The following is a 115,343-nucleotide window of genomic DNA, read 5'->3' as shown; positions in this document are numbered from 1 at the left end:
GTCGGCGGCGGCCAAGGCCAATGCAGCGTACATCAACCAGTCGCCGCAGACGCCGCCCATCCCCAGTACTAATGTATTGACGCATTATAAAGACGGAGCCAAGATGGCGCCATTGCAAGTACGGATAAAGAGGCGATTCCATGCCAACGAAGATCCCTGGCGCTGGTGTACGGGCGTACCCGTGCGACGTCCCTGATGTCGGGTTGTTGTGGCTCGACACTCGCCACTTTGCCCTGAACGATCCCCTGGACGGGATGACGACGTTGGCAGCCCACTTCATTGCCTGCGACTCGCACTGATCCGCGCTCGGTCGCCGTGCATCCGCTCATGGCGAATCGCTGCGGGAGCGCGCGCCCCGCGCCTGGACTTCCATCTTGAACGCCGCACCAATGACCTCTCCAGCCGGCCGGCTGGATGCGGCGGCGCCACGCTGGATGCTGCCGACACTCTGCGCCGCTGCCTTCATGGTGTTTGTGCAAACCTTCATGGTCGCGCCACTGATCCCGCGGCTGACCGCCGTGTTTGCCAGCAGCGTCAGCTGGGTGGGGATTGCCGTACCCGCCTATGTCCTGCCCGAAGCGATCGCGACACTGTGGGTTGGACCCTGGTCCGATCGAATCGGCAGGCGCCAGGTCATCTTGGGTTCGCTGGTCATCTTCATCGCCCTGACCGCGCTCACCGCAACCGCGCACCACGTGGGTACGTTCATCGCCTGGCGCGTGGCAACCGGACTTGCCGCCGCCGGGATCGTGCCCATCTGCCTGACGCTGATTGGCGACGTCGTGCCGTTCAACCGCCGCGGCCGGGCAGTCGGCTGGTTCTTCGGCTCGATCGCAGGCGGGACGGCCGCCGGCGCTGCCGTGGGGGCCCTCCTCGAACCATTGGTCGGCTGGCGTTTGCTGTTCCTGATTGTCGCTGGCTGCTGCGCGCTCCTGCTGCTGGTGATGCTTACCTCGACCGCACTGCCGCGCAGCATCACCGGCACGGAGCCCTGGTCGGCGGTGGTCACCGGCTACCGGCGGCTCCTGGCGTCGGCGCGCGGACGCCGTACCTATGGTTATGTGTTGTTGAACGCGGTGCTGCAATCGGGGGTGTTCACCTGGCTTGGGGTGTATCTGCATCGGCGATTCGGGCTGGGTGAGACTGGCATTGGCCTGGTATTGCTTGGTTACGGCGTACCGGGCCTGTTGTTTGGCCCGGTGATCGGCAAGCTGGCCGATCGCTTTGGGCGCGCGCTGATCATCCCCGGCGGGGTGGCGCTCACCGGCGTCTGTGCCGTGCTGCTCGCGTTGCCCATGCCGCTTCCAGGCGTGCGCGTGGCCATCATTCTCCTGTCGCTCGGTTTCGACCTTACCCACCCGCAACTGGCGGCAATCACTACAGACCTTGGGGGTGGACGGGGTCAGGCCGTCGCAGTCATGGCGTTTTCTCTGTTTGGCGGTTTCGGGCTGGGCAGCCTGGTATTCCAAGCTGCCTTGACGCTTGGGTTCACCGCGGCGCTGTTGCTGTTTGGCGTGGCCGCGCTTGTGGCTGCCGTGTTCGCGTACACACTGTTCCGCGGCGAGGGGACGCGCACCCGCCCGGCAACCTCGGCTACTGGCAACCAGTAACGCAGGTACCCGGCTGCAAGCCGGGGGCGGCCCGGTTGGCGCTGAATCGAGCGGGCCGGCACGCGCCGTTCGCCTCACCTATCGTGCCCATTGACAATACCGAATGGCCCTGCGGGGCATTTGAGGGCAGACTCCAGGAAGGCGACTCACCAGCCGGTGCCCCGGCTTCCATCACCCCAGGAGGCAAGTCCATGTCCTCGCATCCGCACAAGCCCCAAGGCGGTTCCACCACCGGTGCCGGCGCTCCGGCAGGCAGCGACCGCAACTCACTGACGATTGGCCCGAATGGCCCGATTCTGCTGCACGACGTGCATTTCCTGGAGCAGATGGCGCACTTCAACCGCGAGAAGGTACCGGAGCGCCAGCCGCACGCCAAGGGCGCTGGTGCGTTCGGCGTCTTCGAGACCACCGAGGATGTGTCGAAGTACACGAAGGCCGCGCTGTTCCAAAAGGGCGCCAAGACCGAGATGCTGGCACGTTTCTCCACCGTAGCCGGCGAGTCGGGCAGCCCCGACACCTGGCGCGACGTGCGTGGCTTCTCGCTGAAGTTCTATACCGACGAAGGCAACTACGACCTGGTCGGCAACAACACCCCGGTGTTTTTCGTGCGCGACCCGATGAAGTTTCCGCACTTTATCCGCAGCCAGAAGCGCCTGCCCGATTCAGGCCTCCGCGACAACCATATGCAGTGGGACTTCTGGACGGCCAATCCGGAAACCGCGCACCAGGTCACCTACCTCATGGGCGAACGGGGCCTGCCGCGCACCTGGCGGCACATGAACGGCTACGGCTCACACACCTACATGTGGATCAACGCCAGGGGCGGGAAGTTCTGGGTGAAGTACCACTTCCACACCCGCCAAGGCATGGCCTTCTTCAACAATGCCGAGGCCGCGGCGATGGCCGGTAAGGATGCCGACTACCACCGTGCCGATCTCTTCAACGCGATCAAGCGCGGCGAATTCCCTGCATGGGAGCTCTCGGTGCAGGTCATGCCCTACGCCGAGGCGAAAGACTATCGCTTCAATCCATTCGACCTCACCAAGGTCTGGCCACACAAGGACTACCCGTTGATCAAGGTCGGCACGATGACCCTGAACCGCAATCCGGAGAACTTTTTCGCCCAGATCGAGCAGGCAGCGTTCTCCCCTGGCAACACCGTGCCCGGCATCGGCCTGTCACCGGACAAGATGTTGCTTGGCCGTGCGTTTGCCTACGCCGATGCCCAACGCAACCGCATCGGCACGAACTTCCACCAGCTGCCGGTAAACCAACCCAAAGTGCCGGTGAACACCTATATGTTCGACGGCCAGATGGCCTACCACCACAGCGGCAATGCCCCGGTGCACGCGCCAAACAGTGGCGGCCGTGCCTGGGCCGACGAGACCGGCCCGGAGGAAAACGGCTGGGAGGCCGATGGTGCGATGGTGCGCAGCGCCTATACGCTACACGCCGAAGACGACGACTTCGGCCAGGCCGGCACCTTGGTGCGCGAGGTGTGGGACGACGCCCAGCGTGCGCAGTTCGTCGACCAGGTTGCCGGCAGCCTGCTGGGTGGCGTGCGCAGTCCGGTGTTGGAACGCGCCTTCGCCTACTGGAAAAACGTTGACGCCGAACTTGGCCAGCGCATCGAGGACACTGTGCACGCGGGTAGCCCGCGCGCGCCGGCCGAGGGCATGGGCGAGGACTGATTGCGGCCGGAGGGCGGAGGTAGTTGATCGGGCTGCCTTCTGTCCTCCCTTTTTGCCCGCGGCGCCGCCGGCACTCCGACCAATACGCCGGGCAGTGGGCACCGGCGCACGGATGCGCTGTAATAATCCTTGCGCCTGCTGCCCGATCCGGAATCTGCCAATGAGCCTGTCACCGTTCCACCTCGCCATCCCCGTCGACGACCTCGCCGCGGCCCGGCGCTTTTACGGCGTGGTGTTCGGCCTCGCCGAAGGCCGTTCGAGCGCGCAGTGGGTGGATTTCGATTTCTATGGGCACCAATTGGTGATCCACCAGCACCCAAAGACGGCAGAGCAGGCCCACGCCCACACCAACGTGGTCGATGGCGATGCCGTGCCGGTGCCGCATTTCGGCATCGTGCTTGGCTGGGAGCAATGGGAAGCGCTGGCCGAGCGCCTGAAATCCTCCGGCATCCACTTTGCGATCGAACCGCATGTGCGCTTCCGCGGCCAGGTCGGCGAACAGGCCACCATGTTCTTGTTTGATCCCTGCGGCAACGCCCTGGAATTCAAGGCGTTCAAGGACCTCAGCCGGCTCTTCGCGCATTGAGCGGCCCGCATGAAGCACATTGACATGTCCATTCCTTTTGCTGCCTTGATCGCGGCGGCCACGGCATAGCGCCACGACCCTGGCCAGGGGTCGCCGGGCCACGCAGCAGCCCGCGCCGGTGCTAGCCTGTACCCTTCGCACGGCCGCAATCCGATGTCACCTCGGCGCGGAATGGCCTGGCACGGCGCGGCAGTCGCGCCCTGATGGAGGATGCCCGGGATGTTTGCAGCCTATTGGTTGGAGCGTTGGCGCGAGGGCCGCATCGGCTGGCACCACGGGAAACCGCTGCCCTTGCTGATGAAGCATTGGCCCACGCTGGAAATACCGCCGCGCACCAAGGTGCTGGTGCCGCTGTGCGGCAAGTCCGCGGACCTGCTTTGGCTGGCGGCGCAAGAATGCCTGGTGCTGGGCGTGGAATTGTCGCCACTCGCCGTCGAGCAATTGTTTGCCGAGAACGAACTGACGCCGCGCTCGCGCCACGAGCCCGACGGCGTGCATTGGACCGCTGCCTCGCTCGAGATCATCAACGGCGACATCTTCGACGTGGACGCGGCCACGCTGGAAAGCTGCGGCGCCTTCTACGACCGCGCCGCCCTGATTGCGCTGCCCGCGCCCATGCGCGAGCGCTACGTGCACGAGGTCTACGGCAAGCTGCCTGGTGGCTGTCGCGGATTGCTGGTCACCATGAGCTATCCTCCCGGCGAAATGGACGGCCCGCCATTTGCGGTTGACGATGCTGAAGTGCACCGCCTGTTCGATGCCGATTGGCACGTCGAGCTGCTTGAGCGCGAAGACATCCTGGCCGCCCAGCCAAGCTTCGCCGCGCAAGGCGTGACGGCGCTGCATAACGCCGCCTACCGCCTGGTCAAGCGCGTCGCCTGACGCCAGCCGTGCCGTCGGCTGGCGTCCGCGTGCTAACCTCACGCACCATGACCTACGCCTTCACGCCGCTGCCGACCCCCAGCCTGCCAATCCAGGGCAGCGACCAGCGCTACCCGGTGCACCGCGTCTTCTGCATCGGCCGCAACTACGCCGAGCACGCGCGGGAAATGGGCGTCACACCCGAAGTCGGCACGCCAATGTTCTTCTGCAAGCCGGCTGATGCGATCGTCAGCGACGGCGCCGATGTCCCCTATCCGCCGCTGACCTCCGAGCTGCACCACGAGGTCGAAATGGTGGTGGCCCTGGGCGGCGGCGGCCGCGACATTGCCGTGGCCCGCGTGCCGGAGCTGATCTTCGGCTATGCCGTCGGCCTGGACCTGACCCGGCGCGACCTGCAGCGCCAGGTCAAGGCCAAAGGCCATCCCTGGGAAATCGCCAAGGCCTTCGACCACTCCGCACCGCTGTCCACGCTGCAGCCGGCCAGCGCCGCCCACGTGGACGGCTCGACCGTGCTGCGCCTGAGCGTCAACGGTGCCGTGCGCCAGCAAGCCACGCTGGCGGAGATGATCCATGACGTACCGGCAATCATCGTGGCGCTCTCGACCTTGTTCGAACTGCACGCCGGCGACCTGGTCTTCACTGGCACCCCGTCTGGGGTCGCGGCACTGCAGCGTGGCGACCAGTTGCACGCCGAACTCGTCGACGTGGCCGAGCTCCACACCCGCATCATCTGAAGCCGACCCGGCGCGTTGTCGCCACTGGTTGCCATAAAGCAGTACATTCCTGGCGCCACCAGTCACAACCAGGGAGCATCCAAGATGAGCATGCTGCAGGAATTCAAGGCCTTCGCCATGCGCGGCAACGTGATGGACATGGCTATCGGTATCGTCATCGGCGCCGCGTTCGGCAAGATCGTCACCTCGCTGGTCGAGGACGTGATCATGCCGCCAATCGGCTGGATCACGGGCGGCATTGATTTTGCCAAGTTGCGGTGGGTCATCCGGCCTGCTGACGACAGCGATCCCGCGCACAAGATCACCGAGGTGGCGATCAACTACGGCGCCTTCATCAACACGGTGATCACCTTCATCATCATCGCCTTTGCGATCTTCATGGTGATGAAGGCCATGAACCGTATGCAAAGAAAGGCCGAGGCCGCACCGGCCCCGCCACCAGCCGACGTCGCCCTGCTGACCGAGATTCGCGACCTGCTGAAGAGCAATAAGCCCTAGCGCCTGCGGCACATACGGCGGCCGGGGTCGCGCCAGACTGGGCCAAGCGAGAACGCCCCGTCCTGCTCCGGACACCCGGAGCAGGACGGGGCGCCCAACTCGGGCATAATCGGCGTTCCTAGAACGGGAACACCCGATGCGCCATCTCCCACTTGCCCTACTGCTCGGCAGCACGTTACTGGCGTCCGCCATCGCCAGCGCCACCAGTACCACGACGATACCTGCCGCGGCCGTCAAGACGGCCGAACAGCTGCGCGACCAGGCGTTGCACGACGACACCGGTTACCGCATCGTCGAGTCGCTGACCACCGAGGTCGGTCCCCGCATGGCTGGCAGCGCCGGCGACCAGCGCGCGCGCGACTGGACGCTCGCGAAGTTCAAGGCGCTCGGCTACGACAAGGTCTACACCGAGCCCGTCACCTATCCGTTGTGGGAGCGCCGCGGCGAGAGCGGCGCCATCGTCGCGCCATTCCCGCAGCCGCTGGTGCTGACTGCGCTGGGCTACTCGCCCGGCACGCCAAGAGGCGGGCTTACCGCCCAGGTGGTGAAGTTCGACAGCCTGGATGCGTTGAAGGCGGCGGACCCAGGCCAGGTGAAGGGGAAGATCGTCTACATCGGCTACCGCATGCAGCGCGCAAAGGACGGGCACGACTACGGCATGGGTTCGGCCGCGCGCACCGCTGGTCCGGTCATCGCCGCGGCCAAGGGCGCGGCCGGCTACCTGCTGCGCTCGGCTGGCACCGACGCGCACCAGCGCATTGCGCATACCGGGGTCACAGGCTTCACCAAGGCCGAGGGCGCAATCCCGGCCGCGGCGCTGTCCAACCCCGACGCCGATCAGCTCGAGCGCATCCTTGCCTATGGCAAACCCGTCACCGTCAAGCTCGACCTGGATTGCGGCATCGTCGGCGAATACACCGGCGCCAACGTGATCGGTGAGATCACCGGCCGCAAGTATCCCAACCAGGTGGTCGCCATCGGGGGCCGCCTGGATTCCTGGGATCCGGGTACGGGCGTGATTGACGACGCGGCTGGTGTTGCCATTGCCATGGCCGCCGGCAAGCTGATCCGCGACCTGCCGGAGCGCCCGGAGCGCACGATCCGCGTGATCGCGTTCGCGAACGAGGAAATGGGCCTGTGGGGCGGCAAGGCCTACGCCGAAAAGCATGCCAGGGACGTCAAGCAGTTCCAGCTCGGCACCGAGTCCGATTTCGGTGCCGGCAAGATCTGGATGATGACGGCGAGCGTCAAGCCCGAGGCACGCGGCGCGATCGAGCAGATCGCACAGGTGCTGGCGCCACTCGGTGTCGCGTACAACGCCAAATACCCGGGTGGCGGTGGTTCAGACCTTTCGCAGATGCACGCCAAGGGCATGGCCGCGCTGAGCCTGGTGCAGGACGGCACGCATTATTTCGACTGGCACCATACCGCCAACGACACGCTGGACAAGATCGATCCCGCCGAACTGGCACAGAACGTCGCGGTCTATGCCGCGTTCTCCTACATGGCGGCGCAGGCCGACGGTGACTTCGGCTCCGGCCCCGGCGCTTTCGCCAGCGACCCCGTCGAGGAATAGACCCCTTACGCCCCACGGGGCTGATTCGCCAGATCCTGGTCTCGCGGCCCGTCAGCCCGTCGCCGAAGCCCGCTGCCGCTCGCGCTTTTTCGATAGTCGATCAAGAGCTTTTTCGCGCGCCGAAGGAGGGCGAAACGCTCTTGATCTACTACCGGTACGGCAAGGTCCCGCAGCGGGAGCTGCGGTCGCGAGTGGTGACCACGAAAGGCCGCGTCCTCGGCTTGGGGCTTACATCGCCGGGACGGGCTTGCCGGCGCGGCGTCGGAAGCGCTGCTGCAGTCGATCCATGTAGAGATAGATCACCGGCGTCAGGTACAGCGTGAGGATCTGCGAGAACACCAGGCCGCCGACCACTGCCAGGCCAAGCGAACGGCGGGTCTCGGCGCCCGCGCCAAAACCGATGGCAATTGGCAGGGTGCCGGCCATCGCAGCCATGGTGGTCATCATGATCGGGCGGAAGCGCACGCGGCAGGCATCGAAGATTGCCTGCGCCGGAGCCATGCCTTCGTCGCGTTGCCGCTCCAGCGCGAAGTCGATCAGCATGATCGCGTTCTTCTCGGCAATGCCGATCAGCATGATGATGCCGACGAACGCGAACAGGTCGAGGTTGGCGCCAAACAGCAGCAGGGTGAACAAGGCGCCAACCGCCGCGGCCGGCAACCCGGACAGGATCGTCAAAGGATGGATGAAACTCTCGTACAGGATGCCCAGCACCAGGTAGATCACGAACACTGCGAGCAGCAGCAGCACGCTCATGCCCTGCATCGACTGCTGGAATGCCTGGACCGAACCCTGCACGCTGCCGCTGACCGTTGCCGGCAGGCCGATATTGCGAACGGCCTCCTGGATTTGCGTTACCGCGGTACTCAGGCTGACTCCGGGGGCAAGGTTGAACGAGACCGTCACGGCCGGCAACTGCCCCTGATGATTGACGGTCAAGGATTGCGGCACGCGCTTGAACGTGGCCACGGCATTGAGCGGCACCAGCGCACCGGTAGCGGACGTGACGTAGAGCTGCGACAGGATGCCGGGGTCATTTTGCAACGGGCGCGCCACCTGCATGATCACCCAATACTGGGTTGCCGCGCCGTAGATGGTGGATACCTGGTTTTGCCCAAAGCTGGCGCCCAGCGCACTCTGCACCTGGGCCATGGTCAGACCCAGCGGCGCCAGCTTGTCGCGTTCGACCTCGACCATGATCGAGGGGCTGTTCAAGTTGAGGTCGTTGGTGACGTCCTCAAACCCAGGTAACGTGCGGAATGCGTCGGTGACCTTGCCACCCCACTGGTACAACTCCGCCAGGTTGGCCGACTGCAAGGTGTACTGATACTGGGCCTTGGAGATGCGGCCGCCAATCCGGATCGCCGGCTCGTTCTGGATGTAGGAGCGGATGCCGGGCACCGTGGCCAGCTTCGGGCGCAACTCGGCAATGATGCCATCCGGATCGAGCTTGCGTTCGCTGGCCGGCTTCAGCACCAGGGTGATCGAACCGTTGTTGATCGTGGAACGCGGCCCGCCGCCACCCACCGTGGACAGATAACTCGCGATATTGGGATCCTTGGCCACGATGTCCGCCAGTTTGCCCTGGCGCTCGACCATGCTGGCGTAGGCGATGTCTGGCGGCCCTTCGGTGTTCACGTGGAGCTGGCCACTGTCGCCGGCCGGGATGAAATCCTTGGGCACGAGGTAAAACAACCCCACCGTGGCCACCAGGCACGCGGCAAACATCGCCAGCACCAGGTGGGGCCGCTGCATGGCCCAGGACAGGCTGCTTACATAGCCATCGCGCACCGCACTGAAACCCCGGTCGAAGCCGGTGACCAGCCAGTTGCGCCGTTGCCCGTCGCCGTGCCCGGCGCGCTCGGCGGTGACGAAGCGGCTGCACAACATGGGCGTCAGCGTGATGGCCACGAGACCGGAAAACAGGATCGCCACGCTGATCACGATCGCAAACTCGTGGAACAACCGCCCGACGATGCCGCCCATGAACATCACGGGGATGAACACCGCGATCAGTGACAGCACCATCGAGATGATGGTGGAGCTGATTTCGCCCGAGCCGCGCACGGCTGCCTCATACGGCGGCACGCCAGCTTCCATGTGGCGCACGATGTTCTCCAGCATGACGATCGCATCGTCCACGATGAAGCCCACGGCCAGCGTCAAGGCCAGCAGTGACAGGTTGTCCAGGCTGTAGCCGAGCGCATACATCACGCCGAACGTACCCAGGATCGAGATTGGCAATGCGACCGCCGGAATCAGGGTGGCCGACAGGTTGCCCAGAAACAGGTAGATCACGAACACCACGAGTACACCGGCCAGCAGCAGCGTGAACTGCACGTCATTCACGGACGCGCGGATCGATTGCGAACGGTCGTAGTGCACTTTCAGCGACACCGAAGGCGGCAGGCCTGCGCGGAATGCCGGCAGTACCGCCTTGACCCGCTCCACCGTCGCCACGGTATTGGCGCCGGGCTGGCGCTGGATCGCCAGGATGATCGCGCGCTGCCCGTTGTACAGGCTCACGCGCTGGTCGTCCTGCACGCTGTCCTGCGCGGTGCCGATATCGCTGACGTGCACCGGCGCGCCATCGCGATAGGCGACGACGACGTCGTTGTAGGCGTCCGCACGCTGCAACTGGCCATCGCTGCGTATCGGCAATTGCTGGCGGTTGCCATACAGGGAGCCGGTCGACTGGTTGACGTTCGCCTTGGCAATCGCGCTCTGCACCTGGTCGATGCCAATGCCGCGCGAAGCGAGGCGGTCGGGATCGACACTGACGCGCACGGCATATTTCTGCGAGCCGTACACATTCACCTGCGCCACGCCCTCGATCATCGACAGCTGCTGGGCCAGCTCGGTTTCCGCGTATTCGTTGACCATGGTCAGCGGCAGCGTCGTCGAACTCATCACCAGGTACAGCACGGCCGAGTTCGCGGGATTGATCTTGAAGTACGTCGGCGGCGACGGCATGTCGCGCGGCAACTGGCGCGTGGCGGAGGAAATGGCCGCCTGCACGTCCTGCGCCGCGCCGTCGATGTTGCGATCCAGGTTGAACGTGAGCGTGATCGAGGTCGAGCCGAGCGCGCTGGTGGACGTCATCGAGTCGATGCCGGCAATCCGCGACAGCGCGCCCTCCAGCGGTGTGGCAACGGCCGACGCCATGGTTTCCGGCGATGCCCCGGGCAAGCTCGCGCTGATGTTGATCGTGGGAAAGTCCACGTTCGGCAATTCGTTCACCGGCAACTGCGGATAGGCCGCGATGCCAAAGACGATCAACGCGATCATGACCATCGAGGTCATGACCGGCCGCTGGATGCACAGGTGCGGAATGTTCACGGCGTCACCCTTGCGTGATCTGGACCGGACTGCCGTCGACCAGCATCATCTGGCCTTCGGTCACCACCTGCTCTCCGTCCCGCAAGCCCTTGTCGATCACGGCCCGGCCTTGCGCGGTGGGGCCCAGCGTCACCGGACGCTGCTGCACCTTGCCATCCGCGCCCACCACGAAAACGAAGCTGCCATCGGTCGAGCTTTGCAAGGCGTGCACTGGCACGCTCACCACATCGGTCAAGCGCGTGGTCGGCAACTGCACCTGGACGAACTGGCCCGGTGTGAGCCGATGCGCGGCGTTGTCGAATTGCGCCTTCAACACGATCGTGCCGGTGGCGACGTCAACGGCGTTGTCGATGAAGTCGAGCTTGCCCGAGAGCGGCTCTTCCCGGTCGCCGGCGACGGTCACCTGGACGTTGAGCGGCCCCGATTTCCCGGCCGTGCGTACCGCCGGCAAGCTGTCTTCGGGGATGTTGAACGCCACCCGCACCGGCTCGATCTGGTTCAGCACCACGATGTCGGTGGCGCTGTCGGTAATCTGCGCGCCCGGGTACACGAGGGGAGCGCCAGTGATGCCATCGAACGGCGCCACGATGCGCGTGTAGTCGACCTGGGTCTGCGCCAGTTCCTGCGCGGCCTGGTCGCTTTGCAGCGTCGCCTCGGCCACCGCCAGGTTCGCCGAATAGAGATCGTAATCGGACTTGGAGACGAAGCCCTTGCCGAGCATGTCGGCATAGCGCTGCTGGTCCGCCTTGGCCTTCTGCAGCAGCGCGCGGTCGCGCGCCACGCTGGCCCGCGCCTGGTCCAACTTGGCCTGCAGCAAGTGCGGGTCGATCTGCGCCAACAAGTCGCCCTTGCGCACCTGGGCGCCGGGCTGGAACGCCAATGACTGCAACTGGCCGGACGTCCGTGCACGCACGGTCACGGTCGACCAGGCCTCGACCCGGCCCACCACCTTCAGCGACAACTCGAGGTCGCCCTTGCTTGCGGCAACCACCTCCACCGGTACCGGCGCCCCGATCCGCTGCGGCGCCGCTTGCCGGCCCGCCTTGCCGCCGCCCACGAAATGCAGCGACACAGCGACTACCACGACGCCAGCCGCCAACATGGCGATTTTCTTCCACACCATACAGATTGATCCCAAGTGTCCCTGAACCTGCGGCCAGTCGCGCTTCCGGCCGCAGGCCACTGCTGGCAAACTGCCTGAATCAGACACAACGCGTTGGTGAAGGTTGCGTTGACCGCAACTCCACCAAAAGTGTCCAACCAGGATGGTCGCCACCTGGCACAGGCATCACCCTGCGCGCTGGGGTCTGGCGGCCTAAAATGGCCATCCTAACAGGATATCAAGTGCCGGCGGCGCCGGTCACGCTTTGGTCCGCAACGCCCCTAAGCCCTCTGGCAAGTGCAGTCCGCCATGTCCATCACCCTGATCCAGGCCGACATCACCACACTCGCGGTCGACGCCATCGTCAACGCGGCGAACCCGAGTCTTTTGGGCGGTGGCGGCGTCGATGGCGCCATCCATCGTGCTGCCGGCGCGCGCCTGCTGCAGGCCTGCCGGGCCTTGCCGGAAATCACGCCGGGCGTGCGCTGCGCGAGCGGCGATGCCAAGCTCACTCCAGGCTTCGACTTGCCTGCGCCCTACGTGATCCATGCCGTGGGACCCATATGGCATGGCGGCATGCGGCATGAGGCGCAGCTCCTCGCCAGTTGCTACACCCGGGCCATGCAGCTGCTCGAGGAGCAGCAGTTGCACTCGATTGCCTTCCCCGCCATCAGTTGCGGGGTCTATGGCTATCCCGCACCGCTGGCCGCGGCCGTCGCCGTGGCGGCATTGCGCGCGGCCTTGGCGGACAGGCCGGCGGAGGTCGTGCTATGCAGCTTCAACGCCACCATCCACCGGGCCTTCCAGGCCGCCTTGGAGAACGCCTGAACAATCTGCTCTTGATCCTCATTCCCGCAAAAGCGGGAGGTGTTTTTCAACAGACGAAGTCTGGTCATCCAATGCTTTTCGCTCCCTGGACCTCGCCGGATTCCGGGGCAAGAGCCTGGATTCCCGCTTGCGCGCACTGCTGTCCGGAACGTTTTCGGAACCGCCTTTGCTTCATCTACGGTATTGTGCCAGGACGCCGAAACCCTACCTGGCGTCATTCCCGCGAAAGCGGGAATCCAGTGCTTTGGCCTTTGCAGACACCTAAAAGCACTGGATCCCCGCTTTCGCGGGGATGACGATGGAGGTTCGAGGGTCTGGGTAAGACAACGGGGTGACTACCTTTTTTGAGTCCAGGTTGCGCGTGACAGCCGTCCAGCCTTGCGTCGCCACATCTTCGGTGTCGCGGCACGAATTTATTCCGGACAGCAGTGCGCTTGCGCGGGAATGACGAGGTAGGTAGTGCGGCGGATCCCCGCTTGCCCAGCTTCGCTGTTGTGAAGCGCTTTCGCGGGAATGACGTCGCCAGATCACACTTTCCTTGGATGGTGCGACGACGCCCGGGCGCCGCCCCCGGGCGCGGTGCCCGGGACAGGCCCGCGGGATACTTGCCTGGGCTCCCTGGGCACCGCGCCCGGTGCAGCGGTGGCGCGCTCAGTGCAGCTTGAACGGGTACAGCGGCGCCAGACCGTCGCGCCGTTCGTCACCCGCCGCAGCCTTCCAGGCAAAGCCACGCTTGAACAACCGCGCGAGGTCCACGCCGCCAGGCGCAGCCGGTTGCCCGGCATAGACCTGCCGCTGCAGGCCGGCCACGGCCTCGCGTTGCGCAGCGTCATCCAACAGGTCCAACACATCGCCCAGGCTGCGGACGGCCGGCCGTTCCGCCCGCGCCCAGGCCAGCAGGCTGTGCGCCTGCAAGACCGCATCGCTGCCGCGCGCCGCCGCCAGGAAGCGCAAGCGGCCTTGCCGCGCCGAGGCGCGTTCTGCGGTCGCCGGCCCAACTGGTGTTGGCCCGGGCGCGGAGCCACCCCGGCGAAGTCGCCGCCACCACCATGCCGCCGCGCCCACCAGCAGCAACCCCAACGCTCCCGCGGCGATCCAAGGCCACGCCCAGAACCTGCTTGCCGTCCCCGATTCCCGACCGGCTACCCCGTGCGCAGCCGCAGTCGATGCCGGGGTGGAGGCCGCCGCGGCTGGCGGCGCTACGCCGCTGCTGCCAAGTGCGGGCAGCACCGTCAGGCGGTGCGCGGCAACCTGCGCGACTTCCACGCGACCGGTGAGCACATTCCACCACTGCACGGTGATCGCCGGTACGGTCAACGTACCGCCCTGGCTGGGCACCAGCGCAAACGTCCGCTCGCGCTGACCACGCAGCCATTGCCCTTCCGGTTGCGTCTTTTGCTCCGCCTTGCCTGGGTAGACCGTTGCCCCGGTGATGGCCGGCATACTCAAGGTGGGCAGCACCTCGGCCGGCAAGCCGGTGGCGCGCATGGTCAGGGTGAGGTTCACCACCTGCCCCACGCGCACCGGATGCTGCGCGTCCGGCCAACCATCCATGGCCAGGCTCAGGTCGCGCGCCGGCAACCAGTCAGCGCTGCCCCAGGACGCTGGGGGTGCCTGCACCTCGATGGACAGCGCTGGTGCGCTGGCCGAGAGTGGCGTGGCGGAGCCAAAAAAACTGTTCGGGTCCATCGGGTCGGCCGAATCGCCGCGGAAACCAGTGGCCGGTATCTCGACCCGACCCGCCCGCTGCGGCGTTAGCGCATAGCGGCGTTCCAGCACGTGGTAATCACGGCCGCCGCGTTGCGCCTGGTAATTGAGGTCGTTGCCCAGCTGGCGCACGTCCATGCCGTCCACGCCGGGTGGGTCCAGCGTGCCGCTGCTGATGTTGACCGCGTAGTACAGGCGCTGCACGTAACTGAACTGCTCGCCGACGTAGCCTTGCGCAGGGGTGACCTGCGCCTGCATGAACACGTCGCCGCGCGCGCGCGCCGCCGCATCCGGCTTGGCTGGATCAACCGTCAGCTGCAGCGGCGCGGTATGCCCGCCACCGACGTTCAAGGTGGGAATCGTCAGCGTACCGACATGGTTTGGCCTCAAGGCCACGCCTATGGTCATGGTCGACGACGCCTGGCCATTGACCACGCTCACGCTATGGTTTTGCGAAGTGCCGAGTATGGTGAAATCCTGTTGCAGCGCTTGCAGGTCGGGCATGGCGATGCTGCTGCCGGCGCCCTGCACTTGCAGGTTCAGGGTGACGGTTTCGCCGAGCTGCACGGTGTTCCGGTCCAGCGTGGCCTGCACTCCGGCCGCCCATGCCGAGAGCGGCGCAAACAGGGCAAACAACGCAGCGGCAAGCCAAGGCCGGGGCATCACGGCTGCGACCCTCCACCATCGCCCGCCATGCGCTGCTGATATTCCAGCGCGAACTTGCGCCGCAGCAGCGCGCCAGGATCGTCCGGTACACGTTGCAGGGCCTGGCGCAGGGCTGCCGGCAGCTTGGCCTGTGGGTCGTCCGCCTCCAGCGCACCCAATTGGTGCCCGGCTGGCTGCGCCGGCTCGGACTGCCCGGCCAAGGCCTGATCCATCTGCTGCTTCAAACCGCGCTGGGCCTCGGCCGTTTGTGCCTGCTGCGCGGCGCGCTGCTCCGCCGTCTGCGGCTGCGGCGGGTGGTCGCCCTGGGTTGCGTGGCGGTCACCCTGCTTGCCTGACTGGTCCTGGCTGGACGATTGGTCCTGTGGCGACTGCTGGCCTTGCTCACCGCTGCCGGCTTGTTGGTGTTCGCCATCCTGCGCCGACTTCTGCTCGCCCTGCTTGCCCGACGATTGCTGTTTGCCCTGTTGCGACGGCTGCCGCTGCTTGCGCAGCCACTCCTCCAGCGCCTGACGGTTGGCGCGCGCATCCGCATTGCCGGGATCGAGCTTGAGCGCCTGATCGTAGGCGGCGATGGCCTGGTCGTACTGGTGTTGCCGGGCCAGCGTATTGCCCAGGTTGTAGGCGCCATTGGTACCCGAAGCTCCGCGGAACGCCTGCGCCGCAGCCGCATAATCGCCGGCGCGGTACGCCGCGGCCCCACGCAGCGCCGGGTCGCGGGCCAGTTCCTGCGCCAGCTTGGGCTGCCCATCGCGCAAGGCCTGCGCGGCCTGCTGGTCCGGGCGCTGCCACCAGTCCGTCCACCCCGCCGCCATGGCGGGACCCGGTACCATGGGCAAGGTCGCGAGTACCACGAACAGCAGCCAGCCGCGGCGAAAGCCCAGGGCCACCAGCAACAGCAGCGGCAGCAGCAGCCAGGGTCCCTGATCCTGCCAGGCATCGCTGGCCTGGTCGGTCCTTGCCTTCGCGCGCACCGTACGCAAGCCAGATTGCAAAGCACGGACGTCGTCGCCGTTGGCGGTCATCACCTCGTAACGCCCACCACCCGCAGCGGCGAGGCGAGACAGCGCCGCATCGTCCCGCGGTGCCAGCGTCAGGCGGCCTTCGCCGTCGCGCAGAAAGTCTCCACCAGGCAGCGGCACGGGACCGCCCTGCGCGCTGCCGGCGCCCAAGACCGAGACCTGGACGCCGGCGGCGCGTGCCGCCTGCGCTGCCGCCTCGGCCGCCGCGTCGGCCTGGTCGGTAATCAGCACCAGCATGCCGCCCCCAAGCTTGGCCTCTTCGATCAGCTGCACGCCCTGCGCAATCGCCTGGGCGGCATCGTTGCCCGACACCGGCATGGTATCCGGCGCCATGGCGTCGAGCAGGTCGCTCAGGCTGTGCGCATCGGCCGTGAGCGGAGCGACCACGAAGGCCGCACCCGCGTAGCCGATCAGCGCATTCAGGCCATCGCGGTTGCCCTCAAACAAGGCGTGGGCTTTTTGCCGCGCACGGTCGAGCCGGCTCGGCGGGGTGTCGCGGGACAGCATGTCCTGCGCCAGGGAGATCGCCACCACCTGTGCAGCGGGGTTGGCGTACAGCGGTTCGCTGACCCGGCTCCAGGTCGGGCCGGCCAGGGCCAGCGCGCACAAGGCCCAGCCCAGCACAAACAGCCATCCGGCCAACTGCCGGCGACGTTCCCCATCGCTCAGTACCTGCGGCAGGAGCTCGGCGTCGACCAGGCGCGCCAGCTGCCGCCGAGCGCTGCCCGCGCGCAGCGCCAGCCAGGCGGCCGGCGGCAGCAGGGCCAGGGTCGCGAGCCACCAGGGGCGCAAGAAATGGAACTGCTGCCAGGCCTCGATCATGTTGCCGGCTCCACCGCCAGGCGCGAACGACGCGCGGCCATGGCGGCCAGCAGCAGCACCATGGCGGCGAGCAGCGGCCAACGGAACAACTCGTGTCGCGGGCGCAGGCTCGGACCCTGCTGGGCGATCGGCTCCAGGGCATTGATCGTGCGGTAGGCATCGGCCAACTCGCCACTGTCGGTGGCGCGGAAGAAGCGGCCACCGGTCTCGGTCGCCAGCGTGGTCAACATGGCCGCGTCCAGGTCGGCGGACGGGTTGACCAGCTGGCTGCCGAAAAAGTCCGGGACGCGCATGCGCGTGGCGCCGATGCCAATGGTGTAGACGCGCACGCCAGCGGCCTTGGCTGCCCGCCCTGCCTCACGTGGAGTGATGTGCCCGGCGTTGTTCACCCCATCGGTGAGCAGCACCAGGACGCGCGCCTGCTGCGGCAAGGCGGAGAGCCGCTTGACTGCCACGGCAATCGCGTCGCCAATGGCGGTTTCGGTACCGGCCAGGCCGACGACTGCCCCCTGCAACTGGGCGCGTACCGCGGAGAGGTCGTAGGTCAGCGGCGTCACCAGGAAGGCCTGGCTGCCGAAGAGGATGAGGCCCACCTCGTCGCCGCCGCGCCGGCTGATGAAATCGCCAGCAATCGCCTCGACAGCCTCGAAGCGGTTGACCTGCTGGCCGCCCAGCACCATGTCCGGCGTCTGCATGCTCCCGGACAGGTCGACGGCCAGCATGACCGCACGGCCGCTGTGCTGCAGCGCCTGCGGCGGCCCCACCCATTGCGGGCGCATGGCCGCGGCGACCAGGCACAGCCAGGCCAGGACCAGGAGCGAGGCAACCAACCGATCGCTGCCGGTAGCCACCAATTGACCGATGTGCAAGCCAGGCTGCGGCAGGCGCAGCGCAGCACCCGGCGTGGCCACCGGCAGCCACCGCCGCAGCAGCCACGGCAAGGGCAGGAGCAGTGCCAACCACGGCCAGGCGAACTCAGGCATCGGTGGCCACCGCAGGCTTCCAGTGGCGTGGCCGCACGGCAAGAGCGAGCCAGGCATGTACCGCCGCAAGCGCCTGTGCCGAGTCAAATGCCACGTCATCCCGGTACATGGCCTGCTCCAGCGCCAACAACTGCTGCAACACGCCCGGGGCCACGGGCACCCGTTGCAGGGTTGCCCGCCAGGCCGCTCCCTGCTGGCGCACGGCGGCCGGGTCATGCAGGCGCGCCACCCGCCGCAGCAGTTCATGCAAGCCAGTGGCTAGGCGCACGTCGTCGGCATCCCGGGCGTGCCGCAGGCGACAGGCTTCCAGCTCCCGCCATACCAGCCGCCGCGCCCGCAGGCGGCGTCGCGCGTAACGCCATACCAAAGCGACCGCGAACAACATGGCCAGCAGCAACACGGCCAGCAGCCACCAGCCGGGAGCCGGTGGCCACCACGACGGATCGGCTGGTACATGGATGTCACGCAGCTCGGGCGCGCCCGCGGGATTTGCCTGGAGTTGCCCCGTCGCTTGCCACATCATGAACGCGGCCTCCGCACCGGGTGGAGCGTACGCGTAGCGGCTGCGCAGGCGTCGGCTGCGCCATCGACTTCCACGCAAGGGCAACCCAAGGCCGTGGCGGCATTGCGTAGCCGTACCGCGCCGGCGCCGAGCATCCGCAGCAAGGAGTGTTGTTGAGCTGACGAACGCAGGCTCACCAGACCGCGGTGGCCATGGTTTTCCAATGGGTAATTGCCGGCACGCACCGGATTCAGTTCCATCGCATCGGCGACCAGCACGAAGCCGAGCCCACCGCGCCGCGCCAGCTCACGTAGCGGCCCTTGCGCCGCCGCATCGAAACTGAAGCCGTCGCTGATCAGGATCACGCGACTGGCCAGTTGCAGTGAGCGCCGCAAACGCCGCAGCGCCGCAGACAAGGCCTCACCCTGGCCCGCGGGAGTCACGCCATCCCATCGGGCCAAGGCACCGCAGACAGCCAGCGCGCCACGCAGGCCGGCCGTCGGCCGCAATACCTGGCCCGGACCGGCGCCAAAGCCGACGACGCCAATCCGGTCACCCGCTTGGGTCAATTGCCAGGCCAGTGCCGCAACGACGCGTGCCGCCTGCACCGACTTGAACCGCCCACGGGAGCCGAAACGCATGCTTGCGTGCGTATCCAGCACAAGCAGCGTGCTGCTCTCGCGGTCCTCCTGGAACAACTTGGTATGCAGCTTGCCGCTGCGCGCGGTAAGCCGCCAATCGAGTCGCCGAACGTCGTCACCGGCCTGGTAGACGCGCGATTCCGCGTAGTCCATGCCGCGCCCAAACAGGCGCGTGACATGCTGTCCACCCTGTGTGGTGCGGGTGACCTGCGTTGCGACGCGCCCGCGTCCCGCGCATTCGCGCAGGGCAATCAGGGCCGGCAGCGAGACCGCAGTGCGGTCGACATCGACCATGGGGTCATGGGCCAACGCAGTCACGGCAAGGGCACGAGATCCAGCAGGCGGGTAATCACCTGGTCGGCATGCACGCCTTCGGCCTCGGCTTCATAGCTCAGCAGCACGCGGTGGCGCAGCGCCTCGTGGGCGATGCCGTGCACGTCCTCAGGCAAGACGTAATTGCGACCGGCCAGCCAGGCGTGCGCGCGGGCGCAGCGATCCAGTGCAATCGTGGCGCGCGGGCTGCCGCCCCAGGCGATCCAACGCTTGAGCTCGAGTCCGTAGCGCCCGGCATCGCGCGTGGCCAGGACCAGTTGGGTCAGGTACTCCTCCAGCGCCGGAGCCATATGGACGGCCATGACCGCGGCGCGCGCGGCAAACACCTGATCCTGGCTGAGCAGTGCGGACGGCGCGGAACGCTGCTCGGCCTGGGCGCCGGCCTGTTGCCGCGCGAGGCGCAGGATTGCCAGTTCCGCCGCCGCGTCAGGGTAGGCGATCGTCACATGCAGCAGGAATCGGTCCAACTGGGCCTCGGGCAGCGGGAACGTGCCCTCGTGCTCGATCGGGTTTTGCGTGGCCATGACCATGAACAGTTTCGGCAAGGGCCAGGTACTGCGCCCCACGGTGATCTGCTGCTCGCCCATCGCCTCGAGCAAGGCCGACTGCACCTTGGCCGGCGCCCGGTTGATCTCGTCGGCCAGCACGATGTTGTGGAACAGCGGCCCACGCTCGAACTCGAAGCTGCCGGCCTGCGGGCGGAACACGTCGGTGCCGGTGAGGTCGGCAGGCAACAGGTCCGGGGTGAACTGCACGCGATGGAAGTCGGCATCGATCCGCGCGGCGAGCGCCTTGACCGCCGTGGTCTTGGCCAGGCCGGGTGCGCCCTCGACCAGCAGGTGACCGTCCGCCAGCAAGGCGACCAGCAGGCAGTTGATGAGCCGTGGCTGGCCGATGACGCAGGTCTCAAGGTCCTCCCGAAGCGTCGTAAAGCGCCGCTGCAACTCGGTCGACACAGGCTCTTCGGGCATATCCATGGGCAGGCGCTTCCTCGCGATAATGACGCTCGCCAAGCCGCGGATGATCCGCGGCCGCACGGCGATGAGGGACAGACCATAACAGTCCCCGGAAGTTTAACAACACCATGGCCGCCGTCGGCTGCGCGCGTGAGGACCTGCCCATGAACAGGAAGGCGGCCGCAGCCGCCTTCCCGTTCAGCGCAATGCAGCGACGACCGGACTCAATGCACCGAGTCGCTCAGGATCCGTGGCGTCACGAAGATAAGCAACTCCGCCTTGCTGTTGGTGCGCGAGGTGGAACGGAACAACGCCCCAATGCCCGGGATGTCACCCAGGCCCGGCACCTTCGTGGTGGAGTTGTTCTTGTTGATTTCATAGATGCCGCCAAGCACCACCGTCTGTCCGTTGTCGACCAACACCGAGGTGTTGATCTCACGCGTGTTGATGGTCGGGATCTTGCCACTGCCCGGGGCATCCACGTAGCCGTCCAGCGCGTCCTTCTTGACGTTGATCGCGAGGTACACGCGATTGTCGGCGGTGATCGTCGGCGTCACCTTCAGCTCCAATACCGCATCCTTGAACTGCACGGTCGCCGTGCCGCTGCCGGCACCCTGCCCGCCCGAGTTCTGGAACGTGACGTAGCCGATCTCCTGGCCCTGGCGGATCACCGCCTCCTGCTGGTTGGCGGTGATCACGCGCGGACTGGAAATGACCTCGCCGCGACCTTCGGTCTGGGCGGCCGACAACTCGAGGTCGACCAGGTAGTTCTTGCCCAGGATCGCCAGGCCCAACTGGCCCGCCGTGGTGCCGGTCACCGGCAGGTTGACGTTGAAGCCGCCGGTCCCGGCAGTCTGATACGTGATCGCACCCGGACGCGGCAGTGGGCCTGTGCCGCCGTTGCGGTTGAAGTTGGCGACGTCATAGGCATATTGCGAATTGACGTTGTTCCGGTTGATCGCCAGGCCCGCGGCGTTCGTGCCGGTCGGGCTGGTGCTGACGACGTTGCCGCTGGCCGTGGTGTGGTTCGCCTGTACGCCCCACCGCACGCCAAGGTTGCGGGTGAAGTCGTCGGTGGCCACCACGATCCGCGACTCGATCAGGACCTGCTGCACAGGCCGGTCAAGCACCTCGATCAGCTTGCGCACGTCGGCAATCTTCTGCGGCGTGTCGTTCAGCAGCAGGGTGTTGGTGCGGTTGTCGAACGAGGCACTGCCGCGCGGCGAGAGGAAGCCACGCTGCATGCCACCGCCGGCGACACCGACGCCGCCACCACCTTGCATGCTGCCGGTAGTGAGCAGCTTGGCAATATCCGCCGCCTTGCCGTAACTGATCGGAATGTACGCGCTGACCAGCTCGGCGGTGTCCTGCGCCTTCAGTTTGGCTTCGGCCACGTTCTGCTCGTACTTCGCCAGTTCGGCCTGCGGCGCGATCCAGATCACGTTGCCGTCACGCCGCTTGTCCAGCCCCTTGGCCCGCAGGATCACATCCAAGGCCTGGTCCCAGGGCACGTTGACCAAACGCAGGGTGACGCTGCCACCGACGGTGTCCGCCGCCACCAGGTTGAGCCCGGAGATGTCGGCCACGAGCTGCAGCGCCGAGCGCACCGGGATGTCCTGGAAGTTGAAGGTGACCCGCTTGCCGTCGTAGACGGGGGGCTTGCCGGCCGCGGCCAAGGCCGCCGGGCTGACGTCGGCCTTCTTCGGCGCCACTTCGACGACGTACCGGTTTGCAGTCTGGTAGGCCGAGGTATCCACCGGCCCCTTCACCGCAATCTCCATGCGCGCGCCGCCGCCAATCCCCGGCTTGGTCACGATCGACTGCACGGGCGTGGCGAAGTCCAGCGTATCCAGGCGCTGCTCAAGTCGCTTGGGCAGGTTCGCGTGGGTGATGTTGACGATCACCTTCTCGCCGTCGCGGCTCATGTCCGCGTTTGCCCCGGAGCCGCTGAAGTCGATCAGCACCTGGCCCTGGCCGTCGGCGCCGCGGCGAAAATCGATATTGGCGATTGCCGGCCCGGTTGCCGCCGAGGGCAAGGCCTTGCTTGGATCGATCGTGGATGCCGTGGTCACCGATTCCCCAGTGGTGCCGTTGTTGACCACCAGCACCAGCTGCTTGCCCTCGACATGTGAACGGTAGGTCGACTCACGCATCAGCTCGACCACGACGCGCGTGCGGCCACCGGCCGCCACCGCGGAGACGCCGGAAGTGGAGCCCTTGCCGATTTCCAGGTGCCGCGATGCCTCATTGCTGGTGTCGGGAAAATCGACCGCGATGCGCGGCGGATTGTTGGTGGTGAAGATGCGCGGTTGCGGCACCGGGCCATTGCCGAAGTCCATGTGCACCGCAATACGGCCGCCAGGCAACGTGTCATAGGTGATCTTGGTCAGCGTCGAAGTCGCCGCCGCAGCCAGGCTGGCCCAGCCCGTGCCGACGAGCAGCAACGCCAGCCACGCGCAGCGGAGCAAACGATGCATGCCACGGCCTGGCACATAGCGGATTTGGTTGGTCATCGCAGCAGCCCCTGTCTTTTCCTATTTCTCGCCGAGCCCAATGCTGGCAGGACGTTCCATCCAACCACCATTCCCGTTGGACACCATTTCGACCAGATCCACCTGATCATCGGTCACGGTCGTAATGCGTCCGTAGTTCTGGCCCATGTAATCGCCCGCACGCACCCGATGGATCACGCCCGTCGGGTCCTTGATCAGGACCTGCAAGCCGGGGCCGGTACCCACGGTGCCCACCATCTTCAAGGTGTCCAGCGCGAACATCTCCAGCGGCTCCTTGACACGATTGGCATCCGGGCGCGGGCCGCTGGTGGCGCGTGCCACATCGTCCAGCTCAGCTGTGCCGGGGCTGAATGGATCGCGCATGTCCTGGTCGGCGTAGACGAACGTCTCGAACGTCTTGATCACCGGCAACGGTTGGATCGGCGCACCCTTGCGCGCCTTTTGCTGGGCAACCCATTGCCGCAGATCGGACATGCCCCGGGTGCACCCGGTCATCAGCAACGTGGTTGCCAGCAGTGCCGCCCAAAACCCGGCCCGGCCGAGCATGTTGGCAGAACGCCTGGTCATTTGCGCCTCCCCGCCGAGCCGCCGGCACCTTGTTTCTTGGCCTGGGCGGCACTTTCCTCGTCATCCAGGTAGCGGTACGTCCGTACCGTGCCCTGCAGCACCAATCGCCCGCTCGTGCCGGCGTTGCGCTCGGGTGTCAACGACACGTCATGCAGCGTGAGGATGACCACGCGCGGCAGCGAGGCGACGCCACTGATGAAGGTGCCAAACTGATGATAGGTGCCAGCCATGCGCAGCTGGATCGGCTTCTCGGCGTAAAAGTCGCGTACCGTCTCCGGTCCCGGCTGGAACAGATCAGTCACCAGACCCGCCGACAACGCCGTCTGCGAAATGTCGACCAGCAGTTCGGGCATTTCGGTCTTGCTCGGCAGCTGGCGCAAGAGCTGGCGCAGCATGTCCTGCATCTCGGTCAGCTGTTGCTGCAGTGCTTCCAGGTTCGCCGACTTGGCCTGCTTGGTGGCGAAGTCGGCCTTGAGCTGCACTTCCTGCTGGGCCAGGGACGCCAGTTCGTCCTGCTGGCCGCGGATGAAGACGTACCAGCCAATCAGCAGGACGGCGAGAAACACCAAGGCGGTGAAGAACATCTTGACGGCTGGACTCCAGCCGCCAACGTTGTTGCGATCCAGGTTGCGTAGTTCGGTGAACAGGCTCATGGCGCGCTCCCTGCCTTGGCTGGCGCAGGTGCCATCGTGGGTGCCGCCGACGCCGGCGCCGCTGGCGCACCCAAGGCCGTCGAGGCGGCTGCCGGTGAGCCATCGGCCGCCTGGACGTTCTCGGTCTTTGGACGGCTCAGGCTGACGTTGAGCCCAAACCGGTAGGGCATCCGCGTCCCGTCGTGGCTGTTCTCGGTCTTGCGCAGGTCCGCATGGCCCATCCACGGCGAACGCTCGATGTTGCGCATGTAGGCGGCCACGCTGGCATTGGACTGGGCCACGCCATCAAGCTTCATGGCCTGGCCGTTCTGCTGCATTGCAGTCAGCCGCACGCTCGTGGGCATGGTTTTTACCAGCTCGTCGAACAAATGCACCATCTGCGAACGATCGGCCTGCAGTTGTTCGATGATCTGCTTGCGTGCCAGCAGATGATCACGGACGCGGTCCAGGTCCTTGATCTTGGCGATGCGCACGTCGAGCTGCTTGATCTCGGTCTGCAGGTATGCGTTGCGCTCGTTCTGGTTGTCGATGCGCTGGCTCATCCAGAACGTCCACAGCAGCAACGCACCTACGCCAGCCACCAGCGCGCTGACCAACTGCAGGTAGAACTCGCGCTCGCGCTGTTTGCGTCGCTCGGCACGCCAGGGAAGTAGGTTGACGTGGGCCATCAGTCGAAGCTCCTCAGCGCGAGGCCGACCGCAATCATCAACGCCGGGGCGTCCTGGGCCAGTACCTGGGGCTGCACCCGCGGCGACAACGACATGCGGGCAAGCGGGTTGGCCACGATGCACGGCACCCCGAGCTGTTCCTGCAGCAGCGGCCCGAGGCCCTCGATGGCCGCGCAGCCGCCGGCCAGCACGACCTGGTCGACCTTGCTGTACTCGCTGCCGGCAAAGAAGAACTGCAACAGGCGTCCGATCTGCTGGACGAGGGACTCCTTGAACGGCTCCAGCGCTTCGCTCTCGTAGCTCTCCGGCAAGCCGCCCTTGCGCTTGGCGCGCCCCGCCTCCTCATAGGAGAGGCCAAAGCGGCGCATGATCTCGTCGGTCAGTTGCTTGCCGCCGAACAGCTGCTCGCGCGAATAGATGGTGCGCTGGTTGCGCAACACCGAGAGCGTGGTCATCGTGGCACCGACGTCGACCACCGCCACCAGGCCATCGCGGCCTACCTTCAGTTGGTCGGCCATGATCGCAAAGGCGTTCTCCAGCGCGAACGCTTCGACGTCGATCACGCTGGCGGTGAGGCCGCCCAGTTCCAGCGCGGCCACGCGCATGTCGACGTTCTCGGTACGCGACGCGGCCAACAACACATTGTTCATGTCGGCGCTGTCGCGCACCGGGCCGACCACCTCGTAATCCATGCTGACTTCGTCGATCGGATACGGGATGTACTGGTTGGCCTCGACCTGGATCTGTCCCTCGAGATCGTCCTCGGACAACTCGTTGGACATCGGGATCACACGGGTGATGACCGCCGAGCCGGCCACGGCCGCCGCGGCGTGCTTGAGCTTCGACCCCGAGCGCGCCAGGGCGCGGCGAATCGCATCGCCAACCGCCTCGACCTCCACAATGTTCTTTTCGACCACGGCATTCGGCGGCAATGGTTCCACCGCGTAATGTTCAACCCGGTAACGTCCGCCCGACCCGCTAAGCTCAAGCAACTTGACCGCCGTCGAACTGATGTCGACACCGATCAAGTCCGGCTTCTTCGGCGTAAAAAGTCCCACGGCACCTTCCCCCTGCCCCGCATGTGCCCGAATCCAGCATCTCTGGTCGGATGCGCGCTGCCATTAAATCGAACATTTAACGCGATAGCAACGGCCTACGAAAACTTTCTCAGGTAAACACGTGACGCCTGACACATTCCATGACACCGCCACCCAATCGGCTCCGGCCAGCCGTCGACCTGCCCGGAACAACCCGGTCCCTTATACTCTGTCGGGCCAGGATTGAGTGTCCGCGTTTCCCTACCTATGCCAATTTTCAAGCGTTTCCTGCGTTGGGCCTCCATCCTTGCGCTATCTGGTTTCCTTCTCGCCTGCATCGGCGTGGGTGTGGCGTATTGGCTGATCGCACCACGGCTGCCAGACGTCGCCACGCTCAAGGACATCCACCTGCAGGTACCACTGCGGGTGCTCAGCGCCGACGGCAAGCTCATCGCCACCTTCGGCGAGGCACGCCGCATTCCTGTCTCTATCGACCAGGTACCGCGCCGACTTAAGGAGGCCGTGCTGTCCGCCGAGGACGCCGATTTCTACCACCATCCAGGCGTGGACTGGCGCGGCATTGTGCGCGCCGGCTGGCACGTGCTCGTCACTGGCGGCGGCAAGGGCCAGGGCGGCTCGACCATTACCCAGCAGGTCGCGCGAAATTTCTTTCTCAGCCCGGAAAAACTGTATTCGCGCAAGATCACCGAGATATTCATCGCCTTGCGCATGGAACATGAATTGGACAAGGACCAGATCCTGGAGTTGTATCTAAACAAGATGTTCCTGGGTCATCGTTCCTACGGCGTCGGCGCGGCCGCGGAGTATTACTACGGCAAGACGGTCAACCAGCTCACTGTCGCCGAATGCGCCTTGATCGCCGCCAGCTTCCAGCTGCCGTCTGCAGTCAACCCGATCAACAACCCGAAGCGCGCCATCGAACGGCGCAACTGGGTGCTGGGCGAGATGCTGCGTAACGGCTATATCGACCAGGCGGTGTACCAGGCATCCATTGCCGAGCCGAACGACGCCTACCCGCACGAGCCGCCAATCGAGGTCGACGCGCCCTATTTGGCGGAAATGGTGCGCCAGCAGGTGCTTGACCGTTTCGGCAATGCCGCGCTGACCGAGGGCTATGTGGTGCACACCACCGTGCAGAGTGCGCGGCAAAACGCTGCGGTGGCGGCACTGCGCAACGGCCTGGCCGCCTACGACCGCCGGCACGGCTGGCGCGGGCCCGAAGCGCACGTCGAACTCCCGGCACAGGCAACGACCGGCGACTATATGGCCGCGCTGCGGAAGTATCCGCCAACATCCGGCTTGCAGGCTGGCCTGGTGACCGCCAGCGACGCCGGACAGGCCACGGTCTACCAGGCTGACGGGAAGAGCATCGAGCTCAACCTCGCCTCAGTCGCCTGGGCGCGGCCATACAAGAGCGAGAGCTCAGTGGGCGCGACGCCGACCGCGGTCAACAAGGTCCTGCATCGCGGCGACATCATCCGCGTCGAACCTGGCAAGGACGGGGCGTGGCGACTCGCGCAAATCCCGGCGGTCCAGGGCGCGCTGGTAGCGCTCGACCCCGAGGACGGTGCCATCGAGTCCCTGGTGGGCGGCTACAACTTTGAACGCAGCAAGTTCAACCGGGCGACCATGGCCGCCCGCCAGCCCGGCTCGAGCTTCAAGCCCTACCTGTACTCGGCGGCGTTCGAGCGCGGCTTCACCCCGGCCTCCATCGTCAATGATGCGCCGCTGGCACTCCCCGACCCGTCGAGTCCGGACGGCATCTGGACTCCCGCCAACGACGACAGCAAGTTCGGCGGGCCGACGCGGCTGCGCGAAGCGCTGATCCGCTCATTGAACCTGGTTTCCGTGCGCCTGCTCGACGCGATCGGGGTGGGCTACGCGCGCGAATACATGACACGCTTCGGCTTCCCGCTGGATTCCATCCCGGCCAACCTGACCATGGCCCTGGGCACCGCCTCGGTGACCCCGATGGACATGGCACGCGGCTATGCGGTGTTTGCCAACGGCGGCTACCTGGTCACGCCATATTTCATCCGGCGGGTCGACGACCGCAATGGCCAGCCACTGTATGTGGCGAACCCGGCCCGCGCCTGCCGCGAGTGCAAGGAGCGCCTGCTCGACACCGCGCCGCCGGGGCCGCCTTCAACTGCGGCCAGCCCCGCCGCTGGCAATCCGGCAGCCGCCGGCAGCACGCCAGCCACCGCGCGCAGTGCCGATGTCACCGGCGGCGCGGTGCTTCCGGCCGACGTGCATGCTGGCGGTGAACACCCACCGGTGCTGGCACCGCACGTCATCGATGTCCGCAACGATTACCTGATCACGTCGCTGATGAAGGATGTGGTGCTGCGCGGCACCGGTGCCGCCGCGCGCGCGCTGGGCCGCGACGATCTGGCGGGCAAGACCGGGTCCACCAATGACCACCGCGACGCCTGGTTCGTGGGCTTCAATGCCGACCTGTCGACCGCGGTATGGGTTGGCTTCGACAACTACAGCTCGCTCGGCCGCGGCGAATTTGGCGCAAAGGCCGCCTTGCCGATCTGGATGGAATACATGGGCCCCGCGCTCAAGGGCCAGCCCTCGTCGACCCTGCCGATGCCGCCAGGAATCTCCACCCTGCTGATCAACAAGGAAAGCGGGCTGCCGACCACGCCCGACGATCCCAACAGCATGCAGGAGATCTTCAAGGTCGAGGACGTCGAGGCCCTGCGCAAGCGCGCCGCCGAACAAAAAGGCCAGCAGCACGCCTACGACATCTTCTGACGATCCACCCCGAAAACCGTGCGCCACCACGGAAGTTGCATGATACGCATCACTTCCACTCCTCAATGCGCGGCTCCGTAAGACTCGGCCCTTCGCCGTGCCAGTAGACGCCCGTATCTGTCTCCGCGCCCGAGCGCACTGAACCACGGCGCGGATACGCACGATCACCATCACTTGTCGTCACGCCATCCATGGCGCGTTGCCCGGCTTAAAGAAATCGGGGCAGGTGCCGTTCCACTACTACGCGCCGCGAGCGATGGCTCGCCCGAATCGCCGTGACCCGGCTCTTGCTGCACCTGTGTTGAAGCACAGAGTGTTGAGAGCGCGTCCAAAGGGGGGAACTTGCATAAGCACATGGGTACTTTTCGCCCATGGTTCACGCGCGCGCATTCCATCGCGATTGCGCACTGACACCTCCGTGCAGCAAGACACGATCTCAGCTTCTGAGATCAGGGGGGAGCAAAGTCCATCTTCACCAGGAGACGGGAAACCCAGGCAATACATCTCGCACACCTCGGGCCAGTCACTGCGCGGTGGCGCAAGTGGACCCCTTCAGTTGTTCCCAAGGAAAACGGGAAAATGAGTACCGTAGAGTCGTTGTTCGCAACCGCATTGGATGGCAGCCAGCCCTACCCTTACCAGGTGCGGCTCGCTTCCAGAGCTTGGCCCGACGCACTGAACGTACCAACCGGCCTCGGCAAGACCGCTGCCATCAACGTAGCTTGGCTTTACAAGCGCGGTTGGCGACAACGGGGCCAGTTCGGCGAAGTGGACGCGGATACTCCCCGCCGTCTCGTCTGGTGCCTACCCATGCGCGTCCTGGTGGAGCGCACTGAGGAAAGTATCCGCCACATGCTGTCAGTGCTCGGCATTTTGGGCAACGCCGGCGACGGCAAGGTCTCGGTACACGTGCTGATGGGCGGCGCGGACGACCTGAAAACCTGGGCTGAATTTCCCGAAGAAGACATGATCCTGATCGGCACCCAGGACATGCTGCTGTCGCGCGCACTGATGCGCGGCTACGGCATGAGCCGTTTTACCAGTGGCCGATCCACTTCGCCCTGCTGCACAACGATTGCCGGTGGGTATTCGACGAAGTGCAGTTGATGGGCGCAGGGTTGGGTACTCGGGCCCAGCTCGAAGCTTTCCGTCGCAGCGCTTCATTGACCCGCAGCAGCCGCCTACCGACTACTGTTCGAATATCAGGCCAGACTCCGCAACTCAATCGCGCCCCGGCCCAAGAGCACCTCTCAACTTTTGAGACGACACTGTGCAAACCTAGCTACCACTACCGGACACATACAACAGGGGAAGGAAATGGACGACAAGCTCACACTCGAACTCATTCGCAACGCCGTCGCCGGCTCAGCCGCCGCCTTCCGTTGCCGCCAGAAGTTGCAGCCAGCTGGCGGCGAAGGCAGTCCGGTGTTTCCCGCCACCTACGAAGGTGGCAAGTACGCCACCGAGGAACGTCGCCTACCCGATCACGAAGCACCGGTGCCGTGCGTGGTGCTGAATTCGGTGCAGTCGGAAGCGAACCATGTCGAGCTTGCGCTGCTCGACGCATGGGACGACAAGGAGATTCCGCTGCCGGTGATCGCAGTCGATTTCGCGGGGCAGGGTTTGCGCCGCGACCTGCGTGTAACCAGCCTGGAGGCGCCGCATCGCATCGCCGATGCGTTGCTGCGCGACAGCCTTTCGGACGGCGTGGAGTTCCGCAAATCGGTGCACGGCAGCAAGATCGACCACGTCGATCTGCGCAACGCGACGGCCTTGTTCGAGCTGTGCCCGACCGCGCTCGTGTATGGACTGTGGGATTCCACCGGCCCGCGCGGCGGCCTCGGCGCGAAATTCGCGCGCGCCTACGTCTCCGAAGTGGTCGGTATCGACGCCGTGCCCGGCAAGAAGACCGCGAGCCGCATCGACCCCGCCGAGGTGCGCCTCGGTGCCGGCCCGGTATACCTGCGGGCCGGCGGCGGTTGGACGCTTGACGAGAACGAGGCCGCCAAGGAGAAGGGCAAGCCCGTCAAGGCGGGGAAGGACGGCAAACCGTCCGAGGTCAACCACGGGAACGTGACACCGTCCGTCAGCGACGGCGGCTTCACGATCGCCTATGCGCTGCGCACGAGCACGCTGTCGCTACCCGCGCTGCGCCGCCTGCGTTTCCCGGTCGACGGCCAGCGCGATCCCGCGCGCGACCGTGCCGCGCAGACGGCGTTGGCGGCGCTTGCCCTGTGCGGCGCCACGCTGGCGCAAGCCGCCGGCAGCGACCTGCGTTCACGCTGCCACCTGGTACCGGTGGAAGCCACCCGCTGGGAGCTGCTCGACGCGCCGGGCGAGGAGCCGGCGTCCTATGTACTCGATCGCGCCGACGCGATCACGCTGTACCGCGAGGCCGTCGAGGCGGCCAAGGCCGCCGGCCTGCCGTGGCTGGACGAGCCACTCGAACTGGTGCCCTCACCGCAGCTCGCCGCGCTGGTGCGCAAGAGCCAGGATCTGGCGGTCGCCACGGCTGAAGCGGGAGAAGACTGATGATCGCCATCGGCATCCGTTACCTGAACGGTTGGTCGATGGCGGCAGCGGCGGATGGATCGGACAAGTCGACGGCCGAATGGCCGCCGCATCCGGATCGCTTGTTCATGGCCCTTGCCGCCGCCCACTTCGAGACCGATCGCGATCCCGCCGAGCACGCGGCGTTGCTGTGGCTAGAGCAACAAGCCGCCCCTGAACTGCACGCAAGCATGGACACGGGCGTTTCACGCCGCGCCATCGTCACGCATTACGTGCCGGTCAACGACGTTGCCCCGCCACGCTCCGCGGAGAACGCCACCGCCAAGCAGGTCGCCGAAGGGTTGCTGCTGTTGCCGGAACGACGGCTGCGCCAGGCGCGGCAATTCCCGGTCGTCGTGCCGCAAGACGACACTGTGCATTTCATCTGGCCGGACGCCGAACCCGACTCGGGCATCCACGCCGCCCTGGCCGCGTTGTGCGCCAAGTTGACCTCCCTCGGGCATTCGGCCTCGCTGGTACAGGGCTGGGTCGAACCGGAGCCGCCGGAACCAACGATACGCCCCGCAAGCGGCCCGGGATTGCCCCTGCGCGTCGCGGAAGCGGGCCGGCTGGTTCAGCTCGAACAGGCCTACAACGAAAGCGAGCGCCTGGCATGGATCGCGCTCGAAAGTGCCATGGCCAGCGCCAAGGGAGCGGTCCGGAAGAAACTGCGTGAGGAGCGGGAGGCGCGTTTTGGCAAAAACGCGCCCGCGTCGCGCCGGCCGCCGCTGGCGACCTCCATCACGTATGCCATCGTCGCTCCGGAACAACCGGCCGCCCCGCATACGATCTTCAGCGATCGCCTACTGATATTCCGGCAGGTGCCACGCCGGCCCTCCATTGAGAACGCCGGCAAGCCACTGAAGGGCCGCACCGATGCCGCCGACAGGCGCCTGTGGCTCGACACCATGCCGCTACTGATGGATGCATGGCGCCAGACCGTCATGTCGCGCAGCCCGGTTCAGCCGCCGCCGGAATGGCTGTGCGGCCATCGTCCCGACGGTACGCCGACGACGCAACCGCACCTCGCCGTACTGCCCATCGCGAATGTCGCCAACCCGCATGCGCAAGGCCACGTAATGGGCGTCGCGCTTGCCATCCCGCGCGACGTACCGGACCACGAGGTGGGCCGCTGCCTGTCGCCGCTGTTCGAGCTGGATGGCGACGGCAACCCGAAACCGCTGCGGATCTATCGCGGACGCGACTTCGACATCGATGTCGTCTTCGACCTCGGCGAATCGGAGCGCCAGGCATTTCGCGCAGAACGCTGGTGCGGCGAGGCCGCCGGCGCCACCGTGTGGGCCAGCGTCACGCCGGTCGCGCTCGATCGGCATGGCAAGCATGGCCGTTTCGGCGACGAGACGCGGGAACGGATTGCCCAGGCCTGCATGCACATCGGGCTACCACGTCCGACGAAGATCTTGATCGCCTCCACCGGTTTCCTGGCCGGCGTGCCCCATGCCCGCACGGTGCCCGCCCTGCGTCGCAAGGACGGCAGCACGCGCCAGCAGGTACACGTCTACCTGGAGTTCCCGGAGGCCGTACGCGGGCCGGTGCTGATCGGTGCCGGACGCTTCCGTGGCTACGGCCTGTGCATGCCATATCGGGAGGGCAAGGCATGAGCCTGACACCGGAACGATTCGAGGCTTTCTTCGCGGCGCTGCATCCCGGCCGGCAAGCGTTCCCCTGGCAAAAGCGGCTGTGCCGCGCGGTCATGCTGGGCGAATGGCCGCGCACGCTGTCGCTACCGACCGCGACCGGCAAAACCTCATGCATCGACATCGCGCTGTATGCGCTGGCGGCCGGCGCACCGCGGGCGCCGCGACGCATCCTGTTCGTGGTCGACCGGCGCATCATCGTGGACGAGGCCTTCGACCACGCCAGCCATATCGCCCAGCGCCTTCGCGAGGCGAATGACGGCATCCTCCGCGAGGTCGCCGACGGCCTGCGCGAGCGTCGCGGCGCCGACCCGAGCGGTGACACCGACCCGCTCGCCTGCTTCCAGCTGCGCGGCGGCACCTATCGCGACAATGCCTGGGCACGTACGCCGAGCCAGCCGACGGTGGTCTGCTCGACCGTGGACCAGGTCGGCTCGCGCCTGCTGTTCCGCGGCTACGGCGTGAGCGACTACCTGCAACCACTGCACGCCGGGCTCGTCGCCAACGACACGCTGATCCTGCTCGACGAGGCGCACTGCTCCAATCCGTTCCGGCAGACGCTGGAAGCGATCGCCCGGTATCGGACGGCGTTCGGATCGGCGACTCCGCCAGCCCCCTTCGCGTACGCGTTGCTGTCGGCAACCCCCCGGGCCGCAGGCGCGAACGATGCCGAACCGCAGTCGTTCGGATTGGATGCCGCTGACGAAGCGGACGACACGCTGGGACGCCGGCTGCGCGCGCGCAAGCCGGCATCATTGATCGAACTGGGCGAGCGCACCGGCACCGATGCGTTTGCCGCCCGCTTGGCCGACCAGGCGGAAGCCCTGGCCAAGGCCGGTGCGAAGCGCATCGGCATCATCGTCAATCGCGTGCGCAGCGCACAACTCGTCTTCCACCGCTTGTCCGCGCCGCCGTCGCAAAAGGCGCTGTTCATCGGCCGCATGCGCCCGTTCGACCGCGACGCAAGCATGCTGCAATGGGGCGACGTACTGCGCAGCGGCTCCACCGTGTCGCCAGACAAACCGGTGTACGTCGTGGCGACCCAATGCATCGAGGTGGGCGCCAATCTCGATTTCGACGCCCTGGTTACCGAATGCGCCAGCCTGGACGCGCTGCGCCAGCGCTTTGGGCGGCTGTATCGCCTCGGCGAGCCCACCGGCGCCGACCCGCTGGCGCACCCGCCCGGTGTCGTCGCCATCGCGAAAGACGGCTTGAAGGACGACGACCCGATCTATGGTTCCGCCTTGCGCGGCACCTGGGCCTGGCTCGGCGAGCAGGCCGACGAACAAGGCCGGGTCGATTTCGGCATCGCGGCGATGAAGCCACGGCTCGAGGCCGGCGCCCCCGCGCAAACCCTGGTCGATGCGACCGACGCACCGATCATGCAGCCCGCCTATCTCGACCAGTGGGTGCAGACCAGCCCGAAACCCGAGCATGAGGCGGAGCCTTCGCTGTTCCTGCACGGAACACGCGACGAATCACCGGACGTGCAGCTGTGCTGGCGCGCCGATCTCGACCCGGACAAGCCCGACGCCTGGGCCGATGTGGTGGCGCTATGCCCTCCCAGTGCCGGCGAGTGCATGAGCGTGCCACTGGTGCAGTTCCGACGCTGGATGCGTGGCGAAAAAAGTCCGGCCGCGGGCGACGTCGAAGGCGTCAACCTACCCGACGACAACGCCACGGACGACGGAACGCCCGCCGACAAAAACGTGCTCGTCTGGCGTGGCGACCTGAGTTTCACCACCACCGAGCCCCGAAAAATCCGTCCCGGGCACACACTGGTTATCCCGACGACACACGGTGGCTGGAACGCACTGGGCTACGCACCCCAGGCAGAGGCGACGAACGTCGACCTGGCCGAGTCAGCCATGTTGCAGGCGCGGCGGCGACTCGTCATGCGCGTGCACCCAGCGTTGCTCGACCAGCTTGCCGTAGAGGGCCCACCACGCCAACGGCTTGCCGACCTGCTCAAGCGACAAGCCGATATCGAAGAAACCGACCCGGACGCCGGGGAAGTGCTCGACGCATTGGCCGATACCCTGGCACCTTTCGCCGCGGATGCAAACGGTGACTGGCGCACCATCGCCGCGCGCTGCCTCCGTGTACCGCGGGCACGTCCATCGTTCCGCGTCACGAGGTATCCCGGCGCCGGAGGTGCCCTTGGCAAGGGCTGGATCGTCGAAAGCCGGCGCAAGCTCGTGCTGGATCCCGGCAAGACCGTCCACACCGGCGACTTCACCACCGAGGACGACAGTTCGTCGTTTACCGTCGCGGTGCCACTGAAAGAACACCTCGACGGCGTTGCCAGCTTCGCGCGCGCCTACGCGACGGCCTGCGGGTTGCCGAAAGCACTTATCGACGACATCGCGCTCGCGGCGAGCCTGCACGACCTCGGCAAGGCCGACCCGCGTTTCCAGTCGATGCTGCGCGGTGGCGCGCCGACCTTCGCCGCCAGCACGTTCGATGGCCTGCTCGCGAAATCGAACGGCGCGCAGGATCGACACGCCCGCGATCGCGCCCGCCACCGCTCAGGCTATCCGGAAGGCGGCCGCCACGAGTTGCTGTCGCTGAAGCTCGCGCAATCGAGCGACGCAGTGAAGGCTCAGGCGCACGATCCCGACCTCGTATGGCATTTGATCGCCAGCCATCACGGCCGTTGCCGCCCCTTCGCGCCCGCCATCGATGACGCGCAAGGCTGCGAGCTGGCATTGGCCGACGATGGCCGCTCGTACCGTCACACCGGAGTGACCGGCACCGAGCGCATCGACAGCGGCGTCAGCGACCGCTTCTGGCGACTGGTACGCAAGTACGGCTGGTGGGGGCTGACCTACCTCGAGGCCATCCACATGCTCGCCGATCATCGGCGCAGCGAGTTCGAGGAACACATGGCCAGCGAACCAGAACCGGAGACCCGCCATGACGCATGACATCCCGCTGCACGGCATCGACGGCGCGAATCCACTCGGCTTCCTCGCCGCGATCGGTACCCTGCGCGTGCTGTCGCTGGATGCGGGCGACATCCGCTTGCGCTGGAAGAAACATGAAAACGCCTGGCGCCCTGTCCTAGCCCTGACCACCGCGCTCGACGAACGCACCTTGGTCGAACGCCTGTCCGCGAAGCTGGCCGCCTCGATTCCTCCCGAGGTCTTCGCGCTGGGCGACAATCCCTCCGTCTCGCTCGACGTCTTCCGCCCCTACGCGCAAGCCTGCGCACAAGCGGCCTGGGACGGCGACCGTCTGCGTTCGGATTTCGCCGTGGCCTTCGCCGGCGAGTATCCCGTCGACAAGGATGGCAAAGTCCCGGATACCGCACTGCGCACGATGAGCGGCGCCGGACACCAGCATTTTCTCAAGTTCATGTGCAACTTCATCGAGCAGGTGCAGCCGAAACACTTGCACAAAGCTCTGTTCGCCATCTGGCGCTACGACGACCCGGTGCAGAACATGACCCTTCGCTGGGATCCCTCCGACGACAACCGCTACGCCTTGCGTTGGTCCGACCCGAGCGGGGATCCGGATCGCAAGTCGATCGGCTCGATGTGGGGCGCCAACCGCCTGGCCATCGAAGCACTCCCCTTGCTCCCGACGCTGCCCACGCACCGGCAACTGGAAACGACCGGCTTCCATACGCAGGGCGCGCGCAAAACGCACTGGACCTGGCCGATCTGGGATGCGCCCGCTGGAGTGGATACGGTGCGTTCCTTGCTCGACATGGCCGCCGTGCACCGCAGTGGCCAACCCGACACGCAGCCGCGCGGGCTCGCCGCACGCGGCATCGTCGAGGTCTACCGCAGCCGGCGCCTGACCACCGGGAAATTCCGCAACTTCACGATGGGCGCACCGGTGCCGTACGCCTGAACGGCTAGGTTCGCCTCCACCATGTCGGGCAGGGCATTGGTGTCATCCTCACACCCGATACGGCACCAGCACCTCGACCTTCTTGCCGCCAGCCCTGAAATCCCGCGTATTCCGCGTAACCAACACCAGCCCATGCTGCACGGCCACCGCCGCCTGCAGCGCATCGGGCAGTTTCCAACGCTCGCTGCGGCGCAGCGATGCCGCGAGATCGGCGATCTCGGTAGTGATGGGCAAGTGCGGAAACACGTCGAGCAGTTCACGCGCCAGTGGTTCGGTGCGCAGGGTGAAGCCGGCCAGCACTTCGGCGCGGGTGATGACGGAGACGGCGCACTCACTGCCGTGCTCGCTCAGGAAGGCGGTGGCAGCTTCGAGGTTGTTGAAGTGGTCAATGAGGATGACCGAATCGAGCAGGTACTTCACCCGCGCTCATCCCATTCGTCACGCATGCGATGCTGATAACCCAGGCCGTCGCCGCGTTGCCAGATGCCGGCGGTACGCCGCAGTGCAGCCTGCAAGTCCGTCAGCCCCTGGCTTTCGTGGCGGATGCGGTAGCCGCGCACGGCCTGCCGCACCAGTTCGGTCATGGGCAGGTTACGGGCCTGGGCTTCGCGGTCCAGCCACGCCTTGTCGTCGGGGTCCAGATTGATGAGTGTGCGGGCCATGGGGCGACGATATCACATTTAGCTGTTAATGATATCGCCCTTGCCTTCTTCGAGGAAACAAGAGTAAAAGCTTGATAGTCAAGGGTTATCGGCAGACGCTGGGGGAGCGGCTTTCGATGGAACCGAAGCAAGGGGATTTACAGTTGCCGTTTCCGGAATTGGGTGGCGACCAGCCATTGATTCCGGTGCGCATGCTCAACGAGCACGTGTACTGCCCGCGGCTGGCCTATCTAGAGTGGGTGCAGGGCGAGTGGGCCGACTCGGCCGACACGGTGGATGGCCGGCATCGTCATCAGCGCGTGGACAAGCCCTCCGGCGACCTGCCTGCCGTCGACAAGGCGCGCGAGGAGAACGCTGAGATCCACGCCCGATCAGTCACGCTGTCGTCCAACGCCATCGGCCTGATCGCCAAGCTCGACTTGATCGAAGGTGAAGGTGACACAGTCATACCGGTCGACTACAAGCGCGGCAAACGCCCTCACATTCCACGCGGCGTGTACGACCCCGAACGTGTCCAACTGTGCGCACAAGGTCTGCTCCTGCGCGAACATGGCTACGCATGCGAGGAAGGCGCCATCTACTACGTGGCCAGCAAGGAACGCGTCAGCGTGCCGTTCGATGACGAACTGCTGGCGTTGACCCGCAACGCCATCGCCGAACTGCGCGCCATGGCCGCCGGTGGACGCATCCCCGACCCGTTGGTGGACAGCCCCAAGTGCTCACGTTGTTCGCTGGTGACGATTTGTCTGCCCGACGAAGTGCAGTACCTGCATCACGCCGAACTCGCACCACGGCCACTGGCGGTGCCCAATCACGAGGCGCTGCCGCTGTACATCCAGCAATTCAATGCCAAGCTGGCCAAGAAGGGCGACGTGTTGGAAGTCAGCAAAGACGACAAGGTGCTGGCCAGTGCACGTATCGGCGAAGTGTCGCAAGTGGTATTGATGGGCAACGTCTATGTAACCGCGCCCTGCCTCGGAGAGCTGATGCACCGTGGTATCCCGGTGACTTGGCATAGCTACGGTGGCTGGTTCTACGGTCACACCGTCGGCAACGGCCACAAGAACGTGGAGCTGCGCACCGCGCAATACCGCGCCAGCTTCAGCGACGCCGCATGCCTGCGCGTGGCACGCGGCCTGGTCGCCGCGAAAATCGCCAACAGCCGCACCCAGCTACGGCGCAACTGGAAGCTGGAGGAAAAGCCCGAGCGGCTGCTGGCCGACATGAAGCGCATCCAAAGACAGAGCGAAGGTGCCGAAAACCTGCAGACTCTGCTCGGTATCGAAGGCAACGCTGCCGCGCACTACTTCGGCAACTTCCGCAACACCCTCAAGCCCACGGCCGCTGAAGACGAAGCGCTGTTGTCATTCGACTTCACCCAACGCAACCGGCGGCCGCCGACTGACCCGATCAACGCCATGCTGTCGTTCGCGTATACCCTACTCGCGCGCACGCTGACGGTGACGCTGCAATCAGTAGGCTTCGACCCCTTCCGCGGCTTCTACCACCAGCCACGTTACGGCCGCCCCGCCCTGGCGCTGGATTTGATGGAACCGTTCCGCCCACTGCTCGCCGACTCGGTGGTGATGCAGGTCGTCAACAACGGCGAAGTGCACCCGAGCGATTTCATCAGCGCCGCCGGCAGCGTCAATCTCACCCCCGATGGGCGCAAACGTTTCATCGCCGCGTTCGAGCGCCGATTGAGCCACGAAGTCATCCATCCGATGTTCGGCTATCGCCTGAGCTACCGCCGGCTGCTCGAACTGCAGGCCAGGCTGCTTGGGCGCTTCCTGCTGGGCGAGTTGGATGATTATCCCAACTTCACCACCCGGTGAATCAGCGATCGAAGCGTCATCGCAACCCGTGAGACGAGCATGGACGAACATCTGTATTTGGTAACCTATGACATCCGCGACGACAAACGCTGGCGCCGCGTCTTCAAAACCATGAAAGGGTTCGGTGAGTGGCTGCAACTATCCGTCTTTCAATGCCGCATGAGCCAACGCCGGCACGCCGAAATGCTGCAACTGCTCGACGGCATCATCCTGCACCGCACGGATGCCCTGCTGGTCATCGACCTCGGCCCCGCCGACAAGGTGAAACCCCGTGTCGTCAGCCTCGGTGACAAATTCGAACCCGTCGCCCGCGAGCCCGTTATTGTGTAAGCCACCGCACTCGCCTGCTTTTTGCCCCGCCCGCGCGAGCGCTCCGGCGACAGCCAAAACCACGGCCAGCGCTCGCGCCACACCGTTCTTTGACAATCAAGCATTTAGGCCATTCTGTTGCGGTTACGCCAGAAGGTCACTAACGTGGGTCATCCCCATGGTCTCTACCGCTCGCACGATCCACGTAAACAACCTTCCCGCACATGGACTTGCGTGTGGGCAGTTATCCGGAGCGTTTTGCTCCGGCCTCATTGAAGCCGCCCAATGCGTACTGTTCGCGGTACATATCGCGGGTTATCCGGAGCGTTTTGCTCCGGCCTCATTGAAGCATGTTAGGCATGGTCTCAGTTCCAGGTCGTGATCTTGGTTATCCGGAGCGTTTTGCTCCGGCCTCATTGAAGCGGGTCCAGCTTGCCGTCGCGCACACTCTCGTAATTGTTATCCGGAGCGTTTTGCTCCGGCCTCATTGAAGCTACCTCTGCAACCGCGACAAGGAAAACTGGAAGCAGTTATCCGGAGCGTTTTGCTCCGGCCTCATTGAAGCAACGGTAACCCGGTCCTGCATGGCATCCCGCTGGTCGTTATCCGGAGCGTTTTGCTCCGGCCTCATTGAAGCCGGACGGACAGGCTTTGTTGGCGCGGTCGTAGCAGATGTTATCCGGAGCGTTTTGCTCCGGCCTCATTGAAGCCTCACCGGCCAGCAGGCTTACCCGAGCCTCACGCCCGGTTATCCGGAGCGTTTTGCTCCGGCCTCATTGAAGCGTGCCAACGTTGGTGGTCGCGCCGGCATAGGGGTTGGGTTATCCGGAGCGTTTTGCTCCGGCCTCATTGAAGCGACTCCAGCGCGGCGCATCCCGACGGCGACCCGGTTTGTTATCCGGAGCGTTTTGCTCCGGCCTCATTGAAGCCTGATGACCGACGAGGAAGCCGACGCACTGATTAACGGTTATCCGGAGCGTTTTGCTCCGGCCTCATTGAAGCTGGCGGACGTCAACGCCGCCATTGAGGCCAACTGGGTTATCCGGAGCGTTTTGCTCCGGCCTCATTGAAGCTTACTGCGCCGTCCTCCAGATCAAATAATATTTATAGGTTATCCGGAGCGTTTTGCTCCGGCCTCATTGAAGCCCGCTGGGCGCATCCTCGCTTTCGGTCTTGCGCATGGTTATCCGGAGCGTTTTGCTCCGGCCTCATTGAAGCGCCTCCCGCTTGCGCCTCAACTTGGTTGCCTCCTTCGTTATCCGGAGCGTTTTGCTCCGGCCTCATTGAAGCTAGTACGTGGACACACCGCCGGCACGGAAGCCATCGGGGTTATCCGGAGCGTTTTGCTCCGGCCTCATTGAAGCCGCAACTGCCCATGTGTCCGAGCATGCGCGTGATGTAGGTTATCCGGAGCGTTTTGCTCCGGCCTCATTGAAGCACCCTGGGGGCAGGTGCATCCCGCATCTTCTCTGGCGTTATCCGGAGCGTTTTGCTCCGGCCTCATTGAAGCTGGCAGGTGATGTGCTGCACGTAGCCGTCACCGACATCAGTTATCCGGAGCGTTTTGCTCCGGCCTCATTGAAGCAAGGAGTTTCTGGAGCTGCCTTGGGAAACCACTCAAGCCGTTATCCGGAGCGTTTTGCTCCGGCCTCATTGAAGCAGCCCTGGTGGCGCTGTCGTCGCCGTTCCGAAGCTCGTTATCCGGAGCGTTTTGCTCCGGCCTCATTGAAGCTGACGTCGCGGGCTAACAGCTCCGCGCCGCGAGTTGTTATCCGGAGCGTTTTGCTCCGGCCTCATTGAAGCGAATCTGATTATAAGCAAAATATACCGGACCTTGTATGTTATCCGGAGCGTTTTGCTCCGGCCTCATTGAAGCGATCGTGGTCGGCAAAGACCGTGATTCGTTTGGCAATCGTTATCCGGAGCGTTTTGCTCCGGCCTCATTGAAGCTCAAGCCCGGTGGCAAGCTGGTTTCGATCATGTCGGGCGGTTATCCGGAGCGTTTTGCTCCGGCCTCATTGAAGCGGTTTCGACGGCGCTGGTGGCGCTGGGGCTCGGGTTGTTATCCGGAGCGTTTTGCTCCGGCCTCATTGAAGCGCGTTGAATCGCAGCTTGGTCTCGTCGTCGAAGTCGGTTATCCGGAGCGTTTTGCTCCGGCCTCATTGAAGCGTTCCGGATCATCCTGTTCTCAAACAGCACGATAAGGTTATCCGGAGCGTTTTGCTCCGGCCTCATTGAAGCACGTTCAACACGCCGGGCAGCGGAGTCGGTATAGAATCGTTATCCGGAGCGTTTTGCTCCGGCCTCATTGAAGCTACGGGAGCGCAACGGTTACGCAGCCACCCATGTGCGTTATCCGGAGCGTTTTGCTCCGGCCTCATTGAAGCCGGTACTCGGGTCGCTGGGCCAGCTCGGCCAGGAACGTTATCCGGAGCGTTTTGCTCCGGCCTCATTGAAGCCCGCTGGAGCCAGCCCGGATGTCCACGTTGACCATGCGTTATCCGGAGCGTTTTGCTCCGGCCTCATTGAAGCATGTAGTTCATGGCCTTCCTACGAGTTGACGGTGATGGTGTTATCCGGAGCGTTTTGCTCCGGCCTCATTGAAGCATTCAAAAGCAAAAAGAGAAAGCATAAAATGGCCGGTTATCCGGAGCGTTTTGCTCCGGCCTCATTGAAGCCCGCTTGTGGCAAGGCGGTTCAGACTGAGCTTGGTGGTTATCCGGAGCGTTTTGCTCCGGCCTCATTGAAGCTATTCATAATTGCCTTGTAACCATCATCAAGTAGATGTTATCCGGAGCGTTTTGCTCCGGCCTCATTGAAGCGCCAGGGGGAACGCACGGTCCACAATGGGACTTGGTGGTTATCCGGAGCGTTTTGCTCCGGCCTCATTGAAGCCCAATATATGGCTGGTGGTCCAAGAGTGGCCCTCAGTTATCCGGAGCGTTTTGCTCCGGCCTCATTGAAGCTGGATCAAAGGATGGATAATACTTTAGTGCTCTTGAGGTTATCCGGAGCGTTTTGCTCCGGCCTCATTGAAGCCGTGCAAAAGGGTTTGTGGGAGATTGCCGCGAAGGCAGTTATCCGGAGCGTTTTGCTCCGGCCTCATTGAAGCAGTTTGATCCGGAGGGCTGTCCAGTCGATGAAGGCTGTTATCCGGAGCGTTTTGCTCCGGCCTCATTGAAGCCAAGTGGGCTGGGTCCCTCACGTCCTGATCGTGAGGTTATCCGGAGCGTTTTGCTCCGGCCTCATTGAAGCACGGACTCGTAGATGCCCATGAAGCGGGCAGCACTGGGTTATCCGGAGCGTTTTGCTCCGGCCTCATTGAAGCTCGTATGCCGACCCAAGCGCACCAGCAACGGTTGTGTTATCCGGAGCGTTTTGCTCCGGCCTCATTGAAGCCCGGTCACCACCAGGTGGGAGATCAGCTCGAACATGCGGTTATCCGGAGCGTTTTGCTCCGGCCTCATTGAAGCATCAGTGCCGCGCTCTTGCCTTGAGCTATCGCGCTGGTTATCCGGAGCGTTTTGCTCCGGCCTCATTGAAGCAGGGGCGGCAGGGGTGCAAGCCCCGACAGGGCCATGGTTATCCGGAGCGTTTTGCTCCGGCCTCATTGAAGCAATTCGCCACTGCGCGAAGAGTTGAGCCTCACTGATGTTATCCGGAGCGTTTTGCTCCGGCCTCATTGAAGCAGGCGGAATGCGAGCCGGTCGACGCGTGATGATCTGTTATCCGGAGCGTTTTGCTCCGGCCTCATTGAAGCGTGTTGTAATATTAGGTGTAAGGCGGCTTTAGGGTAGTTATCCGGAGCGTTTTGCTCCGGCCTCATTGAAGCAACGCCGATCTTATTCATGGACGACTCCGTGGGAACGGTTATCCGGAGCGTTTTGCTCCGGCCTCATTGAAGCAGATGCTCCTCCAGCGCAGCGCCCACAGTGATGGCCGTTATCCGGAGCGTTTTGCTCCGGCCTCATTGAAGCGGTAACACTGATAAAACCAGAACCGCTCATTACCTCGTTATCCGGAGCGTTTTGCTCCGGCCTCATTGAAGCAAGCGGAGCTTGGCGACCTCCAGCGCCACGCCGCCACGTTATCCGGAGCGTTTTGCTCCGGCCTCATTGAAGCTATGCCGGCTTTTGGGGGTAGGGATTGTTTGCGCCGGTTATCCGGAGCGTTTTGCTCCGGCCTCATTGAAGCCCTATGCGGTTGCCGCTGCGCAGCTCGGCACGCCGAGTTATCCGGAGCGTTTTGCTCCGGCCTCATTGAAGCAGGCACTCGGCCATCGTCGCCTTCATGCCCCACTCGGTTATCCGGAGCGTTTTGCTCCGGCCTCATTGAAGCATCGACGCGTTCAAGCATGAAACGCAGCACGACCCCGAGTTATCCGGAGCGTTTTGCTCCGGCCTCATTGAAGCGCGTAGCGGTCTGCGGCCTTGGTCGCGGCGGCGTTGTTGTTATCCGGAGCGTTTTGCTCCGGCCTCATTGAAGCATGTACGCCAGCCGGGACCCGGGCAACAAGCTGAAGTTATCCGGAGCGTTTTGCTCCGGCCTCATTGAAGCGGCTTCGTCTTCATGCAGGCCGATGCGGGCCTCGACGTTATCCGGAGCGTTTTGCTCCGGCCTCATTGAAGCGAGAGCGCGATCAACGCGCTGTGCTGCGAAGCCGCCGGTTATCCGGAGCGTTTTGCTCCGGCCTCATTGAAGCGGCTATGCACTTCTGCGGTGTCTATGCACTTCTGCGGTGTTATCCGGAGCGTTTTGCTCCGGCCTCATTGAAGCCGCCCTTCGAGGTTGAAACAATCTCAAACGTGGGTGGGTTATCCGGAGCGTTTTGCTCCGGCCTCATTGAAGCTTCAGGCTGATATCGCCGCCCTTGACGTCGGTGGCCGTTATCCGGAGCGTTTTGCTCCGGCCTCATTGAAGCGTTGCTGGCTGCGACGACTTCCTTCATCACGCGCGCGTTATCCGGAGCGTTTTGCTCCGGCCTCATTGAAGCACTGGCGCACCCTCATCGTTTGTTGTTTCTTGGCGGGTTATCCGGAGCGTTTTGCTCCGGCCTCATTGAAGCCAGGACGACGCGCTGGGCGAAGTGCGAGGGAAATTGGTTATCCGGAGCGTTTTGCTCCGGCCTCATTGAAGCCTCATCCAGTGCGACGGGACGCGACCATGCTTGACCCACGTTATCCGGAGCGTTTTGCTCCGGCCTCATTGAAGCATCGGCGTACAGAAAGACAAATCCGGCTGGAAGGTCGTTATCCGGAGCGTTTTGCTCCGGCCTCATTGAAGCGCTGCACGTCCGTTACGCAGCATTTCCGCCCAAATCGGTTATCCGGAGCGTTTTGCTCCGGCCTCATTGAAGCGCCCTCGGTCACAATGGGGCCAAGACCGTCAGGCGGTTATCCGGAGCGTTTTGCTCCGGCCTCATTGAAGCTGCGCGGTTCCGTCGCGACTTGCCCTCGCACGGACGGTTATCCGGAGCGTTTTGCTCCGGCCTCATTGAAGCGGGACGCGGCCGGGTTCTCTACTCCTGGCCAACGTGGGTTATCCGGAGCGTTTTGCTCCGGCCTCATTGAAGCAGTACCGACCATCCGCTGTTAGGATGCGCAAACGGAGTTATCCGGAGCGTTTTGCTCCGGCCTCATTGAAGCGCCATCTACCTCAAGGAAGGCGACTTCATCCGTGAGGTTATCCGGAGCGTTTTGCTCCGGCCTCATTGAAGCATCCATGTCGTCGTCGACAAACGGTAGAGATACGTGGTTATCCGGAGCGTTTTGCTCCGGCCTCATTGAAGCACTAAAACTGAGGATGGGTTTGTTGATGATGGCACTGGTTATCCGGAGCGTTTTGCTCCGGCCTCATTGAAGCCTGAGCCTCTTTATCTTCCTCTCATCCCGACGTTGCTTGTTATCCGGAGCGTTTTGCTCCGGCCTCATTGAAGCACCTGCACGCTGATTCTGAACGCCGCGCAGATGACGGGTTATCCGGAGCGTTTTGCTCCGGCCTCATTGAAGCGTTGGTATCCATGAATTGCCCCTGTATGCCGCCGAAGGTTATCCGGAGCGTTTTGCTCCGGCCTCATTGAAGCAATACGAAGTACAGCACCGAGGCACCCCGCAAGAAGGTTATCCGGAGCGTTTTGCTCCGGCCTCATTGAAGCGGCTTCGGCCTCGCAGGACTGTGTTTGTCCGATCGCGTTATCCGGAGCGTTTTGCTCCGGCCTCATTGAAGCTCCCAAGGGGGCACAATATGACACAGCGACGCTTGCGTTATCCGGAGCGTTTTGCTCCGGCCTCATTGAAGCACCACTTCCTGACTGCTGAGATGGCGGCGGAAGCATGTTATCCGGAGCGTTTTGCTCCGGCCTCATTGAAGCACCTGGGCGACCATTGGGACTTCGCGAGCTTGTCCACGTTATCCGGAGCGTTTTGCTCCGGCCTCATTGAAGCGTGTGTGTAGTGTCCCTGGCGCGCCAAGCATCCAAGTTATCCGGAGCGTTTTGCTCCGGCCTCATTGAAGCTACCGCTGTCTATGCACGCATGCTGGTGCAAACGGAGTTATCCGGAGCGTTTTGCTCCGGCCTCATTGAAGCTGCGCGCCGGTTGGCATGCGCGAGCCCGTGACGCCCGTTATCCGGAGCGTTTTGCTCCGGCCTCATTGAAGCCCAAGGCGCACGAGGGCCTTCTTGCGGGATGCCTCGGTTATCCGGAGCGTTTTGCTCCGGCCTCATTGAAGCTCTCGCTGCCGTGGTGGGGCACCCCTAGGCGGATGGCCGTTATCCGGAGCGTTTTGCTCCGGCCTCATTGAAGCCAGTGCGGGCTTAATCCTCGTGACTTCATGATTACGTTATCCGGAGCGTTTTGCTCCGGCCTCATTGAAGCGGTCGTGGCCAGTTGCGCGGCGTTGGCCTGCAACTCGTTATCCGGAGCGTTTTGCTCCGGCCTCATTGAAGCTCGACGACCGCCTTCGTACGTTCGTCTACCGTGTCGGTTATCCGGAGCGTTTTGCTCCGGCCTCATTGAAGCGCGGGACAGGTAGAGCGTGAAGGCGCCCAGGTTGATGGTTATCCGGAGCGTTTTGCTCCGGCCTCATTGAAGCGTATCCGTCCGCGCACCCAACTCGCTGACCCAGCCGGGTTATCCGGAGCGTTTTGCTCCGGCCTCATTGAAGCCTGGTCTGGTCCACCAGGTTCACGCGGTCCACGATGGTTATCCGGAGCGTTTTGCTCCGGCCTCATTGAAGCTATCTGAATGGCCTTCCGGTGCTGATGCGTCAGCACGTTATCCGGAGCGTTTTGCTCCGGCCTCATTGAAGCGGACGAGTCCAATTCAAGGGTGACGTCCAAAACAAAGTTATCCGGAGCGTTTTGCTCCGGCCTCATTGAAGCACCTTGTGCTGCGGGCTCACCAGGACCACCGACGCATCGTTATCCGGAGCGTTTTGCTCCGGCCTCATTGAAGCTCGCCGCGCTGCAGTTCCTCCTCTGGCGTCATGCCGTTATCCGGAGCGTTTTGCTCCGGCCTCATTGAAGCTAGCTGGGGTGCCTGTCCACGTGGCGGGCACCCTGGGTTATCCGGAGCGTTTTGCTCCGGCCTCATTGAAGCCGAGTGAGCCAAAAATCATGGCCCGCCTGCCCACGGGTTATCCGGAGCGTTTTGCTCCGGCCTCATTGAAGCGATCGAGACCGACCCGCAGGAGTACCTGCGTCGTCAGGCGTTATCCGGAGCGTTTTGCTCCGGCCTCATTGAAGCTGGTCGTTTGTCAACGTGACAGGTTGCGATGCCGACGTTATCCGGAGCGTTTTGCTCCGGCCTCATTGAAGCGACCATGCAGCACAAGACTGTGCGTCCAAAGCAGGAAGTTATCCGGAGCGTTTTGCTCCGGCCTCATTGAAGCCAGCAGACACAACCTATGCCGAATGGCTCAAGGGTCGTTATCCGGAGCGTTTTGCTCCGGCCTCATTGAAGCCTTAACATTTGCGTCACTTCGGCAGGGTGGCGCTAGCGTTATCCGGAGCGTTTTGCTCCGGCCTCATTGAAGCAATTTCTACGGCCACGACTTCGGTGTGTCCAAGGTGAGTTATCCGGAGCGTTTTGCTCCGGCCTCATTGAAGCTTCAGGCCCGGACGCAAACTCTTTTGTGGGTAGCCGGTTATCCGGAGCGTTTTGCTCCGGCCTCATTGAAGCAGCTGGCCAGGGATCGACTTGGCCTGCGCAACGGTCTTGTTATCCGGAGCGTTTTGCTCCGGCCTCATTGAAGCTCCACCACGCAGCAGCAGTCGGCATGGCTCAAGCCGTTATCCGGAGCGTTTTGCTCCGGCCTCATTGAAGCTACAACGGCGAGGCTGTTGGCGAGCTGGCGGCGCCGGGTTATCCGGAGCGTTTTGCTCCGGCCTCATTGAAGCGATGACAAGTGTTCCCGACCTTGAGGAAGCTCTGCGCGTTATCCGGAGCGTTTTGCTCCGGCCTCATTGAAGCCCCGGCTGCACACTCGGGACTACCGACTCGTCGGTTAGTTATCCGGAGCGTTTTGCTCCGGCCTCATTGAAGCAATTTGCTGATATTTAGACGTCCAAAGCCTTACAGCTCGTTATCCGGAGCGTTTTGCTCCGGCCTCATTGAAGCCACGTCACCGGATGCGGTTTCGTAGCTTTCGAGCTGGTTATCCGGAGCGTTTTGCTCCGGCCTCATTGAAGCGCGGTTCATAAGTTTTATCCAAGTTGCTTTTATGGGTGGTTATCCGGAGCGTTTTGCTCCGGCCTCATTGAAGCCCATTCCACGCCTTCGTAACTGGCAATGTCGGTTTCGTTATCCGGAGCGTTTTGCTCCGGCCTCATTGAAGCCATCCCTCATCCTCCATGAGCAGCCGACGACGCATGGTTATCCGGAGCGTTTTGCTCCGGCCTCATTGAAGCCTTGCCGACTGGATCGTGGTGGGAGGCGTTGGGCTTGTTATCCGGAGCGTTTTGCTCCGGCCTCATTGAAGCGTGCCGACGTGGCTGCTCTGGCCTGAGCCTGGCGTGGTTATCCGGAGCGTTTTGCTCCGGCCTCATTGAAGCTCGACGTACACGTCCTTGCCCTCGGCAATCTGGCGGTTATCCGGAGCGTTTTGCTCCGGCCTCATTGAAGCCACCCCTTTTGAGGAATCCGAAATGAGCGATTTGCACGTTATCCGGAGCGTTTTGCTCCGGCCTCATTGAAGCACCGCGTGTTCGTGTTCCTCCCATGCGACTGACGTTCGGTTATCCGGAGCGTTTTGCTCCGGCCTCATTGAAGCGCGATGGATGCGAGAGAGATAGCCATGGTGTTCTCCGTTATCCGGAGCGTTTTGCTCCGGCCTCATTGAAGCGCCTGGGCCTCGGTGAGCGTTTCCGGGGTAACGCCGGTTATCCGGAGCGTTTTGCTCCGGCCTCATTGAAGCCACCTTCACAGTCTTAGTTGCGGGTTTGTGTGGCTGTTATCCGGAGCGTTTTGCTCCGGCCTCATTGAAGCGCACTAGATGTGACCGCCTGCACCAGCTGCAGGTCCGTTATCCGGAGCGTTTTGCTCCGGCCTCATTGAAGCACGGTTACCTGGGCCCATCGCAACCGCGAATCGCAAGTTATCCGGAGCGTTTTGCTCCGGCCTCATTGAAGCAGCTTGTTTTGTGCTGTACCGCCGATGGCTCGGCCAGGTTATCCGGAGCGTTTTGCTCCGGCCTCATTGAAGCTGCCGACAACTTCGCGAGCTGCTCGACCGTCGTGCCCAGGTTATCCGGAGCGTTTTGCTCCGGCCTCATTGAAGCTCTACGCTCGCGTGAGCGACCGCAAGCAATCCGAACGTTATCCGGAGCGTTTTGCTCCGGCCTCATTGAAGCCGTTATCGCCTTGGTCAGTTTGTGCGCAGCTATGTCGTTATCCGGAGCGTTTTGCTCCGGCCTCATTGCGGCGCGACCAGAATGGATGCAACCAGTTCACGTATACGACGCCGCGGTCAAGGCCCTTCGATACTGCACTGACCCATCCGTCTTCTGAAGAGCCGTCACCCGTTTCCTTGGTTGGCCTCGCTTAGGGAAGGGCTGAATAATTGCCTTCATCCTCGCGAAAGCGGGGATCCAGTGAGGTTAAGTTGTTGAAATCAAAGACACTGGATTCCCGCTTTCGCGGGAATGACGATCAAGAGCGAATTGTTCAGAGCTTCCTTAGCGCTGCGCGGCAGGCACGTAGTCGCGCCGGGCCCGCTGGCCGACATTTGACTGCAGCGTCCGCAAGCTGTTAACGCTGCGCGGCAGGCACGTAGTCGCGCCGGGCCGCGCCGGTATACAACTGCCGTGGGCGACCAATGCGCGATCCGGGCGTTTCGTGCTGCTCGATCCAGTTTGCGGTCCAGCCGGCGGTGCGGGCAATGGCAAACATCACCGTGAACATCTCGGTGGGGATGTTCAGTGCCTTGTAGATGATGCCGGAATAGAAGTCGACATTCGGATACAGCTTGTGGCTGACGAAGTAATCGTCCTTCAGCGCCGCCTCTTCGAGTTTCAGCGCCACTTCCAGCAGTGGGTCGTTCACGCCGAGCTCGTCCAGCACGGCGTGGCACATCTTGCGGATGATCTGCGCCCTGGGGTCGAAGTTCTTGTACACCCGGTGGCCAAATCCCATCAGCCGGAAGCTGTCGTTCTTGTCCTTGGCCCGCAAGATCGCCGATTCGACGTTGTCCGGCGTGCCGATCTCCTCGAGCTGCTTGAGCACGGCCTCGTTCGCACCGCCATGGGCAGGCCCCCACAACGCGGTGATGCCGGCGGCAATCGACGCATACGGGTTGGCGCCGGTGGAGCCGACCAGCCGCACGGTCGAGGTCGATGCGTTCTGCTCGTGGTCGGCATGCAAAATGAATAGCAGGTCCAGCGCCTTGGTCGCCACCGGGTTCAATTGCAGCGGCTCGCTGGGCACCTCGAACATCATGTGCAGGAAGCGGTCGACGTATTCCAGATTGTTGTGCGGATAGCGGAACGGCCACCCGATGGAATAGCGGTAGCAGGCCGCCGCGATCGTCGGCATCTTCGCGATGAGCCGGATCGCCGCGAGCCTGCGGTCCGCCGGATCCTCGACGTTGAGGTTGTCGTGGTAGAACGCCGACAACGAGGCGATCGCGGCAGCCAGCATCGCCATCGGGTGGGCATCGTGATGGAAGCCCTGGAAAAAGTTCTTCAGCGACTCGTGCATCATCGTGTGATGCGAGACGTCATGCTTGAACTCGGCCAGTTGCTCGGTCGTGGGCAGCTCGCCATCCAGCAGCAGGTAGGCCACTTCCAGGAAGCTGGAATGTTCCGCGAGTTGCTCGATCGGATAACCGCGATACAGCAGGACGCCCTTCTCGCCGTCGATGAAGGTGATTGCGCTGCGCGTGCTGGCCGTGCTGGCGTAGCCAGGGTCGAACGTGAAATGCCCGGTGTCCTTGTACAAGGTGGCGATGTCGATGCAGGCCGGACCCAGGGTCCCGGACACCAGTGGCAGCTCGGTGCTGCGTTTGTTCGATTCGTCAATCAGCTTCACTGTTTTTGCATCAGACACGGACAACTCCTCACACCAGACTCAGCGACCACCACGTGGACAACAATCGACAGTATAGTTCTGCGCGCCACGGCATGGCCGCCTGGCCCACGATCAGGCCACCCCGCGAAGCCAACATGCATGGATCGACTGCTCGCCTGCCCAGGCACGTTCCGGCCAGTAGCCGGCTTGGACCGACGTCGCGTCCAGGGTCGAACGCGGCCGGCCAGTACCGCCTACTCGGCGTCGACGGTCGGCTTCTTGGCGGCGGCGTAGCGACGGCGGAACTTGTCGACGCGGCCACCGACGTCCAGCGTCTTCTGCTTGCCGGTGTAGAACGGGTGCGAATGGCTGGAAATGTCCACCTTGACCAGGGGATATTCCTGGCCGTCTTCCCACTTGATGGTCTCGTCGCTGGTCATCGTCGATCGCGTCAGGAACGAAAAATCGGATGACAGATCCTGGAACACCACCGGCTTGTAACTTGGATGGGTATCGGGCTTCATGGTTGGCTCGGATATGACGCGTAAAAGCCGTTATTGTAGTGGTCGGGCCGCTACTGCCGCAAGCGCAGGCACCTTCCGGTCCAGACGCCACGAGGGATGGAGCCAACTTACCAGCCATCACGCATTGGCATAGAGCAGCGCACTGCCGAGCCAGCGTTCGATCAGCTGGCTGGTCTGCTGTGGGTATTGGTGCAGCATCGCCTCGCCAACGTCCTGCACCATTGGCAGCAGGCGCGCATCCCGCGCCAGGTCGGCAATGCGGAACGCCACCTGCCCGGTTTGCCGGGTGCCGAGCAGCTCGCCGGGACCGCGTAATTCGAGGTCGCGCTCGGCAATGCGGAAGCCATCGTGGGTCTCCCGCAATACCTGCAGCCGCTCGCGGGCCAGCCGCCCCAGCGGCGGCTGGTACAGCAGGACGCAATCGGACGCCGTGCTGCCCCGCCCCACGCGCCCGCGCAACTGGTGCAGTTGCGCGAGGCCAAGGCGTTCGCTGTTCTCGATCACCATGAGGCTGGCATCGGGCACGTCCACCCCGACCTCGATGACCGTGGTGGCCACCAGGACCGAAATACTGCCGGCCTTGAACGCCTCCATCGTCGCCTGCTTCTCGCCGGCCTTCATGCGCCCATGCAGCAAGGCCACCGTGGCGCCGGGCAGCGCCTGCACCAATTCGGCGTGCGCGACTTCGGCGGCTTGTGCGCGGAGTTGCTCGGATTCCTCGATCAGCGTGCACACCCAGTACACCTGCCGCCCTTCCGCGCAGGCCGTGCGCAGACGCTGCATCACTTCGGGCCGTCGCGTGTTGGAAACGGCAATGGTGTGCACGGGCGTGCGGCCCGGCGGCAGCTCGTCGATGGAGGAGACGTCCAGGTCGGCGTACTCACTCATCGCCAGCGTGCGCGGGATCGGCGTGGCGGTGAGCACGAGCTGGTGCGGCACCTGGTCGCCGCCATCGCCCTTGGCCCGCAAGGCCAGGCGCTGCTGCACGCCAAAACGGTGCTGCTCGTCGACGATCACCAGGCCGAGCCGCGCAAAGCTCACGCCCTCTTGCATCAGCGCGTTGGTGCCGACCACGACCGGGGCGCCCTCGGCAACCCGCTGCAAGGCCCGCTCCCGGGCTTTGCCCTGCTGCTTGCCGGCCAGCCATTCGACCTCGATGCCTAGCGGTGCAAGCCAGTCTGTGAAGCTGCGGCGATGCTGCTCGGCCAGCAATTCGGTGGGCGCCATCAGCGCCACCTGGTAGCCCGACTCGACCGCGGCCAGCGCCGCCAGTGCCGCGACGACGGTCTTGCCCGAACCCACATCGCCTTGCACCAGGCGCAGCATCGGGTGGCGCAGTGTGAGGTCGTGCAGGACTTCGCCGACCACGCGCTGCTGCGCGCCGGTCAAGGCAAAGCCGAGGTTGGCGCGCAGGCGCCGGCGCAGGCGCCCGGAACCGCCGAGACTCGGCGCCACCTTGCGGCGCACCCGTTCGCGCATGCAGCGCAGGCTCAGGTGCCGCGCCAGCAACTCCTCGAAGGCCAACCGCGCCTGCGCGGGATGGGTGCCGCGCATGAGCTCGTCGACCGGTGCGTCTGGTGGTGGGCGATGCACGTAGAGCAGCGCATCACGCAGCGAGGCCAAGCCGCAGCTGGCCAGCAGGGGCGCCGGGATGAGCTCCAGCTCCGCCTCCGGCGGCAACCGCGCCAGACCCTTGGCAATCACATTGGCCAGGCGCTTTTGTCCCAGGCCTTCCGTCGTCGGGTACACCGGGTTGAGTGCTGCGTCCAGCGTCGGCGGCGCCTGCGGGTCCAGGCTTCGATACTGCGGATGCACCATCTCCAAGCCATGCGCGCCGAGGCGCGCCTCGCCATAGCACAGGAGCTGCATACCGGGACGCAGTTGCTCGGCCTGGGCCCGGTTGAAGTGGAAGAAGCGCAGCAGCAGCGTATGCGTCCGCTCGCGCAAGGCGACCTTGAGCTGGGGGCGGAACGCGAAGCCGCGTTCCACTGCCTCGACCGTGCCGACCACCTGGACGCGGTCGCCGGCACGCACGTCCGCCAGCGGTGTGATCCGCGTCCTGTCCTCGTAGCGCAGCGGCAGGTGAAACCAGAGGTCCCGCACCCGCGTCAGCCCCAGTCGGCCGAGCGCGGCAGCCAGCACCGGCCCCACGCCGGCTATGGTTTCGACTGGCGCCAGCCCGGCGCCCGCTCCACCGCGTTCGGGATGCACAGCCATGGTGGCGCTCATCGCCAGGTGCTGGCCGGGGCCGACGTCATCGGCACAGCCGACCTCGCGGCAGGCAATCAGTGCGCCTCGGGGCCACGCCTCAGTCGAGCACCATGATCATGTCGATCTCGACCTGGGCCGCCTTTGGCAGTGCGGCGACCTGAATCGTGGAGCGCGCCGGATAGGGTTGCTGGAAATACTCGGCCATCACGCCGTTGACCACGGCAAAGTTGGCCAAGTCGGTAACGTAAATGCCGACCCGCACCACCTGGGCAAACGAGCCACCGGCCGCCTTGGCCACGGCAGCCAGGTTGTCAAACACGCGATGCGTCTGCGCGCTGATGTCACCCGCCACCAGGGCACCAGTGGCCGGGTCGATCGGCGTCTGGCCGGAAAAATACACGGTCTTGCCGGCGCGCACGGCCTGCGAGTAAGGCCCGATCGCGCCTGGAGCCTGGGTGGTGGCAATGTAGTCGAGGGACATTGGATCTCCTTGCGAACGTTGGAATGGCACAAGCCGGGAACCGGCTGTGCCGGGGGGCCATGATAACCCGGCACCGGCAGCAGCCGATGCGGACGACCCGGCGACTCCACCGTCGTCCAGGCGCAACCGCCAGGGGTCGGTACTCCAGGCCGGGACGCGCCAGGCGCGTGGGCCCACGCTTCTAGATGGGATAGCGGTGCACGGCGCTGACGACGCCGGTGCGCCGCACCCGGCGAATGACGTCCGCCAGATGCTTGCGGTCTTTCACTTCCATGGAAAACATCAGCGTCGCCGCCGTCGGATCGCGTTCCACGTATTCGACGTTGTCGATGTTGGAATCGGCCGCCGCGATCGCCGCGGCCACTGTGGCCAGCACGCCGGGATGGTTCGCCACTTCCACGCGCAGGCGCGCGCGGTAGTCGCCGCGCACTTCGCGATCCCACTCGATGCCCACACGGCGCTCCGGCATCTTGGCCAGTTCCGCCACGTTCGGACATTCGGTCCGGTGCACCACGATGCCCTTGCCTGGCGACAGGTAGCCGACGATGTCGTCACCCGGCAGGGGGTGGCAACAATTGGCAAAACTCAGCACGCCGCGTTCGGCGCCGGTAATGCGGATGTTCTCGTTGGCATGCGGCGCCTGCGGCGCATCCCCGGCATGCTTGCCGCGCGCCTGCAGGAGCTGCGCCGCCACCCGATCCGGCATGCGGTTGCCCAGTGCGATGTCGGCCAACAGTTCTTCCAGGCGCCGGTACTTGATGCTCGCCAGGTAGCGATCCAATACTTCCGGCGAAATGCCATCGATGCTGAAGCCGCGCAGGTCCAGCGCGCGATCGAGCATGCGGTGGCCAAAGTCGACCGCGTCTTCGTGCTGCAGATGCTTCAGGTGCTGGCGGATGGCCGTCCGCGCCTTGCCAGTCACCACGGCCTCGAGCCAGGACGGATTGGGTACCGCCGACGGCGCGGTGATGATCTCCACCATCTGCCCCGATTCCAGCCGCGCCCGCAACGGCGTGAGCTTCTTGTCCACGCGTGCGGCAACGGCATGGTCGCCGACATCGGTGTGCACGGCATAGGCGAGGTCGAGCACGGTCGCGTTGCGCGGCAAGGCGAAGATGTCGCCGCGCGGCGTAAACACGTAGACCTCGTCTGGAAACAAGTCGATCTTGACGTTCTCGATGAACTCGGCCGAGGACGTGGTGTTGACCTGGCTATCCACCAGCGAAGACAGCCAGGCCCGGGCCCGGGCCTGTGCGTTGTTGGCCGGCGCGCTGTCGGTCTTGTACGCCCAGTGCGCGGCAATCCCGCTCTCGGCCACCGAATCCATCTCCGTGGTGCGGATCTGGATCTCGATCGGCGCACCGAACGGCCCCAGCAGCACCGTGTGCAGGGACTGGTAGCCATTGGCCTTGGGGATGGCGATGAAATCCTTGAAGCGCCGGTCGACCGGCTTGTACAGCGCATGCACCACGCCGAGTGCCACGTAGCAGTTCACCACGCTGTCGACCACGACACGGAACCCGTACACGTCCATGAGCTGGGCAAACGTGAGGTGCTCGCTGCGCATCTTCGAGTAGATGCTCCACGGCGACTTGATGCGCCCGACCACGCGGCACTCGATGTGTTCAGCACCCAGCCGCTCGGAAAGGGCGGCGCGAATCTTGGCCATGGCCTCGCGGCGGTTGCCCAGGGCGGCGCGGATGCGCTCGCTGATCACCCGGTAGCGATCCGGATACAGCATGCGGAAACCGAGGTCCTGCAGCTCCGTGCGGAACTTGTTCATGCCCAAGCGCTGCGCGATCGGCCCGTAGATCTCCAGGGTTTCACGCGCGATGCGGCGCCGCGCCGGCAGATCCTTGGCGCCCAGCGTCCGCATGTTGTGCAGGCGGTCGGCCAACTTGATCAGGATGACGCGGATGTCCCGCGCCATGGCCAACAGCATTTTCCGGAAGCTCTCCGCGTCCGCTTCCTGCCGCGTGCCGAAGCGCATCTTGTCGAGCTTGGTCACCCCGTCGACCAGTTCGGCGACGACCTCGCCAAACTCCGCCGCCAGCTCGGTGCGGGTCAGTGGGGTGTCCTCGAGCGTGTCGTGCAACAGCGCGGCAACGATGGTTTCGGCATCCATGCCGAGCCCGGCCAGGATGACCGCCACCGCAACTGGATGGGTGATATAGGGCTCGCCGCTCCTGCGCTCCTGCCCGGCATGCGCCTTGGTGCCCGCGGCGAACGCCTGCATCACCCGCGCACGCTGCTCAGGCGGCAGATAGGTAACGCTTTCCTTGAGTGCCACCGCGTAGGGTGGCAGGGTCGGCGGATCGAGTGCGGCGGATTGGGCGGCGATGGACATGGCGGCGATACGCCTCAGACGCGCGCCTGGCGCCCCGGCATGGGCTGCGCCAAGCCGCCATCCGCCAGGGCGGGGCCCACGCACCGCACCGGGGGGGCTGCGGCAGGACGGCGTACGCGCGAACCCGCACCAGCCAGGCCGGTGCCGGGTTCGCGCCTACAGCCGCCGGCGTCCATCAGTCGTCACCGACCTTGGACAGATCATCGTCGACTTCCGCGGCGGCCCATTCCAGCGCCTCACGTTCCGCGCGTTCGCGCTCGGCCTTGTCGATCTGGTCGATCATGGCCTGGTCGATGCGGCGCTCGGCAATTTCGCGCAAGGCCACCACCGTGGGCTTGTCGTGCCCCGGATTGACCGCCGGCTCGACGCCCTTCTCCAGTTGCCTTGCCCGCTTGGTCGCCATGAGCACCAGCTCAAAGCGGTTGTCAACGACCTCAAGGCAGTCTTCCACGGTGATACGGGCCATGCGAAATCCTCTGATATTAATGGCTTGTAGCAAGCTCAAGTGTAGAGCGCAGGCGCTTTGCTGGCAATGCGCATGCGGCTATCATGGGCGGCTGCGCGCATCGGTGCCCTCGTCGCTGCCGACCGTGCATATAACAACACCAATCAGTACAATTATGGCCTTCCTGGCTAAGGGCAAGCGCGCATCATGACGCACCCGGTTCGTTCGCTGCCGTCCATCCGCTGGTTGCTCGTGTTGGCTGTGGTGCTGTTGGCGGGTTGCGCCATCGCCAAGCCGCGCACGGACGACCCTCTCGAGAAATACAACCGCGAGGTGTACAAGTTCAACAACGTCGTGGACCAGGCGGTGTTGCGGCCCGCTGCGGTCGGCTACCGCAAAGTGACCAATCCACCGGTACGCCGCTCGGTCAGCGACTTTTTTACCAACATCCGCATGCCCATCGTGGTGTTCAACGACCTGCTGCAGGCGCGGCCCACGCACGCGCTGCAGGACACCGGCCGATTCCTCGTCAACCTCACGCTCGGCATTGGGGGCTTCTTCGATCCGGCCAGCCAGCTCGGCCTGCCGCTGCAGGACAACGACTTCGGCATCACCCTGGCGCGCTGGGGTGCCCCTGAAGGAGACTTCCTGATGGTGCCGCTGCTGGGCCCCAGCACCATGCGTGATGTCTGGCGCCTGCCAGTCGACAACTATTTCCTCGATCCATTGAGCATCTACGGCCGCACCCATCATTACCATGGCCTGCAATACGTGCCGCAGGCGATGTACGTCGTCACGCTGCGTGCCCGCGCGCTCGATGCCGAGGGCTTCCTCGAATCGGCTTACGATCCCTACGTGTTCCTGCGCGATGCCTACCGGCAGCAGCGTCTGTACCAGATTTATCGCGGCAACCCGCCCGCCTCCATCATCGAGCAGATGCAGGGCCTGGACCAGGAGAACTTCGATCCCGACCAGTTGCTGGAGCAGCAACACGAGTGGGAGAAGTCGCACCCCAAGCAGGGGAAGCCCAAGCAGGTCCAGCCCAAGCAGGTCCAGCCAGTCCAGTAGGCACGCCCTCGGCGGAGTCCGGAGCCCTTCTTCCGGTCCACCTGAATGCCGCTCATCGGCTGCCGTCAAGCATGACCAATGTCAGGCGAAATGGCCCGGATGGCGGCAGTAAAATTGCACGCTGGCTGAATTCGATACGGCCGAGGCGAGCGTGCGCATGCAAACACCGGTGCAGGAACCATCTGCAGCCATCCGCATACCGGCATCCACGAGGGCTGGCACAGCCTCCGGACCGGCAACCCACGTGGCCGGCCATACACCAGCCACGGCCGCTGGCCGGGGAACACCGTGAGCAGGAAATCGACTTCGCTTTCCCTGGGCGGGTTGGGGCTGGCGTGCCTGGCCGTATTGCTCGGTTGGCGCATCGCCACCAATGCACGCAGCGAGCACGTCGCTTCGCACGCGGCGCCATCGCTGTCGGTGGCGACCGAACTGGCCACGATCAAGTCCATGCCGATCCAACTGCTCGCCGTAGGCCAGGTGCGGTCGGAACATACGGTCAACATCCAGCCGCAGATCAGCGGCGTGCTGAAACAGGTGTATTTCACCGAGGGCCAGCACGTCAGCGCCGGACAGGCGCTGTTCCTGATCGACCCGGCGCCGTACGAAGCCGCACTCGCCTCCGCCAAGGCCGCCTACCTGGCCGCCAAGACCCAGGCCGATCGTGAAAAGCCACTGGCCGCCAAAGGCTACGTGTCGGCGCAGGAATACGAGGCGTCGGTGGCCACTGCGGCGCAGACCAAGGCCGCGCTGGAGCAGGCGCAAATCAACGTGGCCTACACCCGGATCGTGTCGCCCATCGACGGCTTGACCGGCAACCTCGCGGTGAAATCCGGCAACGTGGTCGCCCCCAGCAACACCGTGCCACTGGTCACCATCAACCAGATGAAGCCGATCCTGGTGCAGTACAACCTGGCGCAGCAGTTCCTGCCCGAAATCCGCAAGTACAACGCCGAGCACAGCATCAAGGTCTTCATCTCCAATGAAGACGGTTCCGGATCGCGTGGCGAGGGCAGACTGGTCTTCATCGACAACACGGTCAACACGGCAACCGGCACGGTGTTGTTCAAGGCCGAGATTCCCAACCAGGACATCGAGCTGTGGCCGGGCGAGTACGTGGACGTCAACACCCGGCTGACGATCCAGGCGAACGCCGTGACGATACCGGATTCAGCCATCCAGTCTGGACAGGATGGCAACTTCGTGTACGAAGTCGTGGACGGCGTGACCAAGGTGCAGAACATCACCGTGGATCGCGTGGTCGGCAACGTGGCCGTGGTCAGCTCTGGGCTCAAGGGCGGTGAACGCGTCGTGACCCAGGTGCCACGCAGCATGCGCCCCGGCCTGCCGGTCACGCTTGGCGCACCGGTCGGCGCGACCGCCGCGGCACCCGACGCCACATGAAGGTCAACCTTTCCGCGCCGTTCATCCATCGCCCGGTGATGACCACGGTCATCATGTCCGCGCTGGTGCTGTTTGGCCTGGTGGCGTATTTCACGCTGCCAGTCGCCGAACTGCCAAACGTGGATTTCCCCACGATCGTCGTCTATTCGAACTTGCCCGGCGCTGACCCGGAAACCATGGCGTCCTCGGTCGCCACGCCGCTGGAGCGGCAGTTCTCGACGATTGCCGGCGTGGTCTCGATGAACTCGGTCAACACCATCGGCAACAGCAACATCACGTTGCAGTTCGACCTCTCACGCAACATCGATGCGGCCGCCCAGGACGTACAGACAGCCATCTCCCAGGCCATCCGCCAGTTGCCGCCGAACATGCCGCAGCCGCCGCACCTGCGCAAGGTCAATCCCGGCGACTCCTCGATCATCTACCTCGCCATCACCGCCCAGCACGTGCCGCTCACCCAGCTCGACGAATTCGCCGAGACCGAGGTTTCCGAGCGCATCTCGATGATTCCGGGCGTGGCCCAGGTCAACGTGTTCGGCTCGCACAAATATGCCGTGCGGCTGTACATGAACCCCTATGCCCTGGCCGCGCGCCACCTCTCGCTCGACCAGGTGGTGCAGGCCGTGCAGCACGGCAACACCAACCTGCCCTCCGGCACCATGTACGGCGCAACCAACACGTTCACCGTCAAGGCCGCCGGTCAGCTCACCGATGCCCAGGCCTACAACAGCCTCATCATCGCCAGCCAGGACGGCGCGCCGGTGCACCTGTCGGATGTGGGCCAGGCCGTCGACAGCATCGAGCAGGACAAGCAGCTCACCCAGTATTTCGACAATGCCCACAACGACGGCAAGCTCGAGACCGCGATCGTGCTCGGCGTGCAGCGCCAGCCCGGTTCAAACACGGTGAAGATCGCGCAGCAGATCCGCGACCTGCTGCCGGCGCTGACCGACGATGCACCGGGCGACGCCAGCCTGCACGTCATGTACAGCCGCGGCGACTTCATCAGCGGCTCGATCAACGAGGTGAAGTACACGCTCATCCTCGCCATCGTGCTGGTGGTGCTGGTGATCTTCCTGTTCCTGCGCAACATCCGCGCCACGATCATCTCCGCCCTGGCCTTGCCCACCTCCATCATCGGCACCTTCGCGTTGATGAAGCTGTTTGGCTTCAGCCTCGACAACCTCTCGCTGCTGGCGCTGGTGCTGGCCGTAGGCTTCGTCGTGGACGACGCGATCGTCATGCTGGAGAACATCGTCCGCTACCGCGAGCGCGGCGAACCGATGCTGCGCGCGGCGCTCATCGGCAGCAAGGAGATCGGCTTCACGATCCTGTCGATGACCATTTCGCTGGTGGCGGTGTTCCTTCCGATCCTGCTCATGGGTGGCCTGCTGGGACGGCTGTTCCGGGAATTTGCCGTCACCGTCGCCATTGCCATCCTGATTTCCGGGCTGGTGTCGCTGACCCTGACGCCCATGCTGTGCAGCCGCTTCATCCAGGAAAGCGGCCAGCACGGACGGCTGTACGTGAGCCTGGAAAACGGCTTCAACTGGATGCGGGACGGCTATGGCAGGTCCCTGGTCTGGGCGGTGGACCACTGGCGCAGCATGATGGTGGTGGCCGCAGGCATGCTGGTGCTGACGTTCTATTTCTTCATGGTCGTGCCCAAGGGCTTCATCCCCACCGAGGACACGGGGCAGGTCCAGGCGCAGACCAGGGCGCCCGACGGCATCACCTTTGCCCAACTGCAAGGCATGCAAAAACGCGTCGCCGAGGCGGTGCGGAAAAACCCCAATGTGCAGGCCGCTATGTCCAGCGCCGGCCAGGGCTTCGGCAGCAGCGCCGGGACCAACGTCGGCCGGCTGTCGATCTCGCTCAAGCCTCAGGATGAGCGGCACGCCGACGCCGACCAGGTCATCTCCCAGTTGCGCAAGGCGGTGGCCAAGGTACGCGACATGCAAGTGTTCTTCTCCAACCCGCCGGCGATCCGGATGGGCGGCTTCAGCAGCACCACCGGTGACTACCAGTACGTGCTGCAGGGGCTGGATGTGGATTCACTCGACCGCGCCGCGCAACGCTTCCTGCCGGCCCTGGCGCGCCTTCCGGGCCTGGAGGACGTCGACACCGACCTCGACCTGCGCAACCCGCAGCTCAACGTCGACATCCTGCGCAGCAAGGCCTCCAAGCTGGGCGTCGACGCGACGGACATCCAGACGGCCCTGTACGACGCCTACGGCGGCAAGCAGATCAGCACGATCTACGGCTCGACCAACGAGTATTTCGTCATGCTGCAGTTGGCGCCGCAGTTCCAGCAGAACCGGTCGGCCATCGATGCGCTGTACGTGCCGGGCACTGGCGGCACCCTGGTCCCGCTGGCCAGCGTGGCCAACATCACTCCCGGGGTCGGTCCGACCCAGGTGGACCACTACCAGCAACTGCCATCGGTCACCTTCTCCTTCAACCTCGCTCCGGGCGTGTCGCTGGGCGACGTGGTCGGCCCGATCCAGCAGCTGACCGCGAGCATGATGCCGGCGGACGTCACCGGCACGTTTGCCGGTACCGCCGCCACGTTCCAGGAATCACTGGTGGAGCTGCCGATCCTGCTGCTCATCACGATCCTGGTGATCTACATGGTGCTGGCGATCCTGTACGAGCATTTCATCCATCCCATCACCATCCTCACCGCCATGCCACTGGCCATGGTGGGCGCCCTGCTCGCGCTGATCCTGTTCAACCAGCAGCTCAACGTCTTCAGCTTCGTCGGCCTGATCATGCTGGTCGGGCTGGTGAAGAAGAACGGCATCATCCTGGTCGATTTCGCCGTCCAGATGCGCCGCGAGGAAAACATGAGTGCCCGCGACGCCATCATCCAGGCCGGCCTCGTGCGCTTCCGCCCGATCATGATGACGACCTTTGCCGCCATCCTCGGCGTGCTGCCCATCGCGCTGGAAAGCGGCATGGGCTCCGAATCGCGGCGCGGACTCGGCATTGCCGTGGTCGGCGGCCTGATCTTCTCGCAGACCCTGACGCTGTACATCACCCCGGCCTTCTACGTGGCCATGGAACACTTGAGCGCCAAGTTCCATCGCGGTACCGAGCACCCGGCACCGGCCCTCACGCCCGCGGCGGCGGACGCGGGAAACCAGTAAGGCGGCCGGCCGGCGTGGCGGCGCCACTGAAAGGTCCGCCGTGAAGCGACATCGCCACGGTCAAATCCGCCGCCCGGCTCAGGGCGCACTCACCTCGACCCACGTGGGCGCATGGTCGCTGGCCTTCCCCTGCAGCCTCACCCACCGATCCACGCCAGCGGTCCTGAGCCGTCTCGCCAGCACGGGATTGAGCAGGAGATGGTCGATGCGCAAGCCGCGATCGCGTTCGGCATGCTGGCGAAAGTAGTCCCAGAAGGTGTAGATGCGCCCGTCGCCGCATACCTGCCGTAGTGAATCTGTCCATCCCTGGTCCAGCAAGCGTTCGTACGCCTGCCTTGTCTGCGGTTGCAGCAGCGCGTCCTTGCGGAAGGACTTCGGATCATAGACATCCGTGTCGGTGGGGATGACGTTGAAGTCACCCATCAGGACGACCGGATGCGCCACGTCCACCAGGGTTCTGGCGTGTCGATGGAGCCGCTCCATCCACTTGAGCTTGTAGTCGAATTTCGGCCCGGGCTGCGGGTTGCCATTGGGCAGGTAGAGGCCGCCGACCACGATGCCATGGATGGCCGCCTCGATGTACCGGCTTTGCGTGTCGGCCGGATCCCCCGGCAGTCCGCGGCGGATCTCGACCGGGAGGGTACCGCGGCCCAGCACGGCCACCCCGTTCCACGATGACTGGCCATGCCAGATGGCCCCATAGCCGGCTTTCTCCAGGTCATCCGCCGGAAAGCCCTGGTCGGTGGCTTTCAGTTCCTGCAAGGCCACGACGTCCGGATTCTCCCGCTCCAGCCACGCAAGCAGGTGCGGCAGGCGGCGGCTGATGCCATTCACATTGAACGTGGCCAGTCTCAGGGTTTTCTTGCGTGCCATGCGGGGGCATCCTGCAGGTATGAAAAACAGGAAAGCATGAGTCTGGCGAGCACTGACACACGGGTCAGAATCGCCCTTTCGCCGTGGCCGGCGTGGGAAGTCGACTCCGGCGCTATGCGGCCTGCAAGCCACCGTATACGCGCAGCATCGCGTCGGCGCTGAGGACAACGTCTTCCTCGCTCGTCGCCCAGTTGGACACCGAGATGCGCATGGCGGCGAGGCCGTGCCAGGTGGTGCCGCTGGCCCAGCAGGTGCCTTCTGATTGCACGCCGGCAATGACGGCACGGGTGAGCATGTCGTCATCACCAAAGCGCACCAGTACCTGGTTGAGCACGACATCGGCGAGGACCACGACGCCGGGCGTGGCAGACAGCAGCTCGGCAAACTGGCGGGCGCGGGCGCAGCAGCGCTCGATCAGGTCGGCGATGCCGTCGCGGCCAAGGGCGCGCAACGCCGCGTACACCGGGATGCCGCGGGCGCGGCGGGAAAACTCGGGCACCCAGTCGACCGCATCGCGCTCCACGCCCCGACTCTGGATCAGGTACGCCGCAGCCGATGTCATCGCGCTGCGGTGATCCTCGGCATTGCGGACGATGGCGATACCGCTGTCGTAGGGCACGTTAAGCCACTTGTGCGCGTCGGTCGCCCAGGAATCGGCGAGCTCGATACCGTCGACGACCGCGCGCAATGCGGCGCTGGGGCTGGCGCGAGCCCACAAGCCGAACGCGCCGTCGATGTGCAGCCAGGCGCCATGCGCACGCGCGGCTTCGGCAATCTCGCGCAGTGGATCGAAGGCACCGGTGTTCACGTTGCCGGCCTGCGCGCAGACGATGACGGGGCCGCGCAGCGTTGGCAGCAGTTCACGCAGATGGTCGGTGCGCATGCGGCCCTGGGCATCGGATTCGACGTGCACCAGCGCGCGCGTGCCCAGTCCCAGATAGCGCAACGCGACATCGACGGTAACGTGCGCTTCCTGCGAGGCGACGACGTGGATGCGCGGCGCACCATTCAGGCCTTCGCTCTCGACGTCCCATCCGGCCTTGCGCAACACGCCATGGCGCGCGGCGGCGAGGCAGGTGAAATGTGCCATCTGGCAACCGGTGACGAAACCGACGCCGCTCGCGCGCGGCAAATCGAACAGCTCCAGCAGCCAGCGCGCGGCGATCTCCTCCAGCGCAGCGGTCATCGGCGAGATGACGTGGATGCCAGCGTTCTGGTCCCAGGTCGACACCAGCCAGTCCGCCGCCAATGCCACGGGCAGCGAGCCACCGATGACGAAGCCGAAATAGCGCGGCGCGGCACACGCGGAAGCGCCGCGCCCGGCATTGCGCGCGAGCAGGTCGAGCACCGCGGCGGGGTCTTCGCCGTGCTGCGACAACGGCGCATCGAGTGCGGCCATCATCTCGTCCCGACTGGCGCGGGCGCCGACAAAGCGTTGCGGCAAGCCATGCAGGAACGTCCCGGCGTGGGCGTACGCACGCGCCAGAAGCGGGTCGAAGTCTTCGAAGTTCATGCGGATTCCGGGCAATGATGATGGGCGGAATCAATTGGGAACCAAACCGCCCGCCAACACAACCGGCAAAGATATGAGGCAAAAGCTGCGGGTACCAGGGCGGCGCGAAACACATCGACGAGCGCACTCCCATCCTGTTTCCGCACCCGCTCCGCTCGGCTGCGCAACACCGTGGACTGCTCCGGCCTGCTCCAGGGCAGCTTCGCGACACTAAAGGGGACGTAGCCAATCGAATGGGAGTGCGGCTGCCTAGTTGGCGCCTCAGCTCACAGAACGGATGAGAGCGTTCGTCTGCGGGCGTCCGCCCATGAACGGCAACCGACACGGAAAGCCGCGATTCGCGTGAACCTAAGGCTTGCTCAGCATCTCGACCAACCGTGACTCGCACGGCGAGAAATCGTAACCCCGCCGATGCGAGACCACGAACGTCAGCGGCCCCATGTGCCAGGCACGCCGTTCAAGTTCGACGAGCTGGCCGTTGGCCAGATCCTCGCTGACCAGGTGTCGTGGCAAGTGTCCCCAGCCGAGGCCGGCCTTGAGCAGATCGCGTTTGGCGCCGAGATCGTTGACCAGCCACTGGCGCTTGCCGGCCGCTCCATGCTGGGTCTTTTCTGCTTCGGGTTGGTTGTCGGTGACGACGATCTGGACGTGGCGGCCAAACTCGTCCTTGGGGATGGGTTTGGGTGTGGAAGCGAGCGGATGGGATGGCGCGCATACCGTCACCATTTCCGTCTCGCGCAGCCAGCGGCGTTCGATGGCGTCCGGGTTTACCTCCGGCACGTTCTCGATCGTGACGGCCAGGGCGCACACCCTTTCGAGCACCAGGTTCTCGCCGCCCTGCATGGTCGTGATGCGCAAGTTGATCGCGGCGGTCGGGAACTCCTGCTGCAGCGTGCGCAGGCAGTCGATCAGGTGGCTGCGCGGGAAGTAGGCGTCCACCGCCACCGACACCTGCGACACGCCGGCCCTGGCGATGGCGCCGGCGCGGTTCTTCATTTCCTCGGTGCGCGAGATCACCGCCCGCGCATCCGGCAGCAGGCTGCGCCCCGCCGCGGTGAGCTGCGCCTTGCGCGTATTGCGCTCGAACAGCTCGATGTCGAACGCGCTTTCCAGCGCCTTGATCGCATGGCTGATGGCCGACTGCGCGCGTACGAGCTTGCGCGCCGCGCCCGAGAAGCTGCCCTGGTCGCATACCGCGACGAATGCACGTAGCTGGTTGATGGTGACATTGTCGAGCAACTGATATCCATAACTTAGATTGTATTGAGCGATCTTTCGTCAATTGTATTGATGCGTCAAGCGTCCCAGATTGGTTGGGCAACCGGCCCGAACGGGCCACACCATCCACCCCCACACTGAAAAGGACCATCCTCATGAGCTACGCCATCATCGGTTTCGGCGCCATCGGCCAGGCCCTCGCCCGCGCTTTCGCCCGGAACAACATCGAAGTCTCCGTCGCCAGCCGGCGGCCGCCCGAAGTCCTGTTGCCACAGGCGCAGGTAATCGGACCCACGGTCGTTCCCAGGACGCTGCGGGAAGCGCTCAAGGCGGACGTGATTTTCCTGGCCGTGCTGTTCGAGGGCCATCGCGAGGTCGCCAAGACCCTGTCGAGCTGGCAGGGCAAGACGATCGTGGACGCGATGAACGGCTTTGGCGTCTCCTCTGCCGTCGTCGCCAAGGCGTTCCCCGGTGCCCGGCTGGTGAAGGGCTTCAATCATCTCCCCTCCCGCACCCTGGCTACCGACCCGCACGTCAAGGCCGGCCGGCGGGTCGTGTTCCTGTCGAGCGACGACGAAGGTGCCATCGCGTCGGTGGCCACGCTCGCCGAACAACTCGGTTTCGCGCCCGTCAATCTCGGCAAGCTCGACGAGGGGGGCGCGCTGGTGCAGGCGCGCGCGGACAGGAGCTGGGGGCCGTTGATCTTCCAGGACCTGTTCAAGAACGAGCCTGAGCGACCGGCGACTGCCGTCGCCGGATCGTAATCACCCTGCAACCCGGATCACCGCTCCGGAAAGATCAACCCACCCGCCAAGGAAGATCCCATGTCCAACAAACTCGATTTCTCGAAAGAACTTGTCGGCCGCCGCGCCCTGGTTACCGGAGGCACGCGCGGCATCGGTTCGGCCATTGCGCAGCGTCTTCTGGATGCCGGCGCCAAAGTCGTGGTCGCCGCGCGTAAACGCAACGACGACACCCCCGCGACGGCGACGTTCGTTGCCGGCGACCTCACCACGAGCAAAGGCGCGGAGGCGATCGCGACGCAGGCGCTCGAGGCGCTCGGCGGCCTCGACATCCTGGTGAACAACGCGGGCGGCGGACACGCATTCCTGCAAGGGTCGTGGACGATCCCCGACCAGGCCTGGCATGACAGTTTCGCGCTCAACGCCTTCGCCGCGATCCGCCTCACGAACGCGGTCCTCCCGGCGCTCCGGGCGTCGAAGGCCGCTGCCGTCGTGAACATCTCTTCGGCAGCAGCCACGATGCCGTTTGGTCCCTTTGCGCACTACGGCGCCGCCAAGGCGGCGCTCGAGTACTACTCGCGCACGCTCGCGGGGGAACTTGCGCCGAGCGGCATCCGCGTGAACGTCGTCTCGCCTGGCGTCATCGCAACGCCGGGTTCCGACGAGTTCGCCAAGACGACTCCCGGATTCTCCTCTGACGATTGGCTGCGGAATATTCCACTGGGTCGCATCGGCGCCACCGAAGACATCGCCGAGGCCGTGGCGCTGCTCGTGTCGGATCGCGGCAAGTTCCTGACCGGCGCCAATTACCGCGTCGACGGCGGCATGACGGCGCGCTGACGAAGATGCGCTTCAAGCAAGCGACTCCCTGTTTCCGTATCAGACGAAAGTACGGTGTACCGGGAGGTGCCGGGCAATGGAGGCCAGGGTCGGAATCGAACCGGCGTACGCGGCTTTGCAGGCCGCTGCATGACCACTCTGCCACCTGGCCATTGCCCCTGCGTGGGCGATGGAGGAGACCGCCGAACGCCCGGAAAACAGAAGCCTCGACGGTGCGAGGCTTCAGGAACTGGAGCGGGAAACGAGACTCGAACTCGCGACCCCGACCTTGGCAAGGTCGTGCTCTACCAACTGAGCTATTCCCGCAGCAGAGCGGCAAATGATACCAGAACATATTTGTCTGTGAATACCCGGCGAGACCAATGCCGCCGGAGTCTGGCCGGGTTTCAGTGCGCCTCGTGGCGCTCGGGCCGATGCGGCTCGGCGGACACGCCATCGCGCAGGTAGGGCCAGGCCGCGCGCAGATAGTACAGGCCGGACCAGATGGTCAGAATGCCGGCGATCACCAGCAAGCCCTCGCCAATGTGGTACAGGCGCAGGGCCTCGGCCGACTTGTCGTGCTGCATGATCAACACGACCAGCGCGACCATCTGCATCACCGTCTTCAACTTGCCGATCATCGCCACCTTGACCGTGGCGCGCATGCCAATCTGGGCCATCCATTCACGCAGCGCCGAGACGCTGATCTCGCGGCCGACGATCACCGCCGCGGTGATCGCCATGAGCACACCCGACCAGCCGCCGTAATGCGCATCGACCAGCATGAACAAGGTCACGGCCACCATCAGCTTGTCCGCCACCGGATCGAGGAAGGCGCCGAACGCGGAGGTGGCGTGCATGCGCCGCGCCAGCCAGCCATCCAGCCAGTCGGTCACCGCCGCCAGGACGAAGACCACGGCCGCGGCAACGTTGTGGCCGGCAAACGGCAGGTAGAACACCAGCACCATGACGGGCAGCAAGGCCACCCGAAACAAGGTCAGCCAGGTCGGCAGGTTGATGCGCATGATTCGGTCCGCAGAGTTGCCCCAGTGTCGCACGCCATGGGGTGGAATGGCGCGGCACCATCGGTTTGTTCAGCCGTGCAGGCTCGCGTAGATGCGCTCCGCCAATTCGCGATCAATGCCGCGTACCCGCGTCAGCTCCTCGATGCCCGCCGCCTGCACGCCTTGCATGCCGCCAAAGGTGCGCAGCAGCATCGAGCGCCGACGGGCACCGACGCCGGGCACGTCCTCCAGCACCGAGTGCTGGCGGGCCTTCTCGCGCCGTGCCCGATGCCCGCTGATCGCAAAACGATGCGACTCGTCACGTACGGCCGCGATCAGGTGCAGGGCCGGCGAGGACGAACCTGGGTGCAGCTCGCGCCCACTGTCGGCAAGGACCAGGGTCTCCTCCCCGGCCCGCCGCCCCGGCCCCTTGGCCACGCCGATCACCAGGATGTCGCGTATGCCCAGGTCACGCAGCACTTCCAGCGCCTGCGCCACCTGGCCCTTGCCGCCATCGATGAGCAGGATGTCCGGTCGCACGCCCTCGCCTTCCGCGAGCCGGCGGAATCGACGCGTGAGCGCCTGGTGCATGGCGGCGTAATCGTCCCCCGGAGTGATGCCGGTGATGTTGAAGCGCCGATAGTGCGATTTTTCCGGGCCTTCCGGGCCGAACACCACGCACGAGGCGACGGTGGCCTCGCCCATGGTGTGGCTGATGTCGAAGCACTCGATCCGCCGCGGTAATTCATCCAGGCCAAGCAAGGTCTGCAAGTCGTCGAAGCGCGTGCCCAGGGTCTGCCGGCTGGCCAGCCGCGCGGTGAGTGAGGCCTGCGCGTTGCGTTCTGCCATCTGCAGGAAGCGCGCGCGATCGCCGCGCACCTTGGTCTTGAGCTCCACGGTGCGCCCAGCCTTGGCGGTGAGCATGTCCTTGAGCAGGTCGAGGTCGGCAACTTCGCCGCCCAGGATCAACTCACGCGGTACCGGCCGCTCCAGGTAATACTGGGCAATGAACTGTCCCAGCACGTGGCCCGGTTCGGCATCCACCGGCAGGCGCGGAAAGAAATCGCGCGTACCCAGGCTGATGCCGTCGCGGAAGAACAGGATGCTGACGCAGGCGAGACCTGATTCAATCCGGCAGGCGATCACGTCCATGTCGGCGTTCGCGCCCTGTACGTAGTTGGCAGCCTGCAGCTGGCGCAGGGCGGCGATCTGGTCGCGCAACCGGGCCGCGCGCTCGAACTGCAGCACCGTGCTGGCCTGCTCCATCGACGTCGCCAGCTCATCGATGATCGCGCTGCTGCGCCCCTCCAGGAACATCTCGGCGTGGCGTACGTCGGCCGCGTATTCCGCCTTGTCGATCATACCGACGCAAGGCGCGCTGCAACGCCCAATCTGGTACAGCAGGCACGGGCGCGTGCGGTTGTGGAAATAGCTGTCCTCGCACTGGCGCACCTTGAACAGCTTCTGCATCAGGTTGAGGCTTTCGCGCACGGCGTAGGCGCTGGGATAGGGCCCGAAATAGCGCCCCGGTTTGGTGCGCGCGCCCCGATGGAAGCCCAGCCGCGGGTAGTCCTCGCCAGTGGACAGGTAGATGTAGGGATAACTCTTGTCGTCGCGCAGCAGGATGTTGTAGCGCGGCTTGAGCGACTTGATCAGCTGCGATTCCAGCAGCAGCGCCTCGCCCTCGGTGCGCGTGACCGTAGTTTCCACGCGGGAGATCTGCGCCACCATGGCCGCGATGCGCGGCTCCTTTGGCGGACGCAGGAAGTAGTTGCTGACGCGCTTCTTGAGGTTGCTGGCCTTGCCTACGTAGAGCAGCTCGCCGGCGGCGTCAAAGTGGCGGTAGACGCCAGGCGACGAACTCAGCGTGCGTACGAACGCCTTGCCATCAAACGCTGGCGCAGGTGTGGATTGCATCTGCCCATTCTAGCTGCCCCGCAGCAGGCCGGCCCGAACCGGACCTGTCCGCTCAGGTGTGGGAGCGCAGCCACTGCTCGGCGCGCTCCAGGTCTTCGGGCGTGTCGATGCCGGGCGGAAACGGCTGCGGGGTCAGGCGCACGGCAATTGCGTGGCCGTGCTCGAGCACACGCAACTGTTCCAGCGATTCGGCCTGCTCCAGTGGCGTACGCGGCAATTGCGCATAGCGCGCGAGGAATCCCGCGCGGTAGGCATAGATGCCGACGTGGCGCAGGAACTCGACACCGTGCGGCAGCGCCTGTCGATTGGCAGCAAACGCGTCGCGTGCCCAGGGCAGCGGCGCGCGGCTGAAATACAACGCCCGTCCATCCAGGCCACGCACCAGCTTGACCACGTTGGGATTGAACAACTCTGCGGCATCGTCGATCGCCGTGGCCAAGGTGGCCATCGGCGCGCCGTCCTCGGCCAAGGCCTCGGCCACGGCGCGGATGCCGCTGGCCGGCGCGAACGGTTCGTCGCCCTGCAGGTTGACCACCACCGTCTCGGCAGGCCAGGCATAGCGCACGGCGCACTCAGCCAGGCGATCGGAACCCGAGGCATGGGCCGGGCTGGTCATGCACACGTCCACGCCCTGGCCATCGAGGGCCTGCGCCACCCGCTCGTCGTCGACGGCCACCACCACCTGGGCGGCGCCCGCCTGGCGGGCCCGTTCGGCCACGCACAGGATCAGCGGCCGCCCGCCCAGCAGGCGCAAGGGCTTGCCAGGCAGGCGCGTCGACGCATAACGCGCCGGGATGGCCACCACAAAGGGCAAGGCGTCACCCATGGCCGCGGCGCCCTCAGCTGGCCACGCGCAAGGGGAAACCGCAGCCACTGGCGATTTCGCGGAAATCCGGGAAGGAAGTGGCCACCGGCGCGCAATCGGCGACGCGCACCGGCGCGCGGGCCACCAGCCCGGCCACCACCATGCTCATGGCGATGCGATGGTCAAGGTGGCTGGACACCACGCCGCCACCCAGGCGGCCGCCATGGATGATGGCTCCGTCCGGCGTCTCCTCGACGGCCACGCCCAGCGTGCGCAAGCCGCTGGCCATGGAGGCAATGCGGTCCGATTCCTTCACGCGCAGCTCGGCCGCGCCGGAAATGACCGTGCGGCCTTCGGCCACGCTGGCGGCGACGAAAAACACCGGCAGTTCATCGATCATGTCCGGCACCAGGGCCGCGGGCAGCTCGATGCCGTGCAGCGGCGCGTAGCGCACCACGATGTCGCCAATGGGCTCACCCGAGGTCTGGCGCTCGTGCTCGATGCGGATGTCCGCCCCCATCTGGCGCAAGGCCGCCAGCAGGCCGGTGCGGCGCGGATTGAGTCCGACCGCGGGCAACAGCAGTTCCGAGCCATCGACGATGCTGGCCGCGACCATGAAGAACGCCGCCGAGGAAAAATCCGCCGGGATCTCCACGTCGGCGGCATGCAGCGCGTAGCCCCCGGCCAGCCGGGCACGGCCGGGCGTGAAATCAATCGGCCAGCCAAACGCGCGCAACATGCGCTCGGTGTAGTCGCGCGTCGGCTGCGGCTCGACCACCTCGGTGTCGCCATCGGCGTACAACCCGGCCAGCAGCAGCGCCGACTTGACCTGGGCACTGGCGATCGGGCTGATGTGGCGCATGCCGTGCAGGGCCTGGCCGCCGTGGATGTGCAGGGGCGGCAGGCCATTGTGGCTGTCGATCCGCGCGCCCATGCGCGTCAGCGGATCGATCACCCGGTTCATGGGTCGCCCCGACAGCGAATCGTCGCCAGTGAGGATGGTATCGAACGCCTGGCCGACCAGCAGGCCAGTCAGGAGGCGCATGCCGGTACCGGCGTTGCCACAATCCAGTGGCCCGGAGGCCGCCCGCAGGCCATGCATGCCGACCCCGCGCACGATGCGCTCGCCGGGTTGCGGGGCGTCGATCGCGACCCCGAACCGCGACAAGCTGGTGGCCGTGGCGCGCGTGTCTTCGCCTTCCAGGAAGCCACGGACCTGACATTCGCCATCGGCCAACGCCGCCAGCATGAGCGCCCGATGCGACATGGACTTGTCGCCCGGCACTTGCACGCTGCCATGCAGCGGCTGGCGTGGTTTGCTGGTCACCCAATCGAGATGTTTCAAGCTGGATACCCGTCAGGCCAGGGCCGCGCGTACATCAGGGCAACGCGACCGGATAGGAGCCGAGCACCCGTACCGCCCCGGCCGAGGCATCGATCTCCTGGATCGCCGCCTGCAACTTCTCATCGTCCACGTGCCCGGAGACGTCGATGAAGAAAGCGTATTGCCATTTGCCGGTATGCGCCGGCCGCGACTCGATGCGGTTCATGCTGATGTCGCGCTGGGCAAATGGGCTGAGCACGCGGTACAGCGCGCCAGGACGGTCATTCACGGTAACCAGCAGGGAGGTGCGGTCGTTGCCGGAAGCGGGAAAGCGGTTGCGTCCAATGACGAGGAAGCGCGTGGTGTTGTCGGCACGGTCCTCCACGCCCTGGGCGATGATCTTCAGGCCGTAGATCTTGCCGGCCGACTCGCTGGCAATCGCCGCCACGTCGTCGGCATGCCGCGCCAGGCGAGCCGCCTCGGCGTTGCTGCTGGTCGGCAGGTATTCAACATCCGGCAGGTTCACGCGCAGCCATGTCTTGCACTGTTGGAACGACTGTGGATGGGCATACACGCGACGGATATCCTCGGCATGGTCAGCGCGCGAGAGCAGGCACTGATGGACGTGCAGGTCGATCTCCCCGCAGATGACGGCCTCGGAGGTAAGGAACATGTCCAGCGTCACCTGGATCATGCCCTGACCGGAGTTCTCCACCGGCACCACGCCAAAGTCCGCATTCCCGGAAGCGACTTCCTGGAAGACCTCCTCGATGCTGCCCAGCGGCAAGCCATAAGCGGCGTGGCCGAAATGCTTGAACACGGCCTGCTCGCTGAACGTGCCTTGCGGCCCGAGATAGCCGACCTTGAGCGGATCCTCCTGGGCCAGGCAGGAGGACATGATCTCGCGGAACAGGCGCACCATTTCCGTGTCCGGCAGCGGCCCGTCGTTGCGGTCGACGACCATGCGCAGCACGTGGGCCTCGCGTTCGGGCCGGTAATAGTCGATCGCCGCCAGGCCCTCGCCCTTGACCGTGGCCACTTCGCGCGCGCGTTGCGCGCGCTCGGAAATCAATTGCTGGATCTGCCGATCGATGCTGTCGATCCGCTCGCGCATGTCGCTCAAGGAAATGGGAGTCTCACTCATGGGCCAGTCGCCTGTAGACGAGGGTGCCGCTACGCGCGCGGCATGAAAAAACAGACCACGCCCGGTTCCTGCAGGGCGCGAAACAACTGCGTTTTATACAACGAGTGACAGGCGCCACCAAGTACCCGCGGTCAAAACCGCACCAGCAACAACAACGCGATGCCCAGCGCCAGGATGGCGGCGGTCACGATCAACCATGCCGTCCCCGCATGCGACGGTGCCGTGGCCGGGCGGGAGGGCGGCGGCGCCGGCAACGTAGCCGGCTCCGGCTCCGGTTTCATCCCGGGAGCCGACACCACGAAACGATGCAGGCCGATCCCGATCTGGTCACCTGGTTGCAGCACCACGTCGGTCACCAGGTTGCCGTTGACCCGCAAGCCCTGTCGCGCGGACGGCTCCAGTACGGCAAGGACCAGGCGCCCGTCGCGCCAACCGATGCGCAACGACGCGCTCCCGCCCTGTGGCAGCTCCAGGGGATAACGTCCGCGCGGACCCAGCTCCAGGTATTCGTGCACCGCCAGGACCTTGCCCGACAGGGGCCCGGCCACGGCCCTCAAGGCAACCGTGCAATGCGCACGGTCGACCACGGCCTGCGGCGGCTGGCGGTGGTCCGGCGCCTCGTCGGCACACAACAGCAGGCGGCAATCCCCCAGGCTGACCACGTCGCCGGGGCGCAGCAAGGCCAGTTCGCGGACCGGCCGCGCGTTGACATAGACGTGCGGTGCACCCGGCACCACCCACAGCACCCAGCCGCGGGCGTCGGACTCGAGCAACAGGTGCCGCGGTGCCGCCTGCCCCGCAGTCAGGACCAGGTCATTGTCGGGCGCGCTGCCGATGCGCAGCCGCGCTTGGGTCCACGACAGGCTGTCGCGGCTGGCCGGGATGAATTCAATGCGCATCGATCAATCGACCAAACCAGTACCCATACCCTGAAAAACCGGCGCCGCCAGCGCAGGCGCGGAACCCGCACATGGCCGGTCGCGCCACACACCCGGACCGGTGCAGGGGCGCCGCCGCATCGCGCATCGACCCAAGCCTTGTATGCTGGCATACAACCCTGGTATCTGCACTGAAGACCTGCATGGCCACGATCGACATCGAGCGCACGCACAACCTGGACGTGGCCGGCGTCCGCAGCCTGATCGACGACTTGGCCGCTGGCCTCCACCGGCAGTACGGCCTGGATCATCGCTGGCAGGGCGACGTTTTGCAGCTTTGCGGCAACGGCGTCCGCGGGGCGATCACGGTCGGCGCGCACAGCGTGCGGGTCACCGCCGAGCTGGGGCTCCTGCTGCGGCCGTGGCGCGGAAAAATTGAGCAGGACATCCGCGCCAGGCTGGATCGGCACCTGGCATAACGGTTCTCAAACGGGGCCTTGCTGCCGGCTCCCCTCGATCCATGTCATACTTGCACGCTTCCGCGGCCGGTTCGGCCGTGCGCGACTACCCGGAACACATGGCCAAAGACGACGTCATTGAAATGGAAGGCACGGTGCAGGAGACCCTGCCCAATACCATGTTCCGCGTGCAGCTGGAAAACGGGCACGTGATCATTGCCCACATTTCCGGTCGCATGCGCAAGCATTACATCCGCATCCTCACCGGCGACAAGGTGAAGATTGAAATGACGCCGTACGACTTGAGCAAGGGCCGCATCACCTATCGCATGAAGTAGGCCGCCGGCTGCTGGCACAGAGCGCCAGTGCCCCGATCGCCGGCACGCGCGATGGCGTGCCGGGAACCGTCCACCTACTCCACCACCGCCGGCAGCTTTTCCAGGCCTTCGGCGTTCACCTGCAGTTCGCCATCGACCACGCTCAGGCGCACCGTGCCGCCGTCGGCCAACTTGCCAAACAGCAGCTCGTCGGCCAGCGCGCGCTTGACCTTGTCCTGGATGACGCGAGCCATGGGACGCGCACCCATGTGCGGGTCGAAGCCGTGCTCGGCCAGCCAGCGGCGGGCATCGGCGTCCACGTCCAGGCTCACCCGCTTCTCGGTCAGCTGTGCCTCCAGCTCGATCAGGAACTTGTCCACCACCCGCAGCACGTGCTCGAACCCCAGCGCGTTGAACTGGATGATCGCATCCAGGCGGTTGCGGAACTCCGGCGTGAACAGGCGGCGGATCACTTCCATCGCATCGGACTCATGCTTTTGCTCGACAAAGCCAATACCACGCCGCGAGGCGAGTTGGGCCCCCGCGTTCGTGGTCATCACCACGATCACGTTCTTGAAGTTGGCTTCGCGCCCGTTGGTGTCGGTGAGCGCACCGTGGTCCATGACCTGCAGCAAGGTGTTGAACACGTCCGGATGGGCCTTCTCGATCTCGTCCAGCAGCAGCACCGCATGCGGGTGCTTGACCACGGCTTCGGTGAGCAGGCCGCCCTGGTCGAAACCAACATAGCCCGGGGGTGCGCCAATCAGCCGCGAAACCGAATGGCCTTCCATGTACTCGGACATGTCGAAGCGGATCAGCTCGATCCCGAGCTGCAGCGCCAGCTGCTTGGTGACCTCGGTCTTGCCCACACCGGTCGGACCGGCGAGCAGGAAGCAGCCGATTGGCCGCGACGGATCTGCCAGGCCGGAACGCGCCATCTTGATCGAGGCCGCCAGGGCTTCGATTGCCGAATCCTGGCCAAACACCACCATCTTCAAGTTGCGCTCCAGGCTGCGCAGCACGTCGCGGTCGGACGCCGACACCTGCTTGGCCGGGATACGCGCCATCTTGGCGACGATGTATTCCACTTCGGCGACGTCGATCTTGCCGGTGCGCTGATCTTCCGGCAGCAGGCGTTGGCGTGCGCCGGCCTCGTCGATCACGTCGATGGCCTTGTCGGGCAGCAGGCGGTCGGGGATGTGCTTCACCGACAGGTCGACCGCAGCCTTCAAGGCCTCGTTGGTGTAGCTGACCTGATGATGTGCCTCAAAGCGCGAGCGCAGGCCCTTGAGGATCTCGATGCTGTCTGCCACCGACGGTTCGACCACGTCGATCTTCTGGAAGCGGCGGGCCAGCGCGCGATCCTTCTCGAACACGCTCCGGTATTCCTGGAACGTGGTCGAACCGATGCAGCGCAGCTCACCCGAGGCCAACATCGGCTTGATCAGGTTGCTGGCGTCCATCGTGCCGCCAGACGCCGAACCCGCGCCAATGATGGTATGGATCTCGTCGATGAAGAGGATCGAGCCAGGCTGCTGCTTGAGCTGGCTGATCACTCCCTTCAGACGCTTCTCGAAGTCGCCGCGGTACTTCGTGCCGGCCACCAGTGCGCCCAGATCCAGCGCCCAGATCGTCGCGTCCTCCAGCACCTGGGGCACTTCGCCATCCACGATGCGCTTGGCCAGACCTTCGGCCAGGGCGGTCTTGCCCACGCCGGCGTCGCCGACATAGAGCGGGTTGTTCTTGCGCCGACGGCACAGCACCTGGATCGTGCGCTCGATCTCGTCGGTGCGCCCAATCAGCGGATCGATCTTGCCTTGCAGGGCCAGCTCGTTGAGGTTGTTGGCAAACTCCTGCAGCGGATTGTTCTTGCCCTCGCCGCCCTCCTCGGCTTCGCGCTCGCCGGCGCCAACGCTGCCGGCCGTCGGCTCATCGCCAACCTTGGCAATGCCGTGCGACATGTAGTTGACGACGTCCAGGCGGGTGATCTCCTGCTGGTGCATGAAATACACCGCGTGCGAATCCTTCTCGCCAAAGATTGCCACCAGCACGTTCGCACCGGTGACTTCCTTGCGCCCGGAAGATTGCACGTGATAGACGGCGCGCTGCAGCACGCGCTGGAAGCCCAGCGTCGGCTGCGTGTCGCGCTCGTCGCCCCGCGGCAATACCGGCACGGTCTCGGCAATGATGCGTTCCAGGTCGGCGATCAGGCGCGGCAGGTCGGCGCCACAGGCGCGCAAGGCGCTCAGCGCGGACTGGTTGCTGGTCAAGGCGAGCAACAAATGCTCGACGGTCATGAACTCGTAGTGCTGCTCGCGCGCCTGCTTGTAGCATTGGCCGATGGTGACTTCCAGATCCTTGCTGAACATGCGGATCGTCTCCAGCTAGGTGATGACGGACTTACTGCACCGCCTTGTGCACAAAATGGGGGCGCTCACAGCTTTTCCATAGTGCACAGCAGCGGGTGCTGGTGCGCGCGCGAGAATTCATTGACGTGCACAACCTTAGTTTCCGCAACTTCGCGCGTAAATACACCACAAACACCGCGACCTCGCGTGTGCACGTGCAGCATGATCTGTACCGCCTGCTCCTGGTTGAGGTCGAAGAACGCGCGCAACACCTCTACCACAAAGTCCATCGGCGTGAAGTCATCGTTCAGCAGCAACACCTGGAACAACGGTGGCCGAGCCACGTCGGGCTTGGCGGGTGCTACCGCCAGGCCGCGGTCGTTGCCATGTTCCGATTCGTATTCTTGGCTCATGGTAATGGGATCGATGCACCTGACTCGATTATACGCGCTGACCAATACGCCTCTGCGGCGTAACCGCCTCTGAGGTGATGGCACAATGTGCCCATTTCCAGTGCTTCGCACTCTATGAACGAACTCATTTCCACGCCCATGGGCAACCGACCCCAGGTCGGCGGGCCATGAAGGTCATGCTCGGCATGTCGGGGGGCGTCGACTCGTCCGTGGCGGCCCTGCTGTTGCAGCGGCAAGGCCACCGGGTCGAGGGCCTGTTCATGCAAAATTGGGAGGACGACGGGCTTGCCGGTCCCTGCACGGTCGATGGCGACCGCAAGGATGCGGTAGCCGTCTGCGGGCAACTGGGCATCCCGTTCCATGCCCGCAACTTTGCCGCCGAATACATGGAGCGCGTCTTTGCCCATTTCCTCGACGAGTACCGGGCCGGCCGCACGCCCAATCCGGATGTGGCCTGCAACCGCGAAATCAAGTTCAAGACCTTCCTCGACGAAGCCCGCGCGCTTGGCGCCGAGCGCATCGCCACCGGCCATTACGCCCAGGTCAGGGAGCGTGACGGTGAGTACCAGCTGTTGCGCGCCGCCGACGCGGCCAAGGACCAGACCTATTTCCTGTACACGCTGAACCAGCGGCAGTTGGCCGCCACGCTGTTTCCCATCGGGACGTTGGAAAAGGCGCAGGTGCGCCGCCTGGCGCGCGAGGCCGGATTGGCGACTTCGGCGAAGAAGGATTCGACCGGCATCTGCTTCATTGGCGAGCGCGATTTCCGCAGTTTCCTCGCCCACTATCTCCCGGCGCGCCCGGGAGAACTGCTCACGCCTGGCGGAAACCGCGTCGGCACGCATCAAGGCGCGATGTACTACACCCTGGGCCAGCGCAATGGCCTGGGCATCGGCGGCCGCCAAGACGCCAGTGGGGCACCGTGGTACGTGGTCGGCAAGGACGTGGCCGCGAACGTGGTTTATGTCGCCCAGGGCGGTGCAAACCACTGGCTGCAGTCCCGGCGCCTGCGCACGGCGGCCACCGACTGGGTCGCTGGCCACGCCCCGGCGGCCCGTTTCCGCTGCACGGCGCGCACGCGCTATCGCCAGCAGGACCAGGGCTGTACCGTGGAGGTACGCGCCGACCGGCTCGATGTGACGTTCGACCAGGCCCAGGTGGCCGTCGCTCCAGGGCAGTCGATCGTCCTGTACGCGGGCGCCGTGTGCCTCGGCGGGGCGATCATCGCAGCCACCGATGCGGCGTTTGGCGGCCTGGTGCCCGAGCCTGCCACCGCCCATGAGCAGTTAGAGCCGCTCGCGCAGCACTTTTGACGCATCACCGAGGAGCACCACCGCACCGTGTTTGAGACTTTTGGCATGAATGAGGAACGGGTGATCGCGCTGGCCGGCCTGTTCCAGGCCTGCGCGCTGACCCAGCAACTGGCCAACACCGGCCGTTGCGACGAGAGCGCGATGGAGACCGGCATCGCCAGCGTCTTCCGCATCGACGCGCCCTCGGTCACCGCGGTCTACGGCAGTGTCTCGGGGCTGCGCGTCGGCCTGCGTGCGCTGGTCAACCAGCTCGACGAAACCGACCAGAGCATGCTGGTCACGAAGATGGCGATCACCGTCGTGCGGCTGGAGCGCAACCTCAGCGCGCACCAGGATCTGCTGGACAAGCTGCAGACCGGCATCGTCGCCGCGCAACGTCAGGTGGAGCACTTCGGCCAGGACTCCGCGCAGGTCATCGCCCGGCTCGCCGAGCTGTACACCTCGGTGCTCTCCACTCAGCAGCCGCGGGTCATGGTCAGCGGCAACCCGGAACAGTTGCAGCAGCCGGCGGTGGTCGAGAAGATCCGCAGCAATCTGCTGGCCGCGGTGCGCTCGGCCGTGTTGTGGCGGCAAATCGGCGGCCGGCAATGGCAACTGCTTCTGTACCGGCGCCAATGCATCATGTTGGCGCGTGGCCTCTTGACCGGGGTGACGCTGGACCACTGAGCGCGAACGGGCCGCCGGGGCGCTGTTATCCTTCGCGGATGGATGAACCTGCCAGCAATGCCAGCGCCTCGATCCACATGGCGGAGCGCTTTCGCGGTTACCTGCCAGTCGTGGTGGACGTCGAGACCGGCGGCTTCGATGACGAACACGATGCGCTGCTTGAAATCGCCGCCATCCCGCTGACCCTGGACGCGGACGGTCGCCTGGGTCTGGCGCCGACCCTGCACACCCACGTCGAGCCCTTTCCCGGCGCGAACCTCGATCCACGCTCGCTGGAAATCACCGGTATCGATCCCTACAACCCGCTGCGCGGCGCCATGAAGGAAGACCTGGCGCTGAGCTATATCTTCCACGGTGTGCGTGAGGCGATCCACGCCGCCGGTTGCCAGCGCGCCATCCTGGTCGGGCACAATGCGGCTTTCGACCTCGGCTTCCTGAACCAGGCTGTGGCGCGCTGCCACTTCAAGCGCAACCCCTTTCACCCCTTCAGCTGCTTCGACACGGTGACCCTGGGCGGCCTGGCTTATGGCCAGACCGTGCTCAGCAAGGCCGTGCTTGCCTCGGGCCACGCCTTCGACACCCACGAGGCGCATTCGGCGATCTACGACGCCGAACGCACCGCCGAGCTGTTCTGCACCGTGGTCAACCGCTGGCGCCAGTTCGAACTGCTGGCACGTGAGTCCGGTGGCCTGGTGGTGGGTTGACGCCGTGCCGATACCCTAGCGCCAAGGCTCCTCGGGCCCAATCTCGGTGGAGACCACCTTGCGCGCACGCCGGCCGCGCACGATGCCGTACAGGCTGATCAACAGCCACGCCAACTCCATGAGGAAGGCCGGCAGATTGAAGCCGCCGAACATCAGCGACAGCATGACGCCGAGCGCGCCGAACAGGTTCATCAGCTGGTACACCAGTCCGTCGCCCCGCAACACCCGGGCCTGCAGCAGCAGGTAGGCCAGCAGCACCAGGACCACACCGACGTAGCCGGTCCAGTCATACCAGAAGATGGTCGTCATCGAGCACCTCGCTGTCGCAATGCTTCAAACAGGGCAATGCCGGTGGCCACGGATACATTCAGGCTCTCCATCGCGCCCGGCATGGGGATTTCCACCACGAAATCGCACAGCTCCCGGGTCAGGCGGCGCAAGCCATCGCCCTCGCCGCCCAGTACGAGGGCAACCGGCCCACGCAGGTCCACGGCGTGGATGGACTGTCCGGTACCCCCGGCCAGGCCGGTGATCCACACGCCGGCGGCTTTGAGCTCACGCAGCGTGCGCGCCAGGTTCGTCACCGCAATCAGCGGGACCAGCTCCGCACCGCCGGCAGCCGCCCGCCGCACCACGGGCGTCAGGCCGACGGCACGATCCTTGGGTACGACCACGGCGGTCGCCTTGGCCGCGGCCGCACTGCGCAGGCAGGCGCCCAGGTTGTGCGGGTCGGTCACCCCATCGAGCACCAGGACCAGTGCCTGCGCCCCATCACGCGCCAACAGGGCCGACAAGTCTGCTTCTTGCGCCGCGGGTGACAGCTCGCAGCGCACCGCCACGCCCTGGTGCCGGGCCGCACCGGCGTGCCGCTCCAGCTCGGCCCGTTCGACTGGGCGCACGGCGATGTGCAATTGCTGGGCACGCTCTGCCAGTTCCTGTGCCCGGGCGTTGCGCCGACCGCTTTCCACCAGCAGCTCACGCACTGCCGCCGGATCGTTGCGCAAGGCGCTGTCGACCGGGTTGATGCCGACGATCCAGCTCTCGCTCATGGCTTGCGATCGGCCTGGGCGGATCGCCGTCCGGGCTTGCGCCGACCCGAGGTCTTGGCTGCGGTCTTGCCGGCCGCAGCCTGACTCGGGGACCGCGACTTCACGCCACCCCGCCCCGACGGCCTGGCCGGACCACCGAGTGAGCCAGCACGCTTTGCGCCCTGCCCCCCAGCCTTGCCGCGTGTCGGCGCGGTGGTCGTCGTCCGCGCGCCAGCGGCGCGCTGATCGGCTGGCCGGGCAGACGCCGTGACCTTTGCCGCTCGCTTGGCCTGCCGAGGCTTGCGCTCGACCTGCTCCTTGGCCTCGCGGGTCCGCGGCGCCACCAGGCGAAAGTCGATCTTGCGATCCTCGAGGCTGGCGCGCAGGACCTGGACCCGCACATGATCTCCAAGGCGGAATTGCAGTCCGGTGCGCTCACCGCTCAACAGCTTTCGGATGGCATCGAAGCGGTAATAGTCGTTGGCCAGTTGGCTGATGTGGACCAGGCCGGAGACCTTGGATTCGTCCAATTCCACGAACAAGCCAAATGAGGTGACCCCAGTGACCAGGCCATCGAATTCGCTGCCGATGTGCTTTTCCATCCATGCACACTTGAAGCGCTCGTCGACGTCACGTTCGGCCTCCTCGGCGCGCCGCTCACGATGCGAGCACTGCACGGCCATCGCCGCCATCTCGGTCGCGCTGTACAGGTAATCACTCGGCTTGCCCCCAGCCAGGGCGTAGCGGATCGCGCGATGCACCAGCAGGTCCGGATAGCGGCGGATCGGCGAGGTGAAATGGGCGTAGGCGTCCAGCGCCAGGCCGAAGTGGCCGCGGTTCTCAGGCTGGTAGGCAGCCATGCTCTGCGCGCGCAGCAGCACCGACTGGATCAGTTCGCGCTCGGGCCGGTCCTTGACCAGGGCCAGGATTTCCGCGAAATCCGCCGGGGCCACTTCTTCCAGCGGCGGCATACGCAATTTGAACTCGCGCAGGAACTGCTGCAGGTCTTCGTATTTGTCGGCCGGCGGCGGCTCGTGCGCGCGGAACAAGGCGGGGATCTTCCTCTTCTCCAGGAACCGCGCCGCCTGCACGTTGGCGGCAATCATGCATTCCTCGATCAGCTTGTGCGCGTCGTTGCGCTCGGTGGCGCCCATGGATTCGACGCCACCGGTCTGGTCCAGGCGAAACTTCACCTCGACGGTCTCAAAGTCGATCGCCCCCCGCCGCTTGCGCTGCTGCGCCATGGCGCGATACAGGTCGTACAGTTCGCGCAATTGCGGCAGCACATCAGACACGGCCTGCAACGCATCCGGTGCCGCCAGGCCAACCGCCTGCCAGACCAGGTCATAGGTCAGACGCGCGTGTGAGCACATCACCGCCGGATAAAATTTCGACCGCGTGACCTCGCCAGTGGGGTCGACCAGCATGTCGCACACCATGCACAGGCGATCCACTTTCGGATTCAGTGAGCAGATGCCGTTGGAGAGGGTCTCGGGCAGCATTGGCACCACGAACCCGGGAAAGTACACCGAGGTACCGCGCTCGTACGCCTCATGGTCCAACGCCTCGCCGGCACGGACGTAGTGCGAGACGTCCGCAATCGCCACCAGCAGACGCCAACCGCCGCCACGCCGCGGCTCGGCATACACGGCATCATCGAAATCGCGGGCATCGACGCCATCGATGGTCACCAGCGGCAGCTCGCGCAGGTCGACCCGCCCCTGGCGTTCGGCTTTGCCGACGCGGTCCGCCACTGCGGCCGCCTCGTGCAACACCGCGTCCGGCCACGCCTGCGGCAAGTCGTGGCTGGCGATTGCCATCTCCACCACCAGCGAGGGCTCGAGCCGCTCGCCGAGCACCGCGCGAATTTCACCCAGCGGTCCGCGAACCGCCGTCGGCGGGTCGGTGATTTCCACTACCACAATCTGGCCGGCGCGCGCTCCATGCTCGCCGCCCGGCTTGATCATCACGTCCACCGGCAGGCGACGGTCGTCCGGGCTCACCAGCATGACGCCGTTCTCGATGATCACCCGCCCGACCAGGCGCGATGAGCGGCGCTGCAACACTTCGGCAATTGCCCCCTGGCGCCGCCCGCGGCGATCAATGCCAACGACGCTGGCCAGGACCCGGTCGCCATGCATCACCAGGCGCATCTGCTGCGGTGACAGGTACAGGTCGTCGCCGCCCTCGTCTGGCCGCAGGAAGCCGTAGCCCTCTGCGTTGGCCAACACCGTGCCGGCCATCAGCCCGAGCTTTTCCGTCGGCGCGTAGCCGCCGCGACGACCGAGCAGCAACTGACCATCGCGCACCATCGCCGTCAGGCGCCGGTGCAGGGCGTCGAGGTCAATGGCCTGGTCGAGGCCCAGCGCCTCGGCAATACGCGCTTCCTTCAACAGCTCGCCACGCGCCTCGAGCAGCGCCAGGATGGCTTCGCGGCTGGGGATCGGGCGGGCATAGCGCTGGGCTTCACGCGCGGCCTGTGGATCGCGCGCCGCGGTCTCGTGCACGGGCGATGATCCGCGGCGCTTGGCCGTGGTCGAGTGCGCCGGTGCGCGTTTGTCGGCACGTGGTCCGGGGGAAGATTTTCTGGTCACTGACAGTCCTGGTGATGCACACGCGACCGGGATGGGTGCGCTGCGAATGTTGCGGTATCGGGGAAGTTGAGTGGTATCGGGAAAGTTGACAAGCTGCGGCCCGCTGCCTACATTACGCCGCTCGTGTCGCCGCAATGACGACATGCGTTGCCCGGGTGGCGGAATTGGTAGACGCACTAGCTTCAGGTGCTAGCGGGGGCAACTCCGTGGAGGTTCGAGTCCTCTCCCGGGCACCAATTGTAAGGGATGGCCGCCATTGTTAGGCGGCTTTCGCTTTTCTGGGTCCGTTGAACGCCTGAGCACACCAAACGCGCGGCCACCGCATCCCTGCGGCGGTTCGCCCCTGCGGTCCGGCGGCTTGACGACGCACTGTATAATTCCCGCATCAGCGCTGGTGGGAGAAGCGGTGAGCCGGGCATCCGGCTGGACCGCTGCCGAAGACGTAATGCCCGTAATCGCTCAGGCACCCATACCACCATGCGCACACACTCTGGAGAGACCGGTTGAATCCGGCGCCGAAGGGGCACGAAGCACGTCATGTGCTTCCAAACTCTCAGGCAAAAGAACAGAGGGGCGCTCCCCGTGCGGCACGGCACGGCACCAGTCGGACGTCCAATCATGAGCCAGCCATCCATTCCATCTTTGCACGAGCTCGAGCATCACGACGAGTTCATCCAGCGTCACCTCGGCCCAAACGACGCCGAGATCGCTGACATGCTGCGGCATCTCGGCTATGCGTCGCTGGACGCCTTGACCGACGCGATCGTACCGCAAGGCATCAAATCGACGGCGCCGCTGGCCTTGTCCCGCGCGGTGACCGAGGTCGAGGCACTCGCCAAGATCGGGCGCATCGCCAAGAAGAACCAGGTGCTGCGCAGTTTCATTGGCCAGGGCTATTACGGCACCTACACGCCGAACGTCATCTTGCGCAACATCCTGGAGAACCCGGCCTGGTACACCGCCTACACGCCCTACCAGGCGGAAATCTCGCAAGGCCGCCTGGAGGCGTTGATCAACTTCCAGACCATGGTGGCCGACCTCACCGGCATGGAAATCGCCAACTCGTCCCTGCTGGATGAAGCCACGGCAGCAGCCGAGGCCATGACCCTGGCCAAGCGCTCGTGCAAATCGAAGTCGAACGTGTTCTTCGTCTCGCGCAATATGCATCCGCAGACCCTGGAGGTATTGCACACCCGCGCCGAAGGCCTGGGCATCGAGCTACAGGTGGGCGCCGATGCCGATGCCGCGGGCGTCGACAGCTTCGGCGTCCTGCTGCAGTATCCGGACACCTTCGGGCGCATTCACGACTATCGCGCCCTGGTCGATGCCGCACATGACCGCGGCGCGCTGATGGCGGTTGCCACCGACCTGCTGGCGCTGACCCTGCTGGCCGCGCCGGGCGACTGGGGCGCGGACATCGTGGTCGGCAACAGCCAGCGCTTTGGCGTGCCGCTCGGTTATGGCGGTCCGCATGCCGGCTTCATGGCTTGCCGTGACGCCTACAAGCGGCAGATACCGGGCCGCCTCATCGGCGTGTCGATCGACGCCGAGGGTCAGCCGGCCTACCGCCTCACGCTGCAGACCCGCGAGCAGCACATCCGCCGGGAGAAGGCGACATCGAACATCTGCACCGCGCAGGTCCTGCTGGCGGTCATGGCCGGCATGTACGCGGTGTACCACGGCCCGAACGGCTTGACCCGCATCGCCCAGCGCACGCATCGTCTCACGACGATCCTGGCCGCCGCCCTGCGCATGACCGGCGCGCAGGTCGATGGCGAATTCTTCGATACCTTGCACGTCGTTGGGGTGGACGCTGCCGCGATCCACGCCAAGGCCGAGCACGCGGGCATCAACCTGCGTCATGTTGACGAGCACAGCCTGGGCATCAGCCTTGACGAAACCGCCACCCGTGCCGACGTCGTGGCGATTGCCGCGCTGTTCGGCGCGACAGTTGGCAGCGACGCGGGCGACACCGCGGCGCAAACCACCATTGACGCGCTCGATGCCGCCACGGCGGACGCCCTGCCTGCCGGCCTGCTCCGGCACACTCCGTTCCTCACCCATCCCGTGTTCAACACGCATCACAGCGAGCACGAGCTGCTGCGCTACCTGCGCCAGCTGGCCGACAAGGACCTGGCGATGGATCGCAGCATGATCCCGCTGGGCAGCTGCACCATGAAGCTCAATGCCACGGCGGAAATGATCCCGATCACCTGGCCGGAATTTGGCGCCATCCATCCGCTGGCGCCGACAGCGCAGACCACGGGCTACAAGGAGCTGACCGATTCGTTGGAAGCCATGCTGGTCGAGCTGACCGGCTACGACGCGGTCAGCCTGCAGCCAAATGCCGGCGCGCAGGGCGAATACGCAGGCCTGATGGCGATCCGCGCCTGGCACCGCTCACGCGGCGAGGGCCACCGTGATGTCTGCCTGATCCCCGAGTCCGCGCACGGCACGAACCCGGCTTCGGCACACATGTGCGGCATGGAGGTCGTAGTCACCCGGTGTGACGCGCACGGCAACGTCGAAGTCGAGGACATCCGCCGGCAAGCCGAAAAATACGCCGACCGGCTGGCGGCACTGATGATCACCTACCCGTCCACCCACGGCGTGTTCGAGGAAGACATCATCGAGATTTGCGACATCGTCCACGCCAACGGCGGCCAGGTGTATACCGACGGCGCAAACATGAACGCGCTGGTCGGCGTGGCCAAGCCCGGATCCTGGGGCTCGGATGTGTCGCACCTCAACCTGCACAAGACATTCTGCATCCCGCACGGCGGTGGCGGCCCTGGCGTTGGCCCGTGCGCGGTGAAGGCGCACCTCGCCCCCTTCCTGCCGCGGAAACTGGGCGAGTCTGGCCCGGCCGGCATGGTCTCGGCAGCCAGCTACGGCAGCGCCGGCATCCTGCCAATCTCCTGGATGTACATCACCCTGATGGGCCAGCAAGGCCTGCGCAAGGCGACCCAGGTCGCCCTGCTCAACGCCAACTACATCGCCCGCCGCCTGGCCCCGCACTACCCCACCCTGTACACCGGGCGCAACGGCCTGGTGGCGCACGAGTGCATTCTCGACCTGCGCGCCATCAAGGACAGCAGCGGCATTGGCGCCGAGGACGTGGCCAAGCGCCTGATCGATTTCGGCTTCCACGCGCCGACGCTGAGCTTCCCGGTGGCCGGCACGCTGATGGTCGAACCGACCGAGAGCGAGCCCAAGGCCGAGCTCGACCGCTTCATCGAGGCCATGATCCAGATCCGCGAGGAAATCCACGCGGTCGAAGACGGCAAGCTCGATCGCGAGGACAACCCGCTCAAGCATGCCCCGCACACGGCCGCCATGGCCAGCGCGAGCGAATGGACCCACGCCTACCCGCGCGAACTGGCGGCCTATCCGTTGGCCAGCCTGAAGCAGCACAAGTACTGGTCACCGGTGGCGCGCGTGGACAACATCTACGGCGACAAGCACGTCATGTGCACATGCATCCCGATCGATGCCTACCGCGACGAACCGGCGGAGGCCTAGGCTCACGCCACCACCATACCCGTCATCCCTGCGAGGCGCTTTTCAACGGCCGAAGGGCCGGTCAAGCGGGGATGACGGCGGTTTGGGGGTGGCAGCTAGGCGTCGAGGTAGACACGCGGCACGCGCTTGACCGCGCATAGCAGGTCGTATGCCGTGCGGCTTGCGTGCCTGGCCACCTCGGCCACCGGGACTCGGGTACCCCACAGCTCCACCCGGCTGCCAAGCCCCGCCGCCGGATGGTCGGTAAGGTCGATCGCGAGCATGTCCATGGACACGCGGCCGATCAACTCGCCGCGCTGGCCATCGAGCGCGACGGGCGTGCCGTTCGGCGCCAGCTGTGGATAGCCGTCGGCGTAGCCCAGAGCGACGATGCCGACCCGCGTCGGCCGTGGCGCCACGAAGTGCGCGCCATAACCCACCGGCTCGCCCATGCCAATGTCGCGCACGCTGATCACCGTCGACTCCAGCGTCATCACCGGGCGCAACTGATCGGCCAGCGGATGCGGTGCGCCAAACGGATTGATGCCATACAACATCAGCCCCGGTCGGGCCCATTCGCCGTCGGCGCCGGGCCAGCCCAGTATGGCAGCCGAATTGCCCACGCTCCCCGGCAGCGCCAGCGCATGGCTGGCCTGCCGGAACACGGCCAACTGTTCGTCGGTGCGCGTGCAGTCGAGCTCGTCGGCACGGGCAAAGTGGGTCATGGCCACCACCTTGCGGACTTGCGACAAACCCTGCAGCCGCTGGGCCGCGGCCGGCCAGGCCTCGGCAGCAAAACCCAGCCGATGCATGCCCGAATCCAGCAGCAGCCAGATGTCCAAGGGACGCTGCAACCTGGCCTGGGCCAGGGCCTCGAGCTGCCAGTCGGCCTGGATGACGCACCACAAGTCGTGCGCCTCGATCAGGGCCAGCTCGGCAGCCTCGAAAAAACCCTCCAGCAGCAGGATCGGGGCCCGGATGCCGGCCGCACGCAGCTCAAGCGCCTCCTCGATGCAGGCGACGGCAAAGCCATCGGCCTCGGCCTCCAGCGCTTGCGCGCAGCGCACCGCGCCATGGCCATAGGCATCGGCCTTGAGCACTGCCAGCGCGCGTTGCCCGCCCAGCTTGCGCGCCAGACGATAGTTGTGGCGCAAGGCCGACAGGTCGACCAGCGCGCGCGCCGGGCGCATCAGGCCTGGACCGGCATGCGCCTGGCATCCGGCCAGGGCTTGCCGTAGCGCGAGAGATCGAGGCCTTCCATGCTGATGTCCGGCTTGCGGCCGGAAATCAGATCGGCCAGATACCGCCCGGAGCCGCAAGCCATCGTCCAACCCAGCGTGCCGTGGCCGGTGTTCAGGAACAGGTTGGCCAGGCGCGTCGCCCCGACCACGGGCGTGCCGTCCGGGGTCGCCGGCCGCAAGCCGGTCCATACCGTCGCTGCACCGAGTTCGCCGCCACGCGGAAACAGGCTGCCCAGCGCCTTCTCCAGGGTGGCGCGGCCACGCGGGTGCAGGGCCAAGTCGTAGCCGCTGACGCCGGCCAGTCCGCCGACGCGGATGCGTTGGTCAAACCGCGTCAGCGCCACCTTGTAGGTTTCGTCGAGGACGGTGGAGACCGGCGCCAGTTCCGGGCGGGTGATTGGCACGGTGAGCGAATAGCCCTTCAGCGGGTAAACCGGCAGGTGGATGCCCAGGGGCGCCAGCATCGGCGTCGAATAACTACCCAGCGCCATCACGTAGCGGTCGGCGTGCACGATCTTGCCATTGACGACCACCGCGCTCACGCGGCTGCCATCGCTCTCCAGGCGCTCGATGGTCGCACCAAAGCGGAATTCGACTCCGGCCGCCTGCGCGCGCTCGGCCAGGCGCTGCGTGAAGATCTCGCAATCACCGGTTTCGTCGTGCGGCAAGCGCAACGCCCCGGTGAGGGCGTCGACCACGTCCGCCAATGCGGGCTCGATGCGCACGATGCCGGCACGATCGAGCACTTCGTAGGGCACGCCATACTGCTTCAACACGTCGATGTCTTTGGCCGCGTCGTCGAGTTGCGCCTGGGTGCGGAACACCTGCATGGTACCGAGCTGGCGACCTTCGTACTCGATCCCGGTTTCCGCGCGCAGGCGGTCGATGCACAGCCGGCTGTATTCGGACAGGCGCATCATGCGGGCCTTGTTGACCGCGTAGCGGTTGGCCGTGCAGTTGCGCAGCATCTGCCATAACCACAGGTATTGGTGTGGATCCAGGCCGGGGCGGATCGACAACGGCGCGTATTTCTGGAACAGCCACTTCAAGGCCTTGAATGGCACGTGCGGCGCAGCCCAGGGTGAGGCGTAGCCTGGTGAAAGCTGCCCTGCGTTGGCAAAACTGGTTTCCTGTGCAGGTGCTGGCTGGCGATCGATGACCACCACCTCGTGACCGGCCTGCGTGAGGTACCAGGCACTGCAGGTGCCGATCACGCCACTCCCCAGAACCGCGATACGCATTGCGCCACCCCCGCCACTGGCTACGGCCATTCGGCCATGTATCTGGACGAGTATATGAAGGTTTACTTGGGCTTATTTCCCATATTTCATCCAATCGTCAGGTAAAATTCGTGTCAAGACCACCGATATCGGGACGCACATCTCCATGCGCTCGCGCGAGTTGGACAAAATCGACCAGAACATCCTGCGCATCCTGCAGGAACAAGGCCGCATCTCCTTCACCGAGCTGGGCGAGCGCGTGGGGCTGTCGACCACCCCGTGCACCGAGCGCGTACGGCGCCTGGAGCGCGACGGCATCATCACGGGCTACCACGCCCAGGTCAATCCGCAAAGCGTGGGCGCGGGGTTGCTGGTGTTCGTCGAGATCAGCCTGGCGTACAAGTCCGGTGACATCTTCGAAGAGTTCCGCAACGCCGCCTTGCGCCTGCCGAACGTCCTCGAATGCCACTTGGTGTCCGGCGACTTCGACTACCTGATCAAGGCCCGCATGCCGGAAATGGCCTCCTACCGGGCGCTGCTGGGCAGCACCCTGCTGACCATGCCGAACGTCCGCGACTCGAAGAGCTACATCGTGATGGAAGAGGTCAAGGAAACGCTGACCCTGCCCATCGGTGAGCGCCGTGCCCGCCCCCAGGCCTCGCCCAAACCGGCCAAAACCTGATACTGGCGTGCATCCCACTGACAGGAGATCACGGACCCATCGGCCTCGCGGGCTCCTGCCGTCCCTACGGCCCCTCGCTCGTCATTCCCGCGAAGCGATCCGCTTGCGCCATTCTCGCAGAGCGACCTTTGGTGTCATTCCCGCAAAAGCGGGAATGACGGGGGAAACGGAAATGGCGACGGGAGGGACGGGAATGACGACGGGGAACGGCTCAGGCGAACGGGTCGTCGAGCACGATCGTGTCGTCGCGGTCGGCCCCGGTGGCGACGATGGCCAGGCGGCAACCGGAGAGTTCTTCCACCGAGCGCAGGTAGGCGCGCGCGGCAGCCGGCAGCTTGGTCCAGTCGCGGATGCCGGCCGTGGACTCCTGCCAGCCGGGAAATTCCAGGTACACCGGCTTGCACTCCGCCCAGCCGTCGGCATCCAGCGGCGCCAGTTCACGCCGCTTGCCACGATACTCGTAGGCCACGCAGACCTTGATCGAGGCCAGCTCGTCGAGCACGTCCAGCTTGGTGATCGCCAGGCCATTGATGCCGTTGATCTGCACCGCGCGCTTGAGCGCCACCAGGTCGATCCAGCCGCAGCGACGCGGCCGTCCAGTGCTGGCACCAAACTCCATGCCGCGCCGACGCAGCAACTCACCCATGTCGTCGTGCAGCTCGGTCGGTAGCGGTCCGCTACCGACCCGGGTGACATAGGCCTTGCAGATGCCCAGCACGTAGTCGATGTCGCTCACCCCGACGCCGGTGCCAGCCAGCGCGCCACCAATCGTGGTGTTGGAGGAGGTCACATACGGATAGGTGCCGTGGTCGATGTCCAGCAGCGCGCCTTGCGCACCCTCGTAGAGGATGTTGCCGCCCGCCCGGCGAACGTCGTGCAGGATCGTCGCCACGTCGTCGACCAGCGGGCGGATGTACTCGCCCCAAGCCATAGCATCGTCCAGCACCTGCTGATAGTCGACCGGATCGGCGTGCAGCCATTGGGTAAGGATGAAGTTGTGGTAGTTGACGGCGGTTCGCAGCAGGTCCGGCAGCTCGTGCGGGTACATGAGGTCGGCCACGCGCACGCTGCGGCGCGCGACCTTGTCCTCGTACGCCGGGCCGATGCCGCGGCCAGTGGTGCCAATGGCCTTGCCACCGGCAGCCGCTTCCCGCGCCTTGTCCACCGCAATGTGGTACGGCATGATCAATGGCGTCGCCGGACTGATCTTGACCCGCGGGCGCACCGAGACGCCGCTGGCCTCGAGCTCGCCAATTTCAGTCATCAGCGCTGCCGGCGACAGCACCACACCGTTGCCAATCACACACAGCGCATCCTCGCGCAGGATGCCTGAGGGGATCAGGTGCAGGACCGTCTTCTTGCCCTTGATGACCAGGGTGTGGCCGGCATTGTGCCCGCCCTGGAAACGGGCCACGGCGGAGACGCGCTCCGTCAGCAGATCGACGATCTTGCCCTTGCCTTCGTCACCCCACTGCGCACCCAGAACTACGACCGACTTTCCCATACTGTGTTCACTCGCTGACAAATGACTGCTGCGTGATTGCCCTGCGGCTCGCCCGGACGGCGGGGCGGGCCGTCGACGCGTTGTGGCGGCCAGCATGCCCGGTCCGACAAGGCGCCAGGCCCGACCATACGCCCAGCGCGTACCCAGGTGCAGCCGCTTACGGGCGTGCCGCGCTCAGCGCTTCGGGGTGGCGTCGTTGAAGTATTTCAGGAATTCCGAATCCGGCTTGAGCACCAGCACGCCCTTGCCATCCTCGAAGGATTTCCGATAGGCCGCCAAACTGCGGTAGAACGCGAAGAACTCCGGGTCCTGATTGTATGCCGCGGCATACACGGATGCCGCCTGGGCATCGCCCTCGCCACGCACCTTGGCCGCGTCGCGGCGGGCATCGGCACGCAGGACCAGGCCTTGCCGGTCGGCATCGGCCTTGATCTTCTCCGCCGCCTCCTGCCCGGTGAAGCGCAGCTCGTTGGCCAACTGCGAACGCTCGGCGCGCATGCGCTTGTAGACCGACTCGCTGACTTCATCGGGCAGATCGATGCGCTTGATGCGCACGTCCACCACGCTGATGCCAAGGTTCCTGCGCGAGGATGCATCGGTGATCTCGCGCACGCGGTCCGTCACCTCGTTGCGGCCACCGGCAATCAGCTCGTTCAAGGTACGCGAATTGAACTCGAAACGCAGCGCGTCCTTGACGATCGGGGTCAAGCGCTGGGCTGCCTGCAATTGATCGCCGCCCGTGGAGCGGTAGTAAAGCCCGTTGTCGACAATCCGCCATTTGACGTAGAAATCGACGTTGACGCTCTTCTTTTCCGACGTGAAGTAGCGCTCGGGCTGGGCGTCGAGCGACAGGATGCGGTTGTCGAAATGCACCGCCTGCTGCACCAACGGAATCTTGAAGTGCAGCCCCGGTTGGTAATCGCCGCGCACGATGCGGCCAAACTGCAGCAGCAGGGCATTTTGTCCCTCGCTGACCACGAACACGCTGTTCACGCCAAGCAATACCAGGATGACGGCGACGACGATGGCGATGGTCTTGTTCATGGCTGCTGCCCGTCGTTGCTGCTGGCACCGCTGGCCGGCGCCACGATCGCACTGGTGGTCGCCGCGCGATTGGCATCCGCATTGGGTGGCACCGCTGTCTTGGCCTGGTCAAACGGCAGGTTGATGATGTTGCGCCCACCGCTGCCGTCGATCACCTTCGGGTTGTCGGCCATGACCTGCTCCATGGTTTCCAGCCACAAGCGCCGCCGGGTGACGTCGGGCGCCGCTTTGTACTGCTTGAGCAAGAGGGTAAAGCGGTCCGTATCGCCCTCGGCACGGGCGATGCGTTCGGCCTTGTAGCCGGAGGCCTCGGCGGCAATGCGCGAGGCATCGCCGCGCGCCACCGGGACGACCTTGTTGGCATAGGCCAAGGCGTTGTTCTCGATGCTCTGCTTGTCTTCGCGGGCGTTGTTGACGTCGTCGAACGCCTCTTTCACTTCCTTGGGCGGCGCGACGTTCTGGAAACTGACTTCGGTGACCCGCAGCCCCGAGTGGTAATCGTTGAGCGTCTGCTGCAACGTGTGCTGCGCTTCGCTCACCAGGGTGGCGCCCTTGCCCGAGAGGATGTCGTTCATGTCGCTGCGGCCGATCACCGCGCGCACCGCAGCTTCGGCCGCATCATGCGTGGTCGCGTCCGGCTCGTTCAGTGAAAACAGGTATTTGCGCGCGTCGTCCACCTGGTACTGCACGGTGAAGTCCACGGTCAGGATGTTCTCGTCCTTGGTCAGCAGGACCACGCTGTCGGTCACCGAACGCACGCGTGTGGCGTCGACCTTGGTCACCGACTCGATCGGTCGCGGCAATTTCAAATGGAAGCCGGGGCCGAGCGTGCGCGCGTAATGGCCGAAGCGCAGCACCACGCCTTCCTGCCGCGCGTTGACGATCGTGTAGCTGCTGAAGAGCAGCGCGATCACCACCACCAGCAAGATCACGCCCAGCACATTGCCCGGCCCGCGACCCAGCTTGTTGAAACGCGCCTGCAGGTCCTTGAGCAGCTTGCCCAGGGGTGGAATGCCAGCCCCGGGGCGCTTCCTCGACCAGGGATCGCGTTGCCCGTTTCCGGGTTCATTCCAAGCCAATGTCAGTCTCCTGAGGGCAACGGAAGGGCCGGCAACCAGCGCCGGCCCACGGGAGAAACGGAATGCCGCATGAGCCGCGGCAGTGCAGGCGCGGCCACGCCCGACGCACGATCACCAGCAATTTCGCAAGGGATGGATTCTAGCAGAGGCTGGACGCGAAACCCGCCGCACGCCGTCATGAGACCGGCGCCAGCAGGCTGCGCAACAAGCGCGCTTCGGCGAGGTCGCCGCCAGCCAAGGGCTCGATCAGGCTGCGCGGGGCATCGATCTGCAGCCGCCAGCCCTGCTCGTCAACGCTTTCCCCGACGATCGCACCCGAAGCACGCAGCCGCGCGTGCAGCCGCCCGGCCGTAAGCGGCAGTTGCAGCGTCGCACGGCAGCGTTCGCCGGAAAGCAGCTCGCCCAGTGCATCGCGCAGCAAACCGAGGCCACTGCCGGTGGCCGCCGAGAGCCAGACCCGTTGCGGCTGGCCCGCTGCGTCGCGATCCAGGCGCGGCCCGGCCTGGGCCAGGTCGATCTTGTTCATTACGCGCAACTGCGGCACTTCGTCGGCGCCAATCTCGACCAGCACCTGCTCCACCACCCGCTGCAGCTGGCCGCTTTCCTCGTCCGAGGCGTCGATGACATGCAACAGCAGGTCGGCATCCCGCACCTCGGCGAGCGTGGCGCGAAACGCCGCCACCAGATCGTGTGGCAGCTCGCGGATGAACCCCACGGTATCGGCGAGCACCGCCGGGCCACAGGAGAGGCCCTCGAGCTTGCGGACGGTGGGGTCGAGCGTGGCGAAGAGCAGGTCGGCGGCCAACACCTCACCGCGGGTCAAGGCATTGAACAGGGTGGACTTGCCGGCATTGGTATAGCCGATCAGGGCCACGCGCGGCACGCTGTTGCGCAGGCGCGAACGACGTTGCTGGCTGCGCTGGGTCTGGACCTTCTGCAGGCGTTTGCCGAGCATCTTGACCCGCTCGCCGAGCAGACGCCGGTCGGTTTCCAACTGGGTCTCACCCGGCCCGCGATTGCCGATCGCACCACCGCGCTGCGCGTCCAGGTGGGTCCAGCCGCGTACCAGCCGGGTCGCCAGGTGGCGCAACTGCGCCAGCTCGACCTCCAGCTTGCCTTCGGCCGAGCGCGCACGCTGCGCGAAGATGTCCAGGATCAGGCTGGCGCGGTCGACGACCCGCACCTTGATCAATTGCTCCAGGTTGCGCTCCTGCACTGGCGAGAGCAGCCGATCCACCAGCACGACGTCGGCCGCCGCGGCCCGCGCGGCCTCCGCGACCTCATCGGCCTTGCCGCTGCCCACGTAATAGCGCGGATCCGGAATCTTGACCGGCGCCGACACCACCCCGACCACCTCGGCGCCGGCCGACTTGGCCAGCTCGGCAAATTCCGCGGTACGCCGTACCGGGTCACCTTCGCCACGCGCGTGCGGCGTCAGCAGCAGCGCGCGCTCACCTTGTTTTTGACGATCAAACACGGGACAGGAAATACCTCATGGGCCTGCCCCCTTGCATGCGGGCGGATCAGGCCGGATCAAGTGTCGGGTGCCGAGGCGACATGGATGCCCTCCTCGTCCTGGCCGTTGCCCACATGCACGTTGCGGCTCGGCACTACGGTCGAGATGGCATGCTTGTAGACCATCTGGCTGACTTGGTTGCGCAGCAGCACGACAAACTGGTCAAACGATTCCACCGTGCCCTGCAACTTGATGCCATTGACCAGGTAGATGGCAACCGGGATGCGTTCGCGTCGCAACGCATTCAAAAACGGGTCCTGCAGTGATTGTCCTTTGGACATATTCTTTTCCCCCTGAACAAACCCAGCCGAAAACAACGCAAGACGGGCGCTGGCACAAGCACGCAGATGGTATCTGCTTTCTGGCGCGTACAGGAACCATCCGGCCACCGGAATCGGCGTGGCGAATTGCGGCAGGCAGCCCCTGCCGCCTGGGTTCAAACCCAGCCTCGCCCAAGGAACAAGGCAAGCGCGGCGGCCACCTGGTCGCGCAGGCCAGCTTGCCAGGGCTCGAAATGGCGCAAGGCGAGGTCGCCGCGCAGCCAGGTCATCTGCCGCTTTGCCAGTTGCCGGGTGGCCTGGATGCCGCGTTCGCGCAACCCGGCCGCCGTGCTTTCGCCCCGCAGGAACTCCGCCGCTTGCCGGTAACCGACCGCGCGCATGGCCGGCAAATCGGCATGCACGCCCGGCTGCGCGAGTAGCCCTGCCGTCTCCGCCACCAGACCGGCCGCCAGCATGGCGTCGAAGCGCCGGGCGATCCGCGCATGCAGACCGCCGCGATCCGTTGGCACCAGGCCAAGCTTCAATACCCGCCACGGGAAACCACTGTTGGCCGGGCGCCGGTGCAGTTCCGAAAGGCGCCGGCCGGTGAGCTCAATCACTTCCAGGGCACGCTGGATGCGCTGTGCGTCGTGGCGATCAATACGCCGCGCCACATCCGGATCGAGCCGTGCCAGTCGGGCGTGCAAGGCTGGCCAGCCATCCCGCTCCGCGGCAAGGGCCAACTGCCCGCGCGTGGCCGCGTCGGCCGCCGGCAGCTCGGACAAGCCCTGCTGCAGGGCGCGGAAATACAACCCGGTGCCGCCCACCAGCAGGGGCACGCGACCACGCTGAGTGATCTGCTGCATGATCGCCTGCGCATCGATGCGGAACTCCGCCGCCGAATAGGCCTGGACCGGCGCGCGCACGTCGATCAGCGCGTGTGGGCAGCGCGCCAAAACGTCGGCATCGGGCTTGGCGGTCCCGACGTCCATGCCACGATAGACCAGGGCCGAATCCACGCTGACTACGTCCAGCGGGAACCACTCGTGCAAGGCACAGGCAAGCTCAGTCTTGCCGGTGGCGGTCGGCCCCATGAGGAACACAGCAAGTGGGCGCGCGTCGATCGGCATGGCGCCAGTGTAGTGGCGCTGCCAGCGTCGCTGACGCCAATCCAGCCTCGCCCAGCCGCAACCGCCGTGGGTCGCTGCTCTATAATTCGCAGTTGGCGGTCCGCTCCACGGGCCACGGAGAGGACGTCATGACACAAACGATGAAGGCCCTGGTCAAGCGCAAAGCCGAACCAGGCATCTGGATGGAAGAGGTGCCGGTACCGGAAGCCGGACCCAATGAGGTGCTGATCAAGGTCAACAAGACGGCCATCTGCGGCACGGATCTGCACATCTACAAGTGGGACGACTGGAGCCAGCGTACGATCAAGCCCGGGCTCACCATCGGCCACGAGTTCGTCGGCCGCATCGTCAAGCTCGGCCCTGGCGTCACCGGCTACAAGGTTGGCGACCGCGTGTCCGCCGAGGGCCACATCGTTTGCGGCCATTGCCGCAATTGCCGTGCCGGGCGCCAACACCTGTGCCCGCACGCGATTGGCATCGGCGTGAACCGCAACGGCGCGTTCGCCGAATACATCAATATGCCGGCCTCGAACCTGTGGCCGATCCCTGACCAGATCTCATCCGAATTGGCCGCCTTCTTCGACCCCTACGGCAATGCCGCGCATTGCGCGCTGGAATTCAACGTCATTGGCGAGGACGTGCTGATCACCGGCGCCGGCCCGATCGGGATCATTGCCGCCGGCATCTGCAAGCACATCGGCGCCCGCAACGTGGTGGTCACCGACGTCAACGACTACCGCCTGAAGCTGGCGGCCGACATGGGCGCCACGCGTGTAGTCAACGTGGCCAAGCAGTCGGTCGCCGAGGTGATGAAGGACCTGCACATGGAAGGCTTCGACGTCGGGCTGGAGATGAGCGGCAATCCACGCGCGTTCAACGACATGCTGGGCTGCATGTACCACGGCGGCAAGATCGCCATGCTCGGCATCCAGCCGAACGGCGCCGGCATCGACTGGGACCGGGTGATCTTCAAGGGCCTCACCCTGCAGGGGATCTACGGCCGCCGCATGTACGAGACCTGGTACAAGATGACGCAAATGGTGCTCACGGGCTTCCCGCTGCATAAGGTGCTCACCCACCAGGTCGCCATCGACGACTTCCAGCAGGGTTTCGACCTGATGGCTACCGGCAATTGCGGCAAGGTCGTCTGCAACTGGAGTTGATGCCGCGGGCGATCCCCACCCCGACGCTTGCGCCATGCCCGCTGCACGCGCATGGTGGCCGCAATCCTGCCGTCCCCCGGCATCTGCGTCCCTCGCCTACTGGAACTGGAAACACACCATGACCAACACCGCCGACCAACGTTTCGCCAGCGAGCTGGATGCGATCCGCAAGCAAGGCCTGTTCAAGGCCGAGCGCGTCATCACCTCGCCACAATCGTCTGAAATCACCTTGCAGGACGGACGCAGGGTGCTGAACTTCTGCGCCAACAATTACCTCGGCCTGGCCAACAACGCCGAGGTCATCAAGGCCGCCAAGGACGCGCTGGACTCCCATGGCTTTGGCATGGCTTCGGTGCGCTTCATCTGCGGCACGCAGGACCTGCACAAGCAGCTGGAAGCGAAGATCTCGGCGTTTTTCGGCACCGAAGACGCGATCCTGTATGCGGCCTGCTTCGATGCCAACGGCGGCCTGTTTGAACCCCTGCTGGGCGAGCAGGACGCGGTGATCTCCGACGCGCTCAACCACGCTTCGATCATTGACGGCATCCGTCTGTGCAAGGCACAGCGTTACCGCTACGCCAATCGCGACATGGCCGACCTGGAGGCCCAGCTCAAGGCGGCCGACGCGGCCGGAGCACGGACCAAGCTGATCACCACCGACGGCACGTTCTCGATGGACGGCTACATCGCGCCGCTCGACCGGATTACCGCGCTCGCGGAGAAATACCACGCGCTGGTGCACATCGACGAATGCCACTGCACCGGTTTCCTCGGCGCGACCGGGCGTGGCTCCGCCGAGGTCCATGGCGTCATGGACAAGGTCGACATCTTCACCGGCACGCTGGGCAAGGCGCTTGGCGGCGCCGTGGGCGGGTTCACCACCGGGTCGCGCAACCTCATCGAAATGTTGCGCCAGCGCTCGCGCCCGTACCTGTTCTCCAACTCGTTGCCGCCGCACGTCGTCGCCGCGGCAATCAAGGTCTTCGACATGCTCGAGCGCGCGGGCGAACTGCGCGAGACGCTGAAGGCCAACACCGAATACTTCCGCTCGCGCATGACCGCGGCCGGGTTCGAGATCAAGCCTGGCACACACCCGATCGTGCCGGTGATGACCCATGACGCGCAGTTGGCGCAGTCCCTGGCCGCTGGCCTGCTCGACGAAGGCATCTACGTCAGCGGCTTCTTCTTCCCGGTCGTGCCCAAGGGCGAGGCACGGATCCGCACACAGATGAGCGCCGCACACACCCGCGCACAACTGGACCATGCGATCGCAGCATTCACCAAGGTGGCACGCGCACTGGGCATGCCGGGCGTCCATTGATACCACGCGACATCCGCGCTGGCGACGGACACCTGCGTCGGCTTGTCTGGCAAGCACGCCACGCCTCACGTCGGCGTAGCCCATTAGCGAGTAGGTTGTCGGACATCACCCAACGCGCGGTGCGAACGCCCACCCAGCGCCGACCACGCGCAGCAGTGCGCAGAGCGCTTCCCGACTAACGCGGTGACAAGGCGAGCGCGCGCACTTCGCATTCAGTCAGGTGTCGCCACTGGCCCTTCGCCAACGTGCCCAACTGCAGCGGGCCAATCGCGACGCGCACCAGGCGCAGCACCTGCACCTCGTGGGCTGCCAGCAGCCGCCGGATGTGCCGGTTGCGGCCCTCGTCCAGGACAACTTCCAGCCACGCGTTTTTCCCCCCGCTACGCAGCAGCGCAACCCGCTTCAGGCCCAGGTGCTCGCCGCCATCTTCGATCCCGGCGAGCAACTGCGCGACCAGCGCGGGAGTCGGAACCCGGTCGATCTGCACGTGATAGGTCTTCTCCAGATGGCTGGCCGGGTCGGTGATACCTGCCGCCCACAGCGTGTCATTGCTCAACAACAACAAGCCCTCGCTGGCCCTGTCCAATCGCCCGATCGGACCCATCCACGGCAGGTCGGCCGTGGCGAATGCGCGATAAATGGTGTCGCGGCCGCGTTCGTCCGCGGCACTGACAACCAGGCCACGCGGTTTGTTGAACATGACGTAGACCTGGGCGGCCGGCTCGACCAGTGCGCCATCCACCTCGATGCGCTGCGATCCGGATGAAGCTGGTACGTATGGATCGCGCACGACACGACCATCCACACGGACCCGCCCGGCACGCACCCAGCGCTCGGCCTCACTGCGCGAGCACACGCCCAGTTTGGACAGCACGCGTGCCAAACCATGGCGTGCCGGCAGGGACATTGATGCGACTGGCGCAGGGAAGGAGGAAGATCGGGACATGCGCATAGCGTACAGGGCGGCGCACCGCAAGCGGCCAGCCACGTTGGGCATTGGCGTCGTGTGACCCAGGACGGCGGCCCCGCACGCCAGGCGGGACCTCAGCCGGCCAATACATCCGGCAGCGAGGTAGGCTAAAATTGACAGGCTAGGTCGCGTGGTGCCTGTGGCGCAATCCGCATCAGGCGCACTGGCAGGCCACGGGATTCCGGATTTGGCGTCGAACTTCGGCTCGCCACACCCGCGCGGCGCTCTTCAACAGCGAAGCTGGGCACGCGGGAATGAGGGGTTGACTTGACGCCGGCGCCGTTCGACGCACTCACTGCGATTCGGTGCCAGAGGGGATTTGCCACGAAGACTCTGCTCATGCACACCGCGATGGCCATCGCACTGACTGCTTGCCTTACCGGAATGGGTGCGGCAAGCCCGGTCGCGGCGCCTGCCGCCTTGCACGTGTATACCTCCGGCAGCATGGCCGGCGCGCTTGGGGAGATCGCCGCGCGCTACACACAGGAAACCGGACAGGCAGTGGAGATCACCAGCGGAGCCGCTGGTCTCCTGCGCCAGCGCATTGAAAAAGGTGCCAGCGTGGATGTCTACGTCTCGGCCAACCTCGCCAATGCGCAGCACCTTGCGCGGGAACATTTGGGCTCGCCCGCCGTCATCGTCGCGCGCAATAGCCTATGCATCATCGCCAGGTCGCAACTGCATCTGACGGCCGACAATCTGCTGGATACCTTGAGCAAACCCTCGGTAAGGATCGGTACCTCGACGCCGGGAGCCGACCCGGGTGGCGACTATGCGTGGGCGTGGTTCGCTCGGCTGGACGCTGTCCATCCCGGTGCCGGCAAGGTCCTGCGGGACAAGGCACGACAACTCGTCGGCGGCGCGGTGGCACCGAAGGTCCCGGCGCACACCAATGCCGTGACCTGGTTCCTGCAACAAGATCAGGTGGATGCATTCGTCAGTTACTGCAGTTCGAAGCAACCCAACGCCAGCCTGGAGCCGGGACTGGTGAAGATCGCCATTCCTGCGGACCAATCAGTCCCGGTCAACTACGCGATGAGCGTGTTGCTGCGCCCGGACGATCCGGCGCGCCAAATCCAGGCCTATCGATTCGCCACCTTCCTGCTGACCCCGGACGCGCAGGCGCGATTGCCACGCTACGGGTTCATACCAGTGACAGCCGTTGCTGCCGGCAAGGCTTCTGCTGCGCGGGACGACTCCGCCGGAGGGGACCGGTAAAGCTTTCCCGCGGTCATGGGTACGGTCGACGTGACTTGAGTGCGCGAGACCCGACGCAGCCGGCAAACGCGTGGGAGTCGGCACCCCCGACGCGGCTACGCATCCGATGTTTTGACGCAACCGCGACGTCCACAACCGACATGGCCGGACCCGCCATCGGCACCACGCCACGCTCCTGGGTGTGACTCCGGAACATCTCCTACATATCCAGTTCCACGCTGGCCAGGTATGTCCGCGGCGCCCCAAAATAAGCCGTGTTGGCCCCGGGACTACCAACAATGTTGCCGTCGGCAACCGACGAGTAGTAGTACTTGTCGGTGGCGTTGATCACTTGCAGGCGCAGCGTTACGAAATGCGATCCCCATCGAGTCGAATAGCGGCCGCCGATGTCCAGCGTCGCATACGACGGCGCGAAACTGGCGTTGGTGTTGGTCGCCGCGCGCCTACTTTCGCCATGCAGCGTGCCGGTCAACGCAAATCCATGAGCGAAATCCGGATGGTAGTCGATCGAAACATCGGTTTTGACCCGCGGCACACCGACCACCTGCTTGTCGTTGGTGGCGGCGACACCGGTGCCGACCAGCTTCGCATCGACATAGGTGATACCGCCAAGCACGCTCACCTGGGAGCTGATGGCACCCTGCGCGAACAGCTCGGCGCCCACGTTGCGCTGCGTGCCGACTACCCCGAAAACATTGGTCACGGCGTTCGTGATGGCCAGTGGACGGGTCATCCGGAACGCATCCAGAGTGACCAGGAGACCCTCGGAGACGGCGTATTTCGCGCCGACCTCATATTGCTTGTCGTGGTAAGGCGCCAGGAACTCATTGGCATTGGCCGTACGCGCGGGGCCTGCCTCGCCCTGCTCCACACTCTTCGACCAGGTGGCATAGGCAGTAAGCACCGGGGTCGGTGCATAGGTCAGGCTTACCGTGGGACTGACCACGCCGCTGTGCGAATCTGCGCTCTTGCTCGCGCCGGTTGCGGTAAAGCTGCGTGACTTGAGCCAGGACGTGTTGAACACGCCCTGTACCGCCCATTGCTCGTTGAGATGCAGTGTGTCGCCGACGATGATCGACTGCTCGACCAGCTTGCCCGCCCGGTATTGGCCGCCGTTGTAGGGGATCGGTGGCGCCTGAAAAATTACCGCTTGCGGGAGGCTGGCTTTGCCCAGTGGGGTCGCGATCGAGTTGCGATAGGTGTATTGCGCGTTGTTGTAGCCGTTTGTACCCACCGAGAAATCGTTGCGCAGGCCGAACGTGTCGAAGTGGCCGTTCAATTGCGCAAGATTGCTGGCGATGGTGTAGTGGGGTATCGCGGTGAAGTTCTTGGTGACTTTGTAGTTGCCGTCGTTGTCGACAAACGTGTTGGTGATCCCGAATAGGTTGCGTATCGCGTTCTGATACAGGCCGCCGATCTGAAAGTCCCAGCCATTGCCGAAATCGTGCTTGATCTTGACCAGGCCGGTATTGGTCATCAGGTCGGTGCCCGCACCTGGCTGACCCAATACACCTCTCCTGGTCGGATCGATCGCTTTGGGCAGGATCGTGCTGGCGCCACTGTCATAGACAATGCTGCCGGGGAGGCCGTAGATTCTGGTGCGGTAGTGGCTGACGTCGACCTCGAGCACCGTGTCCGGGCTGAGGTGATAGTCGAACGCGCCACTGATCAGGTTGCGATTGCTGTTGCTGCCGTCGACGTAGCTTTCGCCCTCGCCGTGCACGAGATTGATCCGGTAGCCGAGCAGGTGGGTCTCGCCAAGGGTGCCGCCGGCGTCCACCTGGCTGGTGAAGATGGAGTTCGAATCGAAACTCTCGATCAGGCGCAGCAGCGGCTCCGCCGTCGGCCGCTTCAGCAGGTAGTTGAATACGCCGGCCGGCGTTTCCGGCCCGTACAATGAGCCCGCCATGCCGTTCAGCACCTGGATACCGGCTAGATTCCCGGCCGGTATCGCCGTGGTGCCGATCACGCTGAGGCCATCCAGGCGGGTGTTCTGCACGACCGTGCCCTGGAAGCCGCGCGACTGCGGACGCGACACCTCGAGGCCCTGCTGGTCGCGGATCTGCACCGAGGGCAGGCTGCGCAGCACGTCGTTGACGGTCTTCGCCTGCTGGTTGACGATCAGGTCCTCAGGCACGATGGTCACCGACCACGGCGTGTCCTTGATCGCGCGCATACCCAATGGACCCAGGTTGGCGTTATCAGTGTGGTATTGCGCCGCCGTCGCGTAGCCAGCAGTCGTCCCATTCACGCGTACCGTACCCAGCGTCTTCACCAGGGGCTTGCTGTCTCGGGCCACGCCAGTAACATCCCGGACCTGCGCAGCCTTCACTCCCAGCGACATGCCCAATAGTGCGCTGGCCACACAAAACGACAAACGTGTCTTCTTCACGTCCTGGCCTCCCCAAATGAATTTCGGCAGGTGGCGCCTAATGCCCCAAGGTATCCCGGCATTTTCACCGCTCGGCTCGCGGGGGCTTCCAGCGCCGGTAATACGGTGGTCACTACGTGGCCAAGAGCAGCAAGACGTCGCGCAACCACACGACAGCGGAGCAGAATAATACGTATGCGCCGACAAAGCAGGCGCGGTGAACGAACCGCACAGGTCGCCCGCTTGGTTCCCTGCGCTGTTTACACCCCGGCTTCGCTCTGTACTGCCCGTGGTTGGACGCATGCAAACGCAGACTGTCCAAACCAGTTCGCCTGAACCCGTCCCTTGCCATTTCAAGTTTCGATCAAGCCATGGCGGACCGCAATCAAGGTGAGCTCGGCCTGGTTCCCCACCCCGAGTTTTTGCTTGATGTTGTAGAGATGGGTGCCGACGGTATTGGGTGACAGGTTCATGACCTCAGCGATACGCTGTACCGAGTGACCGTGGGCGAGTTGCAGGAAGACCGAGAACTCGCGCTCCGACAGCGTCTCGACCCCGCCCGGAACGCCCCCCAGGCCCTGCATCGCCAGCTTGCGCGCGATCTCGGCATCAAGATAACTGTGGCCGGCCGCGACCATGCGCACCGCCTCGATCAGCTCTTCAGGCGCTGTGCGTTTGGACAAGTACCCTAGGGCGCCAGCCTTGAGCACGCGTTTTGGGTGCGCGGTGTCCTCATGCGCCGACAGCACCAGTACGCGCGCAGTCTTGTCCCTGGCCAGCAGATGGCGCACCGCTTCGATGCCGCCTATCCCTGGCATCGACAGATCCATGATCACGACGTCCGGCTGGATTTCGGCATAGCGCAGGTACGCGGCTTCGCCGCTATCAGCCTCGGCGACCACCTCGATGTCGGGGTTTGCCGTCAGCAGCATCCTGAAACCGACCCGCACAACCGCGTGATCGTCGACCAGCATGACGCGGATTCTCGCGCGCATGATGCCTACTCCAATGGCAGGGTTGCATACATGCGCACGCCACCGGTTGCGATGTTTTCGAGCGCCACGTTGCCACCCAGCGCACGAGCGCGCTCGCGCATGCCGCGTACGCCATAGCAACCAGGGCGTTGCCAGTCCGGCGCGAGGCCGCGGCCGTCGTCACGCACTTCGATATGCAAGGCGTGCGCGTCGCTGCCAAGCTCGATCTCGATGCGTCGTGCCTGCGCATGGCGCAGTACGTTGGTGACCGCCTCCTGCACGATGCGGTACGCGACCAGCGCGTAGCTCTCACCCAAGCTGGGTGTCAGGGTGTCCAGCTTCAGCTCGAACTCGACCCGCGGCTGCTCGCGCCGCCAGGCGTCGATGCGATCCTCGATCGCCTCGCCCAACTCCAGGTTGTCGAGCGCCGGCGGCCGCAGGCGCGGGATCAGGTCGTGCATCGCGGCATACAGTTTGCTGGCAGTGTCGACGATCAACTGCGCCGCTTCGCGCGCTTCGTCATCGCAACCCGTGGTGCGCCGGGTCAGTGACAGCGCTATGCTCTTGATCGCGGTGATGCTCTGCCCGGTTTCGTCATGCAACTCCCGCGCTATCTGGCGGCGCTCGTCCTCGATGCGATCCTGTACCACGGCTGCGAGGTCGCGGCTCTGCTCGAGGCGCAGCTTCGCCTCGGCTACCTCGCGACGTGCGTCCAGACTGTCCCCGACCACCTGGGCCGTGCGGTTGAATGCCTGCGCGATGGCGCGGGCTTCGGCGCTTTTGAACTCGGGCAGGCGCGTACGGTATATGCCGCCCTGCATGTCTTCGAGACCATGGACGATCTCCCGCAGCGGCTGGGTCGTGCGCCTGACCAGCCAGAATACGAGCAAGTTGCCCAATACCATCACGATCAAGCCGAGCTGCAGCAGATGGACCGTGTCGTCCCAACCATCCAGCACCGCGCGCGATGGATTCGCCTTGATATCGAGCACGCTGCCGGCGAGTGGCAGCTGGTAATGCGTTGGGGCCGGCGCAACCAGCGCGGAGTACCACCTGGGTGCGTTGAGCCCCACCTTGTAGGGCGAAGGTGGCGATTGGTACACCACGCGGCCGTTCGAATCGCGCAAGGTGATATCGGTCGAACGCACATGGCCAAGTTGTTTCAGCGACTGCCGTACAACCGTCTCGCTGGCATCCGCGTACGTATCCACGAAATAAGTGAGCAGCTGGGCCGCAACCTTGTTTGCGGAGTCGGTATCTTCGCGTACCCTGGCGCGCGTGTCCGTGAGCTGAAACGTGAGCACGACCACGGTAAACACCACCATCAAGGCGGCAACCAGCAGGTTGAGCTGGATGCGCATGCTCATGCCGTCGTGTCCACGTCAGTCGCCCAGCGCGAGAAGTCGTGAGTCCCCGCAAAAGCGTCGGTCGCGCTGCGCAACAGCCGTGACGTCGCCGGATGTGACGGGTCGTGCCCGGCCTGCGCAGCCCAGGCCAGGCGGCTACCAGCGCAGGTACGCTGCACGCGCCAGGCGTTGCACGGTCGGCAAATCCAGTCCTGCGTGCCGTGCACGAGCGCGAGCGGAATACCGCGCAATTCGCCCGCAGCGCGAAGCACCGCAGCTTCGCCGAGGAAACACCGTCGTGCGAGATAATGTGCCTGCACGCGATACCTGGCGATCAATCGTTGCGCCTGCTCGGCATCCGGCGTAGCCAGCAGCGTACGCGTAGGGTGCTGCTGTCCGTCGACCCCCTGCTCGTACGCCTGCCATGCCAGCGCAACGCGCAGCGCGCGCTCGTAGTCGGCATCCACGTTGGCGAAACAGCGGTCCAGCCAAGTTACGACGCTGCCGCGCCAGCGCCGTGGAACCACCGCCATGAAATCCGCGTTGAGCTGCGGCACCAATGCCGCGATGCCGTGGAAGAACCATTCGAGATCGGTGCGACCCGTGAGGAACGTTCCGCGGAGCAGTACGCCGTCAACACGTTCGCGGTGGCGCGCCGCATAGGCCAGAGCGAGCGCCGCGCCCCACGAGCCACCGATGACGAGCCAGCGCTCGATGCGCAGATGCCGACGCAAGGCCTCGATATCCTCCACCAGCGCACCCGCATGGTTGTGCGCGGTTTCCCCAAGCGGCGTGCTGAGGCCGCAGCCGCGCTGGTCGAACTGGATGCTGCGGTAACGCGTCGCATCGAGGAACTCGCGCTGTCGCGGCGTACTCGACGAGCCCGGGCCGCCGTGCAGCAGCAGCGCCGGGATGCCGTCGGCTGCACCGTGTTGCTCGTAATGGATGGAGTGGCCGTTACCGACCTCGAGCCAGCCGCCAGCCGGCGCCGGGATCGGAACGGGTGGAACCATCGAGATGCCCGCGGACATGTTTCGATCCTACTGCATCCTCGTGATGGGGCGAACGGAATCGCCAAATCATGAAAATCGCTAGCCACCGATCACCGTTGGCGCGATGCACCCGACACTGCGCAAGCGCAGATTCAGGTACGCACGGAGAGTTTCTACGCCACATGACTAGGATCCGCGATTTCCGTGCCCGCGGGTCCGCAACCGAGGAACGACCACATGAAATGGGAAACTCCGAAGGCGATGGACTGCCGCTTTGGCTTCGAAATCACGATGTACGTCGCGCGGCGCTGAAGCTGGTTGATGCAGACAACGTGAGGCCGGACGTGCAAGCGTCCGGCTCACGTTTGCACACTCGACCATGGCGACCCCACGCATGCGTGTCCACGTCCTCGGTTCCGCCGCCGGCGGCGGCTTCCCGCAGTGGAACTGCAACTGCCGCCTGTGCCACGGCGTCCGTAGCGGCACGCTCAAGGCACAGCCGCGCACGCAATCGTCGATCGCGCTGAGCGGGGATGAGACCAACTGGCTGCTGTGCAACGCATCGCCAGACGTTCTTGCGCAGTTGCGGGCATTCCCCGCGCTGCAGCCTGCGCGTGCAATTCGCGACACCGCGATTCGCGCGGTGTTGCTCATCGATGCGCAGGTGGACCACACCACGGGGCTGTACATGTTGCGCGAGCATCGCCAACCGCTGGAGATCTGGTGTACCGAGCCGGTGCACGAGGATCTCGAGCGCGGCAACCCGCTGTTTCGCGTGCTCGGCCACTACTGCGGGATCAACTGGCATCGCGTGCCGATCGATGGCAGCGCATTCGCGGTCGATGGTGTCCCCGGCCTGCGTTTCACCGCGTTGCCGCTCACCAGCAACGCACCGCCGTATTCGCCGCATCGCGATCATCCCGTACCCGGCGACAACGTGGGCGTGCTGGTCGAGGACAGCGCGAGCGGCAAGCGCCTGTTTTACGCGCCCGGGCTCGGCGAGGTGGACGCGCCCGCGACCGCAGCGATGCAGCGTGCGGATTGCGTCATGGTCGATGGCACCTGTTGGCACGACGACGAAATGATCGCGCTCGGGCTGTCCAGGAAGCGTGCGCGCGACATGGGTCACCGCGCGCTGGACGGCGAGGCCGGCATGCTCGCGCTACTCGCCGGGCTGCCCGCGGCGACGCGCCGGATCCTGATTCACATCAACAACACCAACCCGGTCCTCGACGAGGACAGCCGCGAGCATGCGCAGGTGCTCGCGGCCGGGGTCGAACTGGCATACGACGGCATGGATTTTCAGCTGTGAACACGAAGGCCTGGAACCGCGAAGAATTCGAGGCGAAGCTGCGCGAAAGAGGCGCTGCCTATCACATCCATCACCCATTCAACCGGCTGCTCAACGAGGGCCGGGCCACTCCCGAGCAGATCCGCGGCTGGGTCGCGAACCGCTACTACTACCAGATCTCGATCCCGGTGAAAGACGCCGCGGTCCTGTCCAACTGTCCCGATCGCGCGGTGCGCCGGCAGTGGGTGCAGCGCATCCTCGACCACGATGGCCACGGCGACGATCCCGGCGGCATCGAGGCCTGGACCCAACTCGGGCTGGCGACCGGGCTCGCGCGCGAGGAAATCGAGGATCTGCGTCACGTCGCTCCCGGCGTGCGCTTCGCCGTCGATGCCTATGTGAACTTCGCGCGCCGTGCGCCATGGCAGGAGGCGGTCTGCTCGGCGCTGACAGAACTGTTCGCGCCGCAGATCCACAAGGAACGGCTCGCGAACTGGCCTCAACACTATCCATGGATCGAAAGCCAGGGCCTCAAATATTTCCGCAACCGCGTTTCGCAGGCGCGCCGAGATGTCGAGCAGGCGCTTGAGATCACGCTGACTTATTTCGTCACGCCAGTGCAGCAGCAACACGCACTGGATATCTTGCAATTCAAACTCGACGTCCTGTGGGCGATGAACGACGCGATGGCGCTGAAGTACGGAATGGAGCTGGCAGCATGAATGTCGTCACGGTAGCGCCCAACGGAACCACCGGCTTTGCACCCGACAGCATCCCCCGCGTAGGCCGCGGTTTTCGCCTGCAATGGGAGCCGGTGCAGAAATCACATGTGCTGCTGTATCCGGAAGGCATGGTCAAACTCAACCACACCGCCGGCGAGATTCTCGCGCGCTGCGACGGCATAAAGCCTGTTGTGGCAATCGTCGCCGAACTCGAAAAACTCTTCGATCAAACCGGACTGGATGCGGACGTGATCGCGTTCCTCGATCTGGCCTGCACACAACGCTGGGTGGAACGCACATGAACGCACAAGTACAACCCGCTGCACCTGAAACCACGATCGGCCCGCCGTTCTGGCTGCTGGCCGAACTTACCTATGAATGCCCGCTGCATTGCCCGTTCTGCTACAACCCGGTCGACTTCGCGAAACAGAAGACCGAACTCGCGACCGAGGACTGGCTGCGCGTCCTGCGCGAGGCGCGCGCGATCGGCTCAGTGCAGTGCGGCTTCTCCGGCGGTGAGCCGCTGCAACGCAAGGACCTGGAGGTCCTTGTCGCCGAGGCGCACCGGCTCGGTTACTACACCAACCTGCTGACCTCCGGCATTGGCCTCAACGAGCGGCGCATCGCCGCACTCAAGCAAGCCGGACTCGATCACATCCAACTCTCGTTCCAGGACTCGACGCGCGAGGTCAACGACTTCCTGTCCTCGACGCGCACCTTCGACTTGAAACGCGAGGCCGCCAGACTGATCAAGAAATATGACTTCGAGATGGTGATGAACTGCGTGATCCACCGCATGAACATCGACCACGTTGACGAAATCATCCGGTTCGCGGTTGAGATCGATGCCGACTATCTGGAACTCGCCAACGCGCAGTACTACTCGTGGGCGCACATCAATATCGAGCGGCTGATGCCGACGCGCGAGCAGCTCGTGCGCGCAGAGGCGACTACCAACCGCTGGCGCGAAAAGCTCGGCAACAAGATGCGATTGTTCTTCATCGTGCCGGACTACTACGAGAAGCGCCCCAAAAAGTGCATGAACGGCTGGGGCAACGTGTTCCTGACCATCGCACCCGATGGGGTTGCGCTGCCGTGCCACACCGCGCGCATGTTGCCGGGGCCCGCCTTCCCAAACGTAACTGAAATGGGCGTACGCGAAATCTGGTATGACTCCGAGGGTTTCAACCGCTATCGCGGTACCAGTTGGATGAAGGAACCCTGCCGCAGTTGCGCGGAACGCTTCAACGATCTCGGCGGTTGCCGCTGCCAGGCGTACATGCTGACCGGTGACCCAACGAATGCCGACCCGGTTTGCGACAAGTCACCCCATCACGGCGCCGTACTGGCGGTCGTTGCCACGGCGCAACTTCCGCAAGATCCGAAAAAGCTGAAGGCGCTTGTATTCCGCGGCAGCAAGGAGTCGGCGAGCGCGGAAAAGCTGTTCTGAGAGGGGCCCAGGATTCTCCGGTAATCGTCGCCAGCTCGATCCTGTCGTCTGACCCGCAGTCGTGGGTTCCAGTGTATGCATGTCGCAGATCCCGTCTGTCGCGCCCGCACCTGTTGCGTCTGCGCCGAGTCTGCTGGCGAGCCCGGCGTCGGGATCGGCAACAGGTCAAAGACGAGCGAGCAGCGCCACAGCACGCACGACTCTGACGGACCTTAGCGTCGACCACACTCCGGGCCGGAGCCGCACGCGGCCTGGCCTGGGCAAACTCGATCCTCTCTGCTTTCCCTACCCGCTCCTCCCCCCTCAACGGCGGTTTCACCGCAGCTGCCTCGCAAGCATTGACCTCGGCAGCAAATTGGCGGCGAAATGGCAACCGTCTGACGGCAACCACTGGGGCAAAGCCGATGATGCAACCGATCCAAGATATTGCACCGCCGCCCTGGAATCGGCAGGCGCTCAATGACGAGCTCTTCCGGCGCGCGCCCGTACCGGTGGGCACGCACGCGCTCGTGACCCACAGTGCCGTGTTGCAGGATGCGGCGCAAATGCGGGATGCCACCGAATACCTGCGCAACATCCTGCGCAATCACAGCCACTATGAAGAAACCGGCGATCGCGACTACAAGATCGTGCGCATCGACGACGCGGTGCAGGTGAAACACGAACGCCATACGGAATTCACCGACTACACGCAGGTGGCCGCGGCCAGCGGGCAAACTCCATTCGCACAGGATGCAGGCATCGTCTCCGCCGACTGGATGAATGCCCTGCCCGGTCTGCGGATCGCGGCCAGCAAGCTGCACAGCCTGCCGCAGGATGACGGACAAGGCGTGGCACGCGCCGTGGCTGCATTGTCTGCCCAGACCTCGTCCAGCATGGTGGCCGATGGCCAGGCCCGCATCTGGGCAGACTGCCGGATCCGTGACGATGGCCATACCCGGATCCTGGTGGTGGACAACGGCATGACGGCCGATCGCCGGGCGCGACTGGTGCAACGACTGCTGGAAATCGAGGACTATCGCATGTTGGCGATGCTCGGCTTCGTGCCGGCCAGGTCGATCATGACATCGTTGCAGGGTATGGAATTGCAGCTGCAAAACTTGATGACGCAAGTTGCCGACAGCCATGGCGACAGCGACCAGGGCAAAGGCGAGAAGGTTCTCCACCAGCTCCTCGGCCTGGCCGTGCAGGTGCAGCAGCACTCGACCGATCACAAGTTTCGCTTCGATGCTTCGCGCGCTTATTTCGCACTGGTCAACAAGCGCTTGGAGGAATTGCGCGAAGAGCGAATCCAGGGCCACCAGCGGCTGGGCTATTTTCTCGATCGCCGCCTGGGACCGGCCATGCGGACCATGGAGGCCGTGCGTGGTCGACTGGAAACGCTGTCGGATCACATCGACCGGGCCGCTTCCCTGATCCGCACCAGGGTCGATCTGGGTTTGCAACGCAAAAGCAGCCATCTGCTGCGCTCGATGAACCGGCGCTCCGCGCAACAATTGCGCCTGCAGCAAACCGTCGAAGGCTTGTCGCTGGTGGCCATCAGCTATTACAGCCTCGGCATCGTCATGCATCTGGCCAGGGCAGCGGTGGATCTCGGATTATCCGTGAACCCGGAAATGGTGACCGGCTTGGCCGCGCTCCCGATCATCGGTGGCGTGTACTGGATCATTCACAGGATCAGCAAGCGGGTGAGCAAGCATCCTGACACCTGATGGGTCATCCAGTGAGGCCATGACCAGCCGCCAGGCTCAGGGGAGGAACGGCTCCACCGTGACCCACTCCCCTTGCTCGACCGGACCGCGGTCGAGGCCGAGCACGATAAAGCAGTTGGCCTGGTTTACCGAGCGGAGGATGCCCGAGCCTTGACGGCCCGTACTTTCCACACTCGGGTCGGTGCCTTCGCGGCAGGTCAGGATGCCTCGTTGGAATTCCATCCGCCCCGGTTTCTTGTGCAACCTGGATGCGGCGCGTGCGCTGAACCTGAGCGGTGGCGCATAGGGTGCACCAGAGATGACGGCGAGCGCGGGCCGCACCACCTGGAGAAAGGTCACCATGACGGATACCGGATTGCCCGGAAGTCCGAAAAACTCAGCGCCATGCAACTTGCCAAAAACCAGTGGGCGCCCTGGTTTCATGGCCACGTTCCAGAACGAAACCTGCCTCAGCTCGGCCAGGATGTCGGTCACATAATCCGCTTCCCCCACGGACGCGCCGCCACTGGTCACAACGACGTCAGCGCGCTCGGCGGCCATGGCAAATGCCTCACGCAGCGCCGCGGGGTCGTCGCGCACCACGCCCAGGTCGATGCTCTCGACCCCGGCCTCGCCCAGCATCGCGTGCAGCGTATAGCGATTGCTGTCGTGGATCTGTCCGTGCTCCAGCAACTCGCCGACGCCGCGCAACTCATCGCCCGTAGAGAAATAGGCGACTTTGACCCTGCGTCTCACCCGAACCTGCGAAACCCCGATCGAGGCCAGCAAGCCCAAGTCCGCGGCGCGCAATTTCCGCCCAGCCGCGAGCACCGCGCTCCCTGCCTTGATGTCCTCGCCAGCAAGTCGGACATGCTCGCCCTGCCGACAGCAAGGTCGCGCTGCCCTGGACCAGGCGATGCGCCTCTTCAGGCGCGACTTGCGGAACATGCTTGATCAGCTCAGCCAGACGCTGTTCCCGGCCCGACATGGACTCTCAACCTCCAGCTATTGACGGCAGGATCGTCACCACATCTCCGCTGCGCAGATTCGTGCGTTGGCCATCCAGCGCACGAATGCTGGCTTGCCCACGTACCCGTTGACGAAGGGTCGCAGTTGGCCGTCGCGCGCGCAGATGTGGTTGACCAGAGCGCCATACCCGGACGACGCCGCACCCGCGAGCAACTCATCTACGGACGACGCCGCGATGCGCAACTCCCGATTGCCTCCGGCAAACTGACGCAGAGCTTCAGGTATGCGTACTGTCACTTCTGCGCTCATACTGACATCACCGCTGCGCCCTGACGACCGACCCACTCCAACACTGACGCGGATTGCCCGCGGTCGCCAACGAGTCCAGCTTGGGTGGCGGCAGGCTCCTAGCCCCTCACTTCATCTTGCGACGGGTCTGCGGCGAAACGGATCTCGCCCTTGGTTTCATTGATGGTGCCAAATGTCTCCAATTCCACCGTCGCGTGGGCCGAGAGCTTTTCGACGTCTTTCAGGCGCCCCGAAGCCATGGCCTCACGGACGCGCTTCTCGATTTCCTGCTGGGAGGTCACACCGACGATCTTCAGGAACTTGCGTATGCTGCGGTTGAATGCCTCTTCGTCCATAGCTCATCTCCAGGTTGCACGCCGGGCGGAATGCCAGGCGGTCCACTCACCAAATGCAATCACTCACCTACGTCCGATGGCCGTGCTCGTGCTTCTCGCCACGGATGATCCCGAGCGCGTGGATGATCCCAGGCAGCAGCGCATCCAGGTATTCCTCCACGCCATGGACGCTACCCGGTATGGTAATGACCAGGGTGTCCGCAATCGTTCCAGCAATCGCCCTTGACAACATCGCAAACGGTGTCCGGCGCTGCCCGAAGGCGC

General features: G+C 64.9%; 90 protein-coding genes, 3 tRNA genes, 1 CRISPR repeat array and 1 riboswitch (1 of these 95 running past the window's edge). Of the genes, 39 read left to right on the top strand and 54 right to left on the bottom strand.

Going from position 1 to position 115,343, the window contains the following annotated elements:
- The first annotated feature begins 140 nt into the window (after window positions 1-140).
- From AC3WJB_RS10120 to AC3WJB_RS10085, 8 genes are all read left to right on the top strand, one after another.
- Complete coding sequence (locus AC3WJB_RS10120; RefSeq protein WP_492681169.1) at window positions 141-299, top strand: hypothetical protein; 159 nt, start codon at window positions 141-143, stop codon at window positions 297-299.
- Between the two features lie 75 nt (window positions 300-374).
- On the top strand, window positions 375-1,610 hold the full coding sequence (locus tag AC3WJB_RS10115) for an MFS transporter (RefSeq protein WP_492681167.1): 1,236 nt from the start codon (window positions 375-377) through the stop codon (window positions 1,608-1,610).
- A 191-nt stretch (window positions 1,611-1,801) separates the two neighbouring features.
- Complete coding sequence (locus AC3WJB_RS10110; protein WP_492681165.1) at window positions 1,802-3,301, top strand: catalase; 1,500 nt, start codon at window positions 1,802-1,804, stop codon at window positions 3,299-3,301.
- Window positions 3,302-3,461: 160 nt separating this feature from the next.
- Window positions 3,462-3,887 carry a VOC family protein gene (locus AC3WJB_RS10105; RefSeq protein WP_492681163.1) on the top strand — a complete coding sequence of 142 codons (426 nt, stop codon included), beginning with the start codon at window positions 3,462-3,464 and terminating at the stop codon, window positions 3,885-3,887.
- Between the two features lie 219 nt (window positions 3,888-4,106).
- Window positions 4,107-4,769 (top strand): thiopurine S-methyltransferase, encoded by a 663-nt coding sequence (locus AC3WJB_RS10100; protein WP_492681161.1) that lies wholly within the window; start codon window positions 4,107-4,109, stop codon window positions 4,767-4,769.
- A gap of 47 nt (window positions 4,770-4,816) precedes the next feature.
- Complete coding sequence (locus tag AC3WJB_RS10095) at window positions 4,817-5,503, top strand: fumarylacetoacetate hydrolase family protein (RefSeq protein ID WP_492683162.1); 687 nt, start codon at window positions 4,817-4,819, stop codon at window positions 5,501-5,503.
- Window positions 5,504-5,587: 84 nt separating this feature from the next.
- Window positions 5,588-6,001 carry a large-conductance mechanosensitive channel protein MscL gene (gene mscL, locus AC3WJB_RS10090; protein ID WP_492681159.1) on the top strand — a complete coding sequence of 138 codons (414 nt, stop codon included), beginning with the start codon at window positions 5,588-5,590 and terminating at the stop codon, window positions 5,999-6,001.
- Window positions 6,002-6,137: 136 nt separating this feature from the next.
- Window positions 6,138-7,577 carry a M20/M25/M40 family metallo-hydrolase gene (locus AC3WJB_RS10085; RefSeq protein WP_492681157.1) on the top strand — a complete coding sequence of 480 codons (1,440 nt, stop codon included), beginning with the start codon at window positions 6,138-6,140 and terminating at the stop codon, window positions 7,575-7,577.
- Between the two features lie 228 nt (window positions 7,578-7,805).
- Here AC3WJB_RS10085 and AC3WJB_RS10080 read toward each other — a convergent pair whose 3' ends face one another.
- Window positions 7,806-10,916, bottom strand: a complete 3,111-nt coding sequence (locus AC3WJB_RS10080; protein ID WP_492681155.1) for an efflux RND transporter permease subunit — start codon at window positions 10,914-10,916, stop codon at window positions 7,806-7,808.
- 4 nt (window positions 10,917-10,920) lie between these two features.
- Window positions 10,921-12,039, bottom strand: a complete 1,119-nt coding sequence (locus AC3WJB_RS10075) for an efflux RND transporter periplasmic adaptor subunit (protein WP_492681153.1) — start codon at window positions 12,037-12,039, stop codon at window positions 10,921-10,923.
- 288 nt (window positions 12,040-12,327) lie between these two features.
- Here AC3WJB_RS10075 and AC3WJB_RS10070 point away from each other — a divergent pair, with 288 nt between their 5' ends.
- Window positions 12,328-12,846, top strand: a complete 519-nt coding sequence (locus AC3WJB_RS10070) for an O-acetyl-ADP-ribose deacetylase (protein ID WP_492681151.1) — start codon at window positions 12,328-12,330, stop codon at window positions 12,844-12,846.
- A 651-nt stretch (window positions 12,847-13,497) separates the two neighbouring features.
- On the opposite strand, the gene AC3WJB_RS10065 is transcribed toward AC3WJB_RS10070, so the two are convergent.
- The 11 genes from AC3WJB_RS10065 to AC3WJB_RS10015 all read right to left on the bottom strand — a co-directional run bounded on the left by AC3WJB_RS10065 (window position 13,498) and on the right by AC3WJB_RS10015 (window position 25,934).
- Window positions 13,498-15,216, bottom strand: a complete 1,719-nt coding sequence (locus AC3WJB_RS10065; protein ID WP_492681149.1) for a BatD family protein — start codon at window positions 15,214-15,216, stop codon at window positions 13,498-13,500.
- Entirely contained in the window at window positions 15,216-17,060 is a 1,845-nt protein-coding gene (locus tag AC3WJB_RS10060) for a tetratricopeptide repeat protein (protein WP_492681147.1), read from the bottom strand. The genes AC3WJB_RS10065 and AC3WJB_RS10060 overlap by 1 nt, the downstream gene beginning before the upstream one ends.
- Window positions 17,057-18,043 (bottom strand): VWA domain-containing protein, encoded by a 987-nt coding sequence (locus AC3WJB_RS10055; RefSeq protein WP_492681145.1) that lies wholly within the window; start codon window positions 18,041-18,043, stop codon window positions 17,057-17,059. Before AC3WJB_RS10055 ends, AC3WJB_RS10060 begins: the two co-directional genes overlap by 4 nt.
- Window positions 18,036-18,566 carry a DUF4381 domain-containing protein gene (locus tag AC3WJB_RS10050; RefSeq protein WP_492681143.1) on the bottom strand — a complete coding sequence of 177 codons (531 nt, stop codon included), beginning with the start codon at window positions 18,564-18,566 and terminating at the stop codon, window positions 18,036-18,038. The genes AC3WJB_RS10055 and AC3WJB_RS10050 overlap by 8 nt, the downstream gene beginning before the upstream one ends.
- Window positions 18,563-19,504 (bottom strand): DUF58 domain-containing protein, encoded by a 942-nt coding sequence (locus AC3WJB_RS10045; RefSeq protein ID WP_492681141.1) that lies wholly within the window; start codon window positions 19,502-19,504, stop codon window positions 18,563-18,565. Before AC3WJB_RS10045 ends, AC3WJB_RS10050 begins: the two co-directional genes overlap by 4 nt.
- Window positions 19,501-20,496, bottom strand: coding sequence for an AAA family ATPase (locus tag AC3WJB_RS10040; protein ID WP_492681139.1), 996 nt, complete (start codon window positions 20,494-20,496; stop codon window positions 19,501-19,503). The genes AC3WJB_RS10045 and AC3WJB_RS10040 overlap by 4 nt, the downstream gene beginning before the upstream one ends.
- A gap of 203 nt (window positions 20,497-20,699) precedes the next feature.
- Window positions 20,700-22,952 (bottom strand): type IV pilus secretin PilQ, encoded by a 2,253-nt coding sequence (locus tag AC3WJB_RS10035; protein ID WP_492681137.1) that lies wholly within the window; start codon window positions 22,950-22,952, stop codon window positions 20,700-20,702.
- Between the two features lie 57 nt (window positions 22,953-23,009).
- On the bottom strand, window positions 23,010-23,534 hold the full coding sequence (locus AC3WJB_RS10030; RefSeq protein ID WP_492683160.1) for a pilus assembly protein PilP: 525 nt from the start codon (window positions 23,532-23,534) through the stop codon (window positions 23,010-23,012).
- Between the two features lie 17 nt (window positions 23,535-23,551).
- Window positions 23,552-24,208, bottom strand: coding sequence for a type IV pilus inner membrane component PilO (locus tag AC3WJB_RS10025; protein ID WP_492681135.1), 657 nt, complete (start codon window positions 24,206-24,208; stop codon window positions 23,552-23,554).
- Window positions 24,205-24,876, bottom strand: coding sequence for a PilN domain-containing protein (locus AC3WJB_RS10020; RefSeq protein ID WP_492681133.1), 672 nt, complete (start codon window positions 24,874-24,876; stop codon window positions 24,205-24,207). The genes AC3WJB_RS10025 and AC3WJB_RS10020 overlap by 4 nt, the downstream gene beginning before the upstream one ends.
- Complete coding sequence (locus AC3WJB_RS10015) at window positions 24,876-25,934, bottom strand: pilus assembly protein PilM (RefSeq protein WP_492681131.1); 1,059 nt, start codon at window positions 25,932-25,934, stop codon at window positions 24,876-24,878. Before AC3WJB_RS10015 ends, AC3WJB_RS10020 begins: the two co-directional genes overlap by 1 nt.
- A 246-nt stretch (window positions 25,935-26,180) precedes the next feature.
- On the opposite strand from AC3WJB_RS10015, the gene AC3WJB_RS10010 reads away from it, so the two are divergent.
- The 6 genes from AC3WJB_RS10010 (at window position 26,181) to AC3WJB_RS09985 (ending at window position 36,763) form a co-directional block, all read left to right on the top strand.
- Complete coding sequence (locus AC3WJB_RS10010; RefSeq protein ID WP_492681129.1) at window positions 26,181-28,697, top strand: penicillin-binding protein 1A; 2,517 nt, start codon at window positions 26,181-26,183, stop codon at window positions 28,695-28,697.
- 597 nt (window positions 28,698-29,294) lie between these two features.
- The gene (locus AC3WJB_RS10005) at window positions 29,295-29,804 is read left to right on the top strand and encodes a DEAD/DEAH box helicase (protein ID WP_492681127.1); all 510 of its coding nucleotides are present in this window, start codon (window positions 29,295-29,297) and stop codon (window positions 29,802-29,804) included.
- A gap of 210 nt (window positions 29,805-30,014) precedes the next feature.
- Window positions 30,015-31,229: a type I-G CRISPR-associated RAMP protein Csb1/Cas7g gene (cas7g, locus tag AC3WJB_RS10000; RefSeq protein ID WP_492681125.1), complete on the top strand. Its 1,215-nt coding sequence runs from the start codon at window positions 30,015-30,017 to the stop codon at window positions 31,227-31,229.
- The gene (gene csb2 / locus AC3WJB_RS09995; protein ID WP_492681123.1) at window positions 31,229-32,869 is read left to right on the top strand and encodes a type I-G CRISPR-associated protein Csb2; all 1,641 of its coding nucleotides are present in this window, start codon (window positions 31,229-31,231) and stop codon (window positions 32,867-32,869) included. Before cas7g ends, csb2 begins: the two co-directional genes overlap by 1 nt.
- Complete coding sequence (gene cas3g, locus AC3WJB_RS09990) at window positions 32,866-35,832, top strand: type I-G CRISPR-associated helicase/endonuclease Cas3g (RefSeq protein ID WP_492681121.1); 2,967 nt, start codon at window positions 32,866-32,868, stop codon at window positions 35,830-35,832. The genes csb2 and cas3g overlap by 4 nt, the downstream gene beginning before the upstream one ends.
- Window positions 35,822-36,763: a type I-G CRISPR-associated protein, Cas3-extension family gene (locus tag AC3WJB_RS09985; RefSeq protein WP_492681119.1), complete on the top strand. Its 942-nt coding sequence runs from the start codon at window positions 35,822-35,824 to the stop codon at window positions 36,761-36,763. The genes cas3g and AC3WJB_RS09985 overlap by 11 nt, the downstream gene beginning before the upstream one ends.
- Before the next feature lie 48 nt (window positions 36,764-36,811).
- Here AC3WJB_RS09985 and AC3WJB_RS09980 read toward each other — a convergent pair whose 3' ends face one another.
- Entirely contained in the window at window positions 36,812-37,183 is a 372-nt protein-coding gene (locus AC3WJB_RS09980) for a PIN domain-containing protein (protein ID WP_492681117.1), read from the bottom strand.
- Window positions 37,180-37,425, bottom strand: a complete 246-nt coding sequence (locus AC3WJB_RS09975) for a ribbon-helix-helix protein, CopG family (protein WP_492681115.1) — start codon at window positions 37,423-37,425, stop codon at window positions 37,180-37,182. Before AC3WJB_RS09975 ends, AC3WJB_RS09980 begins: the two co-directional genes overlap by 4 nt.
- A gap of 116 nt (window positions 37,426-37,541) precedes the next feature.
- Between AC3WJB_RS09975 and cas4g/cas1g the strand changes: the two genes are divergently transcribed.
- Both cas4g/cas1g and cas2 read left to right on the top strand, forming a co-directional pair.
- Window positions 37,542-39,260 (top strand): CRISPR-associated endonuclease Cas4g/Cas1g, encoded by a 1,719-nt coding sequence (cas4g/cas1g, locus tag AC3WJB_RS09970; RefSeq protein ID WP_492681113.1) that lies wholly within the window; start codon window positions 37,542-37,544, stop codon window positions 39,258-39,260.
- Window positions 39,261-39,299: 39 nt separating this feature from the next.
- Complete coding sequence (gene cas2 / locus AC3WJB_RS09965) at window positions 39,300-39,590, top strand: CRISPR-associated endonuclease Cas2 (protein WP_492681111.1); 291 nt, start codon at window positions 39,300-39,302, stop codon at window positions 39,588-39,590.
- Window positions 39,591-39,812: 222 nt separating this feature from the next.
- A CRISPR array of direct repeats spans window positions 39,813-49,490; the repeat unit is 36 nt; unit sequence GTTATCCGGAGCGTTTTGCTCCGGCCTCATTGAAGC.
- A gap of 325 nt (window positions 49,491-49,815) precedes the next feature.
- Here the strand turns inward: cas2 and AC3WJB_RS09960 are convergent.
- From AC3WJB_RS09960 to rpoZ, 6 genes are all read right to left on the bottom strand, one after another.
- A complete protein-coding gene (locus tag AC3WJB_RS09960) occupies window positions 49,816-51,111 on the bottom strand; it encodes a citrate synthase (protein ID WP_492681109.1) in 1,296 nt (431 codons plus the stop codon).
- A gap of 215 nt (window positions 51,112-51,326) precedes the next feature.
- Window positions 51,327-51,596, bottom strand: coding sequence for a type B 50S ribosomal protein L31 (locus AC3WJB_RS09955; RefSeq protein ID WP_492681107.1), 270 nt, complete (start codon window positions 51,594-51,596; stop codon window positions 51,327-51,329).
- Between the two features lie 117 nt (window positions 51,597-51,713).
- The gene (gene recG, locus AC3WJB_RS09950) at window positions 51,714-53,825 is read right to left on the bottom strand and encodes an ATP-dependent DNA helicase RecG (protein WP_492681105.1); all 2,112 of its coding nucleotides are present in this window, start codon (window positions 53,823-53,825) and stop codon (window positions 51,714-51,716) included.
- Between the two features lie 79 nt (window positions 53,826-53,904).
- Window positions 53,905-54,288, bottom strand: coding sequence for a RidA family protein (locus AC3WJB_RS09945; RefSeq protein WP_492681103.1), 384 nt, complete (start codon window positions 54,286-54,288; stop codon window positions 53,905-53,907).
- A 181-nt stretch (window positions 54,289-54,469) separates the two neighbouring features.
- On the bottom strand, window positions 54,470-56,635 hold the full coding sequence (locus AC3WJB_RS09940) for a RelA/SpoT family protein (RefSeq protein WP_492681101.1): 2,166 nt from the start codon (window positions 56,633-56,635) through the stop codon (window positions 54,470-54,472).
- Window positions 56,636-56,810: 175 nt separating this feature from the next.
- Window positions 56,811-57,101: a DNA-directed RNA polymerase subunit omega gene (rpoZ, locus tag AC3WJB_RS09935; protein ID WP_492681099.1), complete on the bottom strand. Its 291-nt coding sequence runs from the start codon at window positions 57,099-57,101 to the stop codon at window positions 56,811-56,813.
- 186 nt (window positions 57,102-57,287) lie between these two features.
- Between rpoZ and AC3WJB_RS09930 the strand changes: the two genes are divergently transcribed.
- The 3 genes from AC3WJB_RS09930 to AC3WJB_RS09920 all read left to right on the top strand — a co-directional run bounded on the left by AC3WJB_RS09930 (window position 57,288) and on the right by AC3WJB_RS09920 (window position 62,701).
- Window positions 57,288-58,148, top strand: coding sequence for an MlaA family lipoprotein (locus AC3WJB_RS09930; RefSeq protein WP_492681097.1), 861 nt, complete (start codon window positions 57,288-57,290; stop codon window positions 58,146-58,148).
- Window positions 58,149-58,436: 288 nt separating this feature from the next.
- The gene (locus tag AC3WJB_RS09925) at window positions 58,437-59,552 is read left to right on the top strand and encodes an efflux RND transporter periplasmic adaptor subunit (protein WP_492681095.1); all 1,116 of its coding nucleotides are present in this window, start codon (window positions 58,437-58,439) and stop codon (window positions 59,550-59,552) included.
- The gene (locus tag AC3WJB_RS09920; protein WP_492681093.1) at window positions 59,549-62,701 is read left to right on the top strand and encodes an efflux RND transporter permease subunit; all 3,153 of its coding nucleotides are present in this window, start codon (window positions 59,549-59,551) and stop codon (window positions 62,699-62,701) included. The genes AC3WJB_RS09925 and AC3WJB_RS09920 overlap by 4 nt, the downstream gene beginning before the upstream one ends.
- A 78-nt stretch (window positions 62,702-62,779) precedes the next feature.
- Here AC3WJB_RS09920 and xth read toward each other — a convergent pair whose 3' ends face one another.
- The 3 genes from xth to AC3WJB_RS09905 form a co-directional block, all read right to left on the bottom strand.
- Window positions 62,780-63,574 carry an exodeoxyribonuclease III gene (xth, locus tag AC3WJB_RS09915; protein ID WP_492681091.1) on the bottom strand — a complete coding sequence of 265 codons (795 nt, stop codon included), beginning with the start codon at window positions 63,572-63,574 and terminating at the stop codon, window positions 62,780-62,782.
- A 112-nt stretch (window positions 63,575-63,686) separates the two neighbouring features.
- Window positions 63,687-65,087, bottom strand: coding sequence for a pyridoxal phosphate-dependent decarboxylase family protein (locus AC3WJB_RS09910; protein WP_492681089.1), 1,401 nt, complete (start codon window positions 65,085-65,087; stop codon window positions 63,687-63,689).
- 348 nt (window positions 65,088-65,435) lie between these two features.
- Window positions 65,436-66,326, bottom strand: a complete 891-nt coding sequence (locus AC3WJB_RS09905; RefSeq protein WP_492681087.1) for a LysR family transcriptional regulator — start codon at window positions 66,324-66,326, stop codon at window positions 65,436-65,438.
- Window positions 66,327-66,460: 134 nt separating this feature from the next.
- On the opposite strand from AC3WJB_RS09905, the gene AC3WJB_RS09900 reads away from it, so the two are divergent.
- Complete coding sequence (locus tag AC3WJB_RS09900) at window positions 66,461-67,069, top strand: NADPH-dependent F420 reductase (RefSeq protein WP_492681085.1); 609 nt, start codon at window positions 66,461-66,463, stop codon at window positions 67,067-67,069.
- Between the two features lie 60 nt (window positions 67,070-67,129).
- Window positions 67,130-67,888, top strand: a complete 759-nt coding sequence (locus AC3WJB_RS09895) for an oxidoreductase (protein WP_492681083.1) — start codon at window positions 67,130-67,132, stop codon at window positions 67,886-67,888.
- A gap of 77 nt (window positions 67,889-67,965) precedes the next feature.
- Here the strand turns inward: AC3WJB_RS09895 and AC3WJB_RS09890 are convergent.
- The 8 genes from AC3WJB_RS09890 to AC3WJB_RS09855 all read right to left on the bottom strand — a co-directional run bounded on the left by AC3WJB_RS09890 (window position 67,966) and on the right by AC3WJB_RS09855 (window position 74,960).
- Window positions 67,966-68,039 (bottom strand) — tRNA-Cys (locus AC3WJB_RS09890).
- Window positions 68,040-68,118: 79 nt separating this feature from the next.
- A tRNA-Gly gene (locus AC3WJB_RS09885) sits at window positions 68,119-68,194 on the bottom strand.
- A gap of 80 nt (window positions 68,195-68,274) precedes the next feature.
- A complete protein-coding gene (pgsA, locus tag AC3WJB_RS09880; protein WP_492681081.1) occupies window positions 68,275-68,892 on the bottom strand; it encodes a CDP-diacylglycerol--glycerol-3-phosphate 3-phosphatidyltransferase in 618 nt (205 codons plus the stop codon).
- Window positions 68,893-68,961: 69 nt separating this feature from the next.
- Window positions 68,962-70,788, bottom strand: a complete 1,827-nt coding sequence (uvrC, locus tag AC3WJB_RS09875; RefSeq protein ID WP_492681079.1) for an excinuclease ABC subunit UvrC — start codon at window positions 70,786-70,788, stop codon at window positions 68,962-68,964.
- A gap of 52 nt (window positions 70,789-70,840) precedes the next feature.
- A complete protein-coding gene (gene kdsB, locus AC3WJB_RS09870; protein WP_492681077.1) occupies window positions 70,841-71,614 on the bottom strand; it encodes a 3-deoxy-manno-octulosonate cytidylyltransferase in 774 nt (257 codons plus the stop codon).
- A gap of 13 nt (window positions 71,615-71,627) precedes the next feature.
- Window positions 71,628-72,938, bottom strand: a complete 1,311-nt coding sequence (gene aroA, locus AC3WJB_RS09865) for a 3-phosphoshikimate 1-carboxyvinyltransferase (RefSeq protein WP_492681075.1) — start codon at window positions 72,936-72,938, stop codon at window positions 71,628-71,630.
- A gap of 34 nt (window positions 72,939-72,972) precedes the next feature.
- The gene (gene pheA, locus AC3WJB_RS09860; protein WP_492681073.1) at window positions 72,973-74,061 is read right to left on the bottom strand and encodes a prephenate dehydratase; all 1,089 of its coding nucleotides are present in this window, start codon (window positions 74,059-74,061) and stop codon (window positions 72,973-72,975) included.
- A gap of 131 nt (window positions 74,062-74,192) precedes the next feature.
- Window positions 74,193-74,960 (bottom strand): FHA domain-containing protein, encoded by a 768-nt coding sequence (locus AC3WJB_RS09855; RefSeq protein ID WP_492681071.1) that lies wholly within the window; start codon window positions 74,958-74,960, stop codon window positions 74,193-74,195.
- 182 nt (window positions 74,961-75,142) lie between these two features.
- On the opposite strand from AC3WJB_RS09855, the gene AC3WJB_RS09850 reads away from it, so the two are divergent.
- Both AC3WJB_RS09850 and infA read left to right on the top strand, forming a co-directional pair.
- A complete protein-coding gene (locus tag AC3WJB_RS09850; protein ID WP_492681069.1) occupies window positions 75,143-75,418 on the top strand; it encodes a polyhydroxyalkanoic acid system family protein in 276 nt (91 codons plus the stop codon).
- 98 nt (window positions 75,419-75,516) lie between these two features.
- Window positions 75,517-75,735, top strand: a complete 219-nt coding sequence (gene infA / locus AC3WJB_RS09845; RefSeq protein WP_007508585.1) for a translation initiation factor IF-1 — start codon at window positions 75,517-75,519, stop codon at window positions 75,733-75,735.
- Window positions 75,736-75,809: 74 nt separating this feature from the next.
- Here infA and clpA read toward each other — a convergent pair whose 3' ends face one another.
- Both clpA and clpS read right to left on the bottom strand, forming a co-directional pair.
- Window positions 75,810-78,083: an ATP-dependent Clp protease ATP-binding subunit ClpA gene (clpA, locus tag AC3WJB_RS09840; RefSeq protein WP_492681067.1), complete on the bottom strand. Its 2,274-nt coding sequence runs from the start codon at window positions 78,081-78,083 to the stop codon at window positions 75,810-75,812.
- Window positions 78,084-78,148: 65 nt separating this feature from the next.
- The gene (gene clpS / locus AC3WJB_RS09835; protein ID WP_492681065.1) at window positions 78,149-78,475 is read right to left on the bottom strand and encodes an ATP-dependent Clp protease adapter ClpS; all 327 of its coding nucleotides are present in this window, start codon (window positions 78,473-78,475) and stop codon (window positions 78,149-78,151) included.
- 167 nt (window positions 78,476-78,642) lie between these two features.
- On the opposite strand from clpS, the gene mnmA reads away from it, so the two are divergent.
- The 3 genes from mnmA to rnt are packed head-to-tail and all read left to right on the top strand — an operon-like array spanning window position 78,643 to window position 81,158.
- Complete coding sequence (gene mnmA, locus AC3WJB_RS09830; protein WP_492681063.1) at window positions 78,643-79,788, top strand: tRNA 2-thiouridine(34) synthase MnmA; 1,146 nt, start codon at window positions 78,643-78,645, stop codon at window positions 79,786-79,788.
- Window positions 79,789-79,833: 45 nt separating this feature from the next.
- Window positions 79,834-80,454: a high frequency lysogenization protein HflD gene (gene hflD / locus AC3WJB_RS09825; RefSeq protein ID WP_492681061.1), complete on the top strand. Its 621-nt coding sequence runs from the start codon at window positions 79,834-79,836 to the stop codon at window positions 80,452-80,454.
- A 38-nt stretch (window positions 80,455-80,492) separates the two neighbouring features.
- Complete coding sequence (rnt, locus tag AC3WJB_RS09820) at window positions 80,493-81,158, top strand: ribonuclease T (RefSeq protein WP_492681059.1); 666 nt, start codon at window positions 80,493-80,495, stop codon at window positions 81,156-81,158.
- Between the two features lie 15 nt (window positions 81,159-81,173).
- Here the strand turns inward: rnt and AC3WJB_RS09815 are convergent, their stop codons facing one another.
- The 3 genes from AC3WJB_RS09815 to rnr are packed head-to-tail and all read right to left on the bottom strand — an operon-like array spanning window position 81,174 to window position 84,693.
- Complete coding sequence (locus tag AC3WJB_RS09815; RefSeq protein ID WP_492681057.1) at window positions 81,174-81,467, bottom strand: CBU_0592 family membrane protein; 294 nt, start codon at window positions 81,465-81,467, stop codon at window positions 81,174-81,176.
- Window positions 81,464-82,207, bottom strand: coding sequence for a 23S rRNA (guanosine(2251)-2'-O)-methyltransferase RlmB (gene rlmB / locus AC3WJB_RS09810; RefSeq protein ID WP_492681055.1), 744 nt, complete (start codon window positions 82,205-82,207; stop codon window positions 81,464-81,466). The genes AC3WJB_RS09815 and rlmB overlap by 4 nt, the downstream gene beginning before the upstream one ends.
- Window positions 82,204-84,693 (bottom strand): ribonuclease R, encoded by a 2,490-nt coding sequence (rnr, locus tag AC3WJB_RS09805; protein WP_492681053.1) that lies wholly within the window; start codon window positions 84,691-84,693, stop codon window positions 82,204-82,206. The genes rlmB and rnr overlap by 4 nt, the downstream gene beginning before the upstream one ends.
- Window positions 84,694-84,929: 236 nt before the next feature.
- On the opposite strand from rnr, the gene AC3WJB_RS09800 reads away from it, so the two are divergent.
- Both AC3WJB_RS09800 and gcvP read left to right on the top strand, forming a co-directional pair.
- A tRNA-Leu gene (locus tag AC3WJB_RS09800) sits at window positions 84,930-85,016 on the top strand.
- 244 nt (window positions 85,017-85,260) lie between these two features.
- Window positions 85,261-85,359, top strand: a riboswitch (glycine riboswitch).
- A 39-nt stretch (window positions 85,360-85,398) separates the two neighbouring features.
- Window positions 85,399-88,302 carry an aminomethyl-transferring glycine dehydrogenase gene (gene gcvP, locus AC3WJB_RS09795; RefSeq protein WP_492681051.1) on the top strand — a complete coding sequence of 968 codons (2,904 nt, stop codon included), beginning with the start codon at window positions 85,399-85,401 and terminating at the stop codon, window positions 88,300-88,302.
- 95 nt (window positions 88,303-88,397) lie between these two features.
- Here gcvP and alr read toward each other — a convergent pair whose 3' ends face one another.
- Window positions 88,398-89,471, bottom strand: coding sequence for an alanine racemase (gene alr / locus AC3WJB_RS09790; RefSeq protein ID WP_492681049.1), 1,074 nt, complete (start codon window positions 89,469-89,471; stop codon window positions 88,398-88,400).
- Window positions 89,471-90,763 carry a D-amino acid dehydrogenase gene (locus AC3WJB_RS09785; RefSeq protein WP_492681047.1) on the bottom strand — a complete coding sequence of 431 codons (1,293 nt, stop codon included), beginning with the start codon at window positions 90,761-90,763 and terminating at the stop codon, window positions 89,471-89,473. The genes alr and AC3WJB_RS09785 overlap by 1 nt, the downstream gene beginning before the upstream one ends.
- 139 nt (window positions 90,764-90,902) lie before the next feature.
- Here AC3WJB_RS09785 and AC3WJB_RS09780 point away from each other — a divergent pair, with 139 nt between their 5' ends.
- On the top strand, window positions 90,903-91,424 hold the full coding sequence (locus AC3WJB_RS09780) for an Lrp/AsnC ligand binding domain-containing protein (RefSeq protein ID WP_492683158.1): 522 nt from the start codon (window positions 90,903-90,905) through the stop codon (window positions 91,422-91,424).
- Window positions 91,425-91,635: 211 nt separating this feature from the next.
- Here the strand turns inward: AC3WJB_RS09780 and AC3WJB_RS09775 are convergent, their stop codons facing one another.
- From AC3WJB_RS09775 to miaA, 6 genes are all read right to left on the bottom strand, one after another.
- Window positions 91,636-92,928: an adenylosuccinate synthase gene (locus tag AC3WJB_RS09775; protein ID WP_492681045.1), complete on the bottom strand. Its 1,293-nt coding sequence runs from the start codon at window positions 92,926-92,928 to the stop codon at window positions 91,636-91,638.
- A gap of 174 nt (window positions 92,929-93,102) precedes the next feature.
- Window positions 93,103-93,972 carry a protease modulator HflC gene (gene hflC / locus AC3WJB_RS09770; RefSeq protein WP_492681043.1) on the bottom strand — a complete coding sequence of 290 codons (870 nt, stop codon included), beginning with the start codon at window positions 93,970-93,972 and terminating at the stop codon, window positions 93,103-93,105.
- Window positions 93,969-95,051 (bottom strand): FtsH protease activity modulator HflK, encoded by a 1,083-nt coding sequence (hflK, locus tag AC3WJB_RS09765; RefSeq protein WP_492681041.1) that lies wholly within the window; start codon window positions 95,049-95,051, stop codon window positions 93,969-93,971. The genes hflC and hflK overlap by 4 nt, the downstream gene beginning before the upstream one ends.
- A gap of 175 nt (window positions 95,052-95,226) precedes the next feature.
- Complete coding sequence (gene hflX / locus AC3WJB_RS09760; protein WP_492681039.1) at window positions 95,227-96,528, bottom strand: ribosome rescue GTPase HflX; 1,302 nt, start codon at window positions 96,526-96,528, stop codon at window positions 95,227-95,229.
- A gap of 56 nt (window positions 96,529-96,584) precedes the next feature.
- Window positions 96,585-96,848: an RNA chaperone Hfq gene (gene hfq / locus AC3WJB_RS09755; RefSeq protein WP_492681037.1), complete on the bottom strand. Its 264-nt coding sequence runs from the start codon at window positions 96,846-96,848 to the stop codon at window positions 96,585-96,587.
- A gap of 155 nt (window positions 96,849-97,003) precedes the next feature.
- Complete coding sequence (gene miaA, locus AC3WJB_RS09750) at window positions 97,004-97,957, bottom strand: tRNA (adenosine(37)-N6)-dimethylallyltransferase MiaA (protein WP_492681035.1); 954 nt, start codon at window positions 97,955-97,957, stop codon at window positions 97,004-97,006.
- Between the two features lie 128 nt (window positions 97,958-98,085).
- On the opposite strand from miaA, the gene tdh reads away from it, so the two are divergent.
- Both tdh and kbl read left to right on the top strand, forming a co-directional pair.
- On the top strand, window positions 98,086-99,120 hold the full coding sequence (gene tdh, locus AC3WJB_RS09745; RefSeq protein ID WP_492681033.1) for an L-threonine 3-dehydrogenase: 1,035 nt from the start codon (window positions 98,086-98,088) through the stop codon (window positions 99,118-99,120).
- 118 nt (window positions 99,121-99,238) lie between these two features.
- Window positions 99,239-100,441 (top strand): glycine C-acetyltransferase, encoded by a 1,203-nt coding sequence (gene kbl, locus AC3WJB_RS09740; protein ID WP_492681031.1) that lies wholly within the window; start codon window positions 99,239-99,241, stop codon window positions 100,439-100,441.
- 175 nt (window positions 100,442-100,616) lie between these two features.
- On the opposite strand, the gene AC3WJB_RS09735 is transcribed toward kbl, so the two are convergent.
- Window positions 100,617-101,348 (bottom strand): pseudouridine synthase, encoded by a 732-nt coding sequence (locus AC3WJB_RS09735; RefSeq protein ID WP_492681029.1) that lies wholly within the window; start codon window positions 101,346-101,348, stop codon window positions 100,617-100,619.
- Window positions 101,349-101,750: 402 nt separating this feature from the next.
- Here AC3WJB_RS09735 and AC3WJB_RS09730 point away from each other — a divergent pair, with 402 nt between their 5' ends.
- Window positions 101,751-102,629 (top strand): substrate-binding domain-containing protein, encoded by an 879-nt coding sequence (locus tag AC3WJB_RS09730; RefSeq protein WP_492681027.1) that lies wholly within the window; start codon window positions 101,751-101,753, stop codon window positions 102,627-102,629.
- Window positions 102,630-102,828: 199 nt separating this feature from the next.
- On the opposite strand, the gene AC3WJB_RS09725 is transcribed toward AC3WJB_RS09730, so the two are convergent.
- From AC3WJB_RS09725 to AC3WJB_RS09710, 4 genes are all read right to left on the bottom strand, one after another.
- On the bottom strand, window positions 102,829-105,021 hold the full coding sequence (locus AC3WJB_RS09725; RefSeq protein ID WP_492681025.1) for a TonB-dependent receptor: 2,193 nt from the start codon (window positions 105,019-105,021) through the stop codon (window positions 102,829-102,831).
- 332 nt (window positions 105,022-105,353) lie between these two features.
- Window positions 105,354-105,995: a response regulator gene (locus AC3WJB_RS09720; protein ID WP_492681023.1), complete on the bottom strand. Its 642-nt coding sequence runs from the start codon at window positions 105,993-105,995 to the stop codon at window positions 105,354-105,356.
- Between the two features lie 5 nt (window positions 105,996-106,000).
- A complete protein-coding gene (locus tag AC3WJB_RS09715) occupies window positions 106,001-107,341 on the bottom strand; it encodes a histidine kinase (RefSeq protein ID WP_492681021.1) in 1,341 nt (446 codons plus the stop codon).
- The gene (locus AC3WJB_RS09710) at window positions 107,338-108,351 is read right to left on the bottom strand and encodes an alpha/beta fold hydrolase (RefSeq protein ID WP_492681019.1); all 1,014 of its coding nucleotides are present in this window, start codon (window positions 108,349-108,351) and stop codon (window positions 107,338-107,340) included. Before AC3WJB_RS09710 ends, AC3WJB_RS09715 begins: the two co-directional genes overlap by 4 nt.
- A 198-nt stretch (window positions 108,352-108,549) precedes the next feature.
- On the opposite strand from AC3WJB_RS09710, the gene pqqA reads away from it, so the two are divergent.
- The 6 genes from pqqA (at window position 108,550) to AC3WJB_RS09680 (ending at window position 113,487) form a co-directional block, all read left to right on the top strand.
- Window positions 108,550-108,624 (top strand): pyrroloquinoline quinone precursor peptide PqqA, encoded by a 75-nt coding sequence (pqqA, locus tag AC3WJB_RS09705; RefSeq protein WP_492683156.1) that lies wholly within the window; start codon window positions 108,550-108,552, stop codon window positions 108,622-108,624.
- Window positions 108,625-108,706: 82 nt separating this feature from the next.
- Window positions 108,707-109,624: a pyrroloquinoline quinone biosynthesis protein PqqB gene (gene pqqB, locus AC3WJB_RS09700; protein ID WP_492681017.1), complete on the top strand. Its 918-nt coding sequence runs from the start codon at window positions 108,707-108,709 to the stop codon at window positions 109,622-109,624.
- Window positions 109,621-110,325 (top strand): pyrroloquinoline-quinone synthase PqqC, encoded by a 705-nt coding sequence (gene pqqC, locus AC3WJB_RS09695; RefSeq protein WP_492681015.1) that lies wholly within the window; start codon window positions 109,621-109,623, stop codon window positions 110,323-110,325. The genes pqqB and pqqC overlap by 4 nt, the downstream gene beginning before the upstream one ends.
- Window positions 110,322-110,627, top strand: coding sequence for a pyrroloquinoline quinone biosynthesis peptide chaperone PqqD (gene pqqD / locus AC3WJB_RS09690; protein WP_492681013.1), 306 nt, complete (start codon window positions 110,322-110,324; stop codon window positions 110,625-110,627). The genes pqqC and pqqD overlap by 4 nt, the downstream gene beginning before the upstream one ends.
- Complete coding sequence (pqqE, locus tag AC3WJB_RS09685; protein ID WP_492681011.1) at window positions 110,624-111,775, top strand: pyrroloquinoline quinone biosynthesis protein PqqE; 1,152 nt, start codon at window positions 110,624-110,626, stop codon at window positions 111,773-111,775. The genes pqqD and pqqE overlap by 4 nt, the downstream gene beginning before the upstream one ends.
- 407 nt (window positions 111,776-112,182) lie before the next feature.
- Window positions 112,183-113,487, top strand: a complete 1,305-nt coding sequence (locus AC3WJB_RS09680; protein WP_492681009.1) for a DUF3422 family protein — start codon at window positions 112,183-112,185, stop codon at window positions 113,485-113,487.
- A gap of 36 nt (window positions 113,488-113,523) precedes the next feature.
- Here AC3WJB_RS09680 and AC3WJB_RS09675 read toward each other — a convergent pair whose 3' ends face one another.
- The 4 genes from AC3WJB_RS09675 to moaCB form a co-directional block, all read right to left on the bottom strand.
- Window positions 113,524-114,414, bottom strand: a complete 891-nt coding sequence (locus AC3WJB_RS09675) for a molybdopterin-binding protein (protein WP_492681007.1) — start codon at window positions 114,412-114,414, stop codon at window positions 113,524-113,526.
- 75 nt (window positions 114,415-114,489) lie between these two features.
- Window positions 114,490-114,744 carry a ubiquitin family protein gene (locus AC3WJB_RS09670; protein WP_492681005.1) on the bottom strand — a complete coding sequence of 85 codons (255 nt, stop codon included), beginning with the start codon at window positions 114,742-114,744 and terminating at the stop codon, window positions 114,490-114,492.
- Window positions 114,745-114,842: 98 nt separating this feature from the next.
- Window positions 114,843-115,079, bottom strand: coding sequence for a DUF6494 family protein (locus AC3WJB_RS09665; protein WP_492681003.1), 237 nt, complete (start codon window positions 115,077-115,079; stop codon window positions 114,843-114,845).
- A gap of 67 nt (window positions 115,080-115,146) precedes the next feature.
- Window positions 115,147-115,343, bottom strand: the final stretch of a protein-coding gene (moaCB, locus tag AC3WJB_RS09660) for a bifunctional molybdenum cofactor biosynthesis protein MoaC/MoaB (protein WP_492681001.1). It continues 727 nt past the right edge of the window; the window shows 197 of its 924 coding nt (coding positions 728-924); its start codon lies beyond the right edge, outside the window; the stop codon is at window positions 115,147-115,149.

Source organism: Rhodanobacter sp. FW510-R10 (assembly GCF_058781105.1).
Note: the sequence above shows the minus strand (reverse complement) of the source record. Positions and strands in the feature narration are given on the sequence as shown.

What these genes read in the sequence shown, in the direction of transcription:
- AC3WJB_RS10120 (WP_492681169.1), top strand. Translation starts at nt 141, where the DNA reads ATGCCAACGAAGATCCCTGGCGCTGGTGTACGGGCGTACCCGTGCGAC.
- AC3WJB_RS10110 (WP_492681165.1), top strand. Translation starts at nt 1,802, where the DNA reads ATGTCCTCGCATCCGCACAAGCCCCAAGGCGGTTCCACCACCGGTGCC.
- AC3WJB_RS10105 (WP_492681163.1), top strand. Translation starts at nt 3,462, where the DNA reads ATGAGCCTGTCACCGTTCCACCTCGCCATCCCCGTCGACGACCTCGCC.
- AC3WJB_RS10100 (WP_492681161.1), top strand. Translation starts at nt 4,107, where the DNA reads ATGTTTGCAGCCTATTGGTTGGAGCGTTGGCGCGAGGGCCGCATCGGC.
- AC3WJB_RS10095 (WP_492683162.1), top strand. Translation starts at nt 4,817, where the DNA reads ATGACCTACGCCTTCACGCCGCTGCCGACCCCCAGCCTGCCAATCCAG.
- mscL (WP_492681159.1), top strand. Translation starts at nt 5,588, where the DNA reads ATGAGCATGCTGCAGGAATTCAAGGCCTTCGCCATGCGCGGCAACGTG.
- AC3WJB_RS10085 (WP_492681157.1), top strand. Translation starts at nt 6,138, where the DNA reads ATGCGCCATCTCCCACTTGCCCTACTGCTCGGCAGCACGTTACTGGCG.
- AC3WJB_RS10075 (WP_492681153.1), bottom strand. Translation starts at nt 12,039, where the DNA reads ATGGTGTGGAAGAAAATCGCCATGTTGGCGGCTGGCGTCGTGGTAGTC.
- AC3WJB_RS10070 (WP_492681151.1), top strand. Translation starts at nt 12,328, where the DNA reads ATGTCCATCACCCTGATCCAGGCCGACATCACCACACTCGCGGTCGAC.
- AC3WJB_RS10065 (WP_492681149.1), bottom strand. Translation starts at nt 15,216, where the DNA reads ATGCCCCGGCCTTGGCTTGCCGCTGCGTTGTTTGCCCTGTTTGCGCCG.
- AC3WJB_RS10060 (WP_492681147.1), bottom strand. Translation starts at nt 17,060, where the DNA reads ATGATCGAGGCCTGGCAGCAGTTCCATTTCTTGCGCCCCTGGTGGCTC.
- AC3WJB_RS10055 (WP_492681145.1), bottom strand. Translation starts at nt 18,043, where the DNA reads ATGCCTGAGTTCGCCTGGCCGTGGTTGGCACTGCTCCTGCCCTTGCCG.
- AC3WJB_RS10050 (WP_492681143.1), bottom strand. Translation starts at nt 18,566, where the DNA reads ATGATGTGGCAAGCGACGGGGCAACTCCAGGCAAATCCCGCGGGCGCG.
- AC3WJB_RS10040 (WP_492681139.1), bottom strand. Translation starts at nt 20,496, where the DNA reads ATGGATATGCCCGAAGAGCCTGTGTCGACCGAGTTGCAGCGGCGCTTT.
- AC3WJB_RS10035 (WP_492681137.1), bottom strand. Translation starts at nt 22,952, where the DNA reads ATGCATCGTTTGCTCCGCTGCGCGTGGCTGGCGTTGCTGCTCGTCGGC.
- AC3WJB_RS10030 (WP_492683160.1), bottom strand. Translation starts at nt 23,534, where the DNA reads ATGCTCGGCCGGGCCGGGTTTTGGGCGGCACTGCTGGCAACCACGTTG.
- AC3WJB_RS10025 (WP_492681135.1), bottom strand. Translation starts at nt 24,208, where the DNA reads ATGAGCCTGTTCACCGAACTACGCAACCTGGATCGCAACAACGTTGGC.
- AC3WJB_RS10020 (WP_492681133.1), bottom strand. Translation starts at nt 24,876, where the DNA reads ATGGCCCACGTCAACCTACTTCCCTGGCGTGCCGAGCGACGCAAACAG.
- AC3WJB_RS10010 (WP_492681129.1), top strand. Translation starts at nt 26,181, where the DNA reads ATGCCAATTTTCAAGCGTTTCCTGCGTTGGGCCTCCATCCTTGCGCTA.
- cas7g (WP_492681125.1), top strand. Translation starts at nt 30,015, where the DNA reads ATGGACGACAAGCTCACACTCGAACTCATTCGCAACGCCGTCGCCGGC.
- csb2 (WP_492681123.1), top strand. Translation starts at nt 31,229, where the DNA reads ATGATCGCCATCGGCATCCGTTACCTGAACGGTTGGTCGATGGCGGCA.
- cas3g (WP_492681121.1), top strand. Translation starts at nt 32,866, where the DNA reads ATGAGCCTGACACCGGAACGATTCGAGGCTTTCTTCGCGGCGCTGCAT.
- AC3WJB_RS09985 (WP_492681119.1), top strand. Translation starts at nt 35,822, where the DNA reads ATGACGCATGACATCCCGCTGCACGGCATCGACGGCGCGAATCCACTC.
- AC3WJB_RS09975 (WP_492681115.1), bottom strand. Translation starts at nt 37,425, where the DNA reads ATGGCCCGCACACTCATCAATCTGGACCCCGACGACAAGGCGTGGCTG.
- cas4g/cas1g (WP_492681113.1), top strand. Translation starts at nt 37,542, where the DNA reads ATGGAACCGAAGCAAGGGGATTTACAGTTGCCGTTTCCGGAATTGGGT.
- cas2 (WP_492681111.1), top strand. Translation starts at nt 39,300, where the DNA reads ATGGACGAACATCTGTATTTGGTAACCTATGACATCCGCGACGACAAA.
- AC3WJB_RS09955 (WP_492681107.1), bottom strand. Translation starts at nt 51,596, where the DNA reads ATGAAGCCCGATACCCATCCAAGTTACAAGCCGGTGGTGTTCCAGGAT.
- recG (WP_492681105.1), bottom strand. Translation starts at nt 53,825, where the DNA reads ATGAGCGCCACCATGGCTGTGCATCCCGAACGCGGTGGAGCGGGCGCC.
- AC3WJB_RS09945 (WP_492681103.1), bottom strand. Translation starts at nt 54,288, where the DNA reads ATGTCCCTCGACTACATTGCCACCACCCAGGCTCCAGGCGCGATCGGG.
- AC3WJB_RS09940 (WP_492681101.1), bottom strand. Translation starts at nt 56,635, where the DNA reads ATGTCCATCGCCGCCCAATCCGCCGCACTCGATCCGCCGACCCTGCCA.
- rpoZ (WP_492681099.1), bottom strand. Translation starts at nt 57,101, where the DNA reads ATGGCCCGTATCACCGTGGAAGACTGCCTTGAGGTCGTTGACAACCGC.
- AC3WJB_RS09930 (WP_492681097.1), top strand. Translation starts at nt 57,288, where the DNA reads ATGACGCACCCGGTTCGTTCGCTGCCGTCCATCCGCTGGTTGCTCGTG.
- AC3WJB_RS09920 (WP_492681093.1), top strand. Translation starts at nt 59,549, where the DNA reads ATGAAGGTCAACCTTTCCGCGCCGTTCATCCATCGCCCGGTGATGACC.
- xth (WP_492681091.1), bottom strand. Translation starts at nt 63,574, where the DNA reads ATGGCACGCAAGAAAACCCTGAGACTGGCCACGTTCAATGTGAATGGC.
- AC3WJB_RS09910 (WP_492681089.1), bottom strand. Translation starts at nt 65,087, where the DNA reads ATGAACTTCGAAGACTTCGACCCGCTTCTGGCGCGTGCGTACGCCCAC.
- AC3WJB_RS09900 (WP_492681085.1), top strand. Translation starts at nt 66,461, where the DNA reads ATGAGCTACGCCATCATCGGTTTCGGCGCCATCGGCCAGGCCCTCGCC.
- AC3WJB_RS09895 (WP_492681083.1), top strand. Translation starts at nt 67,130, where the DNA reads ATGTCCAACAAACTCGATTTCTCGAAAGAACTTGTCGGCCGCCGCGCC.
- pgsA (WP_492681081.1), bottom strand. Translation starts at nt 68,892, where the DNA reads ATGCGCATCAACCTGCCGACCTGGCTGACCTTGTTTCGGGTGGCCTTG.
- uvrC (WP_492681079.1), bottom strand. Translation starts at nt 70,788, where the DNA reads ATGCAATCCACACCTGCGCCAGCGTTTGATGGCAAGGCGTTCGTACGC.
- kdsB (WP_492681077.1), bottom strand. Translation starts at nt 71,614, where the DNA reads ATGGGTGACGCCTTGCCCTTTGTGGTGGCCATCCCGGCGCGTTATGCG.
- pheA (WP_492681073.1), bottom strand. Translation starts at nt 74,061, where the DNA reads ATGAGTGAGACTCCCATTTCCTTGAGCGACATGCGCGAGCGGATCGAC.
- AC3WJB_RS09855 (WP_492681071.1), bottom strand. Translation starts at nt 74,960, where the DNA reads ATGCGCATTGAATTCATCCCGGCCAGCCGCGACAGCCTGTCGTGGACC.
- AC3WJB_RS09850 (WP_492681069.1), top strand. Translation starts at nt 75,143, where the DNA reads ATGGCCACGATCGACATCGAGCGCACGCACAACCTGGACGTGGCCGGC.
- infA (WP_007508585.1), top strand. Translation starts at nt 75,517, where the DNA reads ATGGCCAAAGACGACGTCATTGAAATGGAAGGCACGGTGCAGGAGACC.
- clpA (WP_492681067.1), bottom strand. Translation starts at nt 78,083, where the DNA reads ATGTTCAGCAAGGATCTGGAAGTCACCATCGGCCAATGCTACAAGCAG.
- clpS (WP_492681065.1), bottom strand. Translation starts at nt 78,475, where the DNA reads ATGAGCCAAGAATACGAATCGGAACATGGCAACGACCGCGGCCTGGCG.
- mnmA (WP_492681063.1), top strand. Translation starts at nt 78,643, where the DNA reads ATGAAGGTCATGCTCGGCATGTCGGGGGGCGTCGACTCGTCCGTGGCG.
- hflD (WP_492681061.1), top strand. Translation starts at nt 79,834, where the DNA reads ATGAATGAGGAACGGGTGATCGCGCTGGCCGGCCTGTTCCAGGCCTGC.
- rnt (WP_492681059.1), top strand. Translation starts at nt 80,493, where the DNA reads ATGGATGAACCTGCCAGCAATGCCAGCGCCTCGATCCACATGGCGGAG.
- AC3WJB_RS09815 (WP_492681057.1), bottom strand. Translation starts at nt 81,467, where the DNA reads ATGACGACCATCTTCTGGTATGACTGGACCGGCTACGTCGGTGTGGTC.
- rlmB (WP_492681055.1), bottom strand. Translation starts at nt 82,207, where the DNA reads ATGAGCGAGAGCTGGATCGTCGGCATCAACCCGGTCGACAGCGCCTTG.
- gcvP (WP_492681051.1), top strand. Translation starts at nt 85,399, where the DNA reads ATGAGCCAGCCATCCATTCCATCTTTGCACGAGCTCGAGCATCACGAC.
- alr (WP_492681049.1), bottom strand. Translation starts at nt 89,471, where the DNA reads ATGCGCCCGGCGCGCGCGCTGGTCGACCTGTCGGCCTTGCGCCACAAC.
- AC3WJB_RS09785 (WP_492681047.1), bottom strand. Translation starts at nt 90,763, where the DNA reads ATGCGTATCGCGGTTCTGGGGAGTGGCGTGATCGGCACCTGCAGTGCC.
- AC3WJB_RS09775 (WP_492681045.1), bottom strand. Translation starts at nt 92,928, where the DNA reads ATGGGAAAGTCGGTCGTAGTTCTGGGTGCGCAGTGGGGTGACGAAGGC.
- hflC (WP_492681043.1), bottom strand. Translation starts at nt 93,972, where the DNA reads ATGAACAAGACCATCGCCATCGTCGTCGCCGTCATCCTGGTATTGCTT.
- hfq (WP_492681037.1), bottom strand. Translation starts at nt 96,848, where the DNA reads ATGTCCAAAGGACAATCACTGCAGGACCCGTTTTTGAATGCGTTGCGA.
- miaA (WP_492681035.1), bottom strand. Translation starts at nt 97,957, where the DNA reads ATGCCGATCGACGCGCGCCCACTTGCTGTGTTCCTCATGGGGCCGACC.
- tdh (WP_492681033.1), top strand. Translation starts at nt 98,086, where the DNA reads ATGACACAAACGATGAAGGCCCTGGTCAAGCGCAAAGCCGAACCAGGC.
- kbl (WP_492681031.1), top strand. Translation starts at nt 99,239, where the DNA reads ATGACCAACACCGCCGACCAACGTTTCGCCAGCGAGCTGGATGCGATC.
- AC3WJB_RS09735 (WP_492681029.1), bottom strand. Translation starts at nt 101,348, where the DNA reads ATGTCCCTGCCGGCACGCCATGGTTTGGCACGCGTGCTGTCCAAACTG.
- AC3WJB_RS09730 (WP_492681027.1), top strand. Translation starts at nt 101,751, where the DNA reads ATGCACACCGCGATGGCCATCGCACTGACTGCTTGCCTTACCGGAATG.
- AC3WJB_RS09720 (WP_492681023.1), bottom strand. Translation starts at nt 105,995, where the DNA reads ATGCGCGCGAGAATCCGCGTCATGCTGGTCGACGATCACGCGGTTGTG.
- AC3WJB_RS09715 (WP_492681021.1), bottom strand. Translation starts at nt 107,341, where the DNA reads ATGAGCATGCGCATCCAGCTCAACCTGCTGGTTGCCGCCTTGATGGTG.
- AC3WJB_RS09710 (WP_492681019.1), bottom strand. Translation starts at nt 108,351, where the DNA reads ATGTCCGCGGGCATCTCGATGGTTCCACCCGTTCCGATCCCGGCGCCG.
- pqqB (WP_492681017.1), top strand. Translation starts at nt 108,707, where the DNA reads ATGCGTGTCCACGTCCTCGGTTCCGCCGCCGGCGGCGGCTTCCCGCAG.
- pqqD (WP_492681013.1), top strand. Translation starts at nt 110,322, where the DNA reads ATGAATGTCGTCACGGTAGCGCCCAACGGAACCACCGGCTTTGCACCC.
- pqqE (WP_492681011.1), top strand. Translation starts at nt 110,624, where the DNA reads ATGAACGCACAAGTACAACCCGCTGCACCTGAAACCACGATCGGCCCG.
- AC3WJB_RS09680 (WP_492681009.1), top strand. Translation starts at nt 112,183, where the DNA reads ATGCAACCGATCCAAGATATTGCACCGCCGCCCTGGAATCGGCAGGCG.
- AC3WJB_RS09675 (WP_492681007.1), bottom strand. Translation starts at nt 114,414, where the DNA reads ATGTTCCGCAAGTCGCGCCTGAAGAGGCGCATCGCCTGGTCCAGGGCA.
- AC3WJB_RS09670 (WP_492681005.1), bottom strand. Translation starts at nt 114,744, where the DNA reads ATGAGCGCAGAAGTGACAGTACGCATACCTGAAGCTCTGCGTCAGTTT.
- AC3WJB_RS09665 (WP_492681003.1), bottom strand. Translation starts at nt 115,079, where the DNA reads ATGGACGAAGAGGCATTCAACCGCAGCATACGCAAGTTCCTGAAGATC.